Below are 111,992 nucleotides of genomic sequence, written 5' to 3'. Positions count from 1 at the left end.
TCCGGCAGCCGGCGGCTCGTCGCGCAGGGTTGTGGCAGCGGCCGCGTGCCTTTGCGGCCGGCCTTGGTGCAGCGCGTGCAACTGTCGCTTGAGCCGGTCGACGGGCGGCGCGTAGAGGAAACCGAACGACACCGCGCCTTCCTTGCCATGCACCGCGTGATGCATGCGGTGCGCCTGGTACAGCCGCTTCAGGTAGCCGCGGCGCGGGACATATTTGAACGGCCAGCGCTGGTGCACCAGCCCGTCGTGGGCGACGAAGTACAGGAAACCGTAGGCCGTCATGCCGGCGCCGATCCATTCGAGCGGGTGATAACCGCGCGTGCCGGCATAGATCAGGGCGATGGCGATGCCGGCGAAGAACACCGCGTACAGGTCGTTCTTCTCGAACCAGCCCGTCCTGGGCTCATGGTGCGACTTGTGCCATCCCCAGCCGAAGCCGTGCATGACGTACTTGTGCGCGAAGATGGAAAACAGTTCCATGCCGATGACGGTGACGACGACGATGAGCGCATTGAACAGCATGAGGGCGTTGGCTGGCAGGATTCGGAGTTGTCGAGACTACCACAGCATGCCCGGGAGCAGCGCCGCGAACGGGCCTGCCTGTAGTACGGACTGAAGATTACGGATTGAAGATTACACATTGACGACTGCGCATCGACGACTGCGCTTTGACGACTGCGCTTTGACGATCACGCATTGACGAAAGGATTTCACATGACGTTGCTGAACTGGCGTTCCTGGAGCGCCCTCCTCCCTGCCGCGGTGCTGGGCTGCGCCGCGCTGCTGCATCCCCCCGCGGCCACCGCGGCCACCGTCGACATCAAAGTCGAAAACGTGGCCGGCAAAGGCAAGGTCAGCGTGGCCGTGTGCGACCGCGAGCGCTTCCTGAAGCAGTGCGCGTACACCGCCTCGGTCCCTGCCGAAGCGGGCACGATGAAGGTGACCGTGCCGGACGTCCCGCCCGGCACCTTCGCCGTGCTGGCCTACGAGGACGCCAACGACAATGGCGAACTCGACCGCGTGCTGGGCATCCCGAACGAAAGCTGGGGCATGTCGCGCGCTCCGGCCGCCATGTTCGGCCCGCCGAAGTTCGAGGACGCGGCAATCGAGGTGAAAGAGGATCCGACGGTGGTGGACATCAAGCTGCGCTGAGCCAGCAAACCGGCACCAACGTCATATCCCGTCGAAAAGTTTTGCTCAAAACCGGGGTCAGACCCCGGTTTTGAGCAACAGATACCGCAAGTTCGTCCAATCTGCGAGAACTATTGCCAACGACCTTCAAGTCGAGCCAGGAAAATAGTTTCCCAAAACCGGGGTCTGACCCCGGTTTTGAGAAATATTGGCGTCAGGCAGCGGCTTTGTCGTCGGTTTTCTTGCGTTGCAGGACGAAGATCGGCTGCGCCCACTGCGTGTCCTTCTTTTTCTTGCTCGTGATGAGCGTGAGTTCGGAAGGGTCGTAGACGTCCGTGTTGTGCGTCAGCGGGGTTGTCATCAGGTACTGGGCGTCGGTGTTCTTCAGGAATTCGCCGACCAGCTGGATGTTGCGGATGTCCAGGTGGGCGAACGGTTCGTCGATGAAGACGAAGCCGCCGGAGCCTTCGTCGGACTTCAGCAGGCCGATCAGCAGCACCAGCGATTTCATCACCTGCTGGCCGCCGGAGGCTTCGCCGTCGTTCATGCCGATCACGCCCTTGCCGTCGAACTTGAAACGCACGTGCAGGCCGGCCTGGGCCAGCAGCAGGTCGTCGTTCTCCAGCTTCACCGGATCGGCGCTGACTTCGATCTTGGCCAGTTCGCCCAGCTCCTTGATGTTCTTCGTGTACTGCTTGATCGTGTAGCGCAGCCGCTCGATGTAGGCACCGCGCGCATTGCCGGTGGCTTCGATCGCGCGGTTGTTCTGGTAGCGCCGCTCTTCCGTCTCGCTCTTGCGCGACGACAGCTGCTCGTTCAGCCGCGCGTACTGGTCGATGACGGTGGCGTCGAGTTCCCAATCGTCGCGCGCCAGGCTGGCCTGCAGGCTGGCGATGCGCAGGTCGACCTGGTGCGCGTTGACGTGCTGCGCCACCACGGCCTGGCGGCGTGCGGGACGGCGCCACGCGGCCGGCAGGTGCTTCCACTGCCGGCGCAGCGCCAGCAAGGCGCGTGCGTGGTCGGAGCGCTGGTCCAGCTGGCGCTTGTAGTTCAGGCGCATGCCCGCCTCCGCTTCGGAGAGCGCCATGCGCGCGCCATTCCACGCGCCGTCGGCACGGGTACGCGCGACCGTCGCGTTCTTCATCAGCCCTTGCAGCTCGCCCAGCCGCGAACCCACTTCCAGGCGTTCGGCGCGCAGCGGCACGGCGGTGCGCGCGGCTTCGTCGAATTCATCGGCACGCGCCGACAGCTCCTTCACCGCGTCGACGCCGGCCACGCGGGCTTTCAGCGCGCTGGTCTCGGAAGCCAGCTTGCTGATCTGCAGCGTGAACTTGTCTTCTTCCGCTTCCAGCGACGGCAGGTTGCGCGCGATGGCTTCCTGGCGCTGCGTGCGGCCGGCGGAACCGAAGCGGTAGCGCGACACTTCCACGAACAGCGAGCGGCCGCCGCGGCGTTCCTTGTGGTACGCGTCCGGCGTGATCCATTCCTCGATATTGCCGAGCTTCGCGCCCTGCTCCACCGAGTCCACGCGGGTGATGCGCGACAGCTGCTCGATCAGCCATTCGGGCGCGCGCGCCGTAAAGCGCACCACCGACAGCAGGCTGTCGTTCTTCGGCTCGTGCGCCTTCACGCATTCGGGCACGATGAAGTGGCGATAGCGCTCCTTCTCGGCCAGGCGGTACGCGGCGGCCGCATCGGAAGCATTCTCCAGCAGCACCACGGAAGCATAGCCGCCCAGCACGCCCTCGACGGCGCCCTGCCACTTCGGATCGGTGACTTCGACGATGTCGGACAGCATCGCGTGCGGGATGTTCGCATCGCGCAGCACGCGGCGCATCTGCCGCACGTTGTCCGGCTCCGGCATCGCCGTCTTGCCCTGCAGGGCGGCGATGGTGGCCTTGTCGGCCGCGATGCGCGACGACACCGCGTCGCGCGACGCACGCAGGCGCCCCAGCTCCGCTTCCTTCTCTTCCAGCTGCTTGGCCACGTCGGCGATGTCCGCGCCCGCTTCGGCGGCGAGCTTTTGCAGGCGAGACTTCTGCTCGATCAGGCTGTCGAGCGGTTTCAGCTTCGCGTTCAGCGACGACAGGCGCGTCTGCAGCACCGTCGATTCCTGTTCCAGCACGGTTTCCTGCTGCTGCGCTTCCTGCAGCAGCAATGCCTGGCGTTCGACTTCGCGGCGCCGGTCGGCGATCTGCTGGTCGACCTGCGCCAGCGGCTTCTTCGCCTCGCGCAGCTGGCGGCCGACGTTGTTGGCCTTTTCGCGCGCTTCGTGGTATTCCAGCGTGGGCAGCACTTCTTCCTGCAGGTTGCGGCGTTCCTTGTGCAGCGTTTCCCACTGGTGGTAGTTGGCCACGCGCAGGCGCAGGCCTTCCAGGTTCGCGCGCGAACCTTCCAGCTCGGCCTCGAAGCGCTTCAGTTCTTCCTCGGTGTCGCGCTGGTGCCGCTTCGCCTCGTCGTAGGCATCGAGCACTTCCTTGTCGCCGAACACCTGGAACACCAGGTCCAGCAACTGGCGCGGCGCGTATTCGCACAGCTTGTCGGTCTCGCCCTGCTCCAGCGCCAGCACCTTGGCCATGGCCGGCGACAGGCCCGCATTCGCCAGTCGCTTCCTGTAGTTTTCCACGCCGAGCCAGTCGTTCGCCTCGGTCACTTCCTCGATGTCGACGTTACCCGGCCGCATCAGGTACTGGCGCTTCCAGTCGCCGCCGTTCTTCTGGATCTGGCAGAACAGCGTGACCTCGTCTTCCGAGAAGAAGCCGCTGGACCGGAACGGGCGGTTCGACAGCTGCCGGCCCTGCGCCCGGTTGTCGACGACGGCGCGCAGCCATGCGCTCTGCTGGCCCGAGTGCCGCGCGTAATGCTTGTACGTGCGGCCCATCGAGCAATCGAGGCCGAACAGCGTGCGCAGCGCATCGAGCAGCGTGGTCTTGCCGGAGCCGTTCTGGCCGGCGATCGTGATGATCTTCGCGTCCAGCGGAATGTTCTTGATGCGCTGCCAGTAATCCCAGTGGACCAGCTCCAGCGATTTAATGTGAAACATGCGTCAGCTCCGGTTCTCGGTATCGTTGGCCGCGTCGTTGGCCGTATCGCCGGCCTTGTCGCCGGCCTTGTCGTCGGCCTTGTCGTCGGCCATCTCGTTGGCGGATGCGGCGGCGTCGCGGATCGCGGCGGCGACTTCGTCCTCGGCGGCGGCCGGCACGCTTTCATCCGCGCTGGCCGTATCGTTGGCGGCGGCGAGCACCGCGCGCGGAATGTGCACGACCTGGGCCGGTGCGCGCTTGAACACTTCGGCCAGCGCGCCGTTGATGATGCGTTCCTTCAGCAGGTCGGTGTCCATCAGCAGGTCCAGCAGCGGGCCTTCGACGAGGATGTCGCCGCGCCGCTCGATGAAGCCCAGCTTCGACAGGATGCCCAGGTTCATGTCCATGCGGGTTTTCTTGCCCAGCTTGTCGCCGAAGTCGGCCAGCAGCGCCTTGTACGGGATGCCGATCGACGTGTCTTCCGCGCGCGGCACCGGCTTCTCGTTGCCGAACATGTCGTCCTGGTCGTCATCGGCGTGCTGGTGGGTTTCCTGCCGCTCGCGCTTGGGCAGGATGATCAGCGCCCACAGCACCACCAGCAGCGCCACGCCGTCGCGGGCGAGGCCGAAATTATTGTTCTGCCACGTGTCGCGCGCGCCGAAGATCTTTGGTTCGATCGCCCGGTGCAGCGCCAGCGTGACGTGGTCGGCGTACACGTTGTCCAGCAGCTTCAGGCCGGTGGCGAGCAGGCGCGCATCGACCTCCTGGCGGAACTGCTCGTCCGACAGCGCGCGTTTCACGAGCCGGTCGTCGCGGCGCAGCGTCTGGTGCGTCAGCAGGCGTGCGATCAAAATTTGGGAATCGTCATTCATGGTCAACTCGCGGCCTTGTCGCTATCGTTCAAATCGAGGGAGAGCCTGGCCAGCGTCATCGCGGCCACCTCCATGTCGTCCAGCTGCACCATCATGTCGGTGGGCGCGAACTGCAGCGGCAGCCGCGCCAGTTCGGCGGTGGCGCCCTGCAGGCTGGCCTCGCCCTCGTCGCCCAGCAGCGGCAGCATCGACGCGCGGTAGGACGCCACCGCAAAGCTGGCCGGCAGCAGCGCTTCGTGCACCTTGATGTCCCTCGGCGACTCGTCGGCGATGCTGGGGAAGTTGTTCAGCGTGGCGAAATCGGACAGGCGCGCCAGCCAGTCGTCGAGTTCGCGCTGCATGTCCTGGTCCTCGCTGACCGTCAGCGGCGCATCCTCGCCGGACGGCAGGCCGGAGGCGACCACCGCCACGCGCTCGGCCATCAACTCGGTCTCGGCCACGTCGATCATCTCGGCCGGCGTGATGAACAGCGGCTTCACCGGCTGTTCGATCGCATCTTCGGCCAGCGACGCCAGGTCCGGGTGCGCCAGCAGCCAGCGCTTGATGTCGGTCGTCGACAGGCCGGACTGGCCCAGGTGCACGCGCTGCCGTTCGATCTGGTTCAGCGCGCGCGAGAACATGCCCTGCATGTTCAGCAGCGAGCTCTGGGCGCGGCCGATCGCCTGGGCGGCACGGTGCGTGGCCGCATCGGCGTTTTCGTCGCTGGTGATGGCGCGCAGGATCTCGGAACCCTTTTCCACCCAGTCGCACGCCGTGTGCCACTTGGCCTGCGATTCGCGCAGCCGGAATTCCGAGCCGGAGGCAATCGCATCGCGGAATTCGTCTGTCAGGTCCGTCAGGCGGCCCAGCAGGTGCTGCAACTGCTCGCTGGTGACGCCGCCCACTGCCTGCGCGCCGGCCACCTGCGACAGCAGGAAGCCCATTTCGGCTTCGTCGTGGTCCTGCCCGAGGGTCAGCAGGGCATCGATCGAGGAGAGCACGTTGCGCGCCATCGGCGTCACGCGGTACACGCCCTGCTGCGTATCCCAGGCCAGCAGGCCGTTGGTGCGCAGGCGCATCAGCACTGTTTCCAGGCTTTCCGGCAGCAGGTAAGCCAGCCGCGTGTTGATGTCAGCACGCGAGAACGCCGAAGACGTGGTGTCGTTGGCCAGCTCGCGCAGCACCAGCAGGCGCACCAGCACGCTCTCGAAACCGCCGTGGAACAGCGCTGTAAACACCTGCAGCAGCGGCTGCGCGCGCTTCAGGTGGAAGACCTGCTCGATCTCGTCGACGGACACATGCGGCTGGAAATGCGCCTGCAGTGCCTGTTCCTGCTCGGTGGGATTGTGTTCGGCTGCCGTGGCTGTGCTGGCTGCCGCATGTGCGGTATTACTCATCGCGCTCCGGGGTTCTGGGCGCCTTGCTGCAAAAGCTTGCGAACTCAGGCGGGGACGTGAGTATACCAGTTCCGGCTAGCAAAACCGTTGCCGGCGGCAAGCCAATAGTTGCCGGGAAAATGGGGACGTACCCCATTTTCCAGGAAATAGTTGCTGGAAAAATGGGGTACGTCCCCATTTTTGGAGCAACATTTACTTTTTCGCTACCTTGTCGAGTAGTTGCTCGAAAGAATCTCCGTCTTCTTCCATGAAGACCAGCCGCACCGGATACCACTCCAGCGACGGTGCCAGCCACAGGTCGACCTGCTGGCCCTTGCCCTTTGGCGGTGCCTTGCTGAAATGGACGGCTTTGACGTCGCCGGCGCCAGTCTTCACCGTTTCGGTGCCCACCACCTTGAAGCTCCAGGTGTCCGCATTGCGCCGGCCTACCACGTAGAACCGCCATTCCGAGCCGGGCACGAATTTCTGCGGCGCGGCGCGGGCGATGGCCGCCAGCTGCCAGGCCGCGCTGCTGCGATCCTGTTCACCGCCATTGATCGGCACCGTGTTGTCGCTGTCGGCCAGGTCGATGACCTTCTGGTCGCGCCTGAAGGTCGTCGTGCCGGCTCCCTTGCGCATGCGCTTTTCATAGTACGTGTCCGGCGCCAGGCCCCAGGCGTCCACCGTACCTTCGCTGCGGTATTCGAGCACCTTGCCGAACATGCCGGAGCGCGCTTCCGTCACCAGCGTGTACTTGCCCCCGCCCTGCTGCCAGGTGATCGTGCCGTTGCCGGACAGCGGGATGCCATGGCTGCTGGCCTTGACCGTATAGGTCAGTTCGGCCGACGGCGGCAGGTCGAACTTGAGCTTCGCGCCGGGGCGCTCGTTCTGGGCGCCGGCCGGGATTGCAGCGGCGATCAGCGAAGCCGCCAGGGCGGCACCGTGCAGGATGTGTTTCATCGTCTTTCCTTATTCAGCTTGCCGGCCGCAGGATCTTCGTGACGGTTTGCGTCGTCACCGCGCCGCTGCGTTCCGTGTTGCGGATCTGCACCGGGTACCAGTCGAGGCCCGGCGCCAGCCAGATATCGAGCCGCGCGTTGTAGCTGCCGGGCCGCGGCGGACGGGCCAGGCGCCACGTCACGAGCCGGCCCATCTTCGTTTCCAGCTCTTCCTCGCCCACCAGCACGAAGCGGTACACCGTGGCCTCGCGGTCCTCGCCCACCTGGATGTCGATATCGCTGCCGAACTGGTTGACGTCGCCGCGGCCGATGGCGGCCAGCTGGAACGGCACCGTGGCCTTGTCCTGCGCGCCGGCGGCCATCGGCACCGCGGCCGTGCTGGCCGAGAACGTGATGCGCTTGCCCTCGTGATCGAAGTGCGTGGCCGTCATCGAACGGCTGCGGCGCTTCTCCGTCATCTTCACAGGAGCGATGCCGGCATCGTCGATCGTGCCTTCGCTGGCCAGTTCCAGCAGGCCGATGCGCGCGACCAGCATGCTGACGCCCACTTCCAGGCCCACCTTGTACCTGCTGCCGTCCGTCTGCCAGCGCATGTTGGCGCTGCCGCTCCACTGCGTGCCATCCGCATCGGTGCGCCTGACTTCCAGCTCGAACGCCGCGGCAGGCGGCAGGTTGACACGGAAGCGCCGTCCCGCCATCGGCTCGGCCGCCGCCGTCGCCGCAACCGGTGCGGGCCCGGCGGTCGATTGTACTTCGGGTTGCTGCGGGGCAGCGCCGCCTTGCGCCGGCGGTGCCACGGGATCGGGCGGAACGGCGGCAGCCACCGCGGCCGGCACCGGCTCGGTAATTGTCTCGGGAAGCGGCTCCGGGATCGGCTCGGCAAGCTGTTCCGGGGCCGCTTCGGATGGTGCCGGTGTCCGGGTCGCGGCGGCCCGGCGTGGCGGTGCGGAGGCGGGGGGAGAGGCCGGGGCCGGCGCAGGCACGAGCGCCTGCTGCTGCACGGCCGCCACCCGCGCCGGCAGCGCAGGGCGCAGTTGCGCGCTGACCCTCATCGGCACCTGTGCCTGCGGCGCTTCGGGCGTGCCGATGCGCGCCGCCAGCCAGTCGATCGTCAGGTAGTGCAGCGCCACGGTGGCCGCGCACAGCACCAGTTCACGGCGCCGCCGCAAAAGAAAAGAAACGATCGTCATGCCGCATAGTGTAAACCGTTCCCGTTTTTTGCCGGCGACGGTGTCAAATCTGCTACGCTAAGCGCCGAAGGTATCCCACTAAAGCTTTGGAGACATGCCATGAGCACACCGCAAATGCCAAACATCCCCGGCGCGGCCGTGATGACGGACACGCTGGATTTCGTGAAATCGCTGTGGGGCAGCATGGGCGTGCCCGGCCTGGCCTCGCCCACGCTGTCGCTCGATGAACTGGACAAGAAGATCAGCGACCTGAAAGCCGTGGAAGCCTGGATCAACCTGAACGGCACGATGCTGCGCAGCAGTATCCAGGCGCTGGAAGTGCAGCGCGGAACGATTGCGACGCTGAAGTCGATGGGCCAGAGCCTGGCCGACTCGATGCAGCAAAAGCCGGCACGCCCGGAAAAATCGCTGTTCGATGCGAACCCTTACGCGGCCGCATTCTTCAGCCAGTTCGATCCGGCCAAGGCAGCGCAAAAACCGGCCCAGGCGCCAGCCCCGGCGCCGGTGCCGATGCCGCCGAAACCCGAAGCGAAACCCCAGCCGCAGCCGGCGGCAAAGGCCGAGGCCGGGCCTGCCGAAGAAGCCCCGCCCAAGCCCGACCTGGCCGCCGCGGCCGCGGCGCAGATGGCCAACCCGGCGATCTGGTGGAACATGCTGCAGGATCAGTTCAAGCAGGCGGTCAACACGGCGATGACGGCGGAGACGAAAGCGCCGCCGGCGGCAGCAGCGGCCGGCGACGCGGCCCACGCCACCGGTCCCCGGATGGAAACGGAAGCGGGACCGGAGCAGGAAATCAAGACCGACGGTGCCGGAACGGGCCGCAAGCCGTCGGCGCGCAAGACGGCGCCGAAGAAGGAATAGCGGAGGAAGGGTTCACCAGCAGGTTTGACCACCGGTGGCCTGGTTCCGGACGCGCGCATAATTGGCTACTCGGCATGCTCGGCCTACTCCGCCTGCTCGGCCTGCTCCCCTGCTCCGCCTGCTCCCTACTCTGCCTGCTCCGCCGGCGCGGCCGGTGCGCCCTCCGGGGTCCCGGCAGCGTCCGCGCGCCGCGGCACCAGTTCCTGCAACTGTTCGACCAGTTGCGCGAACCGCTGCTGGCCCGGTGCCAGCGCATCCACGTGCATCAGCACGCCGTTGGCCTCGATCATCAGCGCTTCGTCGTAACCCTGCTGCTGCATGTGAGTGATGAGCATCTGCGCCGAGTTGAACAGGATGCGCATATTGTCCGGCAGGCGTTCGCGCGATGCCCGCATCCACGCCACCGCATCGCCGATCCGGCCGGTCTTCCACAGCGTCACGCCCTGGTTCATCATCTCCGACGCTTCCTTGCGCGCCGCGGCGATCAGGTCCACGCCCTCCTCGCTCATGCGCGCCTTGTCGAAGATCTTCTGCACCTCGTCGATGAGCACGACGTTGTCGTGGTTGTTGCGCACCACGTGGCACAGCAGCTCCACCGGTGCCTCCTTGACGCCCACCGCGAACAGCAGCGTGGCCATTTCCATGCAGACGGCGGTATGCGGGCGCTTGACCTCCCCTTCCAGCATCGCCTCGAGCTGGTCGCCGGACTTGCGCGCGCGGCGGTAGTCGCCGCTTTCGTGGTAGACCATGCCCTCGGTGACCTTGCTGCGCAGCTGCACCACCTCGCCGGGGAAATCGCGCTGCGCAATGGCCAGCAGCCGCAGCGCTTCCTTCGTGTCGTTCTTCATGCCGCACACGCGCGCCATGCCGAAGTAGGCATCGACGGTGCGCCGGATCGAGTATTCGCCAATCGCCAGGCATTTGCGGAACGCATGCTCGGCCAGCTGCACGTTGCCGATACGGAGCGCGGCGTTGCCCAGGCTGCGCTGGCGCGGCACCGAATTGGGCGACAGCTTCGCGGCCTTTTCCAGCACGCCGCAGGCATCCTCGTGGCGGCCCATCAGCTCCAGCGATGCGGCCAGCTGGTCGTATGCGTCGATATAGAAACGGTTCTCGGCGATCACGCCCTGGAACATCTGGCGCGCCGCCTCGTGGTCGCCATTGGCCATGCGGATCTTGCCCAGGCCGGTGCGCGCCCAGTTGTATTCGCGCTCTTCCAGCAGCTTCTCGTACACCACACGCGCCTTGTCCGGCTCGCCCGCATTCAGCAGCAGCGCGGCCTTCATGCGCATCAGGTCGATCTCGTGCACCTTGTGGCGCGCGATCTGCTCGTCGCACAGCCGGGCCGCGCGCAGGTAGTCCTTGTCGATGTAGGCGGCGTCGATCTGCTGGAAGACCTGCTTCTTGTGCCACACTCGGTTCAGGCGCGTCAGCAGCACGCCCTCGGTGATCGGCTTGATGATGTAGGCATCCGGCTGGTGCTCGGCCGCGCCCATCACCGATTCCACGCTTTTCTCGGCCGACACCATCAGCCACACGCTGCTGGGAATCATCAGGTTGCGCACGCGCGCCTCTTCCAGCACCTGCTGGCCGTTCTTGCCCTCGCCCAGGTTGAAATCGCACAGCACCACGTCGTAATGAGTACGCCCCAGCAGCGTCATGGCTTCCCCGCCGGACGACGCCTGGTCGATGTGCCGCGCGCCGATATTGCGCAGCGACTCGCGCAGCAATTGCCGGATGCCGACGAAATCGTCGACGATCAGGTAGCGTTTCTCGCTCCATTCGACGCCGGAGATGTCAGGCACCGGCGCGCCGCTTGCCGTGATGTAGGTGCTGGTCATGGCAGGACGATCAGGGCAGGGTCAGGACAAAGCAGCCGCCGCCCAGCGGGCCGCCGTTCTCGAGGCGGATGCTGCCGCCGCGCTGGCGGCGCTTGTGCATCTTCGCCACCTCGCTGGCAAAGAACAGCCCCAGGCCGCTGCTGTTGGTCAGGAAGTTCACGCCCTGCCCCACCACCGCGCCGGCTTCGAGCATCGACGGCGGAAAGCCCATGCCGTTATCCTCGACACGGAACTCCAGCATGCCGTCCTGTTCCACGATCGACAGGCGGATGCGGTCGCGCGTATAGCGCACGGCATTGTTGATCGCGTGGCACAGCACGCCGATGACGAGGTCTTCATCCAGCGTCCACAGCAGCTCCTCGCTGAATGCGAGGTCGAGCCGGATGTCCTTTGCGTCCAGCAGCACGCGCGACTGGCTGGCCACCTGGTGCACCAGCTCGCCCAGCGGCACCGTGACCGGCTCGAACGGATAGGTGGGCTTGCCCACCTCCTTGTACAGCGCCAGCAGCTGCATCAGGTTGTCGGACAGCCGGCGCGTCTGGTAGAGCATGTGCGCCATTTGCGGGTACGATGCGTCCTGGCTGGCCGGCGCATGCTTGCCGAGCAGGCTTTCCAGCGTTCCGCCCAGCACGCTGAGCGAATTTTTCATGTCGTGCACCGTGGAAGCCAGAAACACGAACAGCTCGGGCGAGCCGCCTCGATCTTCCATCATTACCCCGCAAAAGTTTCAGTACGGCAATTATAGCCGCGAAGCCGCATGAAATCTGGGGTTTACGGCGTGGCTATGGCGCGCCCGCCACAGTTTTGCGGCGGGATTTGAGTAAAAAACGGCCCGGATCGAGGGCGGCGGCCAGCGTTGTCTCGAGCGGCGATGCCTGTCCCTCAAGATTGCATGCTAGCAACTCGGCGGCCAGCGGCGCCCAGATCAGGCCGCGCGAGGCGTAGCCCAGCAGCGCATGCAGGCCCGGATGCCGGGCCACGTCGCGCAGGCGCTCCGGCTGGCCCGCGGCGGTGTAGTCCGGCAGCGTGCCCACCAGCGGCAGCCGGTCCGGCGCCATGCACCGCAGGCCGACGCGGCCCGCCAGCGGCGGCTCGGCCGGCACGCGATGGCGCCCGAGGATCTCGCGCGCCCGTTCCAGGTTCTCCGCCTGGCTGGCCGGCCACAGCGCGCGGTCGCCGGCACGGTCGTACGTGGCGCCGACACTGGCAATGCCATCCATTGCCGGCGTCATGTAAGCCTCGCGGCACACTACCAGCGGCAGCGCAGCGAACGTGTCGGCGGCCAGGTGCGTGACCTGGCCGCGCATCGTATACAGCGGCAGCGGCGCCGTCTGCGGCAGTTGCATTGCGCCGGCACCGTTCGCAACGATCACGTGCGCGCCGTCGGCCAGGATCGCGCCTCCCCCACCGCGCACCAGCCAGCGCTCGCCCGCCCGCTCGAGCGACAACGCTTCGGCATGGAACACGCGCCGCAGGCGGTTGCCGCACGCGGCCAGCATGGCCCGGCACACCGACGCGGGGTTGGCCCAGCCACCCAGCGGGAACAGCCAGGCGCCATGCGGCGTGGCCGACCCGAGCAGCGCGGATGCCTGCGCATCGTCCAGCCAGCGCACATATTCCGGCGGGTAGCGCCATGCATCGGCCACCTCCCGCTGCAGCGCCGCGTGTTCCGCATCGCGCGCCAGTTGCAGCACGCCGCACTGCTGGCCCACGATCGGTGCGCTGCCATCGGGCGCCATGCCGCCCAGCGCGTGCCAGCGGCGCAATGCGTACAGGTAGGCGGCGCGCGTCAGGCGGGTCGGGATATTGTCGTCACGCGACAGCAGCGGCATGAAGATGCCGGCCCGGTTGCCGGATGCTTCCTGCGCCGGCTCGTCGTGCCGCTCGACCAGCGTCACCTGCCAGCCACGCGCGCACAGGCGCTCGCAGGCGGCGGCACCGGCCACGCCGGCGCCGATGACGACGGCGCTGCGTACCGGTGGCGCGGGCTGGGGCGGCTGCGGCTTGCGGCTCGTGTAGCGCGCTTCGAGGGGCTCGGTTTCGGCATCCCACGAAAAGCCGGCGGCGCGCAAACCGCGGCGCCAGGCTTCGTCGCCCAGCTGCGTGACGAGCCGGGCGCCGGGCACGGCAAGCCGGGACAGGGCCCGCAACGGCGCAGGGCCCGGTGCGAAGAACTCGTCGACCCGCGCGGAAATTTCCGGCAGCAGCGTGTCGGGCTCGCCCAGCACGACGTCGACGACCGTGCGGCCGCCATCGAGTTCGAGCCGGTGCAGGCCCGGCACGTCCACCGGCCAGCACGCGGCGAGTTCGGGATCGGCTGCCGCCGGCAGCGCGGGCATCACCGCGATGTAGTGCAGCATGCCGCCCGCGGCGCGGGCGGCGGCAAGGCGCTTCCCGTCGAACGCCAGGTCGAGGATGACGCGATCAGCCAAGGCTTGCACACTCCGCGTGCCGGAAGCAGGCGGCATCATGGTCGTTGACGATGCCGATGCCCTGCAGGTACGCATACACGATCGTGGAACCGACGAACTTGAAACCCCGTTTTGCCAGGTCCTTCGAGACGCGGTCGGAGAGTTCCGTCTTCGCCATGCGGTCGGCAGGCGTGCCGATGTGGTTGCAAACCGGCTTGCCGTCCACCCAGGCCCACAGGTAGCCGTCGAGCGTCTGCCCCTGTTCGCGCAGGCGCAGGTAAGCCTGTGCATTCGTGATGGCGGCGGCCACCTTGAGGCGGTTGCGCACGATGCCGGGGTTGGCCAGCAGCTCGGCCACCTTGTCCGGCCCGTAGGCGGCGATCTTCACGGGATCCCAGTCGTCGAACGCGGCCCGGTAGGTATCGCGCTTGTTCAGGATGGTCTCCCACGACAGGCCCGCCTGTGCGCCCTCCAGGTTCAGCATCTCGAACAGCCGGCGCTCGTCGTGGCACGGCACGCCCCACTCGCCGTCGTGGTAGGCGATGTAGCGGGGATTGGCGGGATTGGCCCAGGTGCAGCGGACAACGGTGGACATGGCGGCTGGCGGCGAGTTGGCGAGCCGCCAGTATAGTGGAGCTAACTGCGGTGGAGCTAACTGCGGTGGAGCTAACTGCGGTGGAGCTAACTGCGGTGGAGCTAACTGCGGTGGAGCTTGCTGCGGTGGAGCCTACTGCGACGCCATCTGCCGCAGCCTGCGTTTCAGCTCCCGCTCGCGGCGCTGCTCCTCGTCCCAGTCGCCGCGCACGCCGAGCCACAGCGACCATGCCATCATTACGATGACGACCGTGAACGGCAGCGCGAACACGAAGGTCGCCGTCTGCACCGCCTTCAAGCCGCCGGCCAGCAGGAGGCTGAGGGCGATGCCGGCGATCAGCACGCCCCAGACCATCTTGACGCGCGCCGGCGGGTGCGGATTGCCGCTGGTGCTCATCATGCTCAGCACCAGCACCGCCGAGTCGCCCGAGGTGACGAAGAACACCAGCACCAGCACGGTGGCAACGACCGACATCAGCGAGCCCCCGGGCAATGCGTCGAACATCTGGAACAGCGCCGTCGACACGTCCGCCTTCACCGCCTCGGACAGGGGCACGTGCTGCCATACTTCCAGGTACAGCGCGGTACCGCCGAAGATCGAGAACCACAGGAAGGCCGCCAGCGACGGCGCCGCCACGGTACCGACGATGAATTCGCGGATCGTGCGACCGCGCGACACGCGGGCGATGAACAAGCCTACGAACGGCGACCACGACACCCACCAGGCCCAGTAGAAGATGGTCCAGCCGCCCACCCAGTTGGTGTCGCGGAACGGCGTCATGCGCAGGCTCATGCGCACGAATTCGGACAGGTAGCTGCCCACCGTGTTGGTCAGCGTATCGACGATGACGACGGTCGGTCCGAGCACGAACACGGCGAGCGCCAGCAGCGCCGCCAGCATCATGTTGGCGTTCGACAGGATGCGCACGCCCTTGTCGACGCCGCTCACCGCCGACCCGATGAACAGCGCGGTGGCGACGACGATGATGGCCACCTGCGTCGCCTCCGTGTTCGGCAGGCCGAACACGGAGCTCAGGCCGCTGTTGATCTGCAGCGCGCCCATGCCGAGCGAGGCGGCCACGCCGAACGCGGTGGCGATCGTGGCCAGCGCGTTGAACAGGCCGCCGAGCCGCTTCGGCCACCGCCACGGCAGCGCATCCGTCACGGTGCTGATCAGCGAGCGGCCGTCGCGGCGGTACAGGAAGAAGGCGATCGCCAGCGCGACGATGCTGTAGACGGCCCACGGGTGCACGCCCCAGTGGAACAGCGCATGGCGCATGGCGGCGTTGGCCGCTTCCGGCGTACCGGGCCGGATGCCGGGCGGCGGTGCCACGTTGAAGTGGGAGATCGGCTCGGCCACGCCCCAGAACACGAGGCCGATGCCCATGCCGGCCGCGAACAGCATCGAGAACCAGCTCTTCGTCGAGAACTCCGGCGTTTCATCCTCGCCGCCCAGCTTCAGGTCGCCGTACCGGCTGAACGCCAGGAACAGCGCGAACAGCACGAGGCCCAGCACGAGCCACAGGTACAGCCAGCCGAAGTTACGGGTGATGGCGGCCAGCACCATGTCGAATTGCGCGGCCATGGTGTCGGGCGCAAGCACGCCCCAGATAACGATCAGCAGGATGAAGCCTGCCGTGAAAAACAGTTGCATGATTTCCCTCCATGGCCGCTTGCGTCGGCCGGCGGGCGATTATAGGGCGCATCCCGGCGGCATGTCGGCCGCTTGCCGCGCTACACTCACGGTATCGCCAACCTCGCCGGGAGACCCCATGCAATTCGAAGCACGACTGGAATGGCAGCGCAACGGCCAGCCCTTCCTCGACCAGAAATACAGCCGCGGCCACGAATGGAGCTTCGATGGCGGCCTGCGCGTACCGGCGTCGTCGTCGCCGCTGTCGGTGCCGCTGCCGATGTCGGTGGCGGACAACGTCGATCCCGAAGAAGCCCTGGTGGCCGCGGCCGCCAGCTGCCACATGCTGTTCTTCCTGTCGATCGCGGCAAGGCGCGGCCACGTCGTGGAAAGCTACGTGGACAACGCCGTCGGCCTGCTGGAGAAGGATGCCGCCGGCCGCATGGCGATGACGAACATCACGCTGCGCCCCGAGATCGTGTTTGCCGGCGGCGAATGGCCGGACGAGGAAGAGATCGCCGCAATCCACCACGAGGCGCACGACAAGTGCTATATCGCGAACTCGCTGAAGACGGAGATCACGATCGAGCCGGCGATCGAACCGGAAGGCTGACGTGACAACAGCCCGGTGCAGGCAGCGGGCCGCATAAAAAAACCCGGTGCTTGCACCGGGCCTGGTTACGCCAGCGGCGAACTTACCTGGCAGGCGGATTCGTTGTCTGATTCGCCGGATTCGCCGGGTTATCAGTATTGCCGCTCGATTGCTGCTGGGTGCTGATCTTGTCCTTGGCATTCGGCATGGCCGAGCCCCCGGTGCTGCCGGCGCCCGAAGATCCCATCGCGGTGCCGCTCTTCATGCCCTTCATGGTCGATGCGAGCTGCTGGACATGGCCCATGTGCTGGTCGATCACCGGCTGCAATTTCGCGGCCAGTGCCTTCACGTCCGCATCCTTGGCGTTCGACTGCGTCTTCACGACGAGGGCATGGGCTTCCTTGTGGCTCTTTTCGCCGCCCATCTCGAGATACGCCTTGTCGAATTTCTCACCGGACATGGCCTGCAGTTTCTTCGCCATGGCCTTGTGCTTCGCATCCGGCTCGCTCGGCAGCGTGACGTTCTTGGCCTGCGCCACGGTACGCACTTCTTCCAGGCCCTTCGTATGATCGTCGATCATTTGCTGGGCGAATGCCTTCACTTCGGCATTCTGCGATTTCTGCAGCGCGATCCTGCCGGCTTCGACTTCCGTCATGTTGACGATCGCCATGTCTTTCAGCGCCTTTTCGTCGGCTTTCGCCAGCGACTGGGCGTAGGCCGAGCCCATGCCCATCAGGACGGCCAGCAGCGGCACGCCCAGGTAGCTCTTCCACATCCTTGCCTTGTTCATTCCATTCTCCTTGATTGTCGGGTTTGTGTAACAAAGACAGAGGCCGCTTTCAGGAACCATATGCGGATTATTGAAATAGATATGCATCTTACGGCGGAACGCGCCGTGGAGACGCACATTAGGCGGCACGGGCGGGGAGATGAGCGAAATAAAGACGGGGCCGGCAAAAAGGCCCCGGCAGCGCGAAGCGGCCGGGGCCCGTTACATCGTTATATCGTTACATCGGGGTACTAGTTGGCGCCGGGATTGGCGGTGCCGTTACTTCCCACATGCTTGATGAATGGCACACGCTGGCTGACTTCGTGCAGCCGTGCCCGCATGAGTTCCGGGGCCGCCGGGCCCGGTGCGAATACATAATGCTCGTCGCTGATCGGGCTGCCACTGCGCTTGTCCACCAGCATCTGCTCGGCCGGCTGGCCGGTCTCACGGTGAACCACGAGCAGGCTGGCCCCTTCCGGCGCCAGGTGTTCATTGCCCCATGCCACGAATGCCAGCAGCACAGGTTTGAATGCGCGACCTTTCTCGGTCAGCAGATACTCGTAGCGCGGCGGCCGGGCACTGTACTGCCGCTTTTCCATCAGGCCGCCCGCCACCAGTCCGGCCAGGCGCCGGGTCAGCATGTTGGGGGCGATCTTCAGGCTTTTTTCAAACTCGTCGAACCGGGTCAGCCCGTAAAACGCATCGCGCAGGATGAGAATGCTCCACCATTCGCCTACCTTGCCGAGGCTGCGCGCAATCGGACAAGGCATCTGGCCAAAATCGGTATGTTTCATTATTCCTCCCACTTGTGCACATTTAAAAACGAACGAGCGCAACAGAAGCTACGTTTTACACTGAAAAGAGGTCGAACAAACTATCGAATAATCACCAACGGGATAAAAGAACCATTTTTTTCACTCTGTGCTCAGCCCTATCCGGGATCGTGCCCGCAGAATGGGCAACTGGTCTTTTGCAATGTGAGAAAAAATGATCGAACAGCGCGAGGAGCGATATTTTCTATTTAATTACGGTGCATAATATATGCAGCCATATGCAGCCCGATTAGCAGCCCGAAGGCCGCAGCCAACCTTATGTCGATGTAATGTCCAAGTTATGTACCTGACTACCGACGCTACCGTCCGCAATATCCTGATCGTGGACGATTCAGCTTTCGAACAGCGCCTGCTGGCCGACCTGCTGAGTGAAATGCCCTACCGTGTCTGCGTTGCCTTCAATGGCGCGGAGGGCTACCGGCTTGCATTGACCCGGCATCCCGACCTGATCCTGCTCGATGTGCGCATGCCCGACATGGACGGCTATACCTGTTGCCGCTTGCTGAAAGCCAACCCGGCCACGCAGCACATTCCCGTGATCTTCGTCAGCGGCACCGAATCGGCGGAAGAGCGCATCCTCGGCCTGTCGATCGGCGGTGTCGACTTCGTCAGCAAGCCCTTCATGCCGGCCGAACTGGCCGCGCGCATCCATGTCCACCTGAACCTGGTTCCCCGGCAGGAGCCGGCGTCCGCCCCGGCGCCGGCGCCCCTGCTGGCCCTGGCTGCCGCACCGGCCGAGACCGATGCCGTCACGGTGCGTGCCGCGATGCGGCTGATCCAGGACAACCTGGGCGCGCTGCCGAGGCTGGCGGAGATCGCCCGCAACGTGGGGACCTACCGCGAAAAGCTCAGCGCGCTGTTCCGCGAGCAGACCGGCAAGACCGTCTTTGCCTTCGTGCGCGAGGAGCGGCTTGCGCGCGGCATGCAACTGCTGCGCGAGACCGATTTCGACGTGCAGCACATCGCGCAACTGCTGGGCTTTCGCAGCGCCGCCAATTTCGCCACCGCGTTCCGCGCCCGGACGGGAACCACCCCCGGCGCCTACCGGCTGGCCATGCTGGACAAGGCCGGCAACTAGCGGCCGTTGCCAGACCGGTACCACGCCCTTTGCAGCAAAACAACCCTTTGTAGACTACTAAGTCTACGAGCAACACCCCGGTTGTTCTGCTTGTGCAGGAAGATCTCGCATGCAAGCAAAAATTTAAGTATACAAATCGGTCTACGTTGGCTATCGTGTAAAAAACTTCACGAGGAACCGCGATGGCCGCTCCCCCCGAATTACCGAAGCCCACGCCGGCCGAGCTGGAATTGCTGCAGGCGCTGTGGCCGCTGGGTTCCGCTACCGCGCGCCAGGTCCACGATGCGCTGCGCGACAGCCGGCCCGACCTGGGCTATGGCGCAGTGCTGCGCCTGATGCAGGTCATGCACGGCAAGGGCCTGCTGATCCGCGACGACCGCCAGCGCTCCCACGTCTACGCACCGGCGCAGCCGCGCGACGCCCTGCAGACCAACCTGCTGAAAGACCTGCTGCAGCGCGCCTTTGCCGGTTCGGCCAAGGCGCTGGTGCTGGCCGCGCTGAAGACGGGCATTTCGCGCAAGGACCGCGAGGAAATCGAACGGATGCTGAAGGAGGAGAAGGAATGAATGCGGCATCCACCGTGGGGGCGAGCTTGGGAACGACCGCGGCACCGCTTGCGGAGATGACGGCGGCTTTCCTGCGGCCGGGCGGCGTCGTCGACGCGCTGGGCTGGGCTCTCGTGCACTTCCTGTGGCAGGGTGCGCTGGTGGGCGCCGCGACCGCGCTCGTGCTGGCCGCGCTGCCCGCTGCCCGGCCGCAGCTGCGCTATGCCATCGCCTGCGCCGGCCTGCTGGCCTGCTTGCTGTGGCCGGCCGTCACGCTGGTACTGCGGCTGCGTGGCGGCGCGGTGGCAGAAGGGATCGCCACGGCCGCCCAGCTGGCCGGTCCGTTGCAGGCCGGGCGGATCGCCGGCACGGTGCAGGCGCACATGGGCTGGATCGTTTCGGCCTGGGCCGCCTGCTGCGTGGTGCTGCTGGCGCGCACTGCGCTCGGCATGGCGTGGATAACCCGCGCGGTCCGCGCCGGCGCCCGCGACCCCCAATGGCAGGCGCGGCTGGACCAGCTGGCCATGGCGATGGGCGTGGCCCGGCAGGTGCGGCTGCGCATCGTGGCTGGCCTGGCCAGTCCCGTCACGGCGGGCTGCTGGCGCCCGGTCGTGCTGGTGCCGGCGAGCCTGCTGTCCGGCATGCCGCCCGAGCTGCTGCAGGCGCTGCTGGCACATGAAATGGCGCACATCCGCCGTCACGACTACGTTGTCAACATCGTGCAGAACCTGGCCGAGATCCTGCTGTTCTACCACCCTGCCGTGTGGTGGCTCTCGCGCCGCATCCGTTTCGAACGCGAGCTGATCGCGGACGACCTGGCCGCCGGCCATGCCGGCGGTCCGCGCCGCCTGGCGCATGCCCTGTCCGAACTGGAGAAGCGCCAGTTCGCCCACCACGAACCGGCTCTTGCGGCCGATGGAGGAGATTTGATGAACCGGATTACCCGACTGCTGCGCCCCGCCACCCGGCGCGCGCCTTCCACCACCGTCGCCACGGCGCTGGCCACCGTGTTGCCGGCACTGGCGCTGGCCAGCGCCTTTTTCGCGGGCCAGGCCCAGGCGGACGTCGTGAATGCCAAACCGGACAAGCGGGCTGTGGTCGACTTCAAGAGCTGCGCCAAGCCGGTGTGGCCGCAAGCGTCGCTGGCGGCCCGGCACACGGGCGCGGTGACGCTGCGCTTCCTGATCGGCAAGGACGGCACCGTGGACGATGCGAAAGTGAAGAAATCGAGCGGCCACCCGGCACTGGACGACGCCGCACTGGAAGGCATCCGCAAATGCCGGTTCATCGCCGGCATGAGCAACGGCGAACCGGTCACGTCGTGGATGCAGATGCAATACGTGTGGACGTTCAATTGAGGGGCCGCTTCCTGGCCCTGCTGCTGGCGGCAGCCTGCGGTGCCGCCGGCGCCGCCGACCTGCCCGCGCATCCGTTCGTGTCCACCTCCGGCAAGGCGCAGACATGGGTGGAGCCCGACATCGCCGCGCTGTACTTCGAGACCGGCGCGCAGGATGGCAGCGCCGGGCAGGCCGCCGCCGCGCTGGACGAACTGTCCGCCGCCATCGCCGCGCTGCTGGCCGAACACGGCGTGGCCGAGGGCGACATCGACGGCGCCGAGCTGGCGAAAAAAACGGTAAGCCTGTCGAAGCCGGCGGCGGACGGCAGCACCATGGCCTACCTGCTGACGCGCCACTACCGGGTGCAGGTGCGCGACCTGGCGCGCCTGCCCGACCTGGTAGCCGCGCTGCTGGCACGCGAGCACGTGGACAGCCTGAGCGCCTCGTTCGACCGCACGGACAGGAACGCCATCGAGCGCGAGCTGATGGGCCAGGCGGCCGCCGATGCGCGCGCCAACGGCACACTGCTGGCCGAAGCGTTCGGCCGCAAACTGGGCCCTGCCGTGGCGATCGCCCGCGCGCCGCTGGACAAGATGGCACCGGCACTGCTGGCACCGCCCGGCGCCGGGACGCCGTCGCTGCCGCAGGCGCACGGCGTGAAGGCTTATTCGGTGCCGCCGGCACTCCCGTTCGCGCAATCGGTGACGGCGGTGTTCAAGCTTGGCGGACCTTCCGCCGATACGTCCACCGCTGCCAAAAAGACAGCGCGTTGACCGGACGGCCGGCGGCCGTATAAATGCTCAGGCAAGCGCCATGACCGCCAGCAGGCCGGCCACGTCGACGCCGCTGTCCTGCCGCAGCGTGCATGACTCCAGCGCGCGCAGGGCAAAGCCATGGCGGGTCGCCTGCTGTTGCAGGTATGGCGCCGCATGCGCATAACGGCCGGACCGGCGCAGCGCGTATCCAGCACTGTCGCTGCCCTGCGCCGCGCCGTCTTCCAGCATCTCGACCGAGAACGCGAACACGCCGCCGGCGCGCAGCGCCCGCCGTGCGGCGGCGAACAGCGCGTCGAGATCGCCGACGTACACCAGCACGTCGGCGGCCGCCAGCACGTCCCACCGCCGGCCGTCGTCCCGCAGGAACGCCACGATGTCGGCGCACGCCAGTTCGTCGTAGACGTCCAGCGCGCCGGCCCGGGCCAGCATCGCGCGCGACAGGTCGACACCGGCCAGATGCCGCGCGACAGGCCGCAGCAGCGGGCCGCACAGGCCGGTGCCGCAGCCCAGGTCCAGCACGTCGAGGTCCGCTGCGGTGTGCTCCGCTGCGGCGTTCTCCGCTGTGGTGTTCTCCATTACCCGTGGCAGGTGCCGCCGCAGCAGGCCGGCCAGCAGCGCCGGCGTGCGGTAACGCAGTTCGTCGACCAGGTGCCGGTCGAAGCGCGGCGCGTAGCTGTCGAACAGCGCCGCCACGTAATCGGGCGGCGACGCCTGCGGCGCGGCGCCGGCGCCCAGCGCGGCCAGCAGGTAGTCGACCGTGGCGGCATCGGCGCCCATTTTCTTCGCCTGCCGGTAGGCGATGACCGCCGCCTCGTGCCGGCCCAGTGCGCGCAAGGTGTTCGCCAGCCCGAGCTGGGCCCGCGCGTAGCCGGGCCGGGCGGCCAGCGCACGGTGCCAGCTGTCCAGCGCCGCCTCGGGCTGGCCCGCATACAGCAGCAGGCTGGCGCGCCCGCACCAGGCTTCGGCATAGCCGGGCCGCAGTTGCAGTGCACGATCGAAGCCTTGCAGCGCTCCGTCGGCATCGCCGGTGGCGAGCAGCGATACGGCGGCGCCGTTGACCGCTTCCGGCCAGGCCGGCCGGACAGCGAGCGCCGCGGCAAAGCCGTCCAGCGCGGCCTCGTGCCGGCCCAGTTCCTGCAGCGCCAGCGCGCGGTTGCACAGCGCTTCCGGATAGCCCGGCGACAGCGCCAGCGCGGCCGCATAACTGTCCAGCGCTTCGTCCAGGCGGCCGAGACGGCGCAGTGCGTTGGCGCGATTGCACAGCGCCAGCGGATAGGCAGGCTGCAGGGCCAGCGCGCGGTCATAGCTGGCCAGCGCATCGCCATCGCGGCCGGCGTCCTGCTGGGCCGCGCCCAGGTTGCAGTGGGCGATCGCGCGCGTACCGTCCAGCGCGATGGCACGGCCGATCAGTTCCAGTGCGCGCTGCGCATCGCCACGCTGGCGCGCCAGCACGCCGGTCAGGTGCAGCGCATCGAAGTTGGCAGGATCGTGTTGCAGGACTTGCGCATACAGCGCCTCGGCGTCGGCGAATGCGCCGCGCTGGTGGTGCCCGACGGCTTGCCGCAGGAGGGAATCGATTGTCATGACGGTATTAAACCGGGCAAGTTGTCCAAGGTCAAACGCTTGTCACATTCACGCGGCAGAATACGCCTGCTTCTGTGGAGAGGGGCACAACCTGGCGGCGCGAGCCGCCACTACCGGCGCCGGCGGTCGGGAAATATACCGGCACCACATTCTTTCCCGTCGCAACAGCGACTGGATGCACAACGGCCAGCAGTGACTTTGATCTTCATCAAAGTATCGGTGTAATTATCTTCAGTCCGTCTGCGCTATTCCTATACTGATTCCCCAACGCTCGCGTCCCGCGGGCGGCACAGGGGGAAACATGAAAAACTATATCGTGTTGCGCAGCAATGTTCGCCCATCGCTGCGCGGCGGCATGGCCGGCGTACTGCGCGACGGCGCCACGCCGACCGTCACGGTGGAGCGGGTCGACGAACGCCACGTGGCGCAACTGCGCGAGGAGCCCGAAGTACAGATCGTGGCGCCGTCGATGCCGACCCGCCTGATTGTCCCGCTGAATGCCCAGCCGGCCGCCGCGGGACCCAGCTGGGGCATCGCGGCCGTGGGTGCCGATCGCAGCCCCTTTACCGGTGCCGGCGTCACGGTGGCCGTGCTCGACACGGGGATCGATGCCGCGCATCCCGCTTTCGGCGGCGTACAGCTGGTGCAGAAGGATTTCAGCGGCGACGGCGATGGCGATGCCTTCGGCCACGGCACGCACTGCGCCGGCACGATCTTCGGGCGCGACGTCGGCAGCGATGGCAATGCCACGCGCATCGGCGTGGCGCGCGGCATCGAGCGCGCACTGATCGGCAAGGTGCTGGGCAACGACGGCTCGGGCAGCACCGACATGCTGGTCAACGGCATGACCTGGGCACTGCAGAACAAGGCGCACATCATCTCGATGTCGCTCGGCTTCGACTTCCCAGGCATGGTCACACAGCTCGTCGACAGCGGCGTGCCGGTCGATATCGCCACCTCGCAGGCACTGGAAGCCTATCGCGACAACCTGCGCATCTTCGACGCGGTGATGGCCATGATGGACGCGCAGGGCGGGCTGGATACGGAACCGCTGGTGGTGGCCGCGTCGGGCAACGAGAGCCGGCGCGAGGTGGATGCGCAGTTCCGCGTGGCCGCTTCGCTGCCGGCCGCCGCCGACGACGTGCTGTCGGTGGCGGCGATCGGCCGCGGCGGCGCCACGCTGACGGTGGCGAACTTTTCCAACACGATGGCGCGGATCAGCGCTCCCGGCGTCGACATCACCAGCGCCTTCCCCGGTGGCGGTTTGCAGACGTGGAGCGGCACCAGCATGGCCTGCCCGCACGTGGCCGGCGTCGCCGCGCTGTGGTGGGAAGCGCTGCGCGCCGAAGGGCGCGATCCCGATGCGCGGCTGGTGGCGGCGCGGCTGTCCGCCAGCGCCCGGCGCAACGTGTTCGCGCCCGACGTGGACCCGGCCGATATCGGCGACGGGTTCCTGACGGCGCCGGAGTGACGGCTGCCGGAACGGTCACGTTCGCGCGTGGCCACTCCTGCCCGAGTTCTGGCAGCATGACCCCTCCATAGCCGAGGAGCCCACATGAATGCCGACCTGAACCTGCTGCTGGAAGAACTCGAACGATTCGGTGAAGCCAACGACGGCGGCATCGGCCGCGGCGATCCGGCCAGCGCGCAGCGCATGCTGAACATCACGCGCGATACCGGTGAGTTCCTCGCCTTGCTGGTGCGCGCCACGCGGGCCCGCGACATCCTGGAGATCGGCACGTCGAACGGCTACTCGACGCTGTGGCTGGCCGATGCGGCGGCGGCCGACGGCGGCAAGGTGACGACGGTCGAACTCCACGATACCAAGTACCGCATGGCGCTGGAGAACTTTGCCCGTGCCGGCCTGGGCGACCGGATCGACAGCCTGAATGCCGATGCGGGCGAGGTGCTGCGGGTGGCCGGCGATGCGGCCTACGACATGGTATTCCTGGATTCGGATCGGACCCAATACCTGGGCTGGTGGCCGGAAATCCGGCGCGTGCTGCGCCCGCGTGGCCTGCTGGTGGTCGACAACGCGGTATCGCACGCCGACCAGATTGCCGGTTTCGCACAGACCGTCGAGGCCGACGGCTTCACGTGCAGCCTGGTCCCGGTCGGCAAGGGCGAATTGCTGGCCACGCGCGGCGCAGGCTGACGCCATGCCGAATTGCTGAGCCCGTGTCACCGTGCCTGGCACCGGGACACGGGCTCAGCCGCATGGCAGCCCGGCTCAGTCCGTGTCACCGTGCCTGGCACCGGGACACGGGCTCAGCCGCATGGCAGCCCGGCTCAGTCGATGTACTTGAGCCCCGCGGCAGCCAGCGGCTCGCGCATGTTGTACATGTCCAGCCCCAGTACGCCGCTGGCCAGCCTGGCGCGCTTTTCGCCTTCCAGGTCTTCGCGCTGTTGCGCCACGGCGGCCACGCGCGCGGCATCGGCGGCCGGCACGACGACGATGCCGTCTTCATCGGCCACGATCACGTCGCCCGGGTTCACCAGCGCACCGGCGCACAGCACGGGGATGTTGACGGAACCCAGCGTCGACTTGATGCAGCCCTTGGCGCTGATGGATTTGCTCCACACGGGGAAGCCCATCTCGCGCAGGAACTTCACGTCGCGCACGCCGGCGTCGATAACCAGCCCCTTCGCGCCGCGCGCCTGGAAGCTGGTGGCCAGCAGGTCGCCGAAATAGCCGTCCGTGCAGTCGGCCGTGATCGCCGCCACCACGATGTCGCCCGGCTGGATCTGTTCGGCCACCACGTGCATCATCCAGTTGTCGCCCGGGTGCAGCAGCACGGTGACGGCGGTGCCGGCCGCCTCGGCGCCCTGCCAGACCGGCCGCATATGGGGTTTCATCAGGCCCACGCGGCCCATGGCCTCGTGCACGGTGGCGCTGCCGAACTTCGCCAGTTGCGCGACGGCGGCCGGGTCGGCCCGCTCGATGTTGCGCCTGACGATGCCCAGCTGGTTGATCAGCGGTGTGCTCATTTACTGCCCTTTCTGTGTGAGTTGCGCATCCAGGCGCGGGAACACGCGCCGGGCATTGCCTTCGAAGATCGCGAAGCGCTCCTCGTCGTTGAGATTGGCGGCCTGGATGTAGCGTTTCGTGTCGTCGTAGTAGTTGCCGGTTTCCGGGTCGATGCCGCGCACGGCGCCGATCATCTCGGAAGCGAACAGCACGTTCTTCACCGGGATCACCTTCGTCAGCAGGTCGATGCCCGGCTGGTGATAGACGCAGGTGTCGAAGAAGATGTTGTTCAGCAGGTGTTCGGCCAGCGGCGGCTTTTTCATTTCCTGCGCCAGGCCGCGGAAGCGTCCCCAGTGATACGGCACCGCGCCGCCGCCATGCGGGATGAGGAATTTCAGCGTGGGGAAATCCTTGAACAGGTCGCTGGTCAGGCACTGCATGAAGGCCGTGGTGTCGGCATTCAGGTAGTGTGCGCCGGTGGTGTGGAAGCACGCGTTGCAGCTGGTCGACACGTGGATCATCGCGGGAATGTCGTATTCCACCATCTTCTCGTAGATGGGGTACCAGTGGCGGTCGGACAGCGGCGGCGCGGTCCAGTGCCCGCCCGACGGATCCGGATTTAAATTCAGGCCCACGGCGCCGTATTCCTTCACGCATTTTTCCAGCTCGGGAATGCAGGTGACCGGATCGACGCCCGGCGACTGCGGCAGCATCGCCGCTGTCGCAAAGTGATCCGGAAAGAGTTGAGCCACGCGCGCGCACAGCTCGTTGCAGATCGCCGCCCAGGTGGCGCTGGTGTTGAAGTCGCCGATGTGGTGCGCCATGAAGCTGGCGCGGGGCGAGAAGATCGTCAGGTCCGAGCCGCGCTCCTTCATCAGGCGCAGCTGGTTGGTTTCGATCGTTTCGCGCAGTTCGTCGTCGGAGATGCGCAGGTCCGACACGCGCGGCCCCAGTTCCGGCGTGTTCAGGTTCGCGACCTGCTCGTTGCGCCAGTTCTCCAGCGCCTTCGGCGCCGTCGTGTAGTGGCCATGGCAGTCGATGATCAGTGGCTTTTTCATTCGGTATTCCTGGTTGTTATTCCGGTATCAATACTTCGCCGCGCATGATCGGGCGGGCGGTGCGCAGCAGTGCCGCGCGGGTGACCTGCTGGCCGTCGACGTCCAGCTCGACGGAGAATTCGCCCGTCGGGTGTTCGACCGACACGGCCTTCGTGCGGCCGCCCGGCACCCTGGCGATGCCTTGCGCGATCGACCCGTCCAGCACGCAGGCGGTGGCCACGGTCACCGCGGCCAGCACGCCGATCGCGTCGTGGCACACATGGGGAATGAAGCAGCGCGTGGCGATCGTGCCGCCCGCCGCCGGAGGCGCCACGAGGCACATCTTCGGGTAGTTCCTGGCCTTCACGTCGCCCAGGCCCATCAGCGGACCGCAAGCGAGGCGCAGCGCTTCGAGCTTGCCCTTCAGGACCGCATGGCCGTTCAGGTACGCCGCGCTTTCATCGCCGGCGATACCGAAATCGGCGGCGCGTACCAGCACCATCGGCATGCCGTTGTCGATCAGCGTTGCCTCGACGGTGCCGAGGCCGGCCACGTCGACAAGGTCGAGCGCGCGGCCGGTCGGCAGCAGCGCCGGGCATACCGAACCGGCCGTGTCGAGGAACTCGATGCTGACGGGCGCCGCGGTACCCGGCACGCCGTCAATGCGCGCCGTGCCCGTGTACTGCAGGCGCCCTGCCGGCGTGGGCACGGTCACGTCGCACTGCATGCCCGTGTTCAGCGTGAGGATACGCGCGGTGGTGGTGCCATTGCCGCTGCCGTGCCCGATGGGCAGCAGGCCCCGTTCCAGCGCGAACGGCAGCACGGCGGCCAGCATGTTGCCGCAGTTCGGCGTCACGTCCACCGTGTCGCCATCGGGCTGCAGCTGGGCGAACAGGAAATCGAGGTCCACGCCCGGCGTGGTACTGCGGCGCACGATGCCGACCTTGCTGGTCAGCGGGTGCGCGCCGCCCAGGCCGTCGATCTGGCGCGGGTCGGGCGAGCCCAGTGCGGCCAGCAGCACCTTGTCGCGCCGGGCCGGATCGCTTGGCAGGTCGGCTTCGACGAAGAACGGGCCGCGCGACGTGCCGCCGCGCATCAGCATGCAGGGTACGGCATGCAGGTCGGAGGGAGCATATTCCATGGCGGGTCGGGCGTAAGGCTGTCGGGTTGTCATGTGCCCAGTATCCGTGGCGGCGCCTGCCGCGTGGTTGCGTTGTGCCCGGCGTTTTGTTCTAATTCTCTTATCGCCCTCTTCCCGGTAGCTTCGATGTCCGCCGTCAGCCTGCGTCACCTGCATGCGTTTTCCGTCGTTGCCGCCACCGGCGGCATCCGGCGCTCTTCCGATGCGCTGTTCCGCGCGTCGTCGGCGGTGGCGCGTTCCGTCACCGCGCTGGAGGCGAGCCTGGGCGTGCTGCTGTTCGAACGCAAGGGCCGCGGCATGCTGCTGACGGCGGCCGGCCAGCTGGCGAAACTGCGCGCCGACCGCATCGAAACGGAATTGCGCGACGTGCGCGACGATGCGGTGCGCATGCGCGACAAGGGACGCGAAAAAGCGGGTGCCCGGGGCGACGGCAACGATGGAGGGAAATTCTCCGGCAACGTCGGCGGCATCGAGGCATTGCTGAACGAGCGCCGGCTGCACGCCGCCGCGCTGCTGGCCGAAGTCCACCACATGCCCACGGTGGCGCATGCGATGGGCACTTCGCAATCGGCGGTCAGCCAGGCGATCGCGCGGCTGGAGGACATGCTCGGCCAGCCGCTGTTCCTGCGCACCGCGCACGGCATGGTGCCGACCGATGCGGGGCGCCGCTGGGTCGAGCGGTTCGAACGGGTGCTGGCCGAGCTGCGGCACATCCCGGAAGACATTGCCGCGCTGGCCGGCGTGGTGGAAGGCGTCGTCACCGTGGGCGCCTTGCCGCTGGCGCGCTCGCAACTGCTGCCGGGCGCGATCGCGGCCGTGCTGCAGAAGCATCCGCGCCTGCGCATCCGTTCGCTGGAAAGCCCGTACGAGGAACTGACGGCCGGGCTGCTGTCGGGCCGCGTCGACTTCATCGTCGGCGCGCTGCGCTCCGGTGGCGGCGACGCGTTCGAAGACCGCGTACTGATCGAAGACCGCGTGGCGCTGGTGGCGCGGCGTGGCCATCCGCTCGCTGCGCCGGGCAACGGGCGCCGCGTGACCGATGCCGACCTGGCCGGCTATCCATGGGTGCTGTCGCGTGCCGGCACGCCGCTGCGCGAATCGCTGGAAGCGTTTTTCCGCAGCCGCGGGGTGGCGCCGCCGCTGCCGGCGGTCGAAACCGGCGACCTGGCGCTGCTGCGCGGCCTGCTGGTGGAAAGCGACATGCTGACGGTACTCTCGGCGCACCAGCTGCATCATGAGATCGCCACCGACCAGCTGGCGGTACTGCCCTACGACATGGCCGGCCTGGAGCGCCGCATCGGCCTGATCACCCGGCGCGGCGCCCACTTGTCGCCCGGCGCCAACGCGCTGCTGGGCGAGATCGACACCTGCGCCGCGCGCTGGCGCTGACGAAACCGGTAACAGGCTCCCGTTTCCGGAAACATTTCTTCAAGACCGGTGTCTGTCACCGGTTTTTTTGCAATGTTTCTTCGAAACCGGTGTCTGTCACCGGTTTTTTTGCAATGTTCCGAGACCGGACAGGCGCTTTACATTTCTTTACCTCCTTCCGTAGCCGATAAGCAGATTGCAACGCTGCGGCAGGTAATGGCAATACTTCCGCCAACGCCAAAACGTACACTTGTCCTGCGGTGATGCCTGGTATTCACGGATGGCATTACCGGGCAGGTCCGCGCCGCCACACGCGCTGCCCGACCAGAACAGGTGTTTACCAATTGGAGACTTAATGAATACCGTACAATCGCTCGACGTTCGGGCAACCATCAACGGCCGCCCCATGAGCGGCTACCAGTGGCTGCTGCTGGTGCTGTGCTTCCTCATCGTGGCAACCGACGGCATGGACGTGGCCATCATGGGCTTCCTGGCGCCCGCCATCACCAGGGAATGGGGCATCTCGAAAGCGGCCTTCGGCGTGGTGATGAGCGCCGCGCCGATCGGCCTGGCCATCGGCGCGCTGCTGGTCGGCCCGCTGTCGGACCGCTACGGCCGCAAGAAACTGCTGATGTCGGCGATTTTCTGCTTCGGCCTGTTCAGCCTGCTGTGCGGCTTCGCCACCGATGTGATTACCTTATCGGTCCTGCGTTTCCTTACCGGCCTGGGCCTGGGGGCGGCGATGCCGACGACAACCACGCTGCTGTCCGAATACCTGCCCGAGAAATCGCGCAGCACGCTGCTGGCGGTGATGTTCACCGGCTTCAACCTGGGTTCCGCGCTGGTGGGCTTCGGCGCCGCCGCGATCCTGCCCGACTACGGCTGGCGTACCGTATTGATGGTGGGCGGCGCGATTCCGCTGGCCTGCCTGCCGTTCTACCTGTGGCTGGTGCCGGAATCGACGCAGTTCCTCGTGACCAGGAAGTTCCCGGCCGAACGTATCTCGCGCACGCTGCGCCGCGTCTGCGGCGGCGACATCCCGCAGGCGGACGCCTACACGAACAGCGAGCAGACCGTGAAATCCGGTGCGCCGGCGAAAGCGCTGCTGTCGCCGCAATTCAGGAAAACCACGCTGTCGCTGTGGGCCACTTACTTCATGGGCCTGCTGGTGATCTACCTGCTGAGCGGCTGGCTGCCGACCCTGATCAAGGATGCCGGCCTGCCGATCGAGCGCGCCGCCAACATCACCGCGCTATTCCAGCTGGGCGGCACCGTGGGTGCGCTGTTCGTCGGCTACTTCATGGACCGCTGGGTGCCGAACAAGGTGATCGCCACCGCCTATATCGGCGGCGCCGCCTTCATCCTGATGCTGGCATCGTCGAGCGTGGAATCGTCGCTGTTCGCCGTGTTCGTGCTGCTGGCCGGCTTCTGCATGAGCGGCGCCCAGACCGGCATGAATGCGTTCGCACCGTCCTGCTACCCAACGGCTGTGCGCGCCACCGGCGTCAGCTGGATGCTGGGCATCGGCCGCTTCGGCAGCATTTCCGGCTCCTTCCTCGGCGGCATGCTGCTGACGATGGGCTGGGGCTTTTCGTCCGTCATCTCGATCCTGGCGATTCCGGCAACCCTTGCCGCCATCGCGATCATTGCGGCCACGCTGGGCAGGAAGCGCCAGGCGCTTGCCTGACCGTTTTGTCCTGACCCTCCTGGCCTGAACCACTGTACTGGAACACTAACCATGGCTAACATCATCGGCGCGATCGCGTCTTCCCATACCCCCACGATCGGCTTCGCACTGGACGCGAACAAGCAGCACGACGCCGTCTGGGCTCCCATCTTCAAGGCCTACGAGCCGGTGCAGCAATGGCTGGCGGAGAAGAAACCCGACGTGCTGCTGATGATCTTCAACGATCACGTGACGTCGTTCTTCTTCGACCACTATTCGGCGTTCGCACTGGGTATCGGCAACGAGTACAAGCCGGCGGACGAAGGCGGCGGCGCGCGCGACCTGCCGGCGATCGCCGGCCACGCCGGCCTGGCGCAGCACATCGGCCAATCGCTGATGGCCGACGAATTCGACATGTCGTTCTTCCAGGACAAGCCGCTCGATCACGGCTGCTTCTCGCCGCTGTCGATCATGTGGCCGCACGACGGCAAGGAAGGCACCCATGCATGGCCGGGCAGCATCGTGCCGCTGCAAGTGGGCGTGCTGCAGTTCCCGGTGCCGTCCGGCCGCCGCTGCTACAAACTGGGCCAGGCGCTGCGCCGTGCCATCGAAAGCTTCCCGGAAGACCTGGATGTGGCCATCGTCGCCACCGGCGGCCTGTCGCACCAGGTGCACGGCGAACGCGCCGGCTTCAACAACACCGAGTGGGACAGCCGCTTCCTGGACATGTTCGAAGCCGATCCGGAAGCGCTGCTGGACCTGACGCACGCCGACTTCGCCCGCCTTGGCGGCTGGGAAAGCGCCGAAGTGGTGATGTGGATGATCATGCGCGGCGCGATGGCCGGCAAGGTCAATTGCCTGCACCGCGAGTACTACCTGCCGTCGATGACCGGCATCGCCGTGTCGATCTACGAGAACGCCGTGGCCGTCGACCCGGCGCTGCACCGGCGGGCCATCGAACGGCACCGCGAGCATATCGCGCACCAGACGAAAGGCGCGGAAGAGCTGGAAGGCACCTATCCGTTCACGCTGGAGACCAGTTCGCGCGCCTACCGCATCAACAAGTACCTGCACCAGCTGATCAAGCCGGAATTCCGCGCCCGCTTCAAGGAAGCGCCGGAAGCGACGTACGACGAGGCCGGCCTGATGGAAGACGAACGCCGGCTGATCTCGCAGCGCGACTGGCAGGGCATGATCCGCTACGGCGTGATCTTCTTCCTGCTTGAAAAGCTGGGCGCGGCGGTAGGCGTGTCGAACCTGCACATCTACGCGGCGATGCGCGGCGAAACGCTGGAGCAATTCCAGAAAACGCGCAATACCAGGGCACTGTACTCGGTGGGCGGCGCCGCCAAGGACGCCGACTGGAACCAGCCGAAGTCCTGATTCTTCAACCGCGGGCTCCCGGCCCGCTCCCCTGACTTTCGCGGCGCCGCCCCTTCGGCCGGGGCGCGGTACCGCACATCCCTGCATAAGCAACCATCCGATTCATTCGAGGAGACAGCATGAAAAAAACCCTGATCGCCACCGCCGTCGCGGCTTGCACGATGGCCGCCGCGTTGCCGGCGCAGGCGCAGAGTTCCGTATCGGTCTACGGCATCGTCGATGCCGCCGTCGAGCACTACACCAACGCGGACGCGGCCGGCAACGGCGTCACGCGCAGCCCCAGCCTGGGCGGCGGCATGTTCCCGTCGCGTATCGGTTTCAAGGGCTCGGAAGACCTGGGCGGCGGCCTGAAAGCCATCTTCACGCTGGAGAACGGCTTCGCGCCCGATGCCGGCACCCTCAACCAGGGCGGCCGGCTGTTCGGCCGGCAGGCCTGGGTCGGGCTGGCCGGCAGCTGGGGCCAGGTGACGATCGGCCGCAACTACAACATGCTGTATGTGTCGTCGTTCGACGTCGACGTGTTCGGGCCGTCGCAGTACGGCCTCGGCGCGCTCGATCCGGCGGTGCCGAACGGCCGCAGCGACAATTCCATCGCCTACAAGGGCACGTTCAACGGCGTCACGCTGGGCGCCACGTACAGCCTGGGGCGCGACACGTCGTCCGCCGGCGGCGCCTCGGGCACCAGCTGCGCCGGCGAATCGGCCACCGACGCGCAAGCCTGCCGCGAATGGTCGGCGCTGCTGCGCTACGACCGCCCCACCTGGGCGGTGGTCGCCGCCTATGACCGGATCCACGGCAGCCCCACGGCGGCCAATGGCCTGAACACGAGCGGCAAGACCGACAGCCGCGTGCACATGGCCGGCCTGGTGAAAGGCGCCGACTGGAAAGTGGGCGGCGGCGTGCTGGTGCGCGACAACGAAGGCTCGGCCACGCAGCCGAAGAGCCGTCTCTACTACCTGGGCGCCGCCTACAGCGTGACGCCGCTGCTGACGGTCGACGGCCAGGTGGGCAAGCTCGATTACCGCGCCACCGGCAACGACACGAAGCAGGCACTGGTCCGCGCCACGTACCTGCTGTCGACACGCACCGCCGTCTACATCGCCGGCGGCCGGCTGGACAACGACGGCACCGCCGCCGTCGCCCTTTCCGCCGGCGGCTCCGTCGGCGCCGGCATGGGGCAGACCGGCATCATCACCGGCATCAAGCACTCGTTCTGATAAAACCGGTGGCGTAGCGGGGGTTTCGTGAAGCATGCTTCGCGCCCGCGCAGCGGAGATGGCCTGCAGGGTATCTCTCCTTCCAGGCACCTATTATTCAGGAACATCTGTTGCAAAAAAACCGGTGTCTGTCACCGGTTTTTTTGAAACATTTCCTGCGGTTTTGTGGTCACCGGCTTCACGGACCGAGTTGTCCATGCGCGACTCAACCATCTCCCAAAAGTTAAAGTAATTTCTGAAGTACTCGCTTCAACCCGTGGAATTGATATGATGGATGCAACCGGAAAGAACGGAGGCAGCCATGGACGACACAGTCTACGACGAGGCCCGTGCCGACTGGCGCACGGCGCAATGCGTCGATACGGGCGTGAAGGTATCGCTGGCCGATGGTGTCACGCCCGCACTGGAATTCATGCTGACGTGCGGCGTGCCGCGCGACGTGGCGATGCGCGTGCTGGCCGGGCCACGCTTCGGCCGCCACGCGCCGCTGGCGGAGTCCCGCAGCTGAAGGATCAGAGATCCTCGTGATGATCGGAAGCCCCCTGCTTCCAGTACGCCGAGATCCGGCTGGCACTGCGCGGGAAGCCTTTCTCGCCATGCACCACGTCGCGCACCTGCGCGGCGACCGACGCCTCGCCGCCAAACCACACGAACGCATCCTCGCCGGGTAACGGCATCGCGCGGATCGCGTCCACCAGCGCGGCGCCGTCGGCGACCTGCCGCACGTCGAGCCGGGCCGCACTGGCGAGCGTCACGGCATCGTCGCAGGCGATGACGACGGTCGCGCGCACGCCGGCCGGCAGCTCTTCCAGGCGGCGCCGGATCGCCGGCAGCGCGGTGGCGTCACCGGCCAGCAGGTGCCAGCCGTAGTCGGCCGGAACGATCATGGAGCCGCGCGGTCCGCCGATGGTCACGCGCTGGCCGGCGGCGGCCTGCCGTGCCCATGCCGATGCCTTGCCGTCGCCGTGCAGCGCGAACTCGATCGTCAGTTCGCGTGCCGTGGGGTCGTAGCGGCGCGGCGTGTAATCGCGGCGTACCTGCTCGCCGGACGCGTCGTCGAAGATGAATTTCACGTGATCGTCGAACGATGCGGACACGAAGTCCGCCAGGTCCTCGCCGTGGAACGTCACCGCCACGAAGTGCGCGCCCAGCGGCGCCACTTTCACCACCTCGACATCGCGCCGTTTCAGTTCGTGGCGCACGCGCTGCACCCGGCTCGCGGTTTCCCTGCCTGCTTCCATCGGCCACTCCAATTAGTTGATAAAGTCCCCTATTCTGCGCGCCATTGGTTGATGATGTCAACTAACTTCGCCGAATTGCGGCGCGCTGTTTTCAGTCTTGCATATCGTTCCTGATTTTGCCATAATTGAGAATAGTTCTCATTTGTATTTACAGCCCCACCCCGAAACGATCCGCATGTTCGTCGTCACCCGACGCCGCGCGCCACCTGACAAGCCAGCCATGCAAGCACAATCGACGACGGCGCAACCTGCCGCCAAACCCAGGAAAACCGGCCCAGGATGGCGCTACCGCGTCGGCGTGGGCGTGCGTGCGCTGGCTGCGATCCTCGGAGGTTATGCGCTGTCGGCCGCGTGGGCGGCGGCGCTGGCGCTGACCATGCCCACCGTGCGCGTGGAAGCGGCGCTGACGGCAACGATGGCCGCGCTGGCGATCTACCCGTGCGCGGCGATGTGGTGCTTCGGCGCCCGCTCCGCGCGGCGCGCCGTCGGCGGCCTGCTGGTCGCCGGCGCGGTACCTGCCGCCATCCTGCTGCTGTCGAAGGGGGCCGCATGAAAGACGGTATCCGCCAGTCGATGGCATGGCTGCACACCTGGTCCGGCCTGCTAGTCGGCTGGGTGCTGTTCATGGTGTTCGCGGCCGGCACGGCCAGCTACTTCCGCGACGAGATCACGCTGTGGATGAAACCCGAGCTGCACGGCGTGGCGCATGCCGCGGTGCCGCAGGCGCTGGCGGTGGCCAACGCCGTCGATACGCTGCAGGACAAGGCGCCGAAGTCGCAGCGCTGGTTCATCACGCTGCCGACCGAGCGCGAGCCCGGCCTGCGCGTCAGCTACAACGCCAAGCCGCCGCCGGGCGAAGGCGGCGGCCGCCGGCGCAACCTGAAGACCCTGACGCTGGACCCGGCCACGGGTGCCGAACTGTCGGCACCGCGCGAAACGCGCGGCGGGGAATTCCTGTACCGGCTGCACTTCGACCTGCATTACATGCCGGCGATCTGGGGCCGCTGGATCGTCGGCTTCTGCGCCATGTTCATGCTGGTGGCGATCCTGTCCGGCATCGTCACGCACAAGCGCATCTTCAAGGATTTCTTCACGTTCCGGCCGAAGAAGGGCCAGCGCTCGTGGCTGGACTTCCATAACGTGTCCGCCGTGCTGGCGCTGCCCTATCACCTGATGATCACGTACACCGGCCTGCTGACGCTGATGTTCATGTACTTCCCGCAGGGCATACAGGCGGTCTACCAGGACAGGCAGGAGACCTTTTTCTCCGAGCTGTTCAACAGCCCGCCCGCCGACGCCAGGGCGGCACGCCAACCCGCGCCGCTGGCACCGCTGGCGCCGATGGTCGAGCAGGCCACCCGCGCGTGGAACGGTGCACCGGTCGGCCGCGTGACCGTGGCCTTCCCGAACGACGCCAGCGCCACCGTCTCGATCACGCAGCAGACCGGCCACGCCATCAGCTACGACGTGCCGACCATCGTGTTCGACGGCGTGACGGGCCGCGTGGTCTCGGCCCCGGCGGAGCACAGCGGCGCCGCCAAGGATACCCGTGGCGTGATGTACGGCCTGCACGTGGCCCGCTTCGGCGATCCGTTCACGCGCTGGCTGTTCTTCACCTGCGGCCTGGCCGGCTGCCTGATGGTGGCCACCGGCCTGCTGCTGTGGGCCGTGAAGGAACGCCCGAAGCACCTGAAGGCCCACGCCGGCAAAGTCGGCTTCAGCCTGCGCCTCGTGGATGGCCTGAACATCGGCGCGGTGGCCGGCCTGCCGCTGGCGATGGCGGTGTACTTCTGGGCCAACCGGCTGATCGAAACGGGCATTGCCCAGCGCCCGGAAGCGGAAATCCGCTGGTTCTTCACGGCCTGGGGCATCGCCGCCGTCGCCGCGCTGGTCAAGCCGGGCCGCCCGATGTGGCGCATCCAGCTGGCGCTCGGCGGTCTGGCGTTCGGCCTGCTGCCACTGCTGAACGGCCTGACCGGCGGCGCGCACCTGGGCGCCAGCATCGCCCAGGGCATCTGGGCAGTGGCGGGCTTCGACCTGGTGGCGCTGCTGCTGGGCGCCTTCCTGCTGTACAGCAGCCATTACCTGGGCAAGGCCAAGGCGCCGAAAGCCGCCAGGGCCGCTCCGACATCCGAACCTGAACTCGCCGGGAGCAACGCATGAGCGCCGCCATCTTCTTCACCATTGCCGCACTGGGCGCCGCCGCGGCGGGCTTCGGCGGGCTCGGCCTGGCGATGGACCGGCACTGGGAAGCCATCCACGGCCGCGGCACGATGCCGGCGCCGGCGCTGCGCCGCGTGCTGCAGCTGGGCGGCAGCGCCGCGCTGGTCGTTTCCTTGTGGTGCTGCCTGGCGGTGCACGAGGTGGACAACGCGGGCCAGGCGATCGTGCTGTGGTGCGGCGTGCTGTCGGTGGCCGCATGGGGTTCGGTGGCGGTGATGACCTACGCCGCACGCCATGCGCGGCACACGGCGGCCGGCGCCGCGATCCTGGCCTGCGCGACCGCCACGCTGGCCCTGGTCCTGCGCTGACGAGGTTTTGCCAGGCAGTTCAGTCTTGCGCGTCGAAGCTGGCGCGCACCTTCTCGAGCAGCGCCAGCAACTCCCGGCGCTCCGCTTCATCGAGGCCGGCGGCCGCCACCTGCGCCAGCTGCTCGCCGCTCTTCTGCACATTGCGGGCGATCGACCTGCCCTGTTCCGTGACATGCAGGCGCGTACTGCGGCGGTCCGCTTCATCCACGGTGGCATCCAGCAAGCCCCTGTCGCGCAGGCCGCGCACCAGGCGCGCCAGCTGCGCCTTGTCGCGCCCGGAGAACGCCGTCAGGTCGCTCTGCGTGGCCCCCGGGTGCCGGGCAAAATAGCCAAGCACCTTTGCCTCCATGTGCGTGATGTCGTGCGGCCCGTCGCGCAGCGCACGGTATTGCTGCGCGCGGTACAGGTGCATGATGTCGTGGATGGCATCGAATACGGCGCCGGGGCCGGCTTTATCGCTGGGTGGTGACATGGTGGTGTGGAAGCAGTAGGCGCGCCGAGTATACCGCGTCGCGGCGCCTGTAGAATGCCGCTGCTCGCGGACACAGTCCGCAAGCAGCGCCTTTGCCGGCGTCCTACCCGGGCGCCGCCGCCGAAGCCACGACAACCTGATGACCATTTTATGCAGACCAGCCTTCCCCTCGTTACCAACGATGCCGTCGTGCTCGGCATTCTCGCCACCATCCTCGGCCTCGTCTTCTGGACATCGTCGCGGCCCGACGGCATCTGGAAAAAGATCTACACCTATGTTCCCGCGCTGTTGCTGTGCTACCTGATCCCGGCCATCCTCAATACGCTCGGCATCATCGACGGCAGCCATTCGAAGCTGTATCCGATGGCGCGCGACTACCTGCTGCCCGGCGCGCTGGTGCTGCTGTGCATTGCCACCGATTTCGGCGCCATCGTGCGGCTGGGGCCCAAGGCGCTGATCATGTTCCTGACGGGCACCGCCGGCATCATGCTGGGCGCGATCGTGTCGTTCGAGGCGATGCGCCTGATCCATCCTGAAACGGTGGCCGGCGAGACCTGGCGCGGCCTGACCACGATCACCGGGGCCTGGATCGGCGGCGGCGCCAACCAGGCGGCGATGAAGGAGGTGTTCGAGGTCGATGCCAACGTGTTCGGCCAGTTCGTTGCCGTCGACGTGCTGGTCGCCAATATCTGGACAGCCGTGCTGCTGTTCCTGGCCGGCCGTGCCGATGCATTCGACCGCTGGACCGGCGCCGATGTCTCGGCGATCAACGCCGTCAAGGCACGCATCGAACGCTACCAGGCCACGCATGCGCGTATTCCGACACTGTCGGACGTGATGATCGTCCTGGCCGTCGGCCTGGGCGTTTCCGGCCTGTCGCACGCGCTGACCGGCCCGACGCTGCAATGGATCGGCAGCCTGCCGGCGGAGTGGAACCTGAAGGACTACAGCCTCACCTCGGCCTTCTTCTGGATGGTCGTCTTCGCCACGACGCTCGGCCTGCTGCTCAGTTTTACCAGGGCGCGCAGCCTCGAAGGCGCCGGCGCCTCCACGATCGGGTCGGCCATGGTGTACTTCCTGGTGGCGACGATCGGCATGCAGATGGACCTGTCCGCCCTGGTCGACAGGCCATGGCTGTTCCTGCTCGGCGCGATCTGGATCTGCGTGCATGGCGGCCTGCTGCTGCTGGTGGCAAAGCTGATCCGCGCTCCGCTGTTCTTCATGGCGGTGGGCTCGCAGGCCAATGTCGGCGGTGCCGCATCCGCGCCGGTCGTGGCCAGCGTCTTCCACCCGTCGCTGGCCCCGGTCGGCGTACTGCTGGCGGTACTCGGCTACGCGCTCGGCACCTACTGCGCGTATATAACGGGACTGGTGCTGCGCGGACTGGCTACCTGAGGCGGATGCCGGCGGCAGTCATGGCCGGCAGCGCGAACGGATCATCGCCGCGCGGGCAAGCCGCCCGCTTTCCGTGGCCGCAATGCGCTATACCGCGCACTGGCTGGCGATCCATGCGCGCAGGCTGTCCAGGGCCGGCCCCGATTCCCGGCCATGCGGGCGCACCAGGCAGTAGCCGCGTGGCGTCGCCAGTTCGGGCACCGGCAGGCTGGCGAGCTGGCCGCCGCGCAGCAGGTCGTCGACCAGCGGGCGCCAGCCCAGCGCCACGCCGCGCCCGGCCACCGCAGCCTGGATCACCAGCGGATAATTCCCCAGCGTCAGGCTCTGGCTCGGGCTTTCCTCGTCCACTCCGTGCGCGCGCGCCCAGTCCTGCCACGTCATCCACGGCGCCGGGCCGCGGTTCTCCAGGTGCAGCAGCGGCATGCGCATCACGTCGCCGGCGGCGGCCGGCGCATGGCGCGCCAGCAGGCCGGGACTGCAGACTGGCACCACCACTTCCGGCAGTATCGGCTGCGCATCGCAGCCGGGCCATTGGCCGGCACCGAAGGAAATGGCCAGGTCGACCGGTTCGCCGCGGATGTCGAAACCGTTCTGCGACGTGACGATGCGCACGTCCAGCTCCGGCTTCGCTTCCTGGAACGCGGCGAGGCGCGGCATCAGCCAGAAGTTGGCAAAGGCAAAATCGGTGGCCACCGTCAGTACCTCGCGCTGGCGCCGCGTTCGTACACGCTCCACCGCCGCCTGCACCGCGGCCAGGTGATCGCGCACCGCCTCGTGCAGCGCCGCGCCCTCCGGTGTCAGCGCCACGCCGCGATGCGCCCGCCTGAACAATGGCGTGCCCAGGTATTTTTCCAGCGCGGCGATGCGCTGGCTGACAGCCGGCTGCGTGGCGCCGAACTCCTCGGCCACCTGCGTGAAATTCAGGTGGCGCACCGCCGCGGCGAACAGCACGAGGCTCTGCAGCGGCACATCGTTTCCCATTAATTTTCCTTATGGATGGATCAGGTACCGTGATTTTAAGTGCCTGAATCCATGGAAGAAAACGAAGAATATCGCATAAGCATGGATTATGAATAATTCATAAGATTATGCGAATTAATACGTTTTTAATTACTGGTGGCCGGTGCAGAATCCGGCCATGAACGCACCACGCCAACCGAACATCCTGATCCTGATGGCCGACCAGCTGACGCCCCGCGCGCTGGCGGCCTACGGCAACCGCGTCACCCGCACGCCGCACCTCGACCGCCTGGCGGCCCAAGGTGTCGTGTTCGATTCCGCCTACTGCAACTCGCCGCTGTGCGCCCCGGCGCGCTACTCGCTGATGACGGGCCAGCTGCCTTCCAGCCATGGCGGCTACGACAACGCGGCCCCGTTGTCCGCCGAAGCCGTCACCTTCGGCCACTACCTGCGCGGCGCCGGCTACCGCACGATCCTGGCCGGCAAGATGCACTTCATCGGCGCCGACCAGCTGCACGGCTTCGAGGAACGCCTGACCACCGACATCTACCCGGCCGATTTCACGTGGACGCCGGACTGGGAACAGCCGCACGTGCGGCCGGACTGGTACCACAACATGGGTTCGGTCTTCGACGCCGGGCCGTGCGTGCGCACCAACCAGCTCGACTTCGACGACGAGGTGGTGCACGCCACGCGCCAAAAGCTGTTCGACCTGGCGCGCGATGGCAATACAGACCGCCGGCCGTTCTGCCTGACGGTCTCGCTGACGCATCCACACGATCCGTACGCGATCCCGCGCGACTACTGGGACCTGTACCGCGAAGGCGAGATCGATGCGCCGCGCGTGCCCGGCACGCCGGACAACGAGGATGCCCACTCGCGCCGCCTGCGCGGCGTGATCGACATCGACCGCACGCCGGTCGACGCCGGTCACGTGCGCACCGCGCGCCGCGCCTACTACGGCGCCATCTCGTATGTCGACGAACAGGTCGGCAAGCTGCTGCGCACGCTGGAAGACACCGGCCAGGCCGACGACACGATCGTCATCTTCACGTCGGACCACGGCGACATGCTGGGCGAGCGCAACCTCTGGTACAAGATGACGTTCTTCGAGCCGTCGGCACGGGTGCCGCTGATCGTGCATGCGCCCGGCCGCTTTGCGGCGCGGCGCGTGGCCGGATCGGTATCGCACGTCGATCTGCTGCCCACGCTGCTGGAGCTGGCGCAGGCCGGCACGCCGCTGGAATCGGCGGGACGCAGCCTGCTGCCGCACCTCGAGGGGCACGGCGGCCATGACGAAGCGGCCGCCGAATACACGGCCGAAGGCGCGCTGGCGCCGATCGTGATGCTGCGTCGCGGCCCGTACAAATACGTGCACTCGCCGGCCGACCCGGACCAGCTGTACCACCTGGCCGACGATCCGAACGAGCTGCGCAACCTGGCGCCGGCACCCGGCCGCCATGCCGACGCGCTGGCCAGCCTGCGTGCCGACGTGGCGCGCCGCTGGGATCTGGCCGCGCTGCACCGCCGCGTGCTGGCCAGCCAGCGCCGCCGCCGGCTGATCGGCGCCGCCAACGCGCTGGGTGCCCACCACCCGTGGGATTACGAACCGCCGCGCGACGCCAGCCGCCAGTACATCCGCCGTCACCTCGACCTCGATTCGCTGGAAGCGCGTGCGCGATTCCCGGCCGTGAACACAGTACAAAACACGGCAAAAAAAGGAGATCCACGATGAAACGCCTGCTTGCCCTCACTGCCCTTTCTGCGCTGGCTTTTGGTGCCACCTCGCACGCCGCCGACGCGCCATCGTGCCGTGTCGTGAAGATGGCCGATCCCGGCTGGACCGACATCGCCGCCACCAATGCGCTGTCCGGCATCGTGCTCGAAGCGCTCGGCTATGAGCAGAAGGTGCTGCCGCTGTCCGTGCCGATCACGTATGCCGGGCTGCAGAAAAACCAGGTCGATGTCTTCCTCGGCAACTGGATGCCGGCCCAGCGCACGCTGGTCGAACCGCTGCTGAAAAGCGGCGCGGTGGAACAGGTGCGCGCCAACCTGCCGCAGGCGCGCTTCACGCTGGCCGTGCCGGAGCCCGTGGCCCGGGCCGGCGTGCGCACGTTCGCCGACCTGGCGAAGCATGCGGACAAGTTCGGCAAGAAAATCTACGGCATCGAGTCGGGTGCTCCGGCCAATGCGGTGATCAAGAAACTGCTGGCATCGAAAAGCTACGGGCTGGATGGCTGGACGCTCGTCGAATCGAGCGAGCAGGGAATGCTGAGCCAGGTGGCGCGCGCCACCCGCGGCAACGACTGGATCGTCTTCCTGGCCTGGGAGCCGCACCAGATGAACAATACGTTCAAGCTGTCGTACCTGGACGGTGCGGCCGATGACTTCGGCCCCGCCAGCGTGCACACGGTGACGCGCAAGGGTTACCGCGCCGCCTGCCCCAACGCGGCAAGGCTGTTTGCCCAGATCGAATTCACCGCCCCGCTGGAGCACGCGATCATCGCCGACGTGACGGCGAAGAAGGCCACCGCGCGCGCAGCCGCCCTGCGCCAGCTGAAAGCGCAGCCGGCGCTGCTGGAGCGCTGGCTGGCCGGCGTGACCACGCTGGCCGGCACCGATGCGAAGGCCGCCGTGCTGGCCAGGCTCGCCAGGCCGTGACGCCTCATTATTCATCACCACCACAAGAGTCCACGATGTCCGTCCTGTCCAGAACGCAGTTCCCCCTGAAACCCCTCACCCTGCTGGTGCTGCAGGCGCTGGCCGGCGCAGCGCTTGCCGCCGAACCCGCACCGGCACCGGAGCCTGCCCCCGATCCTGCGACCCGCACCGAAGCACCGATTGAAACCGTGTTTGTGCAGGGCCAGGTGCGGCAGGTGCAGAACGTCACCCGCAAGGACCTGCAGCAGGCCACGCCCGGCACCAGCCCATTGAAGACGCTGGAAAAACTGCCCGGCGTGTCGTTCCAGTCGGCCGACCCGTTCGGCGCCTACGAATGGTCGACGCACATCTCGATCCGGGGCTTCGGGCAGAACCAGCTAGGCTTCACGCTGGATGGCATTCCGCTGGGCGACATGAGCTACCGGAACCACAACGGCCTGCACGTCAGCCGCGCGGTCTCGTCGGAGAATATCGGCAGCGTGACGGTGTCGCAGGGCGCCGGCGCGCTGGGCACCGCATCGACCAGCAACCTGGGCGGCGCGGTGGCGTTTACGACCCGCGGCCCGCAGGATACCGCCGGCGTGCAGCTGGCCCAGACCTTCGGCACCGAAAACACGTCGCGCACCTTCGTTCGCTACGATACCGGCCTGCTGCCGACCGGCACCAAGGCGTATGTCTCCGCGACGCGCCAGCGCGCCGACAAGTGGAAGGGCGACGGGGGCCAGGACCAGGACCAGTTCAATGCGACCGTCGAACAGGAACTGGGCCGGCACGTGCTGGGCGCGTTCTTCAACTACTCCGAACGCACCGAGACCGATTACCAGGATCTGTCGTTCGACTCGGTGCGCCGCCTCGGCTACGACTGGGACAACTATGCGCCCGACTGGCAGCGCGCCGTCAACGCGGCCAACGGCATCTACACCGGCGGCGTGAACAACCTGGACGACGCCTACTACCTGGGCCGCGGCATCCGCCACGACTGGCTCGCCGGCGCGAAGCTGGAACTGAACCCGGCGGACGGCGTGCGCTGGGACACCACCGTGTACGGCCACCGCAACCGTGGCGAAAGCCACTGGTACACGCCGTACACGCCCTCTTCCGCCACGGTACCGGTCTCGGTCCGCGCGCAGGAATACGGCATCGAGCGGGTGGGCGTGGTCAGCGGCCTGACATGGGAGATCGGCAATCACACGGTGACCGCCGGTGCCTGGGGCGAGCGCAGCACGCACTCCTGGTCGCGCGCGTTCCACGCGGTGGCCGGGCCGGAGGATACCTCGCATTTCCTCGACAACCCGTTCTCCACCGTGATCGCGCAGCGCTTCACGACGAAGACGCGCCAGTTCCACGTGCAGGACAGCATCGCCCTGCTGCAGGACCGGCTGAAGCTGAACGCCGGCTTCAAGAGCACCAAGGCCACCATCGACGGTGACAATGATATCGGCGGGCGCGCGGCCGGCACGCTGGAAGCGTCGAAGAAATTCCTGCCGCAGGCCGGACTGACGTTCGCCGTGACGCCGCAAACGGAACTGTTCACGTCGTGGTCGAAGAACCTGAAGGCGCACATTGCCGGCGCCGACGGCCCGTTCTCGCAGACGCAGGCCGCATTCGACCTGTCGAAGCCGGGCCTGAAGCCGGAAACGTCGACCACGGTCGACCTGGGTGTGCGAGCGAAGAACGGCAGCGTGCAGGGCTCCGTGGCGCTGTATGCCGCCGACTTCAAGAACCGGCAACTGAACGTGGCCACCTGCACCGGCATCGTCGGCTGCCCCACCACGCTGACCAATATCGGCAAGGTGGAAACCCGCGGCCTCGAAGCGGCGCTGGACTGGAAGCTGGCGCGCGAATGGAAGTGGTTCAATTCGTTCACGTACAACCGTTCCGAATACAAGGATGCGCCGCTGTACTACGAGGGAGCGGCCGCGATCGACGTCAACGGCAAGCGCGTCGTCGATGCGCCGCGCGTGCTGTTCAACACCGAGCTGTCCTTCGAGCATGCCGGGTGGTTCGCCCGCGTCGATGCGAAGTACACGGGCAAGCGCTACTACACCTACCTGAACGACAGCCCGGTGCCGTCGTACTGGATCGCCAACGCGGCCGCCGGATACAGGCTGGGCGCGGCCGGCCCGTTCAAGGAGGCGGCGATCCAGCTGAACGTGGCCAACCTGTTCGACAAGAAGTACTTCGCCACGATCGGCACCAACGGCTTCGCCAGCACCGACCCTTCGGGCGCGTTCGCGACGATGCTGGCCGGCTCGCCGCGCGCGGCATTCCTGTCGCTGAGCGGCAAACTGTAACCTTACCGGGAGAAGCGTCATGACGGCCATGGTCACCCTGCATCACGTGACGAAGATCTACCCGCCGGCACCGGACGCGCCGGCCGGCGGCCGCGCCGCGGCGCTGGACGGCATCTCGCTCGATGTCGGCGAAGGGGAAATCTGCGTGCTGATGGGCCTTTCCGGCTGCGGCAAGTCGACGCTGCTGCGGCTGATGAACGGGCTGGTGCCGTCGACCTCGGGCCAGGTGATCGTCGGCGGGCACGATCTCGGCACGCTTTCCGAGCGCAAGCTGCAATACCTGCGGCGCGGCACGATGGCGATGGTGTTCCAGTCGTTCGCGCTGTTCCCGCACCGCAGCGTGATCGACAATGCCGCCTTCGGCCTGGAGATCGCCGGCGTACCGAAAGCGGAGCGGCATCGCCGTGCCGCCGAAGTGCTGGAGCAGGTGGGGCTGGCCGGCAATGCGAAACAGTTCCCGCACCAGCTGTCCGGCGGCATGCGCCAGCGCGTCGGCCTGGCCCGTGCGCTGGCCGTCGATCCGGCGCTGCTGCTGATGGACGAAGCCTTCTCCGCGCTGGACCCGCTGACCCGCCGCGACATGCAGGACCTGCTGCTCGACCTGCAGGCGGAAAAACGCCGCACCATCGTGTTCGTGTCGCACGACGTCGACGAGGCGATGCACCTGGCCGACCGGATCGCCCTGCTCCATGACGGCAAGCTGCTGCAGCACGGTACGCCGGAGGAACTGGCGGCCAGCCCGGTGGACGAGCATGTGCGCAGGTTCTTCCGCGGCGTCGCGCCGGCCTTGCAGGCATCCCATGCCCTGGCCGCGGCGGCACCGCAGGCTGCCGCCCGCATGGGAGCGTTGCATGGATAAGCTGGGATTGGGCAGCCATATCAACGATGGCGTGCACTGGCTGGTGGATCACAACGGCGCGCTGTTCGACGTGGTCGGCCGCGGCATCGAAGCCTTCACGGGCACGGTGGAAGCGGCATTGCAGGCGCTGCCCTGGTGGCTGCTGGCGGCGCTGGCGGCGGTCGTGGCCTGGCGGCGCGTGTCGTCGGGCTTCGCCGTGCTGGCCGCGCTGGCGCTCGGCCTGATCGAGGCGCTGGGCTACTGGCCGCAGACGATGGCGACGCTGGGCCTGACGCTGGCCGCCACCGCCATCAGCCTGCTGCTCGGCGTGCCGCTGGGGATCCTGGCCGCGCGGCACCGCGGCGTGCACGCGGCACTGCGGCCGGTGCTCGATTTCATGCAGACGATGCCGGCCTTCGTCTACCTGATCCCCGCCGTGATGCTGTTCGGCCTGGGGCGCGTGCCCGGCGTGCTGGCCACCGTGGTCTTCGCGATGCCGCCCGCGGTGCGGCTGACCACGATGGGCATCCTTGCCGTGGACCGCGAGCAGATCGAAGCCGGCCAGGCGTTCGGTGCCAGCCCGTGGCAGCTGCTGTTCAAGGTGCAGCTGCCGCTCGCGCTGCCGGCCGTGATGGGCGGCATCAACCAGACGATCATGATGGCGCTGTCGATGGTGATCGTGACATCGATGGTGGGCGCCGGCGGGCTTGGTGGCGAAGTCCTCAGCAGCATCCAGCAGCTGGACGTGGGCCTCGGCTTCGAGAGCGGCCTGTGCGTGGTGCTGCTGGCGATCGTGCTGGACCGGATCACGCAAAGTTTCGGCAGGCCTCCCGCCGCGCGCTGATCCGGCCGGCGACAACGGAATTCCCTGCTGAGTTCGTGTCCCGGTGCCAGGCACGAGGACAGGAGCTCTGCAGGGATCGGCGGCCAGTTCAGCTCGTGTCCCGGTGCCAGGCACGAGGACACGGGCTCAGCAGGGATCGGCGGCCAGTTCAGCTCGTGTCCCGGTGCCAGGCACGGGGACACGGGCTCAGCAGGGGATTGCAGCCAGTTCCGCCAGCAGCGCGAACGGGTAGATGCCCCGCGCATGCCCGTCGCTGAAGCCGAGGTTCAGCGCATTGGCGCCGGCCGGTTCGATGGCGGTCAGCCGCACTTCCGGCGCTGCTTCGACGATGGCGCCGGCGCGCCGCAATGCGCGGCATTCGGAGCAGGGGCAGGCGGCGCGCAGTTCGGCGTGCGTGAACGCATGCTGGCTGCCGCCGGCCCAGCGCACGGCCAGGATGCCGTCGCGCGTGCGGTTTTCGATGGTGTCGATGTGCGCTGCGTCGTCGATGCTCATGCCGCCTCCCCGCTTTGCTGGAGTGCCAGCCGGGCCGACTTGCGTACTTCCGGGTCCGGATCGTTGGCCGCTTCGCGCAGCGCCGGCAGGGCCAGCGGCGAGGCGATCTCGCCCAGCGCCAGCGCGGCTTCCTTGCGCAGGTTGCTGATCGTGTGGGTCAGCGCGGCGATCAGCGCGGGCAGCGCATCGGCGCTGCGCAGGCGGCCCAGGCTGCGGGCGGCGCGCAGGCGCACCTGCCAGTACGGATCGTCCAGCGCGGCGATCAGTGCTGCGGCGGCGCCCTGCAGGCGCAGCTTGCCCAGCGTGGCGGCCGCCTCCTCGCGCACCTGCCAGGCGGCGTCGCGCAGCGCCGACAGCAGCGCCGGCAGTACGGCATCGCCCGTGGCGGCACCGAGCGCGCCCACGGCGGCGCGGCGCACGTCGGCGTGCGGATCGCCGGTCGCCAGTTTCGTCAGTGCCGGCAAGGCTTCGGCATGCTTCAGCCAGCCCAGCACGGACACGGCCTCGCGCCGCACCAGCGGATCGGCGTCGTCCAGCGCGGCCAGCGCCGGCGCGGCCGTTTCCGGCGCACGCAGTTCGCGCACCGCACGCAGCGCGGCGGCCCGGACAAAACTGTCGCCGCTGGCAAGGTAAGGCAGCAGCGCGATGGCCGACGAGGCCAGCTTCAACTGCGCCAGGCTTTGCGCCGCGGCCTCGCGCACGTCCTCGTCTTCATCGTTCAACAGCCGGGCCACGCCGGCCACGCTGTCCGGCGTCTCGAACGCTTCCAGCGCCCGTGCCGCCTCGGCACGCACCTCGGCCGCGGTATCGGCCAGCGCATCGACCAGCAGCGGCAGGTGCTCGTCGCCGTCGAAGTCGGCCAGCGCCATTACCGCGATGCGGCGCACGGTCGCATCGGGGTCGCGCAGCCGTTCGGCGATTTCCGCCAGTTCCGGGTCGTCGTAATCGGTCATTTTTTCTGATCCTTATGCATGATGTGGTGCCGCACCGGCAGGGCCCAACGGGCTCAGGCGGTCGAGCGGCACGATGTTCGCGTGCGGGTGCAGCAGCGCCAGGCAGTGGCGTTTATAGGCGGCAAATTGGGGCGACGTCACCAGCTCCGGGCTGCGCGGCCGTGGGAAATCGAGCCGGATCTCGTCGATGATGCGGCCCGGGCGGGGGCTCATCACCAGGATGCGATCGGCCAGGAACAGCGCTTCGTCGATGTCGTGCGTGATGAACACGATCGTCGTCTTCACCCGGCTCCACACGTCCAGCAGCAGTTCCTGCATCTTCAGGCGCGTCTGCGCGTCGAGGGCGCCGAACGGCTCGTCCATCAGCATCACGCGCGGGCCGTTGATCAGCACGCGGGCGATTTCCACCCGCTGCTGCATGCCCCCGGAAAGCTGTACCGGGTAGCGGTCCTCGAAGCCTTCCAGGCCGACGAGTTTCAGCATGTCGCGTGCCCGCTGGTGGCGTTCGGCGCGGCCGACACCTTTCATCTTCAGGCCGAAGGCCACGTTGTCGAGCACTTTCTTCCACGGGAACAGCGTGTGGTGCTGGAACACCAGGCCGCGGTCCGGATGCGGACCGGACACGGTCTCGCCATCGACGCGAATGCTGCCGCCGCTCGGCTGCCAGTGCCCGGCCAGCCCGCCCAGCAGCGTCGACTTGCCGCAGCCGGACGGCCCCAGCACGCAGACGAATTCACCGGGCCGTATCTGCAGCGATACGTCCTGCACGGCATCGAATGCCTGCTTTCCCTGCCCCAGGCGGATGGTGAGATGGTCGATGTCGATGCCACCCAGCACCCCGGGGTTGGCATCACTGCGCAGTGCGCGTTCTTCGATGGCGGAAATGCGGTTCATGATTTCGTCCTCGTCATCAGGTACCAGGGAAGGAACAGATTGCCGATCTTCTTCACCAGCACGCTGCTGCCCATGCCGATGGCGCCGATGAACAGCATGCCCACCACGATTTCGGGATAATTCTGGATCGTGTACGACGCCCACGTGTAGTAGCCGATGCCGAACTGGCCGGAGATCATCTCGGCCGTCACGAGGCAGAACCACGCCGTGCCCATGCCGATCGCCAGTCCGGTAACGATGCTGGGCGCGGCGGCGGGCAGGATCACTTCGGAGAAGATGCTCCAGCGCCCCGCCCCGAGGCTGCGCGCCGAGGCAACCAGCCGCTGGTCCACGGCTTCCACGCCGTGGACCGTGTTCAGCAGGATCGGGAACAGCGCGCCGATGAAGGTGATGAACACCATCGACGCTTCCGACGACGGGAACATCAGGATCGCCAGCGGAATCCAGGCCACCGCGGGGATCGGCCGCAGTACTTCCAGCGGCGGCATCAGCACGTCTTCGATCCAGCGCGAACGCCCGATGACGAGGCCCAGCAGGATGCCGGCCAGTGCGGCGCCGGCAAAGCCGGCAAATACGCGGTATACGCTGGCCGACAGGTGCTGCGCCAGCTTCGGCGATTCGACCAGGTCCTTTGCCGCCACCACCACGTCGCTTGGCGCCGGCACGTTCTGGAACGTGACGAGGCCGAAGTCGACGTGCCGCGATGCGGCCCATTGCCAGGCTGCCACGCAGGCGGCGATCGACAGCAGTCCGACGATCGCGCGCAGGATTTTCGATGCGGTCGTGTTCACGATGGCTTCCGGTCAGATCGCAGTGCCAGCCTTGAGCCGGTCGTAATCCACGACCTGGCCGCCGTTCTTCTTCGCCCATGCATCGGCATCGGCCTTCAGCAGGAATGCCCCCACGTCCTTGCCCTTGACGACGAACCACGCATCGCCCGCCAGCAGTTTCAGGCCGCTTTCCTGGTCATGCGCATACACGGTGCGCACCTTCTTGCCGCCCTGCTCCAGCTTGCGCAGCTCGGCGAATGCCGTGCCGGCGTTCGCATAGTGGCGCACCAGCGGCTCGCCCTGCACCCAGATCTGCGTGAGCTGGCGGAAGTCGGCGATCGGCTTGCCGGTCACCGCGTCCTTGGCGGAGAGCGGCAGCTTGGCATAGTTCTTCAGCGCCTTGTCGTAGTCGAGCTTCGACTGGCTGAACGCGGTGCGCAGGTAGGAGTCGTCGATGAAGCTGTTCACGTCGATGTCGGTCTCGGTGCGCTTGAGCAGGCGCAGCGTCTCGATCGACGTGGCGACGGCTTGCCGGTATTCCGGTTTCCACGTGAAGTCGCGCGTCTGCAATCCGACCGGGCCATGGAACAGGTAATTGATCTCGGCCTCGATGCCGGTCACCTTGGCGATCAGTTCGCTGTATTTTTCCGGCTCGGCGGCGATCAGCCGGTCGGCTTCCAGCGCGGCGCGCAGGTAGGCCACCACGATCTCCGGATATTTTTTCGCGTAGGCCGAATCGGCCAGGCTGCCGTGCAGCGTGGCCGCCCTGGCCTGCGAGCCGTCGAAGATCTTGCGGGCGTAGCCACGGTGGGGGAACAGCTCGGCGAACGGCACGAAGTCGGCATGCGCCTCGATCTTGTTGCTCTGCAGGGCCGAACCGGCGATCTCCGGCGCCTGCGTGGTGATGTTGACGTCCTTTTCCGGATCCCAGCCCTGCGCCTTCACGGCGCGCAGCAGCATGCCGTGCGCCGTCGAGGCGAACGGCACCGAGATCGTCTTGCCCTTCAATTCGGCCAGCGACTGCACGCTCGAGCCTTTCGGCACGACAATGCCATTGCCGGAGCCGAGCGTGCTGCCGGACAGCACGGTGATGAAGATGCTTTTCTTGCCGGCCTTCTGGTGCGCGGCGCCGTTGAACGAACCGGGGAAGTCGGCCATCGAGCCGATATCGAGCTTGCCGGCCACCATCTCGTTCGTCAGCGGAGCGCCGGACGTGAAGTTCTTCCACACGATGTCGTACTTTGCATCCTTGTACTTGCCATCCTTGGGCAGGTATTTCTGCAGCAGGTTCAGCTCGCGGATCAGCAGGCCGCCGGTGGCGCAGTTGATCGTCGTGTCCTGGGTGCCGATGGCAACGCGGATCGTTTCGGCGCTGGCGCCACTGAATGCAACGAGCAGGGAAAGACCGATCAGGTGTCTGGACAATGTCATTTTTTATTCTCCAAAAATCATCGCAACAGGTAGGGGATATCGACGTGCACCGCGCCGGTGGGGCAATCCTTCTCGCACGGCATGCAGTACCAGCATTCGTCGAACTTCATGTACGCCGTGCCCTTCGACAGGTCGATGGCGAGGACGTCGAGCGGGCACACGTCGACACAGACGGTGCAGCCCTTGTGGGCGATGCACTTGTCGGCATCCACGGTGACCGGCACGCTGGTGATGTTGATCGTGGTGGGCATTGCTTCTCCTTCAGGCGGCCAGCGGTTGTGCAACCCGCAGGCGTTGATATGCGGTTTTTTCTTCGTCGTCGAGCGGCACGATGTACGGCTCGATGGCGCGCTTGAAGCAGGTCATCTGCCCGTCCTGCTTCTGCAGCTGGACGTGCACGAACCAGTCCTGGTCGTTGCGCTGCGGGTAGTCGACGCGGTTGTGGTACAGGCCCCAGCGGCTCTCCGTGCGGTACAGCGAGGCGCGCGCCGCCATCTCGGCGCAGTCGCGGATCGCATGCACTTCCATCGCGCGCATCAGTTCATGGGGATTGCGCGCCTGGATGCGGTCGAGGTCCTGCCGGATCGATTCGAAGCGCTGCAGGCCAATTTCCATCTTCTTCGTGACCTTCGGCGGCTGCAGGTAATCGTTGACCATGCGGCGCAGCTTGTACTCGACCTGGTTCGGCGGCAGGCCGTCCTCGCGGTGCAGCGGCGCCCAGACGCGCTGGCGTTCCGCTTCGACCTGCGCTTCGTCGACGGCCGGCAGCTCGTGCCCGGCGCAGTACGCGGCGGCGCTCTCGCCGGCCAGCTTGCCGTACACGAAGGCGCCCAGCATGTAGTTGTGCGGCACGCAGGCCAGGTCGCCGGCGGCATGCAGGCCCGCGACCGTGGTGCGGGCGTTTTCGTCGACCCACACGCCGGAAGCTGAATGGCCGCTGCACAGGCCGATCTCGGAGATGTGCATTTCCACCATCTGCTGGCGGTAATCGGTGCCGCGGCCGTCGTGGAAGCGGCCCCGGCTCGGGCGTTCGTTGGTGTGCAGGATCGTTTCGATGGTCTGGATGGTTTCCTCGGCCAGGTGGTTCAGCTTCAGGAACACCGGGCCGTTGCCGCCCTGCAGTTCGTTGTAAAACTCCTGCATCATCTGGCCGCTCCAGTAGTCGCATTCGATGAAGCGCTCTTCCCTGGCGTTGGTGGTGTGGCCGCCGAACGGGCCGGTGACGTAGGCGCACGACGGGCCGTTGTAATCCTTGATGAGGGGATTGATCTGGAAGCACTCGATGCCCGACAGTTCCGCGCCGGCGTGGTACGCCATGCTGTAGCCGTCGCCCGCGTTGGTCGGGTTTTCATAGGTGCCGAACAAATAACCTGATGCCGGGAGCCCCAGCCGGCCGGCCGCGCCGGTGGCCAGCACGACCGACTTCGCGCGGATCACGTGGAAGTCGGCGGTGCGGCAGTCGAACGCCATCGCACCGGCGATGCTGCCGTCTTCCGCCAGCAGCAGGCGCGTCGCCACCAGCCGGTTGGTGATCTCCACGCGGGTGCGCTTCAGGCGGCGGTACAGCACCTTCTTGATGTCGTACCCTTCCGGCATCGGCAGCACGTAGGTACCCATGTGATGCACCTTGCGCATCGCGTAGTCGCCCGTTTCGTCCTTCTCGAAGCGCACGCCCCAGCGGTCCAGCTCCTCGATCATGGCGTAGCTGTTTTGCGCGTAAGCCATCACGGTTTTCTGGTTGACGATGCCGTCGTTGGCGACCGTGATCTCCTTCACGTACTGCTCGGGCGTGGCAAAGCCCGGCACCACGGCGTTGTTCAGGCCATCCATGCCCATCGAGATGGCGCCGCTGCGCTTGACGTTGGCCTTTTCCAGCAGCAGCACGCGCAGGGCGGGATTGGCTTCCTTCGCCTTCACGGCGGCCATCGGCCCGGCGGTGCCGCCGCCGATGACGAGCACGTCGACGGTTTGTTCGATTGTCTCCATATCAATTCCCAGGGTTGGTTGTCGAGGTGCGGCGCGGCAGGCGCAGCGTGTACTGGAAGGCGTCGCCGCGCACGTACAGGTATTCGAAATCGAGCGGGATGCCGTCGGCCGTCCATGTCAGGCGTTCGATCCGCAGCAGCGCGGTGCCCGGCGCCACGTGCAGCGCCGCCGCCAGTCCGGCGTCGGCGGCGATGGCGCCGATCTGGATGTCCGCATGCGACAGCGACAGGCCGTAATCCGTTTCCAGGATCAGGAAGATGTCGCGTTCGGCCAGGTTCTCGCCGCGCAGCCGGTCGCCGATGCGGGTGGGCAGGTAGGTGATTTCATACGACACCGGCGCATCGTCGACGTGGCGCACGCGGCGGATTTCCGTGACGCGGGCGCTGGCCGGCACGTGCAGCTGGCTGGCCACGTGGGATTCGGCGGGCACCGTCAGGTGGCTGAGCACGCGGTTGACGACCGTATGGCCGCGGCGCGACATCGCTTCGCCGAAGCCTTCCAGCCGCGCCAGGTCCTGGCTCGGCTTGGGCTGGGCGACGAAGGTGCCCTTGCCCGGCACCTTGACGATCAGGCCTTCGTGCTGCAGGTCGGCCAGCGCCTGGCGCACCGTGATGCGGCTGACACTGAAGATTGCGCTGATCTCGCTTTCGGCCGGCAGGCGGGCCTCCGGTTCGTAGGTGCCGTCGACGATCCGCTCGCGCAGGCGTTCGCGCACTTGCGAATACAGGGGTGCGGCGGAGGTTTCGAGAGCCCGGAAAAGAGTCATGTGCGGTGTCCTTGCATGTGCTGGTATGTCCTGTCATGACAGGTGATGACGGTGCAAGGATGTTATCGACGCGCCGCGCAGGTGGAAACGAATCGTTTCGGTTTTGCTAATGCGGGCAGCGCCTCAGGCGCTCGCGGTATATCGATATGCGGCGGATGCACGGGCTGGCTTGCACTGCGGTGCCGGCGTGGCATGATGGCGGGTCACCGGATGAAGGAGGCGACGATGGATGCAATGACGGTTTCTCAGCAGGAACTGTGGAATACCACGGGCGCCAATGCGTGGGTCGACCTGCGCGAAACACTGGACGACATGTTCCGCGGTATCGAGACCTTGCTGGTGGAGGATGTCCTCCCCGGCCAGCAGGTGCTGGACGTGGGCTGCGGCACCGGCGGCACCACGCTCGCGGTGGCGCGCCGCACGGGCCGCGCCACCGGCGTGGACATCTCGGCGCCGATGATCGCCGTGGCGCGCGACATGGCCGCCGCCGCGGGCGTGCCCGCCGAATTCCTGTGCGCGGATGCCCAGCACTACGGCTTCGCGCCGGCCAGCTTCGATGCGCTGGTGTCGCGCTTCGGCATGATGTTCTTCGAGGATGCCGCTGCCGCGTTCGCGAACCTGCGGCACGCGGTGCGCAGCGGCGGCACGCTGCGGTTTTTCGCGTGGCGCACGGCGGAAGAAAACCCGTTCATGACGGCCGCCGAGCATGCGGTGGGTGCGCTACTGCCGCCGGCCCCGCCCCGCAGGCCGGATGGCCCCGGGCAATTCGCGTTTGCCGATGTGGTGCGCGTGCACGGCATCCTGGCCGGTGCCGGCTGGCGGGACATCCGCATCGCGCCGCGCGACGTGGCATGCGCGTTCCCGCAGCGCGACCTGGCCCGCTATGCAGCGATGATGGGTCCCGTCGGCCGCGCGCTGCCGCAGCTCGATGCCGCGGCCCGCGCGGCGATCGTGCCGCAGGCCGTGGCGGCCTTTGCGCCGTTCGTCGACGGCGATACGGTGCGCTACACGGCGGCGTGCTGGGACGTCGCCGCCACGGCGCCCTGACCGGTCAGGAAGCGACCGGCTCGCTGCGCGCGGCCGCTTCCAGCTCGCGCACGCGCGCCTTCAGGGCCCGCTCCTCGCTCCAGCGCGCGGTATCGTCGCGCACCACGGCGATGACCGACGCGACCGCGCCGGCAGGGTTGTACAGCATGGCGACAGTAAATGCGATCGACAGCGGCTTGCCTTCCTTGTGCAGCGCGGGCACGCGCAGCAGGTCGTTGCCATAGCGCGTTTCGCCGGTGGCCGCCGTCTTGTGATAGCCGTCCCAGTGGCGCTGCCGCTGGCGTTCGGGAACGATCAGGTCGAGCGACTGGCCGAGCGCGTCGCTCGCCGTGAAGCCGAAGATGCGTGTGGCGGCATCGTTCCAGAACGTGATCGCGCCGGCCGCATCGCAGACGATGACGCCGTCGCCGATGCCGCGCACCAGCTGTTCGAAGTCGATCTCGGTGGTCATGTGAGCTCCTCGATGGAAAAAAGCGCACCCGCTTGTAACGGGTGCGCGAACGGGAAGAACCTGGAAAATCCGACCCGGGGTCAGACGACGCGCTGTTCGTGGAGCGCCGCGATCTGATTCTGGTTGTAGCCGAGGGATTCGAGGATCTCGTCGGTATGTTCGCCCAGCAGCGGCGACCCCTTGATCTCCACCTTCAGGTCGGAGAACTTGATCGGGCTGCCCACGGTCAGGTACTTGCCGCGCTCCTTGTGGTCCACCTCGGTGATCGTGCCGCTGGCGCGCAGCGACGGATCGTTGGCAAGTTCCTTCATCGACAGCACGGGCGAGCATGGAATGTCGAACTTGCGCAGCACGTCGACCGCCTCGAACTTGGTCTTGTCCTTCAGCCATTCCTCGATCGTGCCGAAGATGTCGAAGATCTTGTCCTGGCGCGCCTGCGCCGTCATGTAGGCGGGATCGTCGATCCACTCCTCCTTGCCGATCGCGCGGCAGATCGGCGCCCACGCATGCCCCTGGATCGTGAAGTAGATGTAAGCGTTGGGATCGGTTTCCCAGCCCTTGCACTTCAGCACCCAGCCGGGCTGGCCGCCGCCGCCGGCATTGCCGCCGCGCGGCACCACGTCGGAGAAGCTGCCGTGCGGGTATTGCGGATATTCTTCCAGGTAGCCCACACGGTCCAGGCGCTGCTGGTCGCGCAGCTTCACGCGGCACAGGTTCAGCACGCTGTCCTGCATCGATACCGCCACTTTCTGGCCGCGGCCCGTGACGTCGCGCGAGCGCAGCGCCGTCAGGATGCCGATGGCCAGGTGCATGCCGGTATTGCTGTCGCCCAGCGCGGCGGCGCTGACGGTCGGCGGGCCGTCGTCGAAACCGGTGGTGGACGCGGCGCCGCCGGCGCATTGCGCGACGTTTTCGTACACCTTCAGGTCTTCGTAATGGTGGCCGTCGCTGAAGCCCTTCACGGACGCCACGATCATGCCGGGATTGAGCTCGCGGATGTGCTCCCACGTGAAGCCCATCCGGTCCAGCGCACGGGGGCCGAAGTTCTCCACCAGCACGTCGGACTCCTTGATCAGCTTCGTCAGGATCTCCTTGCCGTCGGCCGTCTTGGTATCGAGCGTGAGGGAGCGCTTGTTACTGTTCAACATGGTGAAGTACAGCGCATCGACGCCGGGAATGTCGCGCAGCTGCGAACGGGTGACGTCGCCCGAGCCCGGCCGTTCCACCTTGATCACGTCGGCGCCGAACCAGGCCAGCATCTGGGTACAGGCGGGGCCCGCCTGGACGTGGGTGAAGTCGATGATCTTGATGCCTTCCAGTGGCTTGCTCATGGTGCAGTCTCCTTGATTTGGTCATAACTGGGGTGTAGCGGGGCCCCGCGCCGGCAGCGGTGGTGCCGGCGTCGTGGAAAATCAAACGCGGTGTATTTACTTTTTCGCGGCGCTTTGCGGATTCAGGTTCGTCAGGCGCCCGCTTTCGGTGCCGGCCGTTTCGTCGATGACGGCGTTGATCAGCGCCGGCTTGCCGGAGGCGATCGCCTCGCAGAGTGCCCGCGCCAGTTCTTCCGGCGTGGTGGCGTGGTAGCCGATACCCCCGAACGCCTCGATCATCTTGTCGTAGCGGGCGTTCTTGACGAACACGGTAGGTGCCACGTCCTTGCCGCCGGTCGGGTTCACGTCCGTGCCGCGGTACACGCCGTTGTTGTTGAACACGATGGTGGTGACCGGCAGTTCATAGCGGCAGATGGTTTCCAGCTCCATGCCGGAGAAGCCGAAGGCGCTGTCGCCTTCCACCGCCACCACCGGCTTGCCGCTGGTGACCGCGGCGCCGATCGCGAAGCCCATGCCGATGCCCATGATGCCCCAGGTGCCGGAATCGAAACGCTTGCGCGGCTGGTACTGGTCGATGATGCTGCGCGCGAAGTCGAGCGTGTTGGCGCCCTCGTTCACCAGGTTGATGTCCGGGTATTCCTTCAGCACGTCGCGGATCGAACGCAGCGCGCTGTGGAAGTTCATCGGTACCGGATTTTTGTCCAGCAGCGCGGCCATCTTCGCCGTGTTCTGTTCCTTGCGCTGGGCGATCGCGCCGAGCCATTCGCTGTCCGGCTTGTCGATGCCGGCGCCATCGAGCCCCGCCAGCAGCGCGCCCACGCAGGAACCGATGTCGCCGACCAGCGGCGCGGCGATCGCCACGTTGCTGTCCATTTCCGTCGGCGCGATGTCGATCTGCACGAACTGCTTCGGCTTGCCCCAGGTCTTGCCCTTGCCGTGCGCCAGCAGCCAGTTCAGGCGCGCGCCGACCAGCACCACGACATCGGCCTCGGCCAGCACGAACGAGCGCGCCGCGGAAGCCGATTGCGCATGCGTGTCGGGCAGCAGGCCCTTGGCCATCGACATCGGCAGGTAGGGAATGCCGGTGCGCTCGACGAAGGCGCGGATGTCGGCATCGGCCTGTGCATAGGCGGCGCCCTTGCCGAGCAGGATCAGCGGCTTCTTCGCGTCCTTCAGCAGTGCCAGCGCGCGCTCCACCGATTCGGGTGCCGGCAGCTGCCGCGGCGCGGCATCGATCACCTTGACCAGCGAGCGCTGGGCGTGGCCCGCCTCGATCGTTTGCGCCAGCAGTTGCGCCGGCAGGTCGAGGTACACGCCGCCGGGACGGCCGGACACGGCGGCGCGGATCGCCCGCGCGATGCCGATGCCGATGTCCTCGGCCTTCAGCACGCGGAAGGCCGCCTTGCAGTGCGGGCGCGCCACGTTCAGCTGGTCCATCTCCTCGTAGTCGCCCTGCTGCAGGTCGACGATTTCGCGCTCGCTGGAACCGGAGATCAGGATCATCGGGAAGCAGTTGGTGGTGGCGTTCGCCAGCGCCGTCAGCCCGTTCAGGAAGCCCGGTGCCGACACGGTCAGGCAGATGCCCGGCTTCTTCGTCATGTAGCCGGCGATGGCGGCCGCATTGCCCGCGTTCTGCTCGTGCCGGAAGCCGATGAAGCGCATGCCCTCGGCCTGCGCCAGGCGGGCGAGATCGGTGATCGGTATCCCGACCAGGCCGAAGATCGTGTCGATGTCGTTGTGTTTCAGCGCATCGATCACCAGGTGGAAGCCGTCGGTGACTTCTACCGATACATTGTGGGTCATGGTTGTCTCCATTTATTTTCGAGGTGCCCGTCGGTTCAGGCGACCTGGCCAGCCGATTCGCCCTGGAACCATCATAGCCAGCCGCTCTGATTTGAATCATTGACCGCGGTCAAGATTCACCGCATGATGTGTATCTCGTGTATGTTGGCCGGTTACACATGACGCTCATCGCAAATCACCCGGAACGAAACATCATTCGCGCACAGCTGAAGCAGAACATCGTTCTCAAGGAACTGCGCGACAGCGAAATGGCCGCCCTGGAGCCATACCTGACGGTGACGAATCACCAGAAGGGCGACCTGCTCCTCAACCAGGGCGTCTACGACATGCAGCAGTACTTCATCCTCGACGGCATCCTCAAGCGGCTGGTCACCAACCACGAGGCCAAGGAAATGATCCTGCGCTTCTCCTCCGAACGCGACATCGAAACCAGCTATGCCGCGTGGTGCCTGAAGACGCCCACGCCGTACAGCATCGTGTGCATGACGAAGGCCCGGGTGGCCAGCATGCCGCTGTCGCAATGGGTGGATTTCCTGCAGAGCCACAGCACGGTGAAGCAGGCGTTCGAGTACGAGGTGATGAACCTGATGAGCGGCATCATGGCCCACACGATCACGCTGCACCTGCTCGACGCGCCCGGCCGCGTGCACCGCTTCATGCGCAAGTTCCCGGACATGTTCGAGCGGCTGCCGAAGAAGGAACTGGCGTACTACCTGAACCTGTCGCCCGAGACGCTGAGCCGGTTGAAGCACCAGGGCAAGATCTGACGCGCGCAGGTCGCCACCGGGCTTCCGGTTACTGTCCGGTTACCCCAGGCAGCGAACGAAAACAACAGTTTCCTACCGACACTCGCTAAATAAATTTGCCTGATTTTTGAGCGCTTTTTCATAGACAGTCATTCACACATTGAATGACCGTTATGGCTGCCGTCAATTGGACCGGGGGTGTGCCGCCTTTATAATCAAAGGCATACACGCTTTCAACCATTCAAGGAGCAGCAAAATGAACGGCCTCACTGATACCGCAAAGCAACAGAACAACGACTTCTCGCTCTCCGCCCTGATCGCCCAGTTCTTCCAGCTGGAATGGCGCGACAAGCTGAGCGACCAGCAGCAGGACCGCGAAGAAGCGGCCTACACCTGGGGCCTGTAAGGCTCGGGACTCCAGGAAAACCGGGACCATGCCGTCCCGGTTTTTTTTCGCCCGGCGCCGGCGCGGTCAGGCCGCCACCGCCTTGTGCAGCCGCACGCCGCTGCGCGCCTCGGCCATCGACTGCTCCAGCAGCTTCACCAGCGCGTAGGCGGAATCGATGTGCGGCGTCGGCGTGCCCGTCATCCGGGCCAGCTCGATCACCGATCCCACCAGCGCGTCGATTTCCGGTCCACGCCCCGCTTCGACGTCCTGCAGCATCGACGTCTTGTGCTTGCCGATCTTTTCCGCGCCCTCGATACGGCGGTCCAGCGTGACGCGGAAGGCGATGCCCAGCTTGGCCGCCACCGCTTCCGCCTCGCGCATCATGCTCGCCGCCAGGCCGCGCGCCAGCGGGTGCTGGCAGATGTCCACCAGCGTCGAATGCGCCAGCGCACTGATGGGATTGAAGCTGAGGTTGCCCCACAGCTTCAGCCAGATCTCGGCGCGGATATTGTCCAGCACCGGCGCCTTCAGGCCCGCATGCTCGAAGCAGGCGCCCACCCTGCCGGCCCGCTCGCTCGTGCTGCCGTCGAGTTCGCCCAGCGGGAACCGGCTGCCTTCGATGTGGCGGATCACGCCGGGCGATACCAGCTCGGCCGCCGGGTAGACCACGCAGCCGAGGATGCGCGCCGGCGGAATGGCCTGCGCCAGCTCGCCGGCGGGATCGACGCTGAGCACCGCCCGCCCGTCGAATTCGCCGCCGTGGCGATGGAAGTACCAGAACGGAATGCCGTTCTGCATGGTCACCACCACGGTCTCCGGCCCGAACAGCGCGCCGATACGGCCCGCCACGTCGGCAACCTGGTGCGCCTTCAGCGCCACGATGACCACATCCTGCAGTCCCGCCGCTTCATAGTCGTCGGTGGCGCGCACGCGCGCCGCGACCCGTACCTGGCCATCGGCCTCGATCAGCCTGATGCCCCGGTTGCGGATGGCTTCCAGGTTGGCGCCGCGCACGATGAACGTCACGTCCTCGCCCGCCAGCGCCAGCCGCGCCCCCACCAGCCCACCGATTGCTCCCGCTCCGATCACTGCGATCTTCATCATCTGCTCCCTGGTTTTACTCGAAACGGTTGGTGAGCCTGCCGATGCCGTCGATCTCCACCACGACGGTGCTGCCCGGGCGCATCGAGCCCACGCCGACCGACGTGCCGCACAGCAGCAGGTCGCCCGGTTCCAATGTCATGTCCTGCGACACGCGGCTGACCAGCTCGGCCGCGGAAAACACCATGTCGTTGACGGGATAGTCCTGCCGCACTTCGCCGTTCAGGATGGTGCGCACCACCAGCATGGCCGGATCGAGCCCGGTGGCGACCACGGGGCCGAACGGGCAGAAGGTGTCGAAGCCCTTGGCGCGCACCCATTGCGGGAACGTGGGATCGCGCCCGATGATCTCGCTCACGGTCACGTCGTTGGCGCAGGTGTAGCCGAAGATGTAGTCGGGCGCGCTCTCGGCGGACACGCCGCTGCAGCTGCGGCCGATCACGATCGCCAGCTCGCCTTCGAAGGCCACCTTGCCGTCGCAGCGCGGCTTGCGGATGGTGCCGCCGGGCGCCAGGTACGAGGTCGGCGGTTTCATCAGATACAGCGGCTCTTCCGGCGGCGGCAGCCCGAGCTTCTTGCCCAGCGCATGGAAGTTGTTCCACATCGCCAGCACCTTGCCCGGCACGACGGGCGTGCACAGCTGCACTTCGGCCAGGTGGATGGCGATGTCCGTGCGCTGCGGCGCATCGAACATGTCGCCCTTGAAAACGCGGATCTTGTCGCCCTCGAGCGTGCCGAAGCGCAAGGTGTCGAGATGCGTGAAACGTATCCAGTGCTGGATCATGGGAAGCCTCGTCAGGAACAGTAGGGCGCGGGGAGTCCGCATGCACACCGGTGCATGCGGACTTGCCGGGGGAATGGCCGCGGGAGTGCCGCGGAGTTGCCGGTCAGTTCGGCAGCGGCGATGCGGTCGTGGTGCCGGCGCTGCCGGTCATCAGTTTCTCGTCATCCTGCACGCTGACCGTGCCCGACGACTCTTCGATGAAGCGCTTGCGCATCGGCCGCAGCACCCACCAGGCCATGATGGCGGCCACCGCGTTCATGCCGCAGCCGACGAAGAAGACGGCTTCCCAGCTGCCCGTCATGGCCGTGATGATGCTGGAGATCGGCACGAAGATCGATGCCGTGCCCTTCGCCGTGTACATCAACCCGGCATTGCCGGCGGCGTTGCGGGTACCGAACGTGTCGGCCGTCGTGGCGGGGAACAGGCTGTAGATCTCGCCCCAGGCAAAGAACACCAGGCCGGTCAGGATGACGAACATGATCGGATCGCGGCCGAAGTAGTACAGCAGGATGATGCCCACCGATTCCAGCGCGAAGGCGATGAACATCGTCTTCTCCCGGCCGATCTGGTCCGACACCCAGCCGAAGAATGGCCGCGTCAACCCGTTCAGCACCCGGTCGATCGCCAGGGCGAAGGTCAGCGCCGGCAGGACCATGCCCATGACGTTGAACTTCACGCCATCGATCTCGAAGTCGGTTGCGATCGGCCCCATCTGCGCGGTGGCCATCAGGCCGCCGGCGGCGACTAGCACGAACATCGTGTACATCACCCAGAACACCGGGGTGCGCACCATCTGCGAAGGCTTGAAGTCGGCCGTTGTCTGCAGCACGTTCGGATTGACCTTCTTCTTGATGGCCTTGCTCGCCGTGTGGGGCGGACGCACCATCAGCAGTGCCAGCAGGATCACGATCGCTCCCTGGCCGATGCCGAAGTACAGGAACGTGTCCTGGTAGCCGCGCTCCGCGATCATGTTCGAGATCGGGATGATGGTGGCGGCCGAGCCGGCGCCGAAGCCGGCGGCGGTCAGGCCCGCGGCCAGGCCGCGGCGGTCCGGGAACCACTTCAGCGACTGGCCCACGCAGGTGCCGTAGACGGCGCCGGCACCGATACCGCTGACGGCCGCCGCGATGTACAGCACGGTCAGGGTGTCGGCATACGAGTTCATCACCCAGCCGATGGCGCACAGCAGGCCGCCGAACAGCACCACGGGGCGCGGACCCCATTTGTCCACGGCCCAGCCCTCGACCGGCACCAGCCAGGTTTCGGTCAGGATGAAGATCGTGAAGGCCACCTGGATCGATGCCTTGGTCCAGCCGTGCGCCTCGGCGAGCGGATTGACGAACAGGGTCCAGCCATATTGCAGGTTGGCGATCATGGCCATGCAGACGATGCCCATGATCAGTTGCATCCAGCGGAACGATGCTGGCCTTTCGATTGCTTTCGGTGCGTCGGTTTTCATGCAATGTCTCCCATCTGATTATTCAGCGCTGTTCGGATACCGCTGTTATTGACGTTGATGGCCGGGCCGTGGAACGGATGGCGCTTCCGGCGGGGAGCCGGAGTTTCGCAGGCGGTGGCGGGCGATGCTGCGGTGCAGTGGGTTGCTCATGGTTTGTCTCCTGTTGGGTCCACGAAAGCTGCCGATAGACTCTGGAACCTGATTTGACCGGGACCGCCGGCTGACGCCATGGGCCTCGATCACTTATTTGAAGTTCAACAGATGGAACGATTGTGGAAGAACGGTTTTCGCATATCCTTGACCGCGGTTAAGAATCAAAAAATCGTTTCGAGTAGTCGCAATCCCGCACGCCCGGCTTGCACATTTCAGATGCCGATCTGCGGCTGGCGCAGCTCGCGCCAGTCGATCGCCGCCCCCAGGTCGCCGCCCGCCTGCGCGCTGTGCGCCTCGCAGCGCTCCTTGGTGGCGAGGATCGCCTCGACCAGGAAGTCGGCGTCGTAGACCGTGAGCAGGTGGGGCTGGTGGCTTACCAGGTAGTCGCGTACGCAGGCGCGTTCGGCGCCGCAGTCGGGCAGTTCGCAGCCGGTGTCCCAGAACCAGGGCAGGCCCAGTTCGTGGAAGGCCGCGTTCCAGGCATTGCGTTGCGCCGTGGCGGCGCTGCCGGTGATTGTCATGGTCTCCTCCGTGATTGTTGGTGGTGCTGACCGGTCCCATACTAGGCGCGTCAAATGATTAGCAAAAGTTAAAGTTTTTAGGGATAATCATCAGCGATCCTTAATACATCTCAACCGCCGTGGAGCGGGATGGCCATGACACCGGGAGCGCCATGCGGAATGCGACACTGCGCCAGCTGAAGACGTTCGAGGCGGTGGCGCGCCACCTGAGTTTTTCCCGCGCCGCCGAGGAGCTGCACCTGACGCAGCCCGCCGTATCGACACAGATCCGCACGCTGGAGGGCCACGTGGGCGCCACGCTGTTCGAGCAGCTGGGCAAGAAGACCTTCCTGACCCAGGCGGGCGCCGAGCTGCTGCCGTTCAGCCGCGCGATCATCCTGCAGTTCGAGGAAGCCGAGGCGGCGATGGCCCAGCACCGCGGCATCTCCGGCGGCCGCCTGGACGTGGCCGTGATCAGCGCCGGCGACTACTTTTTCCCGCAGCTGATGGTGGCGTTCGCGCGGCGCCACCCTGGCGTGCAGCTGAACCTCACCGTGCACAACCGCGAAGAGCTGCTCGGCCAGCTGGCCGCCAACCGCACCGATCTCGCCGTGATGGTGCGTCCGCCGTCGCAGGACACGCAGAACGATGCATTCGCGCCACACCCGTATGTGATCGTCGCCGCGCCGCAGCATGCGCTGGCGGCGGCCGGCCGCGAACCGATCGCCTTGCGCGAACTGATGCGGCACCCGTTCGTGGTGCGCGAGCGGGGTTCCGATACGTGGCATTCGATGGAGGATGCATTCGGGCCGCGTCTGGCCGAGCTGCAGGTGGCGATGGAGATCAAGAGCACCGAGACGATCAAGCAGGCCGTCATCGCCGGCATCGGGCTGGGCTTCCTGTCGGCGCACACGATCGGGCGCGAAGTGGCGTCGGGCAGCCTGGTGGTGCTGCCGGTCGAGCGCTTCCCGCTGATGCTGAACTGGTACGTGGTGCACCGCCGCGAGAAAAGGCTGCCGCCGGTCGCCAGCGCCTTCCGGCAATTCCTGCTCGACGATGGCGCGGAGTGGATCGGCCGGCTGATACCGACGGCGGGCGGCTGACGGCTGCCGGTGCGCCCTACCTCCCCATCAGCGCCCAGCTTTGGTGTCGGACACCGGTTCTTCGGTGTCGGACACCGGTCTTCGTCGGAGATGCCGGGCACTGGTTTTCCGGAACGATGCATGGCCATCACACAAACACCGGTGTCCGACACCCCGACAACGGGTGTCCGACACCAGGCGGGCAGGCGCGCGGGCGCTACCTGCCCATCAGCGCCCGCACATGCGCCGCGCAGCCGCCGGCCAGCCCGTCGCCGCTGTAGCCGCCTTCGAGCACGGACACGATGCGCCCGCCGCACACGTCCGCGGCGATGGCCATCACCTCGCGGGTGATCCAGCCGAAGTCCTCGTCGTCCAGCTCCATCTGCGCGAGCGGATCGAGCCGGTGCGCATCGAAGCCCGCGGAGACCAGGATCAGTTCCGGCGCGAACGCGCGTAGTGCCGGCAGCAGCCGCATCGCCACGCTGTTGCGGAACGCCTGCGAGCCGCAGCCGGGCGGCAGCGGTACGTTGACGATGTTGTTGCTGCCGCCGTGCTCGCTGGCCGCGCCGGTGCCGGGATACAGCGGCGACTGGTGGCTGGAGCCGAAGAACAGGCGCGGTTCCGCGTGGAAGGCGGCCTGCGTGCCGTTGCCGTGGTGGACATCGAAATCGATGACGGCCACCCGCGCCAGCCCGTGAGCCTGCAGTGCGTGCCGCGCCGCGATGGCCACCTGGTTGAAGATGCAGAAGCCCATCGCCCGATCGGGCTCGGCATGGTGGCCGCAGGGGCGGGTGGCGCAGAACACGTTGTCCGCCTCGCCCGCCAGCACGGCGTCGACACCGGCGCAGGCCGCGCCAACGCAGCACATCACGGCATCCCACGAGCCGCGCGACATCACCGTGTCGCCGCCGTCGAGAACCGCCCTGCCTTCGAGGGGCGCCAGCGCGGCCACGGTATCGACATAGTCCGCGTCATGCACCAGCAGCACCTGTTCGCGCGTACCGCGCGGCGCCTCGCGCCATTCCAGCCCGGCGAATTCGGCCTGCCACAGGGCCTGCATCACCACGTGCAGCCGCCCCGGCGATTCGGGATGGTCCGGCCCGGGCAGGTGCTCCAGGCAATCGGGGTGGAACATCACCAATGTGCGCATCGCGCCTCCCGCGTCAGATCACCCGTTCGGCGCGCAGCGCGGCGATCTGCTCGTCGCTGTAGCCGAGTTGCGACAGCACTTCCGTCGTGTGCTCGCCCAGCAGCGGCGAGCGCCGCACCGTGGTGGGACTGTCGGACAGCTTGATCGGATTGCCGACGGTCAGATACGGCCCGCGCTCCGGATGGTCGACCTCGACGATCGTCCCGGTGGCGCGCAGCGACGGTTCCTCGGCCAGCTCCTTCATCGACAGGATCGGCCCGCACGGGATGTCGTCGCGGTTCAAAATCTCCATCACCTCGAACTTGGTCAGCGTCTTCGTCCATTCCTCGACGGTGGCGAAGATCCGCATCAGGTGCGGCAGCCGGGCGCGCGGCGTGGCGTAGGCCGGATCCTCGATCCATTCCGGGCGGCCGATCACGCGGCAGATCGCCGGCCACACGGCCGCCTGGGCGATGAAATAGATGTAGGCGTTCGGATCGGTCTCCCAGCCCTTGCACTTCAGGATCCAGCCGGGCTGGCCGCCGCCGGAGGCGTTGCCCGCGCGCGGCACCGACTCGCCGAACCGGCCATTGGCGTACTGGGGATACTCCTCCATCACGCCGGTGCGTTCCAGGCGCTGCTGGTCGCGCAGCTTCACGCGGCACAGGTTCAGCACCGCATCCTGCATGGCGATCTGCACGCGCTGGCCGCGCCCGGTGGCGGTGCGCTGGAACAGCGCCGTGACGATGCCCAGCGCCAGGTGCAGGCCGCTGCCGCTGTCGCCGATCTGGGCGCCGGTGACGACGGGCGGCCCGTCGTCGAAGCCCGTCGTGGCGGCCGAGCCGCCGGCGCATTGCGCCACGTTCTCGTAGACCTTGCACTGCTCGTAGGGCCCCGGCCCGAAGCCCTTCACGGAAGCGACGACCATGCGCGGGTTGAGCTCGCTGATGCGCTCCCACGAAAAGCCCATGCGGTCCATCGCGCCGGGCGCAAAGTTCTCCACCAGCACGTCGCAGTCGCGGATCAGGGTTTCCAGCACCGCCTTGCCGGCCGGCCGCTTCGTATCGAGCGTCATCGAGCGCTTGTTATGGTTCAGCATCGTGAAGTACAGGCTGTCGACGTCGGGGATATCGCGCAGCTGGGCACGCGTGGCATCGCCCTCGCCGGCCCGCTCGATCTTGATGACGTCGGCACCGAACCAGGCCAGCAGCTGGGTGCAGGTGGGTCCGGACTGGACATGGGTGAAGTCGAGAATGCGTATGCCTTCCAGTGCCTTGCTCATGCCGGTCTCCTCGTGCCTGGGATGGAATTATTTTTTTGTATTCTGCGCTGCCTGATGAGCCTGGACAAGCTTTTGTCCCGCATCAGACGCAACCCATCTTAGCGGGCCGGTGCTCGCATGTTCCTTGACCGCGGTTAAGTTTGAAAGATTCGTTTGGCAATTTATCAAAACAGCGTGGACAGGTCGTCCTCGGTGCCGGCCAGCGTGCCGTCGTACCCCGGCAGGTCGGCCAGCGCGGCGCGGAAGCGCTGCTGCGCCATGGCCGCCGCCACGGCCGCCAGCAACGGCTGGGCCAGGGCCGTCCGGTCGCAGGCGAGGAAGTAGCGCTCGCGGCACACGGGAATGAATCCCAGGCCGAAGCGCCGCGCCGCCGTTTCCACGCCAAAGCTGATATCGGCCATGCCGCTGGCCACGTAGGCCGCCACCGCCGCATGCGTGAACTCGGCGCTGTCGTGCCCCGGGACGGCGGCCGGATCGATGCCGCGGTCGGCCAGCAGCAGTTCCAGCAGCACGCGGGTGCCCGAGCCGTGCTGGCGGTTGACGAAACGCAGGTCGGCGCGGGCCAGGTCGGCCAGCCCGGTAACGCCCTTCGGGTTGCCCGGCGCCACGAACAGGCCCAGCTCGCGGACGGCCAGGTGCAGGAAGGCGTGGCGCCCGTTGCTCAGCCATGGCCGGTAGTTCGCCGCCGCCGCGCCTTCGAACTTCCCCAGCGGCAGGTGGAATCCCGCCAGGTCGCACTCGCCGCGCGCCAACGCCGCCACCGCCTCGGTGCTGCTGCGGTAGCTGATGTCGACCGCGGTACCCGCTTCGCGTAACTGGGCCACGAGCGCCGCCACGGCGAAACCGTGCGAAGCCGTCAGCCGTACGCCGCGCGTGTCGGCGGCCAGCACCCGTGCCAGCTCGTGCTGCAGTTCGGACGCCAGGCTGTCGAGGAGCGGCGTGAGGCGCGCGCCGATGCGGCGATCGGCCCAGATCAGCTTTTCCGCCAGCGGCGTCAGCACCGTGCCCTGCCCGCGTACCTTGTGCACGAGCGCCGTGCCGAACCGTTCGCTGAACTGCTGCAGCAGCCCCCACGCATGCCGGTACGACATGCCGCCCTGGCTGGCCGCCTTGCTGATGCTGCCCGTCTCGCTGACGGCGCCCAGCAGCGCCAGCAGCGCGGGCAGCGCGGTGGTGCCGCCACGGGCATCGCGCAGGAACCAGTCGGGCCGGATTTCCACGGTGAGCATATGCAAATTCCTTCCTATTGATATGGTTTTCGGAGGGTGCTAGCCTGAATTTACACGATAAAACACAAGCCGAATATGCAAACCAGAGCATAAGCGGCCGACACCAGGAGACGCCATGCCCGCAGTCGCCAACCCCGCAGTAGCTATCCCTTCTGCTCAAGCCCCCCACGCCGCCGTCGATGGCATCCTCGCCGACCTGTTCGCCCGCCTCGGCAACCGGCAAGACCAGTTGCTGCCGGTGCTGCACGGCCTGCAGGACAGCGCCGGCTACATTCCGCCGGACCGCGTGCCCGACATCGCCGCGCACTTCAACCTGTCGCGCGCCGAAGTGCATGGCGTGATCACGTTCTACCACTACTTCCGCACCGAACCGCCGCCCCGCTGCGTGGTGCAGATATGCCGCGCCGAAGCCTGCCAGAGCATGGACGGCGACGCCCTGCTGGCGCATGCGGAGCGCGCGCTGGGCTGTGGCCTGCACGGCCGCAGCGCCGACGGCGCCTTCGGGCTGGAACCGGTGTACTGCCTGGGCCAGTGCGCCACCGCGCCGGCGCTGACGATCAATGAGGCCGTGTTCGCCCGGGTAACCCCGGCGCGCTTCGACGCGCTGATGACCGATGTATTGAAGACCGATGTATTGAAGACCGATGTATTAAGGACCGATACTCTGTCCGCGCCATCCCGGGAGGCCGTATGAGCACGCGCATCTACGTGCCTTGCGATTCGGCCGCGCTGGCGGTAGGCGCGGACGACGTGGCGGCCGCCATCGCGGCCGAAGCGGCGCAGCGCGGGCTCGACATCAGGGTGGTGCGCAACGGCACCCGCGGCCTGCTGTGGCTTGAAACGCTGGTGGAGGTGGAAACGCCGCAAGGCCGTACCGGCTTCGGTCCTGTCGATGCGGCGGACGTACCCGGCCTGTTCGATGCCGGCTGGGCACCCGGCCACCCGCTCGCACTCGGTCTGGTCGAGGAAATTCCCTACCTGGCGCGCCAGCAGCGGCTGACGTTCGCCCGCATCGGCATCACCGAGCCGCGCTCGCTGGCCGACTACCTTGCCCATGGCGGCTATCGCGGCCTGCGCAATGCCCTCGCGCTGGCGCCGGCCGAGATCGTGGCCGCCGTGACCGCCTCCGGGCTGCGCGGCCGCGGCGGGGCGGCCTTCCCCACCGGGATCAAGTGGAACACGGTACTGAAGGCGCCGGGCACCGAAAAATACATCGTCTGCAATGCCGACGAAGGCGATTCCGGCACCTTCGCCGACCGCATCGTCATGGAAAGCGATCCGTTCGTGCTGGTCGAAGGCATGACCATCGCCGGCGTCGCCGTCGGCGCCACGCGCGGCTACATCTACGTGCGCAGCGAATACCCGCACGCGATCGCGCGGCTGGAGGGCGCCATCGCCGTCGCCCGCCATCACGGCTACCTGGGCGCGGACGTGCTGGGCTCCGGCCGCGCGTTCGAGCTGGAAGTGCGCAAGGGCGCCGGCGCCTACATCTGCGGCGAGGAAACCGCGCTGCTGGAAAGCGTGGAAGGCAAGCGCGGCATCGTGCGCGCCAAGCCGCCCCTGCCGGCGCTGGCCGGCCTGTTCGGCAAGCCCACCGTCATCAACAACGTACTGTCGCTGGCCACGGTGCCGATCATCCTCGACAAGGGCGCCGCCTACTACCAGGACTACGGCATGGGCCGCTCGCGCGGCACGCTTCCCGTGCAGCTGGCCGGCAACATCAAGCATGGTGGCCTCATCGAGCTGGCCTTCGGCGTCACGCTGCGCGAGATCCTGTACGGCTACGGCGGCGGCAGTGCGTCGGGCCGGCCCATCAAGGCGGTGCAGGTGGGCGGCCCGCTGGGCGCCTACCTGCCCGAATCGCAATGGGATACGCCGCTCGACTACGAAGCGTTCGCCTCGCTGTGGGCGGTGCTGGGGCACGGCGGCATCGTGGTGCATGACGACCGTGCCGACATGGCCAGGCTGGCGCGCTACGCGATGGAATTCTGCGCCATCGAATCGTGCGGCAAGTGCACGCCCTGCCGCATCGGCTCCACGCGCGGCGTGGAAGTGATCGACAAGATCCGCGCCAGCACGCAGCCGGTCCAGCAAATTCACCTGTTGCGCGACCTGTGCGACACGATGCTGAACGGCTCGCTGTGCGCGATGGGCGGCATGACGCCCTACCCGGTGCTGTCGGCACTGAACCACTTCCCGCAAGACTTCGGCCAGCCGGATACGTCCCGGCATGCCGCCTGAGGAGAACACGATGATCGAAACCATCCTGACCCGCGACCTCGGCACGCCGCCGCCCGCCGTAATCACCGACTACGTCACGCTGCAGATCGATGGCCAGCGCGTGACCGTCGCGGCGGGCACCTCGGTGATGCGCGCCGCGGCACTGGGCAACATCAACATTCCCAAGCTGTGCGCCACCGACAGCCTGGAACCGTTCGGCTCGTGCCGGCTGTGCCTCGTCGAGATCGATGGCCGCCGCGGCTATCCGGCATCGTGCACCACGCCGGTCGAGGAAGGCATGGTGGTGCGCACGCAGTCGGCGAAATTGCAGCAGCTGCGCAAGGGCGTGATGGAGCTGTACATCTCCGACCACCCGCTCGACTGCCTCACCTGCCCCGCCAACGGCGCCTGCGAGCTGCAGGACATGGCCGGCGTGACGGGCCTGCGCGAGGTGCGCTACGGCTACGACGGCGACAACCACCTCTCATTGAAAAAGGATGAATCGAACCCCTACTTCACGTTCGACTCGTCGAAGTGCATCGTGTGCAACCGCTGCGTGCGGGCGTGCGAGGAAACCCAGGGCACGTTCGCGCTGACGATCTCCGGCCGCGGCTTCGACTCGCGCGTTTCAGCGGGCCAGAACGAACCGTTCATGGAGTCGGAATGCGTATCGTGCGGTGCCTGCGTGGAAGCCTGCCCGACGGCGACGCTGACGGAGAAATCGGTGATCTGGCTGGGCCAGGCCGAGCACAGCATCACCACCACTTGCGCCTATTGCGGCGTGGGTTGCTCGCTGAACGCGGAGATGAAGGGCAACGAGGTGGTGCGGATGGTGCCGGCGAAGGACGGCAAGGCCAACGAGGGCCATGCTTGCGTGAAGGGCCGCTTCGCGTGGGGCTATGCCACGCACAAGGACCGCATCACCAAGCCGATGATCCGCGCGAAGATCACCGATCCGTGGCGCGAGGTATCGTGGGACGAAGCGCTGGATTACGCGGCATCGGAATTCCGCCGCATCCAGGCGAAACATGGCCGCGATGCGATCGGCGGCATCGTGTCGTCGCGTTGCACCAACGAGGAAGGCTACCTGGTGCAGAAGCTGGTGCGTGCGGCCTTCGGCAACAACAACGTGGACACTTGCGCAAGGGTGTGCCACTCGCCGACCGGCTACGGCCTGAAACAGACGCTGGGCGAATCGGCCGGCACGCAGAGCTTCAAGTCGATCGAGCATACCGACGTGGTGCTGGTGATCGGCGCCAATCCCACCGACGGCCACCCGGTGTTCGGCTCGCGGATGAAGAAGCGGCTGCGCCAGGGCGCCCGCCTGATCGTCGCCGACCCGCGCCGCATCGACCTGATCAAGTCGCCGCACGTGCGCGCCGACCACCACCTGCAACTGCGGCCCGGTACCAACGTGGCGCTGCTGTCGTCGCTGGCGCACGTGATCGTCGCCGAAGGCCTGCTGGCGGAAGAGTTCATCGCCGAACGCTGCGAGGACCGCGCGTTCCTGCAGTGGCGCGACTTCGTGGCGCAGCCGGCCAATTCGCCGGAGGAAATGGAAAGCGTGACCGGCGTGCCGGCGGCGCAGGTACGCGAAGCGGCACGGCTGTATGCCACCGGCGGCAATGCGGCGATCTACTACGGCCTCGGCGTGACGGAGCATGCGCAGGGTTCGACGGCCGTGATGGCGATCGCCAACCTGGCCATGGCAACCGGGAACGTGGGGCGCGAAGGCGTGGGCGTGAATCCGCTGCGCGGCCAGAACAATGTGCAGGGCTCGTGCGACATCGGCTCCTTCCCGCACGAGCTGCCCGGCTACCGGCACGTATCCGACAGTACCGTGCGCGGCATGTTCGAGCAGGCCTGGGGCGTACCGCTGCAGGACGAACCCGGCCTGCGCATTCCGAACATGTTCGATGCGGCGCTCGACGGCAGTTTCCTGGGCCTGTATTGCCAGGGCGAGGATATCGTGCAGTCCGATCCGAACACGCAGCACGTGACCGCGGCGCTGTCGGCGATGGAGTGCATCGTGGTGCAGGACATCTTCCTGAACGAGACGGCCAAGTACGCGCACGTGCTGCTGCCCGGCTCGTCGTTCCTGGAAAAGGACGGCACGTTCACCAATGCCGAGCGGCGCATCTCGCGCGTGCGCAAGGTGATGCCGCCGCGCGCCGGTCTGGCCGACTGGGAAGCAACGATGGCGCTGTCGAACCGGCTGGGCTACCCGATGAATTACGGCCATCCGTCGGAAATCATGGACGAGATCGCGCGGCTGACGCCCACCTTCACGGGTGTCAGCTACCGCCGGCTCGATGAACTGGGCAGCATCCAGTGGCCCTGCAACGATGCGGCCCCGGAAGGCACGCCGACGATGCACGTCGACACCTTCGTGCGCGGCAAGGGCCGCTTCATCATCACCCAGTACGTGGCCACCAGCGAGAAGGTCACGCGGCGCTATCCGCTGATCCTGACGACGGGCCGCATCCTGTCGCAATACAACGTGGGCGCGCAGACGCGGCGCACGGAGAACGTGCGCTGGCACGACGAGGACCGGCTCGAGATCCACCCGCACGACGCACAGGAGCGCGGCATCAGGAACGACGACTGGGTGGGCATCCAGAGCCGCGCCGGCGAGACCGTGCTGCGCGCGCTGGTGACGGAGCGCATGCAGCCGGGCGTGGTCTACACCACGTTCCACTTCCCGGAATCGGGTGCCAACGTGATCACCACGGAGAATTCCGACTGGGCCACCAACTGCCCCGAGTACAAGGTAACGGCCGTGCAGGTGATGCCGGTGCAGCAGCCGTCGGAATGGCAGCGCGAGTACCAGCGCTTCAACACGGCGCAACTGGGACTGGCCGATGCCAGCCTGGCCGCCGACGGGGCAGGCAATGCGCTGCTGGAGGTGCGCGGATGAACATCGACAACCTGGTCACGATGGCCAACCAGATCGGCAGCTTCTATGCCTCTTTTCCCGACCGCGAGGAAGCGCAGACGGGCATCGCCCAGCACATCCAGCGCTACTGGGCGCCGCGCATGCGCAGCCGGCTCTACCTGCACATGGATACGGCGCGCGGCGAAGGCCTCGATGCCATCGTGCTGGGCGCCCTCGCGGCGCACCGCGCCGGGCATGACGCGCCGGCCGTGAACACGTCGGTACCCGAGGACGCGGATACCGGCGGCGACGCGGGATGAATCCCCGGGATGAATCCGGAGATGATGAGGGAAGCTGGCGCGATGCGCTGGGAACTGTCGATCGTGTGCGCGACGGACCGGCCCGGCACCTTCGGGGCTCCCGCCGGCAACGACGTGGACCGGGCAGCCGGCATCGTGCGCGAACTCGCCGCGGATGGTTACCGGCATGCCGGCGAGGTCTCGCTGTGGCATGCGCTGCATCCCGGCGATGACGCCATGTTCGTCGGCGCCTATCCCGGCGGCGTGCTGGTCTGCCATGCGGACCTGGCGGGGGCGCTCATCCATGGCAACGCGTGGTCGCGCGTCAACGGCAGCCTGCGCGGCGGTTTCCGCGAGACGCTGCTGGCGCTGTACCCGGCCGGTGAAGTGATGGCGATGGCGCTGCACTGCGTGGCGCAACTGTGGGGCTTCAGCACTTACCGGGAAAGCCGGCGCATCCGCACGGTTGCCGGCTCCGGCGAGGATGGCCTGTTTGCCGACCATGGCGCGCCGCTGGCCGAGGAAATCCCGGTGCTGGCGCATGTCACGCCTGCCCTGCTGGAACGGCCGGCGGCAGGGGAAGCGCTGGTGCTTGCCGCTTCCGCCCGCATGTTCGGCGACAGCATCGACCGGCTGGCCGGCACCGGGCCCACGCTGAGCCATTTCCGGCGGCACTCGGCAGCCTGACGCGGCACGCCGTGGCCGAGGGGGAGTCACGCACGATAAGCCTTACTGCGTGGCCGCTTCCAGCAGCCAGTCCCTCAGCGCCACGGCGGCCGGACGCAACGGCGCCTGCCGATGGTGCACGACGTAATATCCCTTCGGCAGCGGCAGCGTGTGGGCAAACGGTTCGCACAGCAAGCCGTCGCGCATTTCCGCCTCGGTCAGGGCGGCGCTGCTCAGTGCCGCTCCCTGCCCGTGCCGCGCCGCTTCGATGGCGAGGATGCCCTGGTCGAAGTGCTGGCCGGGAATCGCGTCGATCTCGCGCGCCGTCAGCGGCGAGAAGCGCAGCAGCCATTCCTTCCAGTGCGGGTGGAACGTGGTGTGCAGCAGCGTGGCGCGCGCCAGGTCCGCCGGCGTTTTCAGGCGCATCTTGCGGACATAGGCCGGCGCGCAATACAGGTGGACTTCGTCGCGCCACAGCAGGTCCGCATGCAGGGCCGGATCCTTGCCGTCGAAATGGCGGATCGCCAGGTCGGCGCGGTCGCGTTCCAGGTCGACCATCGCGGTGGTGGCGGAAAGATGCAGCGAGATGCCCGGATGCCGCGCCAGGAATGCCGCCATCCGCGGCGCGAACCACTTGGCCGCCAGCGTCGGCGGAATCGACAGCCAGACCTCGTTGCTCTGCTTCAGGCGCAACTGGTCGCTGGCATGCTGGATGCGCGCCAGCGCCGGCGCGACGGCGCTCCAGTAGTTGAGCGCCTCGGCGGTGGGCTGCACCTGCCGCGTCGACCGGACGAACAGCGATACGCCGAGCCACTGTTCCAGCTTCTGAATCTGCTGCCCCACCGCGCCGGGCGTCACGTGCAGCTCCGCCGCCGCCAGCGCGAAGCTGCTGTGCTTCATCGCCGCATCGAATGCCAGCAGGGCCTTGACCGGAACCGTCATGGTAGAAATTTTCTATAGTAAGGCGGAAATCTTATCATTTGTCCCGGCCTTGCCCGCTGCCGATAATGGGTGCTCCCTACGACACTGGAAATCCCATGCTGACCTCGATCCGGACAACTTCCCCGCCTGCCGCCCGGCGCGCCACCGGCCACTGGACGTTCGTGCTGGTGGCGGCCGCGATCCTGATGGTGACGATGGGTACGCGCGGCTCGCTCGGGCTGTTTCTTTCTCCGCTGAACACGCATACGGGACTGGGCATTGCCACGATCAGCTTCGCGATGGCGATCGCCCAGCTGGTATGGGGCGTGGTACAGCCGGTGTTCGGCGCCGCCGCCGACCGCTGGGGCCCGGGCCGCGTCATCGTGCTGGGCGCCGTGATGCTGGCTGCGGGCTCCGCACTGACCACGCAGGTCACCAGCGAGTGGGGCCTGATCGTTGCGATCGGCATCCTCAGCGCCGCCGGCGCGGGCGCGGGCAGCTTCTCGATCCTGATCGGCGCCACGGCCAAGCACATTCCGGCCGAGCGCCGCTCGTTCGCCGGCGGCGTGATCAATGCGGGCGGCAGCATGGGCCAGTTTGTCTTCGCACCGCTGAACCAGGCCGTGATGTCGGCGTTCGGCTGGATGCACGCGATGTGGATGATGGCGGCGATCGCCCTGACCACCGCGCCGATGGCATGGTGGCTGCGCGGCCAGCCGCGGCCTCAGCCCACGGCCGGGGCGGAACCCGCCGGCATCACGCTGCGCGAACAACTGAAGATCGCGCTGCGCGACCGGAGCTACTGGTGCCTGCACGCGGGATTCTTCACCTGCGGCTTCCACATCGCCTTCCTCGTCACGCACATGCCGGGCGAAGTGAGCCTGTGCGGGCTGGACGCGAACGTGGCATCGGCATCGCTGGCCATCATCGGCCTGGCCAACGTGGCGGGCAGCCTGGTCGCCGGCGCCTTGGGCAACCGGGTGCGGATGAAGATGATCCTGTCGTGGATGTATGCGTCGCGCGCCGTCGCCATACTGCTGTATCTCGCCGCACCGAAAGTGCCGCTGACGTTCTACGTGTTCGCTGCGGTGCTGGGCGCGACGTGGCTGGCGACCGTGCCGCCGACCGCGGGGCTGACCGCGAAACTGTTCGGCACGCGCTACCTCGCCACGCTGTTCGGGCTCACGCTGTTCAGCCACCAGGTCGGCGGCTTCTTCGGCGCCTGGCTGGGCGGCGTGGCCGTGACGGTCACGGGCGACTACAGCTGGATGTGGTGGGCCGATGCCGCGCTGGCGGTGGCGGCGGCGCTGGTGAACCTGCCGATCAGGGAGGAGCGGCCGGTGCCGCGTGCGGTGCCGGCCTGACGCGCATCAGCCGACGATCTCCGCGGCGATCTCCAGCAGGCGCTTGCGCAGGTCCGGTGCCGAGCCGTTCTGCGCCACCGCCTGCGCGCCCTCCAGCACCAGCGTGAGGTGAAGCGCGGTCCGGCCCGGATGCGGATGGCCCGCCGCGCGGCACAGCTTCGTCAGGCGCGCCAGCTGGCGCGCCTTGTGCTCTTCGATCAGCTTGCGTGCCGGATGCGCGGCATCGGGCAGCTCGGCGACCGTGTTGATGAACGTGCAGCCCCGATGCGTCGCGCTCGCGACGTCGTCGGCGATGAACTCGGCAAAACCGGCGAGCTGGCGCCGCGGGTCGTCCGGCCAGCGCCCGGCAAGCCGGTCCAGCACCGCCGTGTACTGCTCCACCTGGTTGCGGACCCACTCGGTGATCAGCTCATCCTTCGAGCCGAACTGCCGGTACAGGCCCATCTTCGTGGTCTGCGCGGCGCGGGCGATGGCGTCGACGCCCACGCCGCGAATCCCCTCCGCATGGAACAGCTCCGCCGCCGCCCGGAACACCCGGTCGCGCAGCGGCGGTTTTCCGCCCTCTTCCTCGCTCATGCAAACTCCTTGACACCTGATACTGATCGGTATCATTATAGCGCGACTGAAATGATACCGATCGGTATCACACTGAAAGGAGCCGCTGTGAAAGTATCCGAATACGTGCTGTACGATGGGCTGGGCCTGGCCGGGCTGGTGAAGCGCGGAGAAGTCACGCCCGGCGAACTGCAAGCCGCGGCGCTGCAGGCCATTGCCGCCGTCAACCCGCGGTTGAATGCCGTTGTCGAACATTGGCCCGAGGCCCCTACTGGCCATGCGAACGGTCCCTTGGCCGGCGTGCCGTTCCTGATCAAGGACGTGGCCATCGCCATGGCGGGCAAGCGCCTGGAGCTGGGCAGCCGCATTGCGGCCGGCCATGTCGCCGCCGAAGACTCGAACCTGATGCGGCACTTCCGGCGCGCCGGCCTGGTGACGATCGGCCGCACCGCATCGCCCGAGATGGCGTTCAGCACCACCACGGAATCGCTGCTCCATGGGGCCACACGCAATCCCTGGCACCTCGGCCATAGCGCCGGCGGCTCCAGCGGCGGCAGTGCGGCGGCCGTCGCGGCGGGCATCGTTCCCATCGCGCACGCCACCGATGCCGCCGGCTCGATCCGCGTCCCCGCGGCATCGACGGGGCTGTTCGGCCTGAAGCCGACGCGCGGCCGCGTATCGAACGGCCCGGGGATGGACGAAGTATTCAATGGCTTCGGCGTGCAGCTGGGTGTCAGCCGGACCGTGCGCGACAGCGCCGCCCTGCTCGACGCGATCAACCTGCCCGATGCCGGCGAGCCCTATTTCACGCCGCCGCCCGGCGACGGCTTCCTGGCCGACGTCACGCGCGCGCCCGGCAGACTGCGCATCGGCGTCATGGCGGCGGCGTGGAGCGGCCAGCGGCCGGCGCCCGAAACGCTGGCGTGCCTGGAGCAGGCGGCCCGCCTGTGCCGGGAACTGGGCCACGAGGTGGACGAGGCATCGCTGGACATCGGCGTCTCGTGGGAAAGCTTCGTCCATGCGAACGCGCAGATCTGGTGTGCCAACCTGGTGGGCTGGATCGATGCGTTCGCCGCGGCATGCGCAAGGCCGGCGGACCTGTCGACGCTGGAACCGTCCACGCTGGCCTGCTACGAGTATGGCAAGCGTGCCCCGGCCACCGCGTTTGTCGGCGCCCTGGAGACGCGCAACCGCGTCAGCCGCGCGGTAGCGGCGTATTTCGAAGGCCGTCACGTGCTGATGACACCCGCCTTGCCGGATGTGGCGCAGGCCATCGGCAACTATGCGGCCGGCACCGCGCAGCATGATGGACTCGCGTGGACGGGGCACGTCTTCCGCCATTCGCCCTACACCCCTGTGTTCAATGTGGCGGGAACCCCGGCGATGTCGGTACCCATTGGCCACGACGCCGCCGGCCTGCCGATCGGGATACAGTTCGCCGCCGGCTGGGGCAATGACGGTTTGTTGTTCAGGCTTGCCGGACAGCTGGAAGAGGCAGCACCCTGGAATCAGCGCATTCCGCCGGTCTGGGCGGGAAAGCAGGAGTGAACCCGGCTGGCGCTGCGTGGCACGTCCCTGCCCGGATGGCAGGGCTCCCGGCGCACCGCAGGACGGGGAGCCGATGACCCGTGCGGGACGGGCCGGCATGCAGGCCGCGGCGGAGAATGGCTTGCATCATCCACCAACGGAGCACACCATGAACCTCGCCATCGCCGTCAGCACGCACGATCACGCACTCGGCCCTTCCAACGCAGCGGTCACGCTGGTCGAGTACGGGGACTTCCAATGTCCGTACTGCGGCGCGGCGTACGGCGAACTGAAACAGGTCCGCTCCAGCCTGGGCGACGCGCTGCGCTTTGTTTTCCGCCACATGCCGCTGACGGCGATCCATCCGATGGCGGAACTGGCCGCCGAAGCGGCCGAAGCCGCCGGCGTGCAGGGCCAGTTCTGGCCGATGCACGACGCGCTGTACGAGAACCAGCGCCAGCTCAGCCCTTCCCTGGTCAGCGCCCTGGCCACCCGCCTCGGCCTCGACATGGCGCGCTTCACGGCCGACCTGCGCAGCCGGCGCTATGCCGAGAAGGTGCGGCAGGATAGCGCCGGCGCCGAACGCAGCGGCGTGCAGGGCACACCGTCCTTCTTCATCGATGGACGGCCCTACAGCGGACCTTACGACGCGGAAACATTGACGGATGCGCTGAGGGCGATCGCGACCGCACGCGCCGCCTGAAACGGCCCCGGCGCACATCGGAAAATTATTTTTTCGGTCCGCTGCATCCGATTGGCCCGCTCGGGAGTAGTACACGCACAACATTGCCATCCCGGCAGCTGTTGAGCCTACAACTACCGAGGACCGATCATGAACCGACCCCAGTTTTCCACGCTCGCCCTGGCCATTTCCCTCGCGTTCGGCATTGCCGCGTGCGGCGGCAGCGGTAACGATGATGACCACCATGTCCCGCCGCCGGCGCCGGAAGTGCCGGCCATGACGCCGGGCGACGTCTTCGCATTAACTGCCAGCAACAAGCTGATTTCCTTCAACCGCGACACGCCCGGCACGGTGCGCACCACCGCCACCATTACCGGCTTGCAGAGCGGCGAAAACCTGCTCGGCATCGACTTCCGCCCGGCGGACGGCAAGCTGTACGGCATTGGCTCGACCGGCCGGCTGTACACGATCGACACCGCGACCGGCGCGGCGACGCTGAAATCCACGCTGATGGCCGATGCGGCCGACACCACCGCGCCGTTCAGCACGCTGGCCGGCACCGACTTCGGCGTCGACTTCAACCCGGTCGCCGACCGGCTGCGCATCGTGAGCAACACGGGCCAGAGCCTGCGCATCAATGTCGATACCGGCGCCACGACCACCGATGGCGCGATCAATGGCGGCGCGGCCACGACGCAGGTGACGGCTTCGGCCTACACCAATTCGTTCGCCGGCACCGGTACCACCACGCTGTACGCGCTCGATACCGTGACCGACATGCTGTACATCCAGAACCCGCCGAACAACGGTACGCTGGCAACGCCTGTCGCACTGGGCATCGATGCCGCGGCGGCCAACGGCTTCGACATCGATGCACGCAACAATGCGGGCTACATGGTGGCCACCGTGGCCGGCGCGCGCAACCTGTACAGCGTCAACCTGGCGGCACCGTCCGCTCCTGCCACGCTGGTAGGCGCGGTGGGCGGCTCGGAAGATATCCGGGGCATCGCGCTGCGCCCGGCACAGGCACCGATGGTGCATGGCCTGACGGACGACAACCGACTGGTCGCCTTCAAGGTCGCCACGCCGAACACGATCGACACCACCGTATCGGTCACGGGCCTGAATGGCGGCGAAACGCTGCTGGGCATCGATGTCCGGCCGAAGGATGGCATGCTGTATGGCATCACCTCCGCCGCGCGCATCGTGACGATCGATCCGGCGACCGGCGCAGCGACGCTGAAAGCCACGCTGATGGCCGATGCGGCCGACACCACCGCGCCTTACGCCGCGATAGCCGGCACCGCGTTCGCCGTGGACTTCAACCCGGTGGCGGACCGCCTGCGCGTGATCGGCAATACGGGCCAGAGCCTGCGCATCAACGTGGATACGGGCGCGACGACCACCGACGGCGCCATCAACCGCGCCAGCGGCGCGGCCACGGTCACGGCTGCCGCCTACAGCAACAGCATCGCCGGCGTGACGTCGACGATCCTGTTCGACCTGGATACCGCCACCGACGTGCTGGCGATGCAGATGCCGCCGAACGATGGCACGCTGGTGGACGTTGGAAGGCTCGGCGTGGATGTCGCCGGCGATGCGGGCATGGATATCGCGGGCGGAGCGAATGGACTGGTGCTGGCGGCGTTGCGCACTTCCGCCACGGGGCCGAGCACGCTGTACCGGATCGACGTGCTGTCGGGCGCCGCGACGCCGGTCAACGGCGCCGCAACGCCGGCCACTTCGGTGATCGGCAGCAGCTTGCCGGGCCTGCGCGACATCGCCATCTCGCTCAAGTAAGCCGCCGGGGCCGCGCTACATCACCTTGACGGCGCGGCCGATGTACAGGATCGGTCCCGTCGGGCGACCGATCGGCGAGCCCTTCTCCGGTTCCAGCGTGATCTCGAACAGCTGGTTCGGCTGCAGCGGCGGCAGTTTGTCCAGCCGCACGTCGACCGCCTTGCCCGGCGTGACGAGGCCCAGCGATACCGGGCCGTTCCAGCCGTCGGCCTTGGTCCACAGTTGCAGCGCGCGCTGCGCCGGGACCGCGGTCTTCACCAGCGGTTCGAGACGGATGGAATTCGGCCCGGTAGCGCGGATCACCCAGCCCGGCGCCGCATTCTGCGGCGTCGCCAGCACCACCATGTAGCCCGGCGCTTCCGGTGCCTGCATGCGGACACCCACCACGACCGCCATGATCGCCGCGGCCGCGAAGCCGCCGGCGGCCAGGCCGCGCCACAGCGTCAGTTTGTCCCACCAGCTGGCCTTCGGCAGCGGTGAACGCGCCGGCGCCGGCGCCGGCGCTATGCTGCGCTCGATGCGCGTCCATAGCGCGGCGGAGGGTTCGACCGGTTCGGCGAGACCCGCCAGGGGCAGCAGCCTTTGCTCCCAGTACTGCACGGCGCTGCGCAACGCGGCATCGTTCGGCAACGCCTGCTCGACTTCACGGCGCCGTTCGGCCGACAAGGTGCCGAGCACGTATTCGCCGGCGACTTCGTGGGGATCGCGGATCGGGCTCATACCATGCACTCCCGCAGCGCCGTCAGGCCGCGCTTGATCCAGGCCTTGACGGTGCCCAGCGGCGATTTCAGCCGCTCGGCGATTTCGCTGTGCGAGCAGCCGTCCACGTAGGCATACAGGATGCTGTTGCGCTTGGCCGCGTCGAGCTGCGTGAGGCAGTGCTCGAGCCGGCCCAGATCCTGGCGCAGCTCGAAGGCATCGGCGATGTGCGCCGTGCTGCCGGCATCGATGGTGTCCAGCGCTTCCTCGTCGCCGACCAGCACTTCGCGCGCCCCATCGCGCACCGCGTCCAGCGCCTGGTACCGCACGATGCTGTAGATCCAGCCGCGGCCCGCGCCGCGCGCGGCGTCGAACGTGCCCGCCTTGGTCCAGATGCTGACGAACGCATCGTGCAACACATCCTCGGCCGCCTGGCGCTCGCGCACGATGCGCAGCGCCACGCCCAGCAGGCGCGGTGCTTCCTGGTCGTACAGGCTGCGCAGCGACTGGCGGTCGCCGCGCGCGCAGCCGCGCAAGGCGGCTTCGTAGTCGAACTGATCGGGGGCGATGGGCACGGGGTTTCGTCGTCAGGTAGCTGGGCGGAAACCAATGCCCGGTGTGGGCGATTATATATGGCTGAGACGGACGAGGCGCACGCGCGATGCGCGCCTTTGGGGGCGGGCCGGCCAAGCCTGTTAAGGTAGTGTTCCCGCCACCTGCTCCTTGCCACCATGCGGCTCCTCATCCTTTCCGACCTGCACCGCGAGTTCTGGACCCGGCAGATTGCTTTCGACACGTCGGCCAGCAATCCCGATGCTGTCATTCTGGCCGGCGATATCGATACGAGCGGCGTGCGCGCCGTGCAGTGGGCGGCACGGGAATTTGCAGGCATTCCCGTCCTCTACGTGCATGGCAACCACGAGGGCTATGGCCACAACCTCGATAGCGAGCAGCAGAAGATCCAAGCCGCGAGTGCGGCGACGGACAATGTGAAATTCCTCGACTGTGGTGAGTACAGGATCGGCAACGTGCGTTTTCTTGGCGCGGCCTTGTGGACGGATTTCAAGCTGTTCGGTGACGACCGCCGCTTTTTCGCCATGACGCGCGCCGAAACCGCGATGAACGATTATCGCCGCATCCGGCTTGCCGGCAAGGGCTACAAACGCTTGCGCGCTGCCGATACCGCGCTGTTTCATGAACAGCACAAGGGTTGGCTGGCGAGCAGGCTTGCTGAACCTCACGATGGCCCGACCGTCGTGGTAACGCATATGGCGCCATCGATGAAATCAGTCCCGGAGCAATATGCGGGTGACCTGACCTCGTCGGCCTATGCATCCAATCTCGACAGCCTCGTTGCAAGCGCCGACCTTTGGGTGCACGGGCATATGCACGAATCGTTCGACTACCGGATCGGCGAATGCCGGGTCATCTGCAACCCGCATGGCTACATGACCAGGATGGGCGAGCCTGAAAACGAGTCGTTCCAGGCCAGCTTCATCGTCGAGATCTAGCGAGGATCTTTCCTGCGCATGCCCTCATGTACCCGGCTTCATGCGCGCCCCCCGATGCCGGGCACTCACGCGAACTTCGTGAAGTCCGGCTTCCGCTTCTCGAAGAACGCCGTAAACGCTTCCTTCGCCTCCGCGCCCTGCAGCATCTCGAAGAACAGCTTGCTCTCCTCGGCGATGATCGCTTCCAGCTGCGCCTTGCGCGAGGCGGTCATCAGCCGCTTGGTGGTGCGGATCGACGCGGCGGGCAGCGCCACCAGTTTGGCGGCCTGGGCGCGGGCGTGGTCGAGCACCTCGGCGGCGGGCAGCACCTTCGATACGATGCCCATGTCGTAGGCTTCCTGCGCCGTGAACGGCTCGCCCAGCATCAGCTTTTCGGCGGCGCGCGCGTGGCCCCCGGCCAGCGGCATCAGCAGCGACGAGCCGAATTCCGGGCACAGGCCCAGCTGCGTGAACGGCACGGAGAATTTCGTACCGTCCGCCGCGTAGACCAGGTCGCAGTGCATCAGCAGCGTGGTGCCGATGCCGATGGCCAGGCCGCTGACGGCGGCCACCACCGGCTTGGCGGAGCCGGACAGCGCGCGCATGAACTGGAATACCGGACGGTCGCCGAAGGCCACGCCATCGTTGGCGCGGGTGGTCTTCATGAAGTCTTCCAGGTCGTTGCCGGCCGTGAAGGCTTCCGTCTTGCCGGCGATGAGGATGGCGCGCACTTCGGTATCGTCCTGGGCGGCATCGATCGCGTCGGCCAGCGTCTGGTACATCGCGGAGGTGATCGCGTTCTTGCGTTCGATGCGGTTGAATTCCAGCGTGAGGATGCCGTTTGCCTTGCTGACTTCAATAGCCATGTCTCTTCCTTGTCTTGAATGATGAAGGGCGCCGGGATTGTGTCCGCGGCGCCCCTTTTTTCTTCTAACCTGCGTGGATTACACGCGTTCGATGATGCCCGCGGCACCCATGCCGGCACCCACGCACATCGTGACCATGCCGTACTTCAGGTTGTTGCGCCGCAGGGCGTGCACGACGGTCGCGGCGCGGATGGCACCGGTTGCGCCGAGCGGATGGCCCAGCGCGATCGCGCCGCCCATCGGATTGACCTTGCTCGTATCGAGGTTCAGGTCGCGGATCACGGCCAACGCCTGCGCGGCGAAGGCTTCGTTCAGCTCGATCCAGTCCAGCTGGTCCTGCGTGATGCCGGCGGCGGCCAGCGCCGCGGGAATCGCCACCTTCGGACCGATGCCCATGATTTCCGGCGGTACGCCGCGCACGGCGAACGACGAGAACTTGGCCAGCGGCGTCAGGTTGTGCTCGCGCAGGATCTTTTCGGAGACGACGATCAGCGCGCCGGCACCGTCGGACATCTGCGACGACGTGGCCGCCGTCACGGTGCCCTTGGCGGCGAAGACCGGCTTCAGCTTGGCCATGCCTTCGGCCGATGCATCGGCGCGCGGGCCTTCGTCGTTCTCGACCAGGCGCTTCGATACCTTGATCTCGCCGGTACGCAGGTCCGGCGTGCGGGTGATGGCTTCCACCGGCGTGATCTCGTCCTTGAAGTAGCCGGCCTGCTGGGCGGCGATGGCGCGGCGGTGCGATTCCAGGCCGAACGCATCCTGGTCTTCGCGGGATACTTTCCACTGCTTGGCCACGTTCTCGGCGGTCAGGCCCATGCCGTAGGCCAGGCCCACGTTCTCGTCCTTGAACGTCTCCATGTTGATGGAGGGGTGGTGGCCCATCATCGGCACCATCGACATCGATTCGACGCCGCCGGCGATCATCACATCGGCTTCGCCGACGCGGATGCGGTCCGCCGCCATCGCCAGCGCGGTGATGCCCGAGGCGCAGTAGCGGTTGACGGTGACGCCGCCCACGGTGTTCGGCAGGCCGGCCAGCACCACGGCGTTACGCGCCACGTTGAAGCCCTGCTCCGCTTCCGGGAACGAGCAGCCGATGATGGCGTCGATGATCAGCGCCGGGTCCAGGTTCGGCACGGCGGCCATGGCGCCGCGGATCGCGTGCACCAGCAGGTCGTCCGGGCGGGTCTTGTTGAACACGCCGCGCGGGGCCTTGCCGATCGGGGTGCGGGTCGCGGCGACGATGTATGCGTCTTGCAGTTGTTTGCTCATGTTTTTTCCTTGATGTCGGCCGCGATTAGTTACGGACCGGTTTGCCGGTCTGCAGCATGCCCATGATCCGTTCCTGCGATTTCGGGTTGTTCAGCAGTTCGAGGAAGGCCTTGCGTTCCATGTCCAGCAGCCACTGCTCGGACACCACGCTGCCCTGGTCGATGTCGCCGCCGGACACGATCTCGGCGATCATGTCGCCCAGCTTGTAGTCGTGCGCGGAGATGAAGCCGCCGTCGCGCATGTTGACCAGCTGGCCGCGGATCGTGGCCCAGCCGTAGCGGCCGGTCACCGTGATCGGGCGCTGCAGCGGTGCGCGGTAGCCGGAATCGAACATCGAGCGCGCGGTGACTTTCGCCACGTGCAGCAGCTCGTACGGGTTGAAGACGATGATGTCGTCTTCCTTCAGGTAACCCATCGCCTTCGCTTCCAGGGCGGACTTGGACACGTTCGCGGTGGCCGCGTTCATGAAGCCCGTCTTCAGGAATTGCAGGATGTCGTTGCCCTTGGCTTCCTTGGCGGCGCGTGCGGCCGCTTCCTTCAGGCCGCCACCGGCCGGGATCAGGCCCACGCCCACTTCCACCAGGCCGATGTAGGACTCGATCGATGCCACGCGGCGCGATGCATGCAGCGCCAGCTCGCAGCCGCCGCCCAGCGCGAGGCCGGCAACCGCGGCAACCACGGGCACGTTCGAATACTTCATCGCCATGAAGGTGTTCTGCAGGTCCTTGATCAGCGGGTCCAGCGCCTTGGCGCCGCCGGCCATGAAGGCCGGCAGGGCCGATTGCAGGTCGGCGCCGGCGGAGAACGCGCCGCCTTCGGCCGCGTCGGCACCCCAGATCACCAGGCCCTTGAAGTTCTTCTCGGCTTCGGCAAGGCCGCGCTTCAGGCCGTCGATGACGCCCTGGCCGATCACGTGCATCTTGGTCTTCAGCGAGATCACCAGCACGTCGTCGCCGGAGTGCCACAGGCGCACGTCGTCGTCCTCGAACACGGTGGTGCCGGCTTTCGACGGATCGGTGTCGCCCGAGCCCAGTACCGGCGCGCGGAATGCCTGGCGTTCATAGACAGCCAGGTTCGAGCGCGGCACGTAGCTGTTCGACTTGGCGGAGTACGAACCTTCAGGGGTATGCACGCCCTTGTCGGCCACTTCGAAGACCCAGGCCGGCAGCGGTGCGTCCGTCAGCGCCTTGCCTTCTTCGATATCCTGCTTCACCCACTCGGCGATCTGCTTCCAGCCGGCGGCCTGCCACGTTTCGAACGGGCCCACTTTCCAGCCGAAGCCCCAGCGCATGGCGAAGTCCACGTCGCGCGCGTTGTCGGCGATAGTGTCCAGGTGGTAGGCGATGTAGTGGAACGCGTCGCGGAAGATCGCCCACAGGAACTGGCCTTGCGGGTTGGTCGACTCGCGCAGCGCCTTGAATTTCTTGACCGGGTCCTTTTCCTTCAGGATGCGGCCGATGATGTCGGCGGCCTTGCCGCCACCCGCCACGTATTCGCCGGTGGCGAAGTCGAGGCGCTGGATGTCCTTGCCGACCTTCTTGTAGAAGCCGCCGCCGGACTTCTGGCCCAGCGCGCCCTTCTCGATCAGCTTCGCCAGGATGTCAGGCGTCTTGTATACGCTGGCGAACGGATCGTCCTTCAGGTTGTCCTGCATGGTCTTGATCACGTGGCCCATCGTGTCCAGGCCGACCACGTCCGCCGTGCGGAAGGTGCCGGACTTGGCGCGGCCCAGCTTGGCGCCGGTCAGGTCGTCGACGACGTCGACCGACAGGCCGAACTTCTCGGCCTGGTGGATCGTGGCCAGCATGCCGAAGATGCCGACGCGGTTGGCGATGAAGTTCGGCGTGTCTTTCGCACGTACCACGCCCTTGCCCAGCGCGGAGGTCAGGAAGGTTTCCAGCTGGTCCAGGATTTCCGGGCGGGTCGCTTCGGTCGGGATCAGTTCCACCAGGTGCATGTAGCGCGGCGGGTTGAAGAAGTGCACGCCGCAGAAGCGCGCCTTCAGTTCCGCGTCGAAGCCTTGCGCCAGCTGCTCGATCGGCAGGCCGGACGTGTTCGAGGCGAAGATCGCGTTGGCGCCGATGTGCGGGGCCACTTTCTTGTACAGGTCATGCTTCCAGTCCAGGCGCTCGGCGATCGCTTCGATGATCAGGTCGCAATCGGCCAGCTGGTCCAGGTTGTCCTCGTAGTTGGCGACCTGGATCAGCGACGCGTCTTCCTTGTCGCCCAGCGGGGCCGGCGACAGCTTCTTCAGGTTCTCGATGGCGCGCAGCACGATACCGTTCTTCGGCCCTTCCTTTGCCGGCAGGTCGAACAGCACGACCTGCACCTTGGCGTTCACGCAGTGGGCGGCGATCTGCGCGCCCATCACGCCGGCGCCGAGCACGGCGACTTTTTTGACAGTGAAATTGGTCATTGTTGTTGTCCTTGGTCTGTTAGAACAGGTCGGCGTCCAGCGCCATCAGGTTCGATGCGCCCGAACGCGCCTGGCGGATCAGCATCGCGGTTTCCGGGTACAGGCGGCCGAAGTAGAAGCGCGCGGTAGCCAGCTTGGCCTTGTAGAACTTGTCGTCCGAGTCTTGTTTTTCCAGCGCGATCTTGGCCATCTGCGCGAAGAAGTACGAGAACACCAGGTGGCCGGCAACGCGCAGGTAGGGCACGGCGGCGGCGCCCACTTCGTCCTGGTTCTGGAAGGCCTTCATGCCGATTTCCATCGTCAGCTTCGTGACTTTTTCGCCCAGGTCGCCCAGCGGGGTAACGAACTCGGACATCGCTTCGTCGGTGCCGTTCTCTTCGACGAAAGCGCGGATCTTCTCGCCGAACTTGCGCAGTTTCGAACCGTTGTCCATCAGGATCTTGCGGCCCAGCAGGTCCAGCGACTGGATGGTGTTGGTGCCTTCGTAGATCATGTTGATGCGCGCATCGCGCACGTACTGCTCCATGCCCCACTCGGCGATGTAGCCGTGGCCGCCGAACACCTGCATCGCCTCCGACGTGGCGATCCAGCCGTTGTCGGTGATGAAGGCTTTCACGATCGGGGTCAGCAGCGCCACTTCGTCGGCGGCTTCCTTGCGCACGTCTTCGTCGGGGTGGTTCAGTTCGCGGTCGATCTGCAGCGCGACATAGCTGGTCAGCGCGCGGGCGCCTTCGGCGAACGCTTTCGCCGTCAGCAGCATGCGGCGCACGTCCGGGTGCACGATGATCGGGTCGGCCGGCTTGTCGGCGGCCTTCACGCCGGACAGCGAGCGCATCTGCAGGCGGTCCTTGGCGTACACCAGCGCGTTCTGGTAGGCCACTTCGGTCAGGCCCAGCGACTGCATGCCCACGCCCAGGCGGGCCGCGTTCATGAACACGAACATCGCGTTCAGGCCCTTGTTCGGCTGGCCGATGATCCAGCCTTTCGCGCCGTCCAGGTTCATCTGGCAGGTGGAGTTGCCGTGGATGCCCATCTTTTCTTCGATGGCGCCGCAGAAGATCGGGTTGCGTTCGCCGATGCCGCCATTGGCGTCCGGCAGGAACTTCGGTACCAGGAACAGCGAGATGCCTTTCGAGCCTTCCGGTGCGTCCGGCACGCGGGCCAGCACCAGGTGCAGGATGTTTTCGGACATGTCATGCTCGCCGGCCGAGATGAAGATCTTGTTGCCGGTGATGGTCCAGGAGCCGTCGTCGTTCGGCAGCGCCTTGGTGCGCAGCAGGCCCAGGTCGGTGCCGCAGTGCGGTTCGGTCAGGCACATGGTGCCGGTCCATTCGCCGGAAACCAGCTTCGGCAGGTAGGTCTTCTTCTGCTCGTCCGTGCCGTGTTCCTTCAGGCACTCGTAGGCCCCGTGCGACAGGCCCGGGTACATCGTCCATGCCTGGTTCGACGAGTTCAGCATCTCGTAGAACGAATTGTTCAGCACCACCGGCAGGCCCTGGCCGCCGTATTCAGGATCGCAGGCCAGCGCCGCCCAGCCGCCTTCCACGTACTGCTTGTACGCTTCCTTGTAGCCCTTCGGCGTGGTGACGGTCTTCGCCTGCGCGTCGTGGTGGCAGCCTTCGCGGTCGCCGGAGTGGTTCAGCGGGAACAGCACTTCGGACGTGAACTTCGCGCCTTCTTCCAGCACGGCGTTGATGATGTCGGCATCGGTCTCGGCGTGGGCCGGCAGTTCCTTGAGCTGCTCTTCCACCTTCAGGAACTCATGCAGAACGAATTGCATATCCCGGATTGGCGCGACGTATTGACCCATGTTTATCTCCTGCGACTGTAGGCTAAGTGTGATTGATGCCGCATCTTGTGGATGCGGCAGGTGTTATGGCTGTTGAATCTATGACTGCTGAATCTATGACTGTGAAATCAGGACTGATAGTTTTCGATCAGGCGGTTGAAGCCCACCGTGGCACGTTCGACGGCGCCGGGGATGCGCAGGAAACGGGCATCGTGGTGCACGGCCAGGATCAGGCCATACATCTCGTACACCAGTTGCTGCGCATCGGTATCCGCCTTCAGGTGCCCGCATTCGATCGACTGCTGCGTGGCGCGCAGCAGCGCTCCCTGCCATGCGCCGACCATCGTCACCAGCGCTTCGCGGATCGGGCCGGGGCGGTCGTCGTACTCGACGGCGCCGCTGATGTAGATGCAGCCGGACGCGATTTCGACGGACACGCGCTTGACCCACTGCGCGAACATCATCCGAAGGCGCGGCAAGCCGCGCGCTTCCTTGATGCTGGGGTAGAACACTTCTTGTTCGAAACGGCGGTGGTAAAGCTTCAACACTTCCAGCTGTAGATCTTCACGCGAGCCAAAGTGGGCGAATACGCCAGATTTACTCATGTTCATCCGGTCCGCCAGCAGGCCGATCGTCAGCCCTTCCAGCCCGTCACGGCTGGCCAGGTCCAACGCCACGTCGAGGATGGCGGCGCGGGTCATTTCGCCCTTGCGCATGAATTTTGTCGAGGTATTGATGGCTAAGTTGCTCACTTTGGCGTCCGGCTTCAGGAGAGAAAGGAACTTCGATTTTCCCTCGGCAGGTATGCTTCGTGTGAAAAAAATTACGAACGCTCGTACTATTATCCAGGGCTGGATAAATGTCAAACGGGATCGTTAGAGGTGGCGTTCTATTTTGTACCCGGCCTTGCGCGCGGGGGTTGACAGCGGATTTTACGCTGGGGGAAACGGCTGGCAGTACACCGGTGTCAGACACTATTTTCGGGAAGAATCATCCCGAAAATAGTGTCTGACACCCGGCTATCTGATGGCACGAAGTCATTCGCCGTGGTCGATCTGGTCGCGGATGCGCCGGTCGCGTTTCGTGGGTCGGCCCTTCAAGTCGGCGGCCGGTTCGTGGAACAGCTTGCGCCGCTCGGCTTCCTTGGCGCGCCGGGCAATCGATTCCTCGCTTTCCTCGTACAGCGTGCGGGCGATCGGGGCGCCCTGCCGTTTGTCCGAGATGCCCACCACCAGCACGTCCCATTCATCCGAGCCGTTGTCGATGTGGAGCTTCTCGCCCAGCTTGACGAGCCGCGCCGGTTTCACGCGGTCGCCATTGATCTTTACCTTGCCGTTGTCGATCGCGTCGATCGCCAGGTTGCGCGTCTTGAAGAAGCGCGCCGCCCACAGCCATTTGTCGATCCTTACGTTATCCATCAAGCGTATTTTCCCACTGCAAAAATGCGCATCAGCGTCCGGTACACCACGTAGGCGATCCCGTAGCCGATGCGGCGGAAGCGGCCGATGTGTTCGAATTCGTGCGCGTGGATTTCCACGCCTTCGGCCAGGGCCGCCTCGATATGCCCGCGCAAATCCTTCGCGAAGGCGGCGTCCTTGATCACGACGTTCGCTTCCTGGTTCAAAAAAAGGCTCAACCCGTCCACGTTGGAAGAGCCGACGGTGGCCCACTCGTCGTCGATGACGGCCACCTTCGCATGGAGCTGGGTCTTGCGATATTCCACCACCCGCACCCCGGAGGCAAGCAGCTTGGGATAAAACGAGTGCGCCACCGCATCCTGCAGCCAGTGCTCGCCCACGCCGATCAGCAGGATCACCTCGACACCGCGCTGCGCCGTTTGCGACAGCGCGTGCCGGAACTTGCGCCCCGGTGCGAAATAGGGGTTCGCCAGCAGCACGCTCTTGCGCGCGGCACCCATGGCCTTCAGGTAGGCCCTCTGGATGGTGTGGCGGTTACGCAGGTTGTCGCGCACGACGAAGCCGGCCTGCACCGTTGTGCTGGCTTCCGCGGCGGCCTTGTTGGCGCGGCGCGTTTCCTTGTACAAGCCGATACGCTCGGTCAGCGGCATCCTGCCCAGGCGTCGCCATTGCGCCACGGCTTCCTTGTGGATATTCGCCACCAGCGGCCCCTTGACCGCCACGGCGAAATCCCAGCGCGGCGCGGACAGGCCGATGGCGTGGTTGTAGTCGCAGAACATGTCGTCGTTGACGTTGATGCCGCCCACGAAGGCGACACAGCGGTCGACGACGCAGATCTTGCGGTGCGTACGCGAAACGCCACGCCTGAACCAGGGGTTGAAGATACGGTGTTCAACGCCCGCGGCAAGCACTTGCGCATGCAGCCGCTTGACGCGCCCTGCACCGGTGCCGAACCAGTCGGTGATCATGCGCACCGTCACGCCCCTCTGCGCCGCCCGCATCAGCGCGGCCTGTACGGCCTGCCCGGTTTCATCGTCCGCGAAGATGTACGTCTCGAAATAGACGTCGTACTGCGCGGCATCGATCGCTTCCGTCAGGCCAGGGAAGAATTCGGTACCGCAGTGCAGGAGTTTGACTTCGTTGTCGGCAATGAAATCGACGGGACGCATGACGCTATAACAGTTTCAGGGTAGCCACCAGCGGCGCATGGTCCGATAACTTGGCCCAGATCGGGCCGTGCAGGACCTGCGCTGATTCTACCTTGAAGCCGCGAACGTAGATACGATCCAGGCGGAAGAAGGGCAAGGCGGATGGGAAGGTGCGGGCCGGACGGACGGCCGCCTGCCGCCGGGCCAGGGTACGGACCAGGTCGCCCAGGCTGGAGCTGGCGCCGATTTCGTCGAAGACCTCGACCACTCCCAGTGCCTTGCGCAGTTTGGCGCTCAGCGTGTTGCGCCAGTCATTGAAGTCGCCGGCGATGATCACCGGCTCGTCGTTCGGTGCCGACAGTCTGACCGCTTCGATCAGCGCTTCCACCTGCCGCACGCGGCTGCGCTCGAACAGGCCCAGGTGGATCACATAGCAGTGCACGACGCCTTCCGGCGTTTCGACGATCGAGTGCAGGATGCCACGCGCTTCGTAGGCATGGTCGGAAACATCGGTATTGGTCCACTTGGCGATCGGGTACTTCGACAGCAGCGCGTTGCCGTGGTGGCCATGATCGTATTGCGCGTTCAGGCCATAGACGGACTGGTGCGACTCGCCCGCGAAGAACTCGTGCTGGCTGCTCTCGGGCCAGTGCTTGGGCCCATGGCGCTCTTCGCCGAAGCGGGCCGCGATCCGGTCGTGCTGCCCCTGAACTTCCTGCAGGAAGATCAGCTCCGCATCGAATGCCGCGATGGCCTGCTTGAGCGCCAGTACCCGCGGCTTGCTGCGGTAGGAAACGCCCTTGTGGATGTTGTAGGTGGCGACTTTGATCTTCATGAAAGCCATTCTAGCGCCAACCGTGCTCTTTCATCCCGGCCAATCGTGCGGCGGAGATACGATTGCGCACCGGCGGCCGACCGCATGGCGCAAATCCTGCATGCGGCTTCGCTGGGGTGCCGGCGCAGGAATTTCACTACTTTACTCCGGACCAGGAAGTCGTTGCCTGCCAGCCGCGGCAATTGTGCGCCGGTCGCACAATCTGTTGCTGCCAATGGCCCGGTTATCGCATATAGTTGACCTGACAGAGGAACTCGAAGTTTCCAATAACGACTGACGCGAACGGGAGGCTTTATGGCGATCAGCACTTTCTGCACCACGCTTTGTGCACTGACCATGCTGGCGGCGGTACCTGCCCCGGCTTTTGCACTCCTGCAGGATGCGGGTCCGGTCACGACCAGCACCACGACAGCCCGCGACGCCGGGCACAACCATGCCACGCCCCAGCAGGGTGGCAGTCGCCTGCTGTTTGAAACGGATGCGCCGATCGGCATGGCCGGCACCGACCAGGTTCCAGCCGCACAGGCTCCAGGCTCGGTTTCGCTGTTCAACCAGACAGGCACCTATTTCGGCGAACTCATCGGTGGCGACATCGCGTTCCGTCCTGCCGCCGAAGGGCAAAGCGAGCCCGAGCCGGTCAGCCTGCCACTGCTGGGCGCGGCCGGTGTCGCGCTGCTGATCGCGCAGCTGCGCCGCTCGCGCCGGCCGGCCGTGCGCTGAGGGACCGTGCGCTGAGGGACCGTGCGCTGAGGGACCGTGCGCTGAGGGACCGTGCGCTGAGGGACCGTGCGCCAAGGCGCGCGGTCAGCGCAGCATCCGCGGTAGCTGCAGGATCGCTTCCGCGTTCGACGCGGAAAAGCACTTGTCGGCCGCGGCGAGATGCGGCAGCCACACGTGCGCGGTGTGCTCGCGCGGCGACAGCATGATCGGGATGTCGCGCGGGACTTCCACGCTGAAGACGTGTTCGGTGTTGTGCGTGACGCCCGGCGCGTAGCGGTGGCGCCAGACCGGGTAGATCTCGTACACGTTCGACAGGCGCCAGTCGCGCAGCACGATGCGCTCGCCATCGGCAACGATGCCGGTTTCCTCGAACAGTTCGCGCGTGGCGGTGGCGGGCAGCGGCTCGTCGGCCGCGTCCAGCGAGCCGGTGACCGACTGCCAGAAGCCGGGATGCCCGGCGCGTTCGATCAGCAGCACTTCCAGGTCGGCGGTGTGGATGACGACCAGGACTGAAATGGGGATTTTCGGTGGTTTTTGCATTGATCTTGCGCTTGGCTCGATGTTGCAAATGGCGGCTGAACACAGGGGGCCGCGCCCCCTGCGAGTCTACAGCCGCAGGGTATAAAAAAGGGCGCCGCGGCGCCCTTTTCCGTTCTTAGCCAGCCACTTTCGGCTCGGCCGCGCGCAGGCGGATGTGCAGCTCTTTCAGCTGCTTCTCGTCCACTTCCGACGGCGCGTGCGTCAGCAGATCCTGGGCACGCTGGGTTTTCGGGAACGCGATCACGTCGCGGATCGAATCGGACTTCGTCATCAGCGTGACGATACGGTCCAGGCCGAACGCCAGGCCGCCGTGCGGCGGCGCGCCGTACTGCAGCGCGTCCAGCAGGAAGCCGAACTTCAGGCGTGCTTCCTCGGCACCGATCTTCAGCGCGCGGAACACTTTCGACTGCACGTCTTCCTTGTGGATACGGATCGAACCGCCGCCCAGTTCCCAGCCATTCAGCACCATGTCGTAGGCCTTGGCGATGCAGGCACCCGGATCGGTTTCCAGCATGTCTTCGTGGCCATCCTTCGGCGCCGTGAACGGGTGGTGCGTGGCGGTCCAGCGGTCGTCTTCCTCGTCGTATTCGAACATCGGGAAGTCGATCACCCACAGCGGTGCCCACACGTCGTCGAACAGGCCGTTCTTCTTGCCGAATTCGCTGTGGCCGATCTTCACGCGCAGCGCGCCGATCGCGTCGTTGACGACCTTCGCCTTGTCGGCGCCGAAGAAGATCAGGTCGCCGTCCTCGGCGCCCGTCAGTTCGAGGATCTTGGCCAGGGCTTCGTCGTTGATGTTCTTGACGATCGGCGACTGCAGGCCGTCACGGCCCTTGGCCTTCTCGTTGACCTTGATGTAGGCAAGGCCCTTGGCGCCGTAGATGGCGACGAACTGGGTGTACGCGTCGATTTCCGAACGCGGCATCTCGGCGCCCTTCGGCACGCGCATGCCGACCACGCGGCCGTTCGGCAGGTTGGCGGCGGCGGAGAACACCTTGAAGTCCACCGACTTCATCACTTCGGTCAGTTCGGTGAACTCGAGCTTCACGCGCATGTCCGGCTTGTCCGAACCGTACTTGCCCATCGCTTCCGAGAAGTCCATCACCGGGAACGGGTTCGGCAGGTCGATCGACAGCGTGTTCTTGAACACCTTGCGGATCATGTCTTCGAACAGGTCGCGGATTTCCTGCTCGTTCAGGAACGAGGTTTCGCAGTCGATCTGCGTGAATTCCGGCTGGCGGTCGGCGCGCAGGTCTTCGTCGCGGAAGCACTTGGTGATCTGGTAGTAGCGGTCGAAGTTGGCCACCATCAGCAGCTGCTTGAACAGCTGCGGCGACTGCGGCAGCGCGAAGAACTGGCCGGCGTTGACACGCGACGGCACCAGGTAGTCGCGCGCGCCTTCGGGCGTGGACTTGGTCAGCGTCGGCGTTTCGATGTCGATGAAGCCCAGTTCGTCCAGGTACTTGCGCACTTCCATCGTCACCTTGTAGCGCAGGCGCAGGTTGTTCTGCATTTGCGGGCGGCGCAGGTCCAGCACGCGGTGCGTCAGGCGGGTGGTTTCCGACAGGTTGTCGTCGTCCAGCTGGAACGGCACGGCCACGGACGGGTTCAGCACTTCCAGCTGCGAGCAGACCACTTCGATCTTGCCGGACTTCAGGTTGTTGTTGACGGTACCGGCCAGGCGGTCCTTCACCACGCCGGTCACGCGCAGGCAGTACTCGTTACGCACGGATTCGGCCGTCTTGAACACTTCCGCCTGTTCCGGATTGCAGACGATCTGGACCAGGCCTTCGCGGTCGCGCAGGTCGATGAAGATCACGCCGCCGTGATCGCGGCGACGGTGCACCCAGCCGCACAGGCTGACGGTTTGGCCCAGCAGGGCTTCGGTGGTGAGCCCGCAGTAATGAGTACGCATTGACATGGTTATTTCTCGTTCAGGTTAATTTGAGCTGTAGTTGAGCTGGACAGCAATGGGTTCATTCGGGCGCGTCATTCGGGCGCAACCACGCCCATCGATACGATGTATTTCAGGGCGGCGTCGACGGACATGTCGAGCTCCACCACGTTTTCGCGCGCCATCATCAGGAAGAAGCCGGAGGTCGGGTTCGGCGTCGTCGGCACGTAGACGGAGACATAGTCTCCCACCAGGTGGTTTTTCACGTCGCCACCGGGAGCGCCCGTCAGGAACCCGATCGTGTACGAGTTCGCGTGCGGGTAAGGAATCAGCACGGCCTTGCGGAAGGCATTGCCGGACGACGAAAACAGCGTATCCGACACCTGTTTCACGCTGCCGTACAGCGAGCTGACCACGGGAATGCGGTGCAACAGCTTTTCCCACAGCTTCAGCACGTAATTCCCGATCAGGTTGTTGGCCAGCAGGCCGACGACGAACACGATGAGAATGGTGAGGATCGCGCCGAAGCCGGGAATGTCGAAGCCGACCAGCGTGCGCGGCTGCCAGCGTTCCGGGACGAACAGCAGCGACTGGTCCAATGTGCCGATGATGATGTTCAACACCCAGACCGTAATGGCCAGCGGCACCAGGACCAGCAGGCCCGTCAGGAAACACTTGCGTATCAGGTTCATCGGCGCCTTATTTCTTGTCGCCGGAGCCGGTCGCCGCGGGTACCGTCGGCGCCGCGGGCGCGGCCGGCGCGGCGGGCGAGGATTCGCTCTTCGCCCCGTCGGCTTTCGCAGCACCGGCCACGCCGGTGGCAGGCGCATTGCCGCCACGGAAATCGGTCACATACCAGCCGGTGCCTTTCAATTGAAAGCCGGCCGCGGTCAACTGCTTCTTGAAAGTGGATTTACCGCAGGATGGGCATTCCGTGAGCTGCGGATCGGAGATCTTTTGCAGCACGTCCTTGGCAAAGCCACATTCCTCGCAGCGGTAGGCATAGATAGGCATCTGTTACTCCGCAAAAAACATCAAAAACCCTGAATTATAAGTGTTTTTGCGGACTCAGCCTCACTTGCTGGCAGGGAAAACCGGTGACAGGCTCCGATTTTCTGGAAATATTGCCGAAAATCGCTGCGCTCTGGTAACGGATCTTCATGGTCGAGCTCGTGTTGCCGGGCCATGGCCCGGCAATACGAGCTCAAGCATGGGAACGGCTAGCGCCGCCGCCACTCCATCCACCGCTCCTTGCCCTCGAAGACGGGCAGCGAGTCGGGGACGGGCTCGTCCTCGATGAGTGTGAAGTGGGGTGCCAGCAGTGTTTCGAGCTCGGCGCGGGCGATGCCGAAGGGCGGGCCTGACGGCGTGTCGCCGAAGAAGAAGTAGCCGGCCAGCAGGCCGTCGTGCGGCAGCAGTTCGGCCCAGCGCTGCACGACGCGCGGCTGGTGTTCGGGCGGCAGTGCGCAAAGGAAAGCGCGTTCGTAGATGACGTCCAGCTTCCGGTCCGGCTGCCAGGTGAAGAAATCGGCCTGCACGATCCGCTCGGGCCAGCGCCTGACGACTTTTTTCGCCCGCGCCACCGCGTTCGGCGAAAAATCGATGGCCAGCGCTTCCCAGCCCGCCTCGCACATCAGGTCCAGCTCGTAGGCGGAGCCGGCGCCGGGGATCAGCGCCACCGGCGGCACGACCGCCGCATCGGCGGCAGCATCGCGCGAAGCTACCAGGCCGCGCAACTGCTCGGGAATACCGCCCAGGTCCCAGGGCATGAATTGCTGGGCAAAGCGTTCATCCCAGAAATGCGGTTCGAGAGGATCGCGCGTATCGAATTCGGGCATTTACAGTACTCCATGCCAGCGCAGCCAGGCCTGGAAGCCGATGGCCCCCACCACGAAGGCGCCGACGAAATAAACGAAAAAGCTCAGTAACCGGTTGGTACGGCGCTGTTCCTCCGCGAGCTGCCGCAGCAGTTCGTTAGTGCTGTCGTCGCGCTCGCCCAGCGCCGTCAGCGCCTGGTGCGTCAGCCGTGGCAGTTGCGGCAGGATGTGCGAGTAACGGGGCGCTTCCGCCTTCAGCTTGTCCACCAGGCCGCGCCAGCCCACCTGCTCGGATACCCACCGCTCCAGGTGCGGCTTGGCCGTCTTCCACAGGTCCAGCTCCGGGTCGAGCACGCGGCCCATGCCTTCGATGTTGAGCAGCGTCTTTTGCAGCAGCACCAGCTGGGGCTGGACTTCGACATTGAAACGGCGCGACGTCTGGAACAAGCGTAGCAAAATCTGGCCAAACGAGATGTCCTTCAGCGGCCGGTCGAAGATCGGTTCGCAGCAGGCCCGCACCGCCGCCTCCAGCTCGTCGACACGGGTGTTCTTCGGCGCCCAGCCCGATTCGATGTGCGCCTCGGCCACCCGCTTGTAGTCGCGGCGGAAGAACGCCAGGAAGTTCTGCGACAGGTAATCCTTGTCGTAGTCGTTCAGCGTGCCGACGATGCCGAAGTCCAGTGCGATGTAGCGGCCGAACGTGGGCGGGTCGATCGACACGAGGATATTGCCCGGGTGCATGTCCGCATGGAAGAAGCCGTCGCGGAAGACCTGCGTGAAGAAAATCTCCACGCCATCGCTGCCCAGCTTTTTCAGGTCGACGCCCGCCTCCACCAGCCGGTCGATCTGCGAGACGGGAATGCCGGTCATCCGTTCCATCGTGATCACGTCGCTGGAGCAGTAGTCCCAGTACATTTCCGGCACCATCAGCAGGTTCGACTCGGCGAAGTTGCGGCGCAGTTGCGCCGCGTTGGCCGCCTCGCGCATCAGGTCGAGCTCGTCGTGCAGGTACTTGTCGAATTCGGCGACCACTTCCTTCATCTTCAGGCGGTGGGCATCCTTCCACAGCCGGTTGATCATGTCGGCGGCCAGGTTCATCAGGGCCACGTCCTCATCGATCAGTTTCTTCATGCCGGGGCGCAGGACCTTGACGGCAACCGGCGTGCCATCGGGCAACGCGGCGAAGTGCACCTGGGCGATCGATGCGGAAGCCACCGGCACCCACTCGAAGCGGGCAAACAGCTGGTCGGGATGGGCACCCAGCGAGCGCTCGATCTGGGCCACCGCCAGCTCGGAGTCGAACGGCGGCACGCGGTCCTGCAGTTTCGACAGTTCGGCAACGATGTCCGGCGGGATCAGGTCGCTGCGGGTGGACAGCACCTGCCCCAGCTTGACGAAGATGGGGCCCAGCTCTTCCAGCGCCAGGCGCAGGCGGATCGCGCGCGCCGTGGAGATGTCGCGCCAGAAGAACGCCGTATCGAAGAAGCGGTTGATGCCGGGCTTGTCGAAGCCGGAAATGGCGATTTCGTCGAGGCCGTACTTGACGATGACACGCAGGATTTTGAACAGGCGAAGGAATTTCAGAATCATCGAGGGTGGGTGCCTTGCTTGTTGATCTTATTGCTGAATTTCTGTTCCAGCCTTTCCAGCCGCTTGGCGAAGCGCTCGACATCGTCGCGCAGCCGCGTCACGTCGCCGGCGAATGCCTGGGCCGTCACGGGGCGCACCAGGACCGGATTTTCTTCCAGGATATATTCGGCCACGTTTTCCGTTGCCTTGCGGTGACCGTTCCTGAACGCTTCGAGTGCCGATTTCGCCCCCGTGACCATGCGCACGGCGGCTACCGGGCCCACCAGTTTTTCCAGGTCGTGCTCGGCTTCCCAGCGCAGTGCCTGCGACAGCCGCGAGATCGCGTTCGCGAATTCGGCGTCGCCCTCGATCTGCACATAGGAAAACGCACGCTCGCGGTTCTGCGCGATCAGCGGCAGGTCGGACAGCTTCAGCCGGATCGTCACCGCCGCGGCCTGCCCGGCAGCAGCGGCCTCGACCATGCCATCGGCGGCCACGCGCAGGCGCAGCTCGACGGGCGACGCGTCGATGCGGGCCACCTTGCCCGCATATTGCTTCAGCTCGGCGCGGGCCCAGGGCTCCTGCGCCAGCAGGTGGTTGATCGTGGCGGCAGCCGGCATGGACAATGTCGGCAACGCGGTGGGGAATGGGAACATGTTTGAGAGGCACAAAAAAACAAAACCGCCCAGGAAATCCGGGGCGGTTTCGATCTTACCAGTTTGCAGGGGATTAACCCTGCACACTGTTTATAAATGGTTTAACGAACCGGCTTAAGCGACCTGCTGGATACCGCCCAGCAGCCAGCCACCGTTGCCGTTGACCGGTTTGACCAAGTTCCACACTTCATTCAGCGGTTCCGGCAGCGCATCCGGGGCCGGCTTGCTGCGGCCGGAGAACTGCACGGAAGCCACGTATTCCGTACCGGTGTTCTCGATGCCCAGCAGTTCGGCTTCGAGTTCCACCACGTCCGTATAGTCGGCCTTGCCGTTGCGTTCCTGGATCTGCAGGCGCAGTTCGGCAAACACTTCCGGCGTGGTGAATTCGCGGATGTCGTTCACGTCGCTCTTGTCCCAGGCGGCCTGCAGGCGGATGAAGTTACCCTTGGCGTGGCGCAGGAACGCGGCCTGGTCGAAATCGGCGGGCACGCCCCATTGCTGGTGCGGCTGCTGCAGGTTCGATACTGGCTTGTTCAGGTCGATGCCCGACGACGGCTGCAGGCGCGAACCGATTTCCGGCGTGGACGAACCACCCTGCGGAGCGGGGTTGCTGAAGTTACCGTTGCCGCCACCGTTGCCACCGAAGCCGCCCGCGTAGGCGCTGGCCGGCTGCGGACGGTTAGCCTGCGACTTGCCCTTGATCAGGCGCCAGATGAAGAAGATGGCGGCGGCGATCAGCGCGAACGTGAGGATCGTGCCGATCGCGCTGGCCAGCGCGCCACCGATGCCCAGGTGCGACAGCAGCGCGCCCAGGCCCAGGCCCAGCAGTGCGCCGCCGAGGATGCCTTTCCACATGCTCGGCCGCTTGGCCGGCACGGCCGGCGCCGGCGCCGGCTGGTTGGCGGGACGTGCCGCATTCTGTTGCTGCGGCGTGGTTGGCTGCGCCTGGCGCGGCGCCATGTTTTTCACGTTCTGCGACTGGCGGCCGAACGATTTGCCACCGCCCATCGGGCGTGCGGCAAGCTCCGCCGTCATCGAGATGGCGGCCAGCGCGAGGGTAGCGCCAACGAGGAGTTTTTTCAGTTTCATGGCTCTGTCCTAAAGTAAATTACAGTTTGATGCCGGTGTGTAAAGCGGCCACACCTGCCGTCAGGTTGTAATACTGGACCCGCTCCAGCCCTGCCGCCTGCATCATCGTCTTCAGCGTTTCCTGGTCGGGATGCATGCGGATCGATTCGGCGAGGTAACGATAGCTTTCCGAATCGTTGGCGATCCGCTTGCCCAGCCATGGCAGCACCGAGAACGAATACAGGTCGTACGGTTTTTGCAGTGGCTCGGCCACCTTCGAGAACTCCAGCACCAGCAGTTTTCCGCCGGGCTTGAGCACGCGGCGCATTTCCGCCAGCGCCTGGTCCTTGTGCGTCATGTTGCGTAAACCGAAAGCCACGCTGACGCGGTCGAAATAATTGTCCGGGAACGGCAGCTTCTCCGCATCGCACAACAAGGTGGGGGTCACGAGGCCCTTGTTCAAGAGCCGGTCGCGGCCCACGCGGAGCATCGATTCGTTAATGTCCGTCAGCCACACCTCGCCGGTTGGCCCCGCCTGCTTCGCGAATGCCTTGGCCAGGTCGCCCGTGCCGCCGGCAATGTCCAGCACCTTCATGCCGGGGCGCACGCCCGCATTGGCAATGGTGAACGTCTTCCAGATGCGGTGCAGGCCGCCGGACATCAGGTCGTTCATCACGTCGTACTTGGCGGCGACGGAATGGAAGACCTTGGCGACTTCCTTTACTTTCTCATCCTCGTTGACGGTCTTGTAACCGAAATGGGTGGTGTTGGTCATTAGCGTAGGTGCGGTGAGTACGGTGGGACGGGTTGATCTCCCGGCATTATACAAGCGTCATCCTGCGGGTAGCGCCAGCTCCACACTCCTTGCACAATTGTCAATTTCCAACACTTTTTCAAAATCGTGTCAACGGGCCTTTGCAAGGCCGCGTTAAGCGGACAAGCCGGTCTCTTCGACACGGCATCTGTCTACTGATTACGGAGGAAGACAATGGAGCTTCAACATCAACTCCCCAAGGATATTTATTTTCCGGAGATCGATGAGGCAACCCGCCAGATGATCGACGCAACGGATGCGCAGGCGCGCCGCGCCCAGGGTGGCAAGCCGCCCGCACCGATGCCGTTCAATGCCGAGGCGATCCGTACGTTGCCGCCGGCCGCCCGCGCCGCCTTCCGCTACATCTGGGAACGCGAGCAGCGCCGCTACGAAGAATACGTGCAGCGCCGCCGCACCAACGCGGTCAACTAAGCGCCGTCGACTCAGCGTAGTCGATTCTGCGTAATCGATTCTGCGCAGTCATGCTGGTTTTTACAGGGCATCCCGATGCCCTGCTTCCTGCAGCCCCAGGTGGCTGCGCAAGGTGGTGCCTTCGTAACGGGTGCGGAACAATCCGCGCCGTTGCAGTTCCGGCACGACCAGCCGCAGCACGTCATCCAGGCCGCCCGGCAAGGTTGGCGGCATCAGGTTGAAGCCATCCGCCGCGCCGCCTTCGAACCATGCCTGCATCTGGTCCGCCACCTGCTCCGCCGTGCCGATCACGGTGAAATGGCCGCGCCCGCCCGCGATGCGCTGGTACAGTTGGCGGATCGTCAGGTCCTCTCCCTGCGCGATCGCCGTCAGCAATTGCTGGCGGCTGCGCTGGCCATCCTGCGTGACCGGCAAGTCCGGTAGCGGACCGTCGAGCGGATAGCCGGACAGGTCGAAATTGCCGATCATGCGCCCCAGCAGCGCCAGGCCGGCCGCCGGCTCGATCAGGCTCTGCAGCAGGCCGAACTTGTCCTGCGCTTCCTGCTCCGAGGTGCCGACGATGGCGAAGATGCCCGGCGTGACACGCAGGCTGTCCGGCGCGCGGCCATGCCGCGCCACCCTTTCCTTCATGTCGCGGTAAAACACCTGCGCGTCCGCCAGCGTTGCCTGCGCCGTAAACACCACGTCCGCCGTGGCCGCGGCCAGCTCGCGCCCTGTTTCCGAACTGCCCGCCTGCACGACCACCGGCTTGCCCTGCGGGCTGGGCGGCACGTTCAGCGGACCGGATACCGAAAAATGCTCGCCACGGTAATCCAGCCGGCGCACCTTCGACGCGTCGAGCAGGCGGCCACCGGCCTTGTCGTTGACGAAGGCGCCCTCCTCCCAGCCCTGCCACAAGCCGTCCACCACCGCGTGGAACTCGCGGGCCCGGGCATAGCGAACGGCATGGTCGACATGCCGTTCGCGCCCGAAGTTGGCGGCTTCGGCCGCGTTATCGGAAGTGACGAGGTTCCAGCCCGCGCGCCCGTTCGAGATACTGTCGAGCGAGGCGAACTGCCGCGCCACCGTGTACGGCTCGTTGTACGTGGTGGTGGCCGTGGCGATCAGGCCGATGCGGCTGGTCACGGCGGCCAGCGCCGACAGCAGCGTTACCGGCTCGACCGACGGCGCGCCCGTCAGCGCCACGCTGTCGGCCAGGAAGACGGCGTCCAGGCAGGCGCGCTCGGCGCTTTGCACCACGTCGCGATAGACCTCGTACGGCGAGGATGCAAGATCGGTATCGGGATGCCGCCATGCGGCCACGTGGTGGCCGTAACGCATCAGGAAGGCTGTCAGGCTGAGCTGTCTCGTGCGTGCGTGCGCCATCAGAACTCCTTGCGCGCGGTGATGCCGAAGTAGCGGCTGTCGTCGCGCGGCACGCCGCGGTGCACGGTGCCGGTACCGGTGACGAGGTTCGTCGCATACGACTTGTCGGCGAGGTTCTTGCCCACCAGCGCAACGCGCCAGCCGGCGGCCGGCTGTGCCAGTTCGATCGCCGCGTTGACGATGCCGTAACCCGGCTGGATCGCGTCCGGCGACTGGAACAGGTCGAATTGCGTGCGGCTCTGGTAGGTGTAGTCGAGATTCAGGTTGACCTCGTGGCCGCTGGCCAGCGGCACGTGGTAGGCACCGCGCAGGAAACCCTTGAAGCGCGGCGCGAACGGCAGCGTCTTGCCGTTCAGGTTGCACGATGCGGCGGCGGCCGGCGGGCAATTGAACGCATCCACCTGCGCATCGGTCCAGGCAAAGGCGCCGGTCAGCGTCAGCTGCGGCGTCGGCCGCGCTGTCACGTCCAGTTCCACGCCGCGCGTGGAGACGTCGCCGGCATTGACGAGCCGCGTCACGACCGCACCGGCCACCGTGTCATAAAAATTGGCCTGGTAGTTGGAATAATCGGTGTGGAACAGCGCCACGTTGGCGGTCAGCCTGCGGTTGAACGCGGAAGTCTTCACGCCCAGTTCGAAGGAGCTCGACGTTTCCGGTGCCAGCGCCAGCGTATCGCGCGCCAGCATGTTGAAGAACACATTGTAGGCCGGGCCCTTGTAGCCGCGCGACCAGGTGCCGTATGCCGTCACGGCCGGCGAGAAATCGTGCTGCAGGCCGAGGCGGCCCGACCAGCCATCCTCATCGGTGCTGCCGTCGCTGCGCGTGCCCGGCTGCACACCGGGGAACGCGGTGGCTTGCGTGGACGTGCGCACGTGATCGTACGACAGCTTGTCGCGCGTCCAGCGCGCCCCGGCGATCGCACGCCACGACGGGCTGATGTGCAATGTGCCCTCGCCGAACGCCGAATAGCTGTCGCTCTCGACGCCATAGTCGGCACGTCCGCTGTTCGTGGCGGCCGTGGTGACGATCCTTTGATAGGTTTCGCGGTCCTTGCCATGCAGGTAGAAGAGCCCCGCCACGTAGTCGATTGAAGATGCGCCGGCGGACGACAGGGCAATCCGCGGCGAGGCGAGGCGCAGCTCCTGCGACGCCTGCGTGAACTCCAGCGTGCCGATGTCGCGCGTGGCCGGATAAGCGCTCGTGATGCGCGCCACCTCGGCGCTGTTGCCGATCGGCGAAGTGGTGGTGTGCTGCGCGTTGTCCCAGGCACGCCACGCGGTGATCGATGTCAGCGTGTAGCCGTTGCGGCGCCAGTTCACCTGCGCGGAGACGCCCTTGTTGGTATCGTCGATCGCGTTGGGCAGGTCGACATTGACCTGCCGGTTTTCGGTGCCGGCGACGACCGGCAGCAGCGCCTGCGCGAACGGCGCGCTGGTCTGCCGGTAAGGGGCCTGCGTGGGCGAGCTTTCCGACTTCAGGTAGTCGGCGATCAGCGAAATATCGGTGTCGGCGTTCGGCGTGATGTCCAGCCGGCCGCGCACGCCGCGGCGCTCGTAGCCGTTGACCTGGCCGCCACCGGCATGCACGTTCTCGATGTTGCCGTCGTAGTCCGCGTACGCCGCATTGATCGACGCGCGCAGCACGCCCGGCTGCAAGGCGCCGCTGATACCGGCCCGTACGCGCTTTTCGTGCCCGGTGTAGGCGGAGGCATCCACGTAGCCGGTCAACTGCTCCGATGGCGTGCGGCTGACGATGTTCAATACGCCGGAGGATGCGTTCTTGCCGAACAGCGTGCCCTGCGGGCCGCGCAGTACTTCGATGCGGTCGATGTCCAGCAGGTCGATCGTGGCCTGGCCCGGCCGTGCGTAGACGACGCCGTCGACCACGGTCGACACTGTGGGTTCGACGCCCGGCGACGTCGATATGGTACCGATGCCACGAACGAACAGCGTCGAGTCCTTGTTGCCGCCCTGCTGGCGGAACGCGGCGCTGGGGATTTCCTGCACCACCGTGTCGATGCTGGTGCGGTTGGCCAGTTCCAGCTGCTCGCCGCTGACGACCGACACCGCCACCGGCACCGATTGCAGCGATGCCGAGCGGCGCGTTGCCGTGACCGTGACCGAGGCAATCACCGCTTCGCCTTGCGCCGCCGGCTCCGGTGCCGGCGCCGCTTCCGGTGCTGGCTCGGCCGCGCCTGCGAGCCGCGCGCCGAGCAGCAGGCCGATGGCCACGCCGGCATGGATGTTCCGATGTTTCTTCTTGTTGTGCTGCCGTTTCATGAGATCCCCAATATGCGAAAAACCGTTCTGCACCTGCGGAAAACCAGCTTGGTGCGCGATGCGAAGACTGCTAGACTTTTTTCTATGGTACCGATACCGTCGCAGTGTCGGCCAACGCAAAAATGAAGTCAAAGAATCAAATGGAGCATCGATATGTCGTTTGAGAATATGCCGGAGCAACGGCGGAAACGCCGTGGTTCCGGGCGCGCCACGATTCACGACGTGGCGAAACTGGCCGGCGTGGGGTCGATCACGGTCTCGCGCTACCTGAAGAAGAACGGCTACGTGTCGGAAGAACTGGGCGCGCGGATCGATGCGGCGGTCGCGCAGCTGAAATACGTGCCGAACCTGGCCGCGGGTGGCCTGTCATCGGCCCACAACAAGGTGGTGGGCATGGTGGTGCCGAACATCTCGGGGCCGATCTTCGCCAGCACGATCCAGAGTTTCAACGACACGCTGAACCGCCACGGCTACCAGGTGCTGCTGGCATCGAGCTACTTCTCGGCCGAGCAGGAGGAAAACGCCGTGCGCGCATTCCTCGGCTGGTCGCCTGCCGCGCTGGCCACGGTGGGCCGCTTTCATACGCGCGGTACCGAGGCGCTGCTGGCGGCGGCCGGCATTCCGGTCGTGGAGACATGGGATTACGCGCCGCGGCGCAAGCCGATCCAGGTGGGCTATTCGAACCGCGAGGTGGGCGTGCAGGCGGCGCGGCACCTGCTGGCGAAAGGCTACCGGCGCATCGCCTTCGTGCAGAACAGCGTGGCCGGCGACCTGTCGGCGCTGGACCGCCGTGACGGCTATGCAGCCACGCTGGAGGAACATGGCCTGGAACCGTGGACTTACGCGCCGACCGAGGCGGCGCCGTTCGACGCGGGGCGCGAGGCGCTGGAGGCGCTGACGCGCGGCCGGAAAGGAAACCGGAAGGCGGCGGACGCGATCATCTTCGCCAACGACAACCTGGCCGCCGGTGCCCTGCTGGCATCGCAGCGCGCGGGGCTGCAGGTACCGCAGCGCTGCGCGCTGATGGGCTTCGGCGACTATGCGTTTTCGCCCCTGCTGCTGCCCAGCCTGACGACGATCCGCCCGCCCGGCCGCGAGATCGGCGAAATCGCCGCGCAGCGCATCCTGCAGGCGCTGGGCGAACTGCCGGCCGATCCGAAACCGGCACGGCTGAATTTGCTCGAGTGCGAACTGATCGAGCGTGAGAGTACTTGAGATGGGAATGACAATGAAGAAGATATTGACTGTACTGCTTGCACTGCTGCTCTTGGCGGCAATGCCCGCGCGGGCCGATACGCTGCGGATCGGCTTCCAGAAAGGCGGCGGCCTGCTGACGATGCTGAAGCGCCAGGGTGCCGTGGAAAAGGCATTCGCGCCGGCCGGCACGGCGGTGAAATGGATCGAATTCCCGGCCGGGCCGCAGATGCTAGAGGCGCTGAACGCCGGCAGCATCGATTTCGGCACCACCGGTGCGCCGCCGCCGGTGTTCGCGCAGGCTGCCGGTATCGACGTCGTCTACGTCGGCGCCGAGCCGCCACCGGTCGCCAGCGAAGCGATCATCGTCAAGCCCGGGTCGCCGATCCGCACCGTGGCGCAACTGAAAGGCAAGCGCATCGCGTTCGCCAAGGGATCCGGCTCGCACCTGCTGCTGGTGGCGGCACTGGACAAGGCCGGGCTGACGATCCGCGACGTCAAGCCGATCTTCCTCGGCCCTTCCGAGGCGCGCGCGGCGTTCGATGGCGGCAGCGTCGATGCGTGGGTGGTGTGGGATCCCTACCTGGCGGCCGCGCAGAAGGCCTACGGCGCGCGCGTAGTGGCCGACTACACCGGCCTGTTGCAGGCCAACGGCTTCTACCTGGCGTCGCGCGCGTTCGTGCAGCGCTCGCCGCAGGCCGTGGCCACGCTGCTGGACGAGATCGCGAAGGCCGGCAAATGGGCCAATACCCACCGGCAGGAGATGGTGGCGATGATGGCGCCACAGGTGGGCGTGCCGCCGGACGTGATCGCCACGTGGCTGGCGCGGCAGACGGCTGGCGTGGTGCCGGTGAATGCGGCGATCGTGGCCAACCAGCAGAAGGTGGCCGACCTGTTCTACCGGGAGAAGCTGATTCCGCGGCCGGTGACGATCGCGACGCAGGCGTGGACGTGGCAGCGCCGGTAAATGGCGCCGCGGAGGTGGTGAAGGCGGCGCAGCCTGGCGCGGCAGAGATTAGCAAGGCAGCGCGGCCTGGCGCTGCAGAAATCGGCAAGGCGGCGCGGCCGGGCGCCGCCGGGGTCGGGAAGGCGGCGCGGCCTGGCGCTGCCGGCTCGCTGCGTTAGAACTCTTCCCATTCGTCGGCGGCCGGTGCCTTGCTGGCGGCCGGCTTCTGCGCGCGCGGCTGCGGTGCCTTCGTGGCCGTACCCATGCGCGGCAGGGCAACCGCCGGCTTCGAAGGTGCCGGCGCCGATGCACGGGCCGGGACATGCGCATGCGCATGAGCGACATCGTTCGACAGCTTGAAGGCGCTGACGGCGCCCAGCAGGTTTTCCGTCTCGTGCTGCATGGCTTGCGTGGCGGCGGCCGCTTCCTCGACCAGCGCCGCATTGCGCTGCGTGACTTCATCCATCTGCGTGATCGACTGGTTCACCTGCGCGATGCCGTTGCTCTGCTCGCGGCTCGCTTCAGCGATATCGACAACGATGCCGGTCACGCGCTCGACGCTGGCCACCATCTCGTTCATGGCCTGCGCCGCCTGGGTTGCCAGCATGCTGCCGGAACCCACCTTGTCGACGGAATCGGCGATCAGCGCCTTGATTTCCTTGGCTGCCGCGGCACTGCGCTGGGCCAGCGTGCGCACTTCGGAAGCGACCACCGCGAAGCCGCGGCCCTGCTCGCCCGCGCGGGCCGCTTCCACGGCCGCGTTCAGCGCCAGGATGTTGGTCTGGAATGCGATACCGTCGATCACGCCGATGATGTCGACCACCTTGCGCGACGAGGCGTCGATCGCCGCCATCGTTTCCGACATCTGGCCCATCACGGCACCGCCCGCCGCCGCCTTCGTGGAGGCTGCCTCGACCAGTTCGCGCGCCTGCATCGTGTTGTCGGCGGTGCTTTGCACGGTGCTGGTCAGTTCTTCCATCGTGGCGGCGGTTTCTTCCAGCGCGCTGGCCTGGCTTTCGGTACGCGACGACAGATCCTGGTTGCCCATGGCCACCTCGCTGGCGGCCGTGCCGATCGCCTGCGCGCCGGTGCGCACGTTCGACACCATGTCGATCAGGCTTTGCTGCATTTTCGCGATGCCGCGCATCAGCCGGTCGATCTCGTTGTTGCCCTGGGCTTCCACACGGGCGGTCAGGTCGCCGTGCGCCACGCCGTCCAGCAGTTCGACGGCGCGCTCCAGCGGTGCGATGACGAGGTTGCGCAGGAATACGTGCATGGCCACGACCAGGGCCAGCGCGCCGGCCAGGCCCAGCGCCACGAGCCACAGCACCATGCGGTACTCGCCGTTGCGCTCCTTCATCAGCGCTTCGCCCCGTTCGGTGTTCTCTTTCTGGAATTTCTCGAGCAGCGTCGAGATCTCGGCGCCGCGCGGCGTCAGGTCGCGGCTGTTGATGGTGGCAAAGCCTGCGACGTCGTTGCCCTTCAGCGCGGCAATCCCGCCGTCGAGCGTATCGAGCATGCGTGTCGATGCCGCGATGAGGTCGTTGCGCAGCTGCGCATCGGTCCCCGCGGATGGCGGCGCAGCAGCGAAGTCGGCCAGCGCCTTGCGGGTACGGACCAGGTAATTGGTGGCATTGCCGAGGGCGCTGCCATTGGTCGCGGCCTGGCCGCCATCGCGCGATTCCGAGTAGGCACGATTGAGGCTGGAGCGAACCCGCGTGGCATCCTTGTAGATGTCATTGATCGCCTGCGTTTCCAGGGCGATATCCTGTACCAGCGACAACGCGCTGTTGGAGCGGTTGATCATGAACACGCCAAGCGCGGCGCCGATCGCGATCATCACGGTAAACAGGCACAGCGCAGCCATCAGGCTGAAGCGAACGGTAAGTTTGGGCATGTGGTCTTCCTGGAAAGCGCAGCGGTCAGAGAACAGTATTCTCCTGCCACGCTCAGGTGCGCACAATATCGCACCGGTGGAATGGACCAAAAAGTAGCCTCACAGCAACAAAAACTTGCCGAAACGATCTCGCTTTGCAATAACTTGCGCGGATCGATGGCTCATCCAGCCTAACTGCCGAGCTGGTTGCTAAACAACAGCGGGGAAACAGCGGGGACAGTCCCCTCCAGGGGGACAGTCCCCAAGTTTTTTACAACAGCTTGCCGACGAGCGGTACAGCCGGCGGGGATGGGTCAGTGCCGGTGGCCGCAGCCGTGGTGGGCCTTGGTCTCCGTGCCGTGCAGGACGGCGCCCGGCTCGCGGCCGGTATCGCCGAAGAAGCCGGCGGCGTGCAGGCGGCCGATATAGTCGTGCCAGCGCGCGTCCAGGTTGGCACCCAGGTCGTACAGATACTGCCAGGTGTACAGGCCGGAGGCATGGCCGTCGGTGAAGATCGGCTTCAGCGCATATTGGCCGACCGGTTCGAGGTCGGTGATGCCGACGTCGCGCTTGCCGACCTGCAGCGTTTCCTGTCCCGGGCCGTGGCCCTGCACTTCCGCCGATGGCGAATAGACGCGCAGCAGCTCGTACGGGATGTTGAACGACGCGCCGTCGTCGAAAGCGATTTCGAGGGTGCGCGATTTGTTATGCAGGGTAATAGCGGTGGGATTGGCCATGATGGATCAGCTCAGGTCAGTTTTGATGCGTTATTCGTCAGGCGTCAGGCGCCATGCGTC

The 111,992-nt window shown here is 66.4% G+C and carries 105 protein-coding genes (2 of these 105 only partly in view); 42 read left to right on the top strand and 63 right to left on the bottom strand.

The features are described 5' to 3' along the window. Positions 1-92, top strand: partial view of a 15-cis-phytoene synthase CrtB gene (crtB, locus tag FHS02_RS18935; RefSeq protein ID WP_137315893.1) — the 3' portion only. The gene continues 901 nt to the left of window position 1, outside the view; 92 of the gene's 993 nt are visible here — the last part of the coding sequence; the start codon falls outside the window, past its left edge; its stop codon occupies positions 90-92. Here crtB and FHS02_RS18930 read toward each other — a convergent pair. Continuing rightward, on the bottom strand, positions 1-522 hold the 5' portion of the coding sequence (locus tag FHS02_RS18930; protein WP_137315892.1) for a sterol desaturase family protein. Its footprint begins 12 nt before the window's first position; the window shows 522 of its 534 coding nt (coding positions 1-522); the start codon lies at positions 520-522; the stop codon falls past the left edge of the window. The two genes, crtB and FHS02_RS18930, sit on opposite strands and share 104 nt — an antisense overlap. 192 nt (positions 523-714) lie before the next feature. Between FHS02_RS18930 and FHS02_RS18925 the strand changes: the two genes are divergently transcribed. Then, positions 715-1,152, top strand: coding sequence for a DUF2141 domain-containing protein (locus FHS02_RS18925; RefSeq protein WP_137315891.1), 438 nt, complete (start codon positions 715-717; stop codon positions 1,150-1,152). Between the two features lie 193 nt (positions 1,153-1,345). Here the strand turns inward: FHS02_RS18925 and FHS02_RS18920 are convergent, their stop codons facing one another. The 5 genes from FHS02_RS18920 to FHS02_RS18900 all read right to left on the bottom strand — a co-directional run bounded on the left by FHS02_RS18920 (position 1,346) and on the right by FHS02_RS18900 (position 8,530). Further along, positions 1,346-4,174, bottom strand: a complete 2,829-nt coding sequence (locus tag FHS02_RS18920) for an ATP-binding protein (RefSeq protein ID WP_137315890.1) — start codon at positions 4,172-4,174, stop codon at positions 1,346-1,348. Between the two features lie 3 nt (positions 4,175-4,177). Beyond that, a complete protein-coding gene (locus FHS02_RS18915; RefSeq protein ID WP_229422322.1) occupies positions 4,178-5,026 on the bottom strand; it encodes a hypothetical protein in 849 nt (282 codons plus the stop codon). A 2-nt stretch (positions 5,027-5,028) separates the two neighbouring features. After that, the gene (locus FHS02_RS18910; RefSeq protein WP_137315889.1) at positions 5,029-6,402 is read right to left on the bottom strand and encodes a hypothetical protein; all 1,374 of its coding nucleotides are present in this window, start codon (positions 6,400-6,402) and stop codon (positions 5,029-5,031) included. Between the two features lie 192 nt (positions 6,403-6,594). Further along, positions 6,595-7,341 (bottom strand): DUF3108 domain-containing protein, encoded by a 747-nt coding sequence (locus tag FHS02_RS18905; protein WP_137315888.1) that lies wholly within the window; start codon positions 7,339-7,341, stop codon positions 6,595-6,597. A 13-nt stretch (positions 7,342-7,354) separates the two neighbouring features. Then, positions 7,355-8,530: a DUF3108 domain-containing protein gene (locus tag FHS02_RS18900; RefSeq protein WP_137315887.1), complete on the bottom strand. Its 1,176-nt coding sequence runs from the start codon at positions 8,528-8,530 to the stop codon at positions 7,355-7,357. Positions 8,531-8,629: 99 nt separating this feature from the next. Between FHS02_RS18900 and FHS02_RS18895 the strand changes: the two genes are divergently transcribed. After that, complete coding sequence (locus tag FHS02_RS18895; RefSeq protein WP_137315886.1) at positions 8,630-9,391, top strand: PhaM family polyhydroxyalkanoate granule multifunctional regulatory protein; 762 nt, start codon at positions 8,630-8,632, stop codon at positions 9,389-9,391. 125 nt (positions 9,392-9,516) lie between these two features. On the opposite strand, the gene FHS02_RS18890 is transcribed toward FHS02_RS18895, so the two are convergent. From FHS02_RS18890 to FHS02_RS18870, 5 genes are all read right to left on the bottom strand, one after another. Beyond that, positions 9,517-11,232: a tetratricopeptide repeat-containing response regulator gene (locus FHS02_RS18890; protein ID WP_137315885.1), complete on the bottom strand. Its 1,716-nt coding sequence runs from the start codon at positions 11,230-11,232 to the stop codon at positions 9,517-9,519. Positions 11,233-11,242: 10 nt separating this feature from the next. Beyond that, positions 11,243-11,881, bottom strand: coding sequence for a sensor histidine kinase (locus FHS02_RS18885; protein WP_229430106.1), 639 nt, complete (start codon positions 11,879-11,881; stop codon positions 11,243-11,245). A 133-nt stretch (positions 11,882-12,014) separates the two neighbouring features. Beyond that, positions 12,015-13,673, bottom strand: a complete 1,659-nt coding sequence (mnmC1, locus tag FHS02_RS18880; RefSeq protein ID WP_307722166.1) for an FAD-dependent 5-carboxymethylaminomethyl-2-thiouridine(34) oxidoreductase MnmC1 — start codon at positions 13,671-13,673, stop codon at positions 12,015-12,017. After that, positions 13,657-14,238, bottom strand: coding sequence for a DNA-3-methyladenine glycosylase I (locus tag FHS02_RS18875; RefSeq protein ID WP_137315884.1), 582 nt, complete (start codon positions 14,236-14,238; stop codon positions 13,657-13,659). Before FHS02_RS18875 ends, mnmC1 begins: the two co-directional genes overlap by 17 nt. A gap of 132 nt (positions 14,239-14,370) precedes the next feature. Next, complete coding sequence (locus FHS02_RS18870) at positions 14,371-15,891, bottom strand: BCCT family transporter (protein WP_137315883.1); 1,521 nt, start codon at positions 15,889-15,891, stop codon at positions 14,371-14,373. 118 nt (positions 15,892-16,009) lie between these two features. On the opposite strand from FHS02_RS18870, the gene FHS02_RS18865 reads away from it, so the two are divergent. After that, the gene (locus FHS02_RS18865; protein ID WP_137315882.1) at positions 16,010-16,483 is read left to right on the top strand and encodes an OsmC family protein; all 474 of its coding nucleotides are present in this window, start codon (positions 16,010-16,012) and stop codon (positions 16,481-16,483) included. An 82-nt stretch (positions 16,484-16,565) separates the two neighbouring features. On the opposite strand, the gene FHS02_RS18860 is transcribed toward FHS02_RS18865, so the two are convergent. Together FHS02_RS18860 and FHS02_RS18855 are read right to left on the bottom strand one after the other, a co-directional pair. Further along, positions 16,566-17,252, bottom strand: coding sequence for a DUF4142 domain-containing protein (locus tag FHS02_RS18860; protein WP_175424901.1), 687 nt, complete (start codon positions 17,250-17,252; stop codon positions 16,566-16,568). A 230-nt stretch (positions 17,253-17,482) separates the two neighbouring features. Then, positions 17,483-18,025 (bottom strand): winged helix-turn-helix transcriptional regulator, encoded by a 543-nt coding sequence (locus FHS02_RS18855; RefSeq protein WP_137315880.1) that lies wholly within the window; start codon positions 18,023-18,025, stop codon positions 17,483-17,485. Between the two features lie 319 nt (positions 18,026-18,344). Here FHS02_RS18855 and FHS02_RS18850 point away from each other — a divergent pair, with 319 nt between their 5' ends. The 4 genes from FHS02_RS18850 (at position 18,345) to FHS02_RS18835 (ending at position 21,797) form a co-directional block, all read left to right on the top strand. Further along, positions 18,345-19,142, top strand: coding sequence for a response regulator transcription factor (locus FHS02_RS18850; protein WP_137315879.1), 798 nt, complete (start codon positions 18,345-18,347; stop codon positions 19,140-19,142). A 182-nt stretch (positions 19,143-19,324) separates the two neighbouring features. Continuing rightward, positions 19,325-19,708, top strand: coding sequence for a BlaI/MecI/CopY family transcriptional regulator (locus FHS02_RS18845; RefSeq protein ID WP_137315878.1), 384 nt, complete (start codon positions 19,325-19,327; stop codon positions 19,706-19,708). Next, positions 19,705-21,045 carry a M56 family metallopeptidase gene (locus FHS02_RS18840; RefSeq protein WP_229422321.1) on the top strand — a complete coding sequence of 447 codons (1,341 nt, stop codon included), beginning with the start codon at positions 19,705-19,707 and terminating at the stop codon, positions 21,043-21,045. Before FHS02_RS18845 ends, FHS02_RS18840 begins: the two co-directional genes overlap by 4 nt. Further along, entirely contained in the window at positions 21,030-21,797 is a 768-nt protein-coding gene (locus FHS02_RS18835) for an SIMPL domain-containing protein (RefSeq protein WP_175424900.1), read from the top strand. The genes FHS02_RS18840 and FHS02_RS18835 overlap by 16 nt, the downstream gene beginning before the upstream one ends. A 27-nt stretch (positions 21,798-21,824) precedes the next feature. On the opposite strand, the gene FHS02_RS18830 is transcribed toward FHS02_RS18835, so the two are convergent. Beyond that, entirely contained in the window at positions 21,825-23,384 is a 1,560-nt protein-coding gene (locus FHS02_RS18830; RefSeq protein WP_137315876.1) for a tetratricopeptide repeat protein, read from the bottom strand. A 301-nt stretch (positions 23,385-23,685) separates the two neighbouring features. Here FHS02_RS18830 and FHS02_RS18825 point away from each other — a divergent pair, with 301 nt between their 5' ends. Both FHS02_RS18825 and FHS02_RS18820 read left to right on the top strand, forming a co-directional pair. After that, entirely contained in the window at positions 23,686-24,855 is a 1,170-nt protein-coding gene (locus FHS02_RS18825; protein ID WP_137315875.1) for a S8 family peptidase, read from the top strand. 84 nt (positions 24,856-24,939) lie between these two features. Beyond that, positions 24,940-25,539 (top strand): O-methyltransferase, encoded by a 600-nt coding sequence (locus tag FHS02_RS18820; protein WP_137315874.1) that lies wholly within the window; start codon positions 24,940-24,942, stop codon positions 25,537-25,539. Positions 25,540-25,673: 134 nt separating this feature from the next. Here FHS02_RS18820 and ligK read toward each other — a convergent pair whose 3' ends face one another. The 3 genes from ligK to FHS02_RS18805 are packed head-to-tail and all read right to left on the bottom strand — an operon-like array spanning position 25,674 to position 28,530. After that, the gene (ligK, locus tag FHS02_RS18815; protein ID WP_137317635.1) at positions 25,674-26,357 is read right to left on the bottom strand and encodes a 4-carboxy-4-hydroxy-2-oxoadipate aldolase/oxaloacetate decarboxylase; all 684 of its coding nucleotides are present in this window, start codon (positions 26,355-26,357) and stop codon (positions 25,674-25,676) included. Positions 26,358-26,372: 15 nt separating this feature from the next. After that, positions 26,373-27,398 carry an amidohydrolase family protein gene (locus FHS02_RS18810; RefSeq protein ID WP_137317634.1) on the bottom strand — a complete coding sequence of 342 codons (1,026 nt, stop codon included), beginning with the start codon at positions 27,396-27,398 and terminating at the stop codon, positions 26,373-26,375. A 28-nt stretch (positions 27,399-27,426) separates the two neighbouring features. Next, positions 27,427-28,530, bottom strand: coding sequence for a 4-oxalomesaconate tautomerase (locus FHS02_RS18805; protein WP_137315873.1), 1,104 nt, complete (start codon positions 28,528-28,530; stop codon positions 27,427-27,429). 126 nt (positions 28,531-28,656) lie between these two features. On the opposite strand from FHS02_RS18805, the gene FHS02_RS18800 reads away from it, so the two are divergent. The 5 genes from FHS02_RS18800 to FHS02_RS18780 all read left to right on the top strand — a co-directional run bounded on the left by FHS02_RS18800 (position 28,657) and on the right by FHS02_RS18780 (position 34,672). Further along, positions 28,657-29,919 (top strand): LysR family transcriptional regulator, encoded by a 1,263-nt coding sequence (locus FHS02_RS18800; protein WP_137315872.1) that lies wholly within the window; start codon positions 28,657-28,659, stop codon positions 29,917-29,919. A 334-nt stretch (positions 29,920-30,253) separates the two neighbouring features. Further along, entirely contained in the window at positions 30,254-31,585 is a 1,332-nt protein-coding gene (locus tag FHS02_RS18795) for an MFS transporter (protein WP_137315871.1), read from the top strand. A 51-nt stretch (positions 31,586-31,636) separates the two neighbouring features. Then, positions 31,637-32,947, top strand: a complete 1,311-nt coding sequence (locus FHS02_RS18790) for a gallate dioxygenase (RefSeq protein WP_137315870.1) — start codon at positions 31,637-31,639, stop codon at positions 32,945-32,947. A 119-nt stretch (positions 32,948-33,066) separates the two neighbouring features. Beyond that, positions 33,067-34,164 (top strand): porin, encoded by a 1,098-nt coding sequence (locus FHS02_RS18785; protein ID WP_137315869.1) that lies wholly within the window; start codon positions 33,067-33,069, stop codon positions 34,162-34,164. 301 nt (positions 34,165-34,465) lie between these two features. Further along, positions 34,466-34,672, top strand: coding sequence for a hypothetical protein (locus FHS02_RS18780; RefSeq protein WP_137315868.1), 207 nt, complete (start codon positions 34,466-34,468; stop codon positions 34,670-34,672). A 4-nt stretch (positions 34,673-34,676) separates the two neighbouring features. Here FHS02_RS18780 and FHS02_RS18775 read toward each other — a convergent pair whose 3' ends face one another. Further along, positions 34,677-35,405, bottom strand: coding sequence for a siderophore-interacting protein (locus FHS02_RS18775; protein ID WP_137315867.1), 729 nt, complete (start codon positions 35,403-35,405; stop codon positions 34,677-34,679). 220 nt (positions 35,406-35,625) lie between these two features. Here FHS02_RS18775 and FHS02_RS18770 point away from each other — a divergent pair, with 220 nt between their 5' ends. Genes FHS02_RS18770 through FHS02_RS18760 form a run of 3 tightly spaced genes read left to right on the top strand, consistent with a single transcriptional unit; the run spans position 35,626 to position 37,936 of the window. Continuing rightward, positions 35,626-35,958, top strand: a complete 333-nt coding sequence (locus FHS02_RS18770; protein WP_137315866.1) for an iron transporter — start codon at positions 35,626-35,628, stop codon at positions 35,956-35,958. Next, entirely contained in the window at positions 35,955-37,568 is a 1,614-nt protein-coding gene (locus FHS02_RS18765) for a PepSY-associated TM helix domain-containing protein (RefSeq protein ID WP_137315865.1), read from the top strand. Before FHS02_RS18770 ends, FHS02_RS18765 begins: the two co-directional genes overlap by 4 nt. After that, entirely contained in the window at positions 37,565-37,936 is a 372-nt protein-coding gene (locus tag FHS02_RS18760; protein ID WP_137315864.1) for a DUF3325 domain-containing protein, read from the top strand. Before FHS02_RS18765 ends, FHS02_RS18760 begins: the two co-directional genes overlap by 4 nt. 19 nt (positions 37,937-37,955) lie before the next feature. Here the strand turns inward: FHS02_RS18760 and FHS02_RS18755 are convergent, their stop codons facing one another. Next, the gene (locus tag FHS02_RS18755; RefSeq protein WP_229422320.1) at positions 37,956-38,408 is read right to left on the bottom strand and encodes a MarR family winged helix-turn-helix transcriptional regulator; all 453 of its coding nucleotides are present in this window, start codon (positions 38,406-38,408) and stop codon (positions 37,956-37,958) included. 150 nt (positions 38,409-38,558) lie between these two features. On the opposite strand from FHS02_RS18755, the gene FHS02_RS18750 reads away from it, so the two are divergent. Then, positions 38,559-39,803, top strand: coding sequence for a DUF819 family protein (locus FHS02_RS18750; RefSeq protein WP_137315863.1), 1,245 nt, complete (start codon positions 38,559-38,561; stop codon positions 39,801-39,803). A gap of 87 nt (positions 39,804-39,890) precedes the next feature. Here FHS02_RS18750 and FHS02_RS18745 read toward each other — a convergent pair whose 3' ends face one another. Continuing rightward, positions 39,891-40,784, bottom strand: coding sequence for a choline sulfate utilization transcriptional regulator (locus FHS02_RS18745; RefSeq protein WP_137315862.1), 894 nt, complete (start codon positions 40,782-40,784; stop codon positions 39,891-39,893). A 157-nt stretch (positions 40,785-40,941) separates the two neighbouring features. Between FHS02_RS18745 and betC the strand changes: the two genes are divergently transcribed. The 5 genes from betC to FHS02_RS18720 are packed head-to-tail and all read left to right on the top strand — an operon-like array spanning position 40,942 to position 47,400. Beyond that, positions 40,942-42,498, top strand: coding sequence for a choline-sulfatase (betC, locus tag FHS02_RS18740; protein ID WP_137315861.1), 1,557 nt, complete (start codon positions 40,942-40,944; stop codon positions 42,496-42,498). Then, complete coding sequence (locus FHS02_RS18735) at positions 42,495-43,424, top strand: glycine betaine ABC transporter substrate-binding protein (RefSeq protein ID WP_137315860.1); 930 nt, start codon at positions 42,495-42,497, stop codon at positions 43,422-43,424. Before betC ends, FHS02_RS18735 begins: the two co-directional genes overlap by 4 nt. A 35-nt stretch (positions 43,425-43,459) precedes the next feature. After that, a complete protein-coding gene (locus FHS02_RS18730; RefSeq protein WP_137315859.1) occupies positions 43,460-45,718 on the top strand; it encodes a TonB-dependent receptor in 2,259 nt (752 codons plus the stop codon). Positions 45,719-45,737: 19 nt separating this feature from the next. Then, positions 45,738-46,577, top strand: a complete 840-nt coding sequence (locus FHS02_RS18725; protein ID WP_137315858.1) for an ATP-binding cassette domain-containing protein — start codon at positions 45,738-45,740, stop codon at positions 46,575-46,577. Further along, a complete protein-coding gene (locus FHS02_RS18720; RefSeq protein ID WP_137315857.1) occupies positions 46,570-47,400 on the top strand; it encodes an ABC transporter permease in 831 nt (276 codons plus the stop codon). Before FHS02_RS18725 ends, FHS02_RS18720 begins: the two co-directional genes overlap by 8 nt. A 186-nt stretch (positions 47,401-47,586) precedes the next feature. On the opposite strand, the gene FHS02_RS18715 is transcribed toward FHS02_RS18720, so the two are convergent. From FHS02_RS18715 to FHS02_RS18680, 8 genes are read right to left on the bottom strand one after another with little or no spacing between them, the layout of a single operon-like run. Continuing rightward, positions 47,587-47,895, bottom strand: a complete 309-nt coding sequence (locus FHS02_RS18715) for a DUF971 domain-containing protein (protein WP_137315856.1) — start codon at positions 47,893-47,895, stop codon at positions 47,587-47,589. Then, positions 47,892-48,848, bottom strand: coding sequence for a HEAT repeat domain-containing protein (locus tag FHS02_RS18710; protein WP_137315855.1), 957 nt, complete (start codon positions 48,846-48,848; stop codon positions 47,892-47,894). The genes FHS02_RS18715 and FHS02_RS18710 overlap by 4 nt, the downstream gene beginning before the upstream one ends. Positions 48,849-48,860: 12 nt before the next feature. Further along, positions 48,861-49,742 carry an ABC transporter ATP-binding protein gene (locus FHS02_RS18705; RefSeq protein WP_137315854.1) on the bottom strand — a complete coding sequence of 294 codons (882 nt, stop codon included), beginning with the start codon at positions 49,740-49,742 and terminating at the stop codon, positions 48,861-48,863. Then, a complete protein-coding gene (locus tag FHS02_RS18700; RefSeq protein ID WP_229422319.1) occupies positions 49,739-50,533 on the bottom strand; it encodes an ABC transporter permease in 795 nt (264 codons plus the stop codon). Before FHS02_RS18700 ends, FHS02_RS18705 begins: the two co-directional genes overlap by 4 nt. Before the next feature lie 12 nt (positions 50,534-50,545). Next, a complete protein-coding gene (locus FHS02_RS18695) occupies positions 50,546-51,943 on the bottom strand; it encodes an ABC transporter substrate-binding protein (RefSeq protein WP_137315852.1) in 1,398 nt (465 codons plus the stop codon). A 17-nt stretch (positions 51,944-51,960) separates the two neighbouring features. Beyond that, positions 51,961-52,194, bottom strand: coding sequence for a 4Fe-4S dicluster domain-containing protein (locus FHS02_RS18690; protein WP_130186406.1), 234 nt, complete (start codon positions 52,192-52,194; stop codon positions 51,961-51,963). 10 nt (positions 52,195-52,204) lie between these two features. Continuing rightward, complete coding sequence (locus FHS02_RS18685; protein ID WP_137315851.1) at positions 52,205-53,929, bottom strand: fumarate reductase/succinate dehydrogenase flavoprotein subunit; 1,725 nt, start codon at positions 53,927-53,929, stop codon at positions 52,205-52,207. A gap of 1 nt (position 53,930) precedes the next feature. Next, positions 53,931-54,695, bottom strand: a complete 765-nt coding sequence (locus FHS02_RS18680; RefSeq protein WP_137315850.1) for a GntR family transcriptional regulator — start codon at positions 54,693-54,695, stop codon at positions 53,931-53,933. Positions 54,696-54,920: 225 nt separating this feature from the next. On the opposite strand from FHS02_RS18680, the gene FHS02_RS18675 reads away from it, so the two are divergent. Beyond that, positions 54,921-55,742, top strand: coding sequence for a class I SAM-dependent methyltransferase (locus FHS02_RS18675; RefSeq protein ID WP_137315849.1), 822 nt, complete (start codon positions 54,921-54,923; stop codon positions 55,740-55,742). A gap of 4 nt (positions 55,743-55,746) precedes the next feature. Here FHS02_RS18675 and FHS02_RS18670 read toward each other — a convergent pair whose 3' ends face one another. From FHS02_RS18670 to oxc, 3 genes are all read right to left on the bottom strand, one after another. Then, positions 55,747-56,193 carry a PAS domain-containing protein gene (locus FHS02_RS18670; RefSeq protein ID WP_137315848.1) on the bottom strand — a complete coding sequence of 149 codons (447 nt, stop codon included), beginning with the start codon at positions 56,191-56,193 and terminating at the stop codon, positions 55,747-55,749. An 80-nt stretch (positions 56,194-56,273) separates the two neighbouring features. Continuing rightward, on the bottom strand, positions 56,274-57,524 hold the full coding sequence (gene frc / locus FHS02_RS18665; RefSeq protein ID WP_137315847.1) for a formyl-CoA transferase: 1,251 nt from the start codon (positions 57,522-57,524) through the stop codon (positions 56,274-56,276). A 96-nt stretch (positions 57,525-57,620) separates the two neighbouring features. Continuing rightward, entirely contained in the window at positions 57,621-59,327 is a 1,707-nt protein-coding gene (gene oxc, locus FHS02_RS18660; protein ID WP_175424899.1) for an oxalyl-CoA decarboxylase, read from the bottom strand. Positions 59,328-59,485: 158 nt separating this feature from the next. On the opposite strand from oxc, the gene FHS02_RS18655 reads away from it, so the two are divergent. After that, positions 59,486-60,094 carry a Crp/Fnr family transcriptional regulator gene (locus FHS02_RS18655; RefSeq protein ID WP_137315845.1) on the top strand — a complete coding sequence of 203 codons (609 nt, stop codon included), beginning with the start codon at positions 59,486-59,488 and terminating at the stop codon, positions 60,092-60,094. Positions 60,095-60,329: 235 nt separating this feature from the next. Then, a complete protein-coding gene (locus FHS02_RS18650) occupies positions 60,330-60,479 on the top strand; it encodes a hypothetical protein (protein WP_175424898.1) in 150 nt (49 codons plus the stop codon). 66 nt (positions 60,480-60,545) lie between these two features. Here the strand turns inward: FHS02_RS18650 and FHS02_RS18645 are convergent, their stop codons facing one another. The 4 genes from FHS02_RS18645 to FHS02_RS18630 all read right to left on the bottom strand — a co-directional run bounded on the left by FHS02_RS18645 (position 60,546) and on the right by FHS02_RS18630 (position 64,479). Continuing rightward, positions 60,546-61,562, bottom strand: a complete 1,017-nt coding sequence (locus tag FHS02_RS18645) for a 2-dehydropantoate 2-reductase (RefSeq protein ID WP_137317632.1) — start codon at positions 61,560-61,562, stop codon at positions 60,546-60,548. Between the two features lie 16 nt (positions 61,563-61,578). Beyond that, on the bottom strand, positions 61,579-62,346 hold the full coding sequence (locus tag FHS02_RS18640) for a fumarylacetoacetate hydrolase family protein (protein ID WP_137315844.1): 768 nt from the start codon (positions 62,344-62,346) through the stop codon (positions 61,579-61,581). Positions 62,347-62,449: 103 nt separating this feature from the next. Continuing rightward, positions 62,450-63,805: an oxalate/formate MFS antiporter gene (gene oxlT / locus FHS02_RS18635; protein WP_137315843.1), complete on the bottom strand. Its 1,356-nt coding sequence runs from the start codon at positions 63,803-63,805 to the stop codon at positions 62,450-62,452. A gap of 365 nt (positions 63,806-64,170) precedes the next feature. Then, positions 64,171-64,479 carry a hypothetical protein gene (locus FHS02_RS18630; RefSeq protein ID WP_137315842.1) on the bottom strand — a complete coding sequence of 103 codons (309 nt, stop codon included), beginning with the start codon at positions 64,477-64,479 and terminating at the stop codon, positions 64,171-64,173. A gap of 152 nt (positions 64,480-64,631) precedes the next feature. Here FHS02_RS18630 and FHS02_RS18625 point away from each other — a divergent pair, with 152 nt between their 5' ends. Next, the gene (locus tag FHS02_RS18625) at positions 64,632-65,561 is read left to right on the top strand and encodes a LysR family transcriptional regulator (protein WP_137315841.1); all 930 of its coding nucleotides are present in this window, start codon (positions 64,632-64,634) and stop codon (positions 65,559-65,561) included. A 196-nt stretch (positions 65,562-65,757) separates the two neighbouring features. Here FHS02_RS18625 and FHS02_RS18620 read toward each other — a convergent pair whose 3' ends face one another. The 3 genes from FHS02_RS18620 to FHS02_RS18610 form a co-directional block, all read right to left on the bottom strand. Beyond that, complete coding sequence (locus FHS02_RS18620) at positions 65,758-66,690, bottom strand: histone deacetylase family protein (RefSeq protein ID WP_137315840.1); 933 nt, start codon at positions 66,688-66,690, stop codon at positions 65,758-65,760. A gap of 13 nt (positions 66,691-66,703) precedes the next feature. Continuing rightward, positions 66,704-67,951, bottom strand: coding sequence for a formyl-CoA transferase (frc, locus tag FHS02_RS18615; RefSeq protein ID WP_137315839.1), 1,248 nt, complete (start codon positions 67,949-67,951; stop codon positions 66,704-66,706). A gap of 164 nt (positions 67,952-68,115) precedes the next feature. Then, positions 68,116-69,180, bottom strand: a complete 1,065-nt coding sequence (locus FHS02_RS18610) for a substrate-binding domain-containing protein (RefSeq protein ID WP_137315838.1) — start codon at positions 69,178-69,180, stop codon at positions 68,116-68,118. Positions 69,181-69,295: 115 nt separating this feature from the next. Here FHS02_RS18610 and FHS02_RS18605 point away from each other — a divergent pair, with 115 nt between their 5' ends. The 5 genes from FHS02_RS18605 to FHS02_RS18585 are packed head-to-tail and all read left to right on the top strand — an operon-like array spanning position 69,296 to position 75,261. Beyond that, a complete protein-coding gene (locus FHS02_RS18605) occupies positions 69,296-69,874 on the top strand; it encodes an NAD(P)H-dependent oxidoreductase subunit E (RefSeq protein WP_137315837.1) in 579 nt (192 codons plus the stop codon). Beyond that, positions 69,871-71,421 carry a formate dehydrogenase beta subunit gene (locus tag FHS02_RS18600; protein ID WP_137315836.1) on the top strand — a complete coding sequence of 517 codons (1,551 nt, stop codon included), beginning with the start codon at positions 69,871-69,873 and terminating at the stop codon, positions 71,419-71,421. Before FHS02_RS18605 ends, FHS02_RS18600 begins: the two co-directional genes overlap by 4 nt. Before the next feature lie 10 nt (positions 71,422-71,431). Then, positions 71,432-74,317: a formate dehydrogenase subunit alpha gene (gene fdhF / locus FHS02_RS18595; RefSeq protein ID WP_137315835.1), complete on the top strand. Its 2,886-nt coding sequence runs from the start codon at positions 71,432-71,434 to the stop codon at positions 74,315-74,317. Then, entirely contained in the window at positions 74,314-74,595 is a 282-nt protein-coding gene (locus FHS02_RS18590) for a formate dehydrogenase subunit delta (protein ID WP_130186423.1), read from the top strand. Before fdhF ends, FHS02_RS18590 begins: the two co-directional genes overlap by 4 nt. 21 nt (positions 74,596-74,616) lie before the next feature. Continuing rightward, positions 74,617-75,261, top strand: coding sequence for a DUF6928 family protein (locus FHS02_RS18585; protein ID WP_137315834.1), 645 nt, complete (start codon positions 74,617-74,619; stop codon positions 75,259-75,261). Positions 75,262-75,303: 42 nt separating this feature from the next. Here FHS02_RS18585 and FHS02_RS18580 read toward each other — a convergent pair whose 3' ends face one another. Further along, positions 75,304-76,182 carry a LysR substrate-binding domain-containing protein gene (locus FHS02_RS18580; protein WP_137315833.1) on the bottom strand — a complete coding sequence of 293 codons (879 nt, stop codon included), beginning with the start codon at positions 76,180-76,182 and terminating at the stop codon, positions 75,304-75,306. Between the two features lie 95 nt (positions 76,183-76,277). On the opposite strand from FHS02_RS18580, the gene FHS02_RS18575 reads away from it, so the two are divergent. Further along, positions 76,278-77,525 (top strand): MFS transporter, encoded by a 1,248-nt coding sequence (locus tag FHS02_RS18575; protein WP_137315832.1) that lies wholly within the window; start codon positions 76,278-76,280, stop codon positions 77,523-77,525. Between the two features lie 6 nt (positions 77,526-77,531). Here FHS02_RS18575 and FHS02_RS18570 read toward each other — a convergent pair whose 3' ends face one another. Next, a complete protein-coding gene (locus tag FHS02_RS18570) occupies positions 77,532-78,101 on the bottom strand; it encodes a TetR/AcrR family transcriptional regulator (RefSeq protein ID WP_137315831.1) in 570 nt (189 codons plus the stop codon). Between the two features lie 87 nt (positions 78,102-78,188). Between FHS02_RS18570 and FHS02_RS18565 the strand changes: the two genes are divergently transcribed. The 3 genes from FHS02_RS18565 to FHS02_RS18555 all read left to right on the top strand — a co-directional run bounded on the left by FHS02_RS18565 (position 78,189) and on the right by FHS02_RS18555 (position 82,089). Beyond that, a complete protein-coding gene (locus FHS02_RS18565) occupies positions 78,189-79,628 on the top strand; it encodes an amidase (RefSeq protein WP_137315830.1) in 1,440 nt (479 codons plus the stop codon). Positions 79,629-79,776: 148 nt separating this feature from the next. Then, positions 79,777-80,310 carry a DsbA family protein gene (locus tag FHS02_RS18560; RefSeq protein ID WP_137315829.1) on the top strand — a complete coding sequence of 178 codons (534 nt, stop codon included), beginning with the start codon at positions 79,777-79,779 and terminating at the stop codon, positions 80,308-80,310. Between the two features lie 129 nt (positions 80,311-80,439). Continuing rightward, positions 80,440-82,089: a DUF4394 domain-containing protein gene (locus FHS02_RS18555; protein WP_137315828.1), complete on the top strand. Its 1,650-nt coding sequence runs from the start codon at positions 80,440-80,442 to the stop codon at positions 82,087-82,089. Positions 82,090-82,104: 15 nt separating this feature from the next. Here the strand turns inward: FHS02_RS18555 and FHS02_RS18550 are convergent, their stop codons facing one another. Both FHS02_RS18550 and FHS02_RS18545 read right to left on the bottom strand, forming a co-directional pair. Continuing rightward, positions 82,105-82,809, bottom strand: a complete 705-nt coding sequence (locus FHS02_RS18550) for an anti-sigma factor (protein ID WP_137315827.1) — start codon at positions 82,807-82,809, stop codon at positions 82,105-82,107. Continuing rightward, the gene (locus tag FHS02_RS18545) at positions 82,806-83,363 is read right to left on the bottom strand and encodes a sigma-70 family RNA polymerase sigma factor (protein WP_137315826.1); all 558 of its coding nucleotides are present in this window, start codon (positions 83,361-83,363) and stop codon (positions 82,806-82,808) included. The genes FHS02_RS18550 and FHS02_RS18545 overlap by 4 nt, the downstream gene beginning before the upstream one ends. A 156-nt stretch (positions 83,364-83,519) precedes the next feature. On the opposite strand from FHS02_RS18545, the gene FHS02_RS18540 reads away from it, so the two are divergent. Continuing rightward, a complete protein-coding gene (locus FHS02_RS18540) occupies positions 83,520-84,299 on the top strand; it encodes a metallophosphoesterase (RefSeq protein ID WP_137315825.1) in 780 nt (259 codons plus the stop codon). Between the two features lie 65 nt (positions 84,300-84,364). Here the strand turns inward: FHS02_RS18540 and FHS02_RS18535 are convergent, their stop codons facing one another. The 8 genes from FHS02_RS18535 to FHS02_RS18500 form a co-directional block, all read right to left on the bottom strand. Next, entirely contained in the window at positions 84,365-85,144 is a 780-nt protein-coding gene (locus FHS02_RS18535; RefSeq protein ID WP_137315824.1) for an enoyl-CoA hydratase, read from the bottom strand. A gap of 78 nt (positions 85,145-85,222) precedes the next feature. After that, a complete protein-coding gene (locus FHS02_RS18530; protein ID WP_137315823.1) occupies positions 85,223-86,419 on the bottom strand; it encodes an acetyl-CoA C-acyltransferase in 1,197 nt (398 codons plus the stop codon). Positions 86,420-86,444: 25 nt separating this feature from the next. Continuing rightward, positions 86,445-88,835: a 3-hydroxyacyl-CoA dehydrogenase/enoyl-CoA hydratase family protein gene (locus FHS02_RS18525; protein ID WP_137315822.1), complete on the bottom strand. Its 2,391-nt coding sequence runs from the start codon at positions 88,833-88,835 to the stop codon at positions 86,445-86,447. 19 nt (positions 88,836-88,854) lie between these two features. Continuing rightward, the gene (locus FHS02_RS18520; protein WP_137315821.1) at positions 88,855-90,645 is read right to left on the bottom strand and encodes an acyl-CoA dehydrogenase C-terminal domain-containing protein; all 1,791 of its coding nucleotides are present in this window, start codon (positions 90,643-90,645) and stop codon (positions 88,855-88,857) included. A gap of 107 nt (positions 90,646-90,752) precedes the next feature. Beyond that, complete coding sequence (locus tag FHS02_RS18515) at positions 90,753-91,340, bottom strand: TetR/AcrR family transcriptional regulator (protein WP_137317631.1); 588 nt, start codon at positions 91,338-91,340, stop codon at positions 90,753-90,755. 321 nt (positions 91,341-91,661) lie between these two features. Further along, entirely contained in the window at positions 91,662-92,042 is a 381-nt protein-coding gene (locus FHS02_RS18510) for an RNA-binding S4 domain-containing protein (protein WP_137315820.1), read from the bottom strand. Continuing rightward, entirely contained in the window at positions 92,042-93,211 is a 1,170-nt protein-coding gene (gene clsB / locus FHS02_RS18505) for a cardiolipin synthase ClsB (protein WP_137315819.1), read from the bottom strand. Before clsB ends, FHS02_RS18510 begins: the two co-directional genes overlap by 1 nt. 4 nt (positions 93,212-93,215) lie before the next feature. Then, complete coding sequence (locus FHS02_RS18500) at positions 93,216-94,025, bottom strand: endonuclease/exonuclease/phosphatase family protein (protein WP_137315818.1); 810 nt, start codon at positions 94,023-94,025, stop codon at positions 93,216-93,218. Between the two features lie 294 nt (positions 94,026-94,319). Between FHS02_RS18500 and FHS02_RS18495 the strand changes: the two genes are divergently transcribed. Then, a complete protein-coding gene (locus FHS02_RS18495; RefSeq protein WP_137315817.1) occupies positions 94,320-94,745 on the top strand; it encodes a hypothetical protein in 426 nt (141 codons plus the stop codon). An 84-nt stretch (positions 94,746-94,829) separates the two neighbouring features. Here FHS02_RS18495 and nudB read toward each other — a convergent pair whose 3' ends face one another. The 9 genes from nudB to ubiE all read right to left on the bottom strand — a co-directional run bounded on the left by nudB (position 94,830) and on the right by ubiE (position 103,064). Beyond that, positions 94,830-95,285 (bottom strand): dihydroneopterin triphosphate diphosphatase, encoded by a 456-nt coding sequence (gene nudB, locus FHS02_RS18490; RefSeq protein WP_137315816.1) that lies wholly within the window; start codon positions 95,283-95,285, stop codon positions 94,830-94,832. Positions 95,286-95,400: 115 nt separating this feature from the next. Continuing rightward, positions 95,401-97,206 carry an aspartate--tRNA ligase gene (gene aspS, locus FHS02_RS18485; RefSeq protein WP_175424897.1) on the bottom strand — a complete coding sequence of 602 codons (1,806 nt, stop codon included), beginning with the start codon at positions 97,204-97,206 and terminating at the stop codon, positions 95,401-95,403. A gap of 68 nt (positions 97,207-97,274) precedes the next feature. Beyond that, positions 97,275-97,862 (bottom strand): DUF502 domain-containing protein, encoded by a 588-nt coding sequence (locus FHS02_RS18480; protein WP_137317629.1) that lies wholly within the window; start codon positions 97,860-97,862, stop codon positions 97,275-97,277. Between the two features lie 16 nt (positions 97,863-97,878). Beyond that, on the bottom strand, positions 97,879-98,193 hold the full coding sequence (locus FHS02_RS18475; protein WP_137315815.1) for an FmdB family zinc ribbon protein: 315 nt from the start codon (positions 98,191-98,193) through the stop codon (positions 97,879-97,881). 206 nt (positions 98,194-98,399) lie between these two features. Continuing rightward, on the bottom strand, positions 98,400-99,017 hold the full coding sequence (locus tag FHS02_RS18470) for a methyltransferase (RefSeq protein WP_137315814.1): 618 nt from the start codon (positions 99,015-99,017) through the stop codon (positions 98,400-98,402). Beyond that, a complete protein-coding gene (gene ubiB / locus FHS02_RS18465; protein WP_137315813.1) occupies positions 99,018-100,586 on the bottom strand; it encodes a ubiquinone biosynthesis regulatory protein kinase UbiB in 1,569 nt (522 codons plus the stop codon). Continuing rightward, entirely contained in the window at positions 100,583-101,221 is a 639-nt protein-coding gene (locus FHS02_RS18460) for a ubiquinone biosynthesis accessory factor UbiJ (RefSeq protein ID WP_229422318.1), read from the bottom strand. The genes ubiB and FHS02_RS18460 overlap by 4 nt, the downstream gene beginning before the upstream one ends. A 114-nt stretch (positions 101,222-101,335) precedes the next feature. Next, positions 101,336-102,310, bottom strand: a complete 975-nt coding sequence (locus tag FHS02_RS18455) for a Tim44 domain-containing protein (RefSeq protein ID WP_137315812.1) — start codon at positions 102,308-102,310, stop codon at positions 101,336-101,338. 19 nt (positions 102,311-102,329) lie between these two features. Continuing rightward, positions 102,330-103,064 carry a bifunctional demethylmenaquinone methyltransferase/2-methoxy-6-polyprenyl-1,4-benzoquinol methylase UbiE gene (ubiE, locus tag FHS02_RS18450; protein ID WP_131148006.1) on the bottom strand — a complete coding sequence of 245 codons (735 nt, stop codon included), beginning with the start codon at positions 103,062-103,064 and terminating at the stop codon, positions 102,330-102,332. A gap of 213 nt (positions 103,065-103,277) precedes the next feature. Between ubiE and FHS02_RS18445 the strand changes: the two genes are divergently transcribed. Continuing rightward, entirely contained in the window at positions 103,278-103,535 is a 258-nt protein-coding gene (locus FHS02_RS18445; RefSeq protein WP_137315811.1) for a hypothetical protein, read from the top strand. Positions 103,536-103,595: 60 nt separating this feature from the next. On the opposite strand, the gene FHS02_RS18440 is transcribed toward FHS02_RS18445, so the two are convergent. Together FHS02_RS18440 and FHS02_RS18435 are read right to left on the bottom strand one after the other, a co-directional pair. Continuing rightward, positions 103,596-104,900, bottom strand: coding sequence for an LLM class flavin-dependent oxidoreductase (locus tag FHS02_RS18440; protein WP_137315810.1), 1,305 nt, complete (start codon positions 104,898-104,900; stop codon positions 103,596-103,598). Continuing rightward, the gene (locus FHS02_RS18435) at positions 104,900-107,179 is read right to left on the bottom strand and encodes a TonB-dependent receptor (protein WP_137315809.1); all 2,280 of its coding nucleotides are present in this window, start codon (positions 107,177-107,179) and stop codon (positions 104,900-104,902) included. The genes FHS02_RS18440 and FHS02_RS18435 overlap by 1 nt, the downstream gene beginning before the upstream one ends. A gap of 153 nt (positions 107,180-107,332) precedes the next feature. On the opposite strand from FHS02_RS18435, the gene FHS02_RS18430 reads away from it, so the two are divergent. Next, complete coding sequence (locus FHS02_RS18430; RefSeq protein ID WP_217496849.1) at positions 107,333-108,394, top strand: LacI family DNA-binding transcriptional regulator; 1,062 nt, start codon at positions 107,333-107,335, stop codon at positions 108,392-108,394. Between the two features lie 13 nt (positions 108,395-108,407). Further along, positions 108,408-109,340 (top strand): sulfonate ABC transporter substrate-binding protein, encoded by a 933-nt coding sequence (locus FHS02_RS18425; protein WP_137315808.1) that lies wholly within the window; start codon positions 108,408-108,410, stop codon positions 109,338-109,340. Between the two features lie 154 nt (positions 109,341-109,494). Here FHS02_RS18425 and FHS02_RS18420 read toward each other — a convergent pair whose 3' ends face one another. Beyond that, positions 109,495-111,216, bottom strand: a complete 1,722-nt coding sequence (locus tag FHS02_RS18420; protein WP_137315807.1) for a methyl-accepting chemotaxis protein — start codon at positions 111,214-111,216, stop codon at positions 109,495-109,497. A 293-nt stretch (positions 111,217-111,509) separates the two neighbouring features. Then, positions 111,510-111,932 carry a gamma-butyrobetaine hydroxylase family protein gene (locus tag FHS02_RS18415; protein ID WP_137315806.1) on the bottom strand — a complete coding sequence of 141 codons (423 nt, stop codon included), beginning with the start codon at positions 111,930-111,932 and terminating at the stop codon, positions 111,510-111,512. Positions 111,933-111,992 lie beyond the last annotated feature (60 nt).

It is taken from the genome of Pseudoduganella umbonata (assembly GCF_014192225.1).
Lineage (GTDB): Bacteria > Pseudomonadota > Gammaproteobacteria > Burkholderiales > Burkholderiaceae_D > Rugamonas > Rugamonas umbonata.
Note: the sequence above shows the minus strand (reverse complement) of the source record. Positions and strands in the feature narration are given on the sequence as shown.

Excerpts from the sequence above, each read along its gene's own strand:
- FHS02_RS18735 (WP_137315860.1), top strand. The coding sequence starts at position 42,495 with ATGAAACGCCTGCTTGCCCTCACTGCCCTTTCTGCGCTGGCTTTTGGT.
- FHS02_RS18900 (WP_137315887.1), bottom strand. The coding sequence starts at position 8,530 with ATGACGATCGTTTCTTTTCTTTTGCGGCGGCGCCGTGAACTGGTGCTG.
- FHS02_RS18540 (WP_137315825.1), top strand. The coding sequence starts at position 83,520 with ATGCGGCTCCTCATCCTTTCCGACCTGCACCGCGAGTTCTGGACCCGG.
- FHS02_RS18870 (WP_137315883.1), bottom strand. The coding sequence starts at position 15,891 with ATGCAACTGTTTTTCACGGCAGGCTTCATCCTGCTGATCGTTATCTGG.
- FHS02_RS18695 (WP_137315852.1), bottom strand. The coding sequence starts at position 51,943 with ATGACATTGTCCAGACACCTGATCGGTCTTTCCCTGCTCGTTGCATTC.
- FHS02_RS18840 (WP_229422321.1), top strand. The coding sequence starts at position 19,705 with ATGAATGCGGCATCCACCGTGGGGGCGAGCTTGGGAACGACCGCGGCA.
- FHS02_RS18550 (WP_137315827.1), bottom strand. The coding sequence starts at position 82,809 with ATGAGCCCGATCCGCGATCCCCACGAAGTCGCCGGCGAATACGTGCTC.
- FHS02_RS18820 (WP_137315874.1), top strand. The coding sequence starts at position 24,940 with ATGAATGCCGACCTGAACCTGCTGCTGGAAGAACTCGAACGATTCGGT.
- FHS02_RS18770 (WP_137315866.1), top strand. The coding sequence starts at position 35,626 with ATGCAAGCACAATCGACGACGGCGCAACCTGCCGCCAAACCCAGGAAA.
- FHS02_RS18675 (WP_137315849.1), top strand. The coding sequence starts at position 54,921 with ATGGATGCAATGACGGTTTCTCAGCAGGAACTGTGGAATACCACGGGC.
- FHS02_RS18580 (WP_137315833.1), bottom strand. The coding sequence starts at position 76,182 with ATGACGGTTCCGGTCAAGGCCCTGCTGGCATTCGATGCGGCGATGAAG.
- FHS02_RS18800 (WP_137315872.1), top strand. The coding sequence starts at position 28,657 with ATGTCCGCCGTCAGCCTGCGTCACCTGCATGCGTTTTCCGTCGTTGCC.
- FHS02_RS18430 (WP_217496849.1), top strand. The coding sequence starts at position 107,333 with ATGTCGTTTGAGAATATGCCGGAGCAACGGCGGAAACGCCGTGGTTCC.
- FHS02_RS18525 (WP_137315822.1), bottom strand. The coding sequence starts at position 88,835 with ATGACCAATTTCACTGTCAAAAAAGTCGCCGTGCTCGGCGCCGGCGTG.
- FHS02_RS18875 (WP_137315884.1), bottom strand. The coding sequence starts at position 14,238 with ATGTCCACCGTTGTCCGCTGCACCTGGGCCAATCCCGCCAATCCCCGC.
- FHS02_RS18860 (WP_175424901.1), bottom strand. The coding sequence starts at position 17,252 with ATGAACAAGGCAAGGATGTGGAAGAGCTACCTGGGCGTGCCGCTGCTG.
- FHS02_RS18590 (WP_130186423.1), top strand. The coding sequence starts at position 74,314 with ATGAACATCGACAACCTGGTCACGATGGCCAACCAGATCGGCAGCTTC.
- FHS02_RS18680 (WP_137315850.1), bottom strand. The coding sequence starts at position 54,695 with ATGACTCTTTTCCGGGCTCTCGAAACCTCCGCCGCACCCCTGTATTCG.
- FHS02_RS18690 (WP_130186406.1), bottom strand. The coding sequence starts at position 52,194 with ATGCCCACCACGATCAACATCACCAGCGTGCCGGTCACCGTGGATGCC.
- FHS02_RS18495 (WP_137315817.1), top strand. The coding sequence starts at position 94,320 with ATGGCGATCAGCACTTTCTGCACCACGCTTTGTGCACTGACCATGCTG.
- FHS02_RS18475 (WP_137315815.1), bottom strand. The coding sequence starts at position 98,193 with ATGCCTATCTATGCCTACCGCTGCGAGGAATGTGGCTTTGCCAAGGAC.
- FHS02_RS18570 (WP_137315831.1), bottom strand. The coding sequence starts at position 78,101 with ATGAGCGAGGAAGAGGGCGGAAAACCGCCGCTGCGCGACCGGGTGTTC.
- FHS02_RS18895 (WP_137315886.1), top strand. The coding sequence starts at position 8,630 with ATGAGCACACCGCAAATGCCAAACATCCCCGGCGCGGCCGTGATGACG.
- FHS02_RS18765 (WP_137315865.1), top strand. The coding sequence starts at position 35,955 with ATGAAAGACGGTATCCGCCAGTCGATGGCATGGCTGCACACCTGGTCC.
- FHS02_RS18625 (WP_137315841.1), top strand. The coding sequence starts at position 64,632 with ATGCGGAATGCGACACTGCGCCAGCTGAAGACGTTCGAGGCGGTGGCG.
- FHS02_RS18745 (WP_137315862.1), bottom strand. The coding sequence starts at position 40,784 with ATGGGAAACGATGTGCCGCTGCAGAGCCTCGTGCTGTTCGCCGCGGCG.
- fdhF (WP_137315835.1), top strand. The coding sequence starts at position 71,432 with ATGATCGAAACCATCCTGACCCGCGACCTCGGCACGCCGCCGCCCGCC.
- FHS02_RS18755 (WP_229422320.1), bottom strand. The coding sequence starts at position 38,408 with ATGTCACCACCCAGCGATAAAGCCGGCCCCGGCGCCGTATTCGATGCC.
- betC (WP_137315861.1), top strand. The coding sequence starts at position 40,942 with ATGAACGCACCACGCCAACCGAACATCCTGATCCTGATGGCCGACCAG.
- FHS02_RS18650 (WP_175424898.1), top strand. The coding sequence starts at position 60,330 with ATGAACGGCCTCACTGATACCGCAAAGCAACAGAACAACGACTTCTCG.
- FHS02_RS18420 (WP_137315807.1), bottom strand. The coding sequence starts at position 111,216 with ATGCCCAAACTTACCGTTCGCTTCAGCCTGATGGCTGCGCTGTGCCTG.
- frc (WP_137315847.1), bottom strand. The coding sequence starts at position 57,524 with ATGAGCAAGCCACTGGAAGGCATCAAGATCATCGACTTCACCCACGTC.
- FHS02_RS18790 (WP_137315870.1), top strand. The coding sequence starts at position 31,637 with ATGGCTAACATCATCGGCGCGATCGCGTCTTCCCATACCCCCACGATC.
- FHS02_RS18610 (WP_137315838.1), bottom strand. The coding sequence starts at position 69,180 with ATGCTCACCGTGGAAATCCGGCCCGACTGGTTCCTGCGCGATGCCCGT.
- FHS02_RS18805 (WP_137315873.1), bottom strand. The coding sequence starts at position 28,530 with ATGGAATATGCTCCCTCCGACCTGCATGCCGTACCCTGCATGCTGATG.
- FHS02_RS18670 (WP_137315848.1), bottom strand. The coding sequence starts at position 56,193 with ATGACCACCGAGATCGACTTCGAACAGCTGGTGCGCGGCATCGGCGAC.
- FHS02_RS18885 (WP_229430106.1), bottom strand. The coding sequence starts at position 11,881 with ATGAAAAATTCGCTCAGCGTGCTGGGCGGAACGCTGGAAAGCCTGCTC.
- FHS02_RS18750 (WP_137315863.1), top strand. The coding sequence starts at position 38,559 with ATGCAGACCAGCCTTCCCCTCGTTACCAACGATGCCGTCGTGCTCGGC.
- FHS02_RS18920 (WP_137315890.1), bottom strand. The coding sequence starts at position 4,174 with ATGTTTCACATTAAATCGCTGGAGCTGGTCCACTGGGATTACTGGCAG.
- oxlT (WP_137315843.1), bottom strand. The coding sequence starts at position 63,805 with ATGAAAACCGACGCACCGAAAGCAATCGAAAGGCCAGCATCGTTCCGC.
- FHS02_RS18850 (WP_137315879.1), top strand. The coding sequence starts at position 18,345 with ATGTACCTGACTACCGACGCTACCGTCCGCAATATCCTGATCGTGGAC.
- FHS02_RS18720 (WP_137315857.1), top strand. The coding sequence starts at position 46,570 with ATGGATAAGCTGGGATTGGGCAGCCATATCAACGATGGCGTGCACTGG.
- aspS (WP_175424897.1), bottom strand. The coding sequence starts at position 97,206 with ATGTCAATGCGTACTCATTACTGCGGGCTCACCACCGAAGCCCTGCTG.
- FHS02_RS18710 (WP_137315855.1), bottom strand. The coding sequence starts at position 48,848 with ATGACCGATTACGACGACCCGGAACTGGCGGAAATCGCCGAACGGCTG.
- FHS02_RS18555 (WP_137315828.1), top strand. The coding sequence starts at position 80,440 with ATGAACCGACCCCAGTTTTCCACGCTCGCCCTGGCCATTTCCCTCGCG.
- FHS02_RS18915 (WP_229422322.1), bottom strand. The coding sequence starts at position 5,026 with ATGAATGACGATTCCCAAATTTTGATCGCACGCCTGCTGACGCACCAG.
- FHS02_RS18775 (WP_137315867.1), bottom strand. The coding sequence starts at position 35,405 with ATGGAAGCAGGCAGGGAAACCGCGAGCCGGGTGCAGCGCGTGCGCCAC.
- FHS02_RS18425 (WP_137315808.1), top strand. The coding sequence starts at position 108,408 with ATGAAGAAGATATTGACTGTACTGCTTGCACTGCTGCTCTTGGCGGCA.
- FHS02_RS18925 (WP_137315891.1), top strand. The coding sequence starts at position 715 with ATGACGTTGCTGAACTGGCGTTCCTGGAGCGCCCTCCTCCCTGCCGCG.
- FHS02_RS18785 (WP_137315869.1), top strand. The coding sequence starts at position 33,067 with ATGAAAAAAACCCTGATCGCCACCGCCGTCGCGGCTTGCACGATGGCC.
- frc (WP_137315839.1), bottom strand. The coding sequence starts at position 67,951 with ATGAGCAAGGCACTGGAAGGCATACGCATTCTCGACTTCACCCATGTC.
- FHS02_RS18415 (WP_137315806.1), bottom strand. The coding sequence starts at position 111,932 with ATGGCCAATCCCACCGCTATTACCCTGCATAACAAATCGCGCACCCTC.
- FHS02_RS18470 (WP_137315814.1), bottom strand. The coding sequence starts at position 99,017 with ATGCCCGAATTCGATACGCGCGATCCTCTCGAACCGCATTTCTGGGAT.
- FHS02_RS18655 (WP_137315845.1), top strand. The coding sequence starts at position 59,486 with ATGACGCTCATCGCAAATCACCCGGAACGAAACATCATTCGCGCACAG.
- FHS02_RS18830 (WP_137315876.1), bottom strand. The coding sequence starts at position 23,384 with ATGACAATCGATTCCCTCCTGCGGCAAGCCGTCGGGCACCACCAGCGC.
- clsB (WP_137315819.1), bottom strand. The coding sequence starts at position 93,211 with ATGCGTCCCGTCGATTTCATTGCCGACAACGAAGTCAAACTCCTGCAC.
- ubiE (WP_131148006.1), bottom strand. The coding sequence starts at position 103,064 with ATGACCAACACCACCCATTTCGGTTACAAGACCGTCAACGAGGATGAG.
- FHS02_RS18705 (WP_137315854.1), bottom strand. The coding sequence starts at position 49,742 with ATGAACCGCATTTCCGCCATCGAAGAACGCGCACTGCGCAGTGATGCC.
- FHS02_RS18855 (WP_137315880.1), bottom strand. The coding sequence starts at position 18,025 with ATGAAACATACCGATTTTGGCCAGATGCCTTGTCCGATTGCGCGCAGC.
- FHS02_RS18575 (WP_137315832.1), top strand. The coding sequence starts at position 76,278 with ATGCTGACCTCGATCCGGACAACTTCCCCGCCTGCCGCCCGGCGCGCC.
- FHS02_RS18910 (WP_137315889.1), bottom strand. The coding sequence starts at position 6,402 with ATGAGTAATACCGCACATGCGGCAGCCAGCACAGCCACGGCAGCCGAA.
- FHS02_RS18685 (WP_137315851.1), bottom strand. The coding sequence starts at position 53,929 with ATGGAGACAATCGAACAAACCGTCGACGTGCTCGTCATCGGCGGCGGC.
- FHS02_RS18795 (WP_137315871.1), top strand. The coding sequence starts at position 30,254 with ATGAATACCGTACAATCGCTCGACGTTCGGGCAACCATCAACGGCCGC.
- FHS02_RS18460 (WP_229422318.1), bottom strand. The coding sequence starts at position 101,221 with ATGTTCCCATTCCCCACCGCGTTGCCGACATTGTCCATGCCGGCTGCC.
- FHS02_RS18455 (WP_137315812.1), bottom strand. The coding sequence starts at position 102,310 with ATGAAACTGAAAAAACTCCTCGTTGGCGCTACCCTCGCGCTGGCCGCC.
- FHS02_RS18865 (WP_137315882.1), top strand. The coding sequence starts at position 16,010 with ATGCAATTCGAAGCACGACTGGAATGGCAGCGCAACGGCCAGCCCTTC.
- nudB (WP_137315816.1), bottom strand. The coding sequence starts at position 95,285 with ATGCAAAAACCACCGAAAATCCCCATTTCAGTCCTGGTCGTCATCCAC.
- FHS02_RS18500 (WP_137315818.1), bottom strand. The coding sequence starts at position 94,025 with ATGAAGATCAAAGTCGCCACCTACAACATCCACAAGGGCGTTTCCTAC.
- FHS02_RS18445 (WP_137315811.1), top strand. The coding sequence starts at position 103,278 with ATGGAGCTTCAACATCAACTCCCCAAGGATATTTATTTTCCGGAGATC.
- FHS02_RS18600 (WP_137315836.1), top strand. The coding sequence starts at position 69,871 with ATGAGCACGCGCATCTACGTGCCTTGCGATTCGGCCGCGCTGGCGGTA.
- FHS02_RS18730 (WP_137315859.1), top strand. The coding sequence starts at position 43,460 with ATGTCCGTCCTGTCCAGAACGCAGTTCCCCCTGAAACCCCTCACCCTG.
- FHS02_RS18645 (WP_137317632.1), bottom strand. The coding sequence starts at position 61,562 with ATGAAGATCGCAGTGATCGGAGCGGGAGCAATCGGTGGGCTGGTGGGG.
- FHS02_RS18605 (WP_137315837.1), top strand. The coding sequence starts at position 69,296 with ATGCCCGCAGTCGCCAACCCCGCAGTAGCTATCCCTTCTGCTCAAGCC.
- FHS02_RS18535 (WP_137315824.1), bottom strand. The coding sequence starts at position 85,144 with ATGGCTATTGAAGTCAGCAAGGCAAACGGCATCCTCACGCTGGAATTC.
- ubiB (WP_137315813.1), bottom strand. The coding sequence starts at position 100,586 with ATGATTCTGAAATTCCTTCGCCTGTTCAAAATCCTGCGTGTCATCGTC.
- FHS02_RS18560 (WP_137315829.1), top strand. The coding sequence starts at position 79,777 with ATGAACCTCGCCATCGCCGTCAGCACGCACGATCACGCACTCGGCCCT.
- FHS02_RS18510 (WP_137315820.1), bottom strand. The coding sequence starts at position 92,042 with ATGGATAACGTAAGGATCGACAAATGGCTGTGGGCGGCGCGCTTCTTC.
- FHS02_RS18520 (WP_137315821.1), bottom strand. The coding sequence starts at position 90,645 with ATGGGTCAATACGTCGCGCCAATCCGGGATATGCAATTCGTTCTGCAT.
- FHS02_RS18530 (WP_137315823.1), bottom strand. The coding sequence starts at position 86,419 with ATGAGCAAACAACTGCAAGACGCATACATCGTCGCCGCGACCCGCACC.
- FHS02_RS18725 (WP_137315858.1), top strand. The coding sequence starts at position 45,738 with ATGACGGCCATGGTCACCCTGCATCACGTGACGAAGATCTACCCGCCG.
- FHS02_RS18515 (WP_137317631.1), bottom strand. The coding sequence starts at position 91,340 with ATGCGCAAGGGCGAAATGACCCGCGCCGCCATCCTCGACGTGGCGTTG.
- FHS02_RS18440 (WP_137315810.1), bottom strand. The coding sequence starts at position 104,900 with ATGGCGCACGCACGCACGAGACAGCTCAGCCTGACAGCCTTCCTGATG.
- FHS02_RS18825 (WP_137315875.1), top strand. The coding sequence starts at position 23,686 with ATGAAAAACTATATCGTGTTGCGCAGCAATGTTCGCCCATCGCTGCGC.
- FHS02_RS18845 (WP_137315878.1), top strand. The coding sequence starts at position 19,325 with ATGGCCGCTCCCCCCGAATTACCGAAGCCCACGCCGGCCGAGCTGGAA.
- FHS02_RS18760 (WP_137315864.1), top strand. The coding sequence starts at position 37,565 with ATGAGCGCCGCCATCTTCTTCACCATTGCCGCACTGGGCGCCGCCGCG.
- FHS02_RS18620 (WP_137315840.1), bottom strand. The coding sequence starts at position 66,690 with ATGCGCACATTGGTGATGTTCCACCCCGATTGCCTGGAGCACCTGCCC.
- FHS02_RS18905 (WP_137315888.1), bottom strand. The coding sequence starts at position 7,341 with ATGAAACACATCCTGCACGGTGCCGCCCTGGCGGCTTCGCTGATCGCC.
- oxc (WP_175424899.1), bottom strand. The coding sequence starts at position 59,327 with ATGACCCACAATGTATCGGTAGAAGTCACCGACGGCTTCCACCTGGTG.
- FHS02_RS18630 (WP_137315842.1), bottom strand. The coding sequence starts at position 64,479 with ATGACAATCACCGGCAGCGCCGCCACGGCGCAACGCAATGCCTGGAAC.
- FHS02_RS18585 (WP_137315834.1), top strand. The coding sequence starts at position 74,617 with ATGATGAGGGAAGCTGGCGCGATGCGCTGGGAACTGTCGATCGTGTGC.
- FHS02_RS18890 (WP_137315885.1), bottom strand. The coding sequence starts at position 11,232 with ATGACCAGCACCTACATCACGGCAAGCGGCGCGCCGGTGCCTGACATC.
- FHS02_RS18640 (WP_137315844.1), bottom strand. The coding sequence starts at position 62,346 with ATGATCCAGCACTGGATACGTTTCACGCATCTCGACACCTTGCGCTTC.
- FHS02_RS18715 (WP_137315856.1), bottom strand. The coding sequence starts at position 47,895 with ATGAGCATCGACGACGCAGCGCACATCGACACCATCGAAAACCGCACG.
- FHS02_RS18435 (WP_137315809.1), bottom strand. The coding sequence starts at position 107,179 with ATGAAACGGCAGCACAACAAGAAGAAACATCGGAACATCCATGCCGGC.
- FHS02_RS18780 (WP_137315868.1), top strand. The coding sequence starts at position 34,466 with ATGGACGACACAGTCTACGACGAGGCCCGTGCCGACTGGCGCACGGCG.